Below are 115343 nucleotides of genomic sequence, written 5' to 3'. Positions count from 1 at the left end.
GAGGAAAAGTTTTAGGTATGGAAATGCTTGAAGACGGAACTCAACTTGTAGTCGGAGAGGCGCCACATTCAGAACTTTTTGAATACGCTATCGACTTGAGGTCAATGACTCATGCAAGAGGAGAATTCTCAATGGAATTTGACAGATACGAAGAAGTACCTGCAAATATCGCAGAAAAAATCATTGAAGAGTCAAAAAAAGAAGATAAATAGATAAAATTAACTGACCTTTTAGCTTTACTTAAAAGGTCAGTTTTTATTATTAGGAATATGTTTAGATTAATAAATTTATTAGACAAGAGAGATTTGTATTTAAGATTTTTGATTAGAATTTTTGCAATTTAGGATAAAAAATGTAAAAAAACTATTGACAATATATATATATATATAATTTAAATGTAAGAAAATATAAAAATAAAAAATAGGGGTGAAATGAAAATGAAAAGGATAATGGGATTTTTTCTTGCTCTAGTGATGTTTATGGGTTGTCTGCCTTTAAATCCAATAGCTAGCTATGCAAATGGCAATGTAGAGATAAATGAAACAAACTTTGAGAATGAAGAATTTAGAAATTATGTAAGTCGTGAGTTTGATAAAGATCAAAATGGCTATTTAAGTCAGGACGAGTTAGATGAGGCTAAACGTATTGATATATACGGAACATCAGTTTCTTCTTTAAAAGGAATTGAACATTTTAAAAATCTTACTGACTTGTTTTGTTATGAAAACAAGCTAACAAGTTTAGATTTAAGTAACAACACAAATCTTACTAAATTGGTTTGTGATGCAAACGGTCTAACAAGTTTGGATGTAAGTAACAACACAAATCTTACTGAATTGGCTTGTACTAGAAACAAGCTAAAAAGTTTAGATGTAAGTAACAACACAAATCTTACTAAATTGGATTGTTATAGAAACAAGCTAACAGAGTTAGATGTAAGTAACAACACAAATCTTACTAAATTGCAGTGTTCTGCCAACAAGCTAACAGAGTTAGATGTAAGTAACAACACAAATCTTACTATATTGAGTTGTCATACAAACAATCTAACAAGTTTGGATGTAAGTAAAAACATAAATCTTACTGCATTGTGGTGTTTGTCCAACAATCTAACAAGTTTAGATGTAAGTCAAAACACAAATCTTACTATATTGAGTTGTTATAGAAACAATCTAAGAAGTTTGGATGTAAGTCAAAACACAAATCTTACTCAATTGGATTGTGATGAAAACAATCTAACAAGTTTAGATGTAAGTCAAAACACAAATCTTACTCACTTGAATTGTTATGGAAACAAGTTAACAAGTTTAGATGTAAGTAAAAACATAAATCTTACTGAGTTACATAGCGAAAAAAATCCACTGATATCTATAAAGCTAGTTAAAAAAGAAGATGCAACTCCTTCGACTTATAGATATAGTCTTAGGTTAACGCCAGCACAATATACTGTAAAAGTTAAAAAAGGAAGTAAAAAAGTTCCATTTGATAAACTTCCCCAAGGTTTTGATAAGAATAGAATTATTGAGTCTGATGTACAACTAGAAGAAGATGGATTTACTTGGGACGGTTCAACTAACCCTATAAAATTTCGCTATCAATTGTGTGAAAATCCAGATGAAGTTAAAAAAGGAGAAAAAGCAATTGCAGGTGCAGAAATTACAGTTGAAGAAATCGAATTTGACCCGGAACATGTAGTATCTATGGAAGTAACAAAACAGCCTAAAAAGTTAAGCTACACAGAAGGAGAAAAACTAGATTTATCAGGACTTGAAGTAAGATTAACAGATAAGCAAGGCTTAACAAAAGACGTAGCATTTAAAGACTTTGGAACATATAAAATCACAACAGATCCAGAAAATGATACAGCTTTAACATTAGATGACAACAACAAGCCTGTAACATTAACAAAAAGAAACTTGACAGCAGAAACAAATACAGTAGCTGCAAACAATGAAAAAGCCGTAAAATTAACAAAAGGTTTGTTAACTGCAGGAAAAAATCCATTAACTGCAGAAAAAAATCCATTAACTGCAGAAAAAAATCCATTAACTGCACAAACAAATACATTAACAGTAAAGGAAAAACTAACACCAACTCCAACACCTACAGATCCAGCAGTAGTAGGACCGGTAGATCCAAAAGATCCACCAGTAGATCCAAAATATCCACCAGTTGTAGGACCAGAAGATCCAACACAACCAGGTGGAAAGCCACAAGTAGCTAACAATAAGACACTTCCAAAGACAGCTAATAGTATGAACATAGAATTGTACACTTTTCTTATGATACTTTCAGCAGGATTACTTGTTGTAGCATTTAAAAGAAAAAAAGAGAGTCAATAGATAACTCAAATAGAAAAAAATCGACCTTTAAGATTTGATATGTACCCTCTTTACTGGACAAACCAGTAAGGAGGGTATTTTTATTTATTCTTTCATCTAAGATATTTTTAATAAAATTTCGTTAAATTATTTTATAATCAAATGCTAATAGATGTAAAATAGAAAACAAAAAATTTTTATTAACTTTTTGATTAAATTATATTTTTTAAAAATATCCTAGATTGCAAGAACTAAAAAGCCGATAACTAATACTACCGAATTTTTTAACATAAATTTCTCCTCCTAAATAATTTGTTTTTTAAATTTTAAAAAAACATATTTTTTATATCATATATAAATATTCATATTTTTGTAAATAGAAATACTAAATCAATATAAATTTTTTAAAAAAAATATTGAAAAGAATTATTAAAAGTTGTATAATATATTTAACGACGATTGTGTCGCTTTATTTTTAGTGTATAAAATATAAATATTTACAAAAAGGAGATTTATTATGCGTAATGAAAGACTACCTGCTGATGAGAGAAAGAGGCAGATTAGATATTGTGCGAAGGACGTTTTTATTCGTAAGGGATTTCACAATACGACTATGGAGGATGTAATAGCAGAGAGTGGCTTAAGTAAAGGTGGAGTTTATAGACATTACAAGAGTACAACGGAAATGATGTATGATTTAATGGAAGATGGTTGTGATTATAGATATAATGTTGTAGATAATTTTTTAAAAGAGCATAAAGATATAGATAAATATGATGCTCTTTCCGAAATTATTGTAGAGAAAATTTTAGCTGATAATGAGCTTTTGGCTGTTTATGTTATGTTTCTTCAAGAAAAAAATTATGATGAATCTTTGGAAAACTTATATTTGAAATTGGAAAGAGAAACTTTGATTAATATGAGAAGTCTTTTGAAAAATATGGGTATTAATTTTGATTTTATAGATGATAGGTTCTTTTCTGATTTTATAAATAGTTTAATTTTGGGAGGAGAAATTTTAAAGGCAAAGGAAAACTTTTATAAAAATAAAGAAAATTTAAAAGATATGATAAAAAATTATTTTAAAAATTTAGATAGATAGGAGGGTTAATTATGGAACTGATAAAAAAGTATGTAAATAAAAATGTTTTTAGTTATTTACTATCAGTTATTTTTGCGATTTTGGGAGTCGTAATGGGACTTATAACTTACATTATTCTTGCTAAGTTAGTGGTTTTGGTTGTTAGTGGAAATATGGATATTTCTTTCTATACACAAAATATTATTTTTATTTTGGGAGCTTTCGTTTTGAAAGAAGTTTTTGCAGGGATTTCTACTTTAATTTCTCATACTGCAACTTTTAAAGTTTTGGCTGATATGAGAAAAGATATTATGGGGAAATTATTTAAAATGCCTTTAGGAGATATTTTAAATTACAGTACGGGAAAATTAAAGGACATAATTGTTGACCAAGTTGATCATATGGAAACTTCTTTGGCGCATATTATTCCCGAGGTAACGGCCAATTTAGTTGGACCTATTGTGCTTTTAGGATATATGTTGATTTTAGATTGGCGTCTTATGTTGTTGTCTTTAATTCCTCTTGTAATTGGTTTTGGTGCAATGGCAACAATTATGAATGAAAGCTATCAATTAAGTTATAAAAAGTCTGTTGAAATAGGACAAAAGATGAATAATTCAGTTGTTGAGTATATTAATGGGGTTGAGGTTATTAAGGCTTTTAATCAAAGCGACAGCTCTTATGAAAAATATTCTAAGTCTGTTTATGATAATGCCAGTTTTTTCTATAATTGGATGAAGTCTTGTTCAATAAGGTCTGCAATGGGTATGCATTTATCTCCAATGGGACTTTTAACTATTTTGCCTTTTAGTGTTATTTTTTATTTGAATGGAAGTTTGAATGTTGTAAATTTAATTGCAATAATTATTTTATCTTTTGGAACTATTGAAAATTTAATAAAGATTTCAGCTTATATTGATGATTTAGCTAGAATTGGAACAATAACAGGAGAAATTCAAGGAATTTTAAGTTCAAAAGAATTGCTACATTCAAATTCTGATTTTGAAATTAAAAATTTTGATATAGACTTTGAAAATGTTTCATTTGCATATAATGAAGATAAACAAATTTTAGAAGATTTATCCTTAAATATAAAGGAAAATAGAGCTACTGCGTTTGTTGGGCCAAGTGGTAGTGGTAAGAGTACGATTACAAAGTTAATTGCAGGTTTTTGGGATATTGACAAGGGAGATATAAAAATCGGTGGAGTTAGTTTGAAAGATATTTCTTTGAAAAAACTTTCTGATTTGATTTCTTATGTTTCACAAGATAATTTCCTTTTTGATATTAGCATAAGGGAAAATATAAGAATTGCAAAACCTGATGCAACTGATGAAGAAATTGTTGAAATGGCTAAAAAATCAGGTTGCCACGAATTTATTATAAATTTGGAGAATGGATACGATACTATTGTTGGAGAGGGTGGAAGTCATTTGTCCGGAGGAGAAAGACAAAGAATTTCTATTGCAAGGGCTATGCTTAAAAATGCACCAATAGTTATTTTGGACGAGGCAACTTCTTATATTGATGCTGAAAATGAAAGTATTATACAAGAGTCAATCAGTAATTTGGTTAAGGGCAAAACTTTGATTATGATTGCTCATAGACTTAGAACTGTAACAAATGTTGATGAAATTTTTGTTATAGAAAATGGGAAAATAAATTCAAAAGGAACACATAATGAACTTATTGAAAATTCAAAACTTTATAAGGAAATGTGGGATTCTGCAATAAAGGGGGAAGAGTAATGCTTACAGTATTTAGAAAAATATGGAATTTTTCCATAAAAGAACAAAAAAATATAAAATTTTCTATTTTCTTTGCACTTTTAAATGCAATATTTAACTCTTTTCAATTTGGCGCAATTTATTATATTCTAAATAAAATTTTTACAAATACTTTAGAAACTAGAGATGCCTTAATTGTATTTTTGATTATGCTTGTATGTGTGGTTGGGAAGATTTTTACTCAAAAGACTTCACAGCTACAACAAACTCATGCAGGATATTTTATGTCTGCTCATAGGAGAATAGAAATTGGAGAAAAAATCAAAAAAGTTCCAATGGGATTTTTCTCAAGTTTTAATCTTGGAAAACTTACAACTCTTGCGACTACAAACTTAAGTCAAATAGAAATGTGGGTGCCAATGTTACTTGTAATGGTACTTGGAGGAATGCTTACAACTTTTGTTTTTGTTGTTGGATTGTTTTTCTTTAATTACAAAATTGCTTTGATTGCAACTTTAGGAATATTTGCATTTTTATTTGTAACTGCCATGATGGAAAGAAAATCCAGAAAAAATGCTATGAAGGCGCATAAGATACAAGCAATACTTACTTCACAAGTTCTATCTGCACTTCTAGGAATGCAAATTATTAAGTCATATAATCTTGTTAATGAAAATAATAAAGATTTGGAAAAATCTTTTGATGATGTTCGTGATTATACATTGGGCTTGGAAAAAACTTTAATTCCTTACAACATAATTCAAAAGATTGTAATCGCCATAACAACATCTTGTATGCTTTATGTTTCTTTTAATATGTATGTTGCAGGTAGTATAATTTTGTCCGATTTAATTATGCTTACTATTGCAAGTTATGTAATTTTTAATGGGATTATCGGAGCGGGCAGTGTAATGGCAATTCTTAGAGTTACTGAAAATGCGATAGATTCACTAAATTATGTAAATGAAATTCCTGATATGAAAGAGGGAATCGTTGAAAAAGAAATTGATAACTTTGATATAGAATTTAGAAATGTTGAATTTAGTTACAATAAAAAGAAGATTTTGAATAATATTTCTTGTAAGATAAATCAAAATAATTTAACTGCAATAGTTGGGCCGTCAGGCTCCGGAAAGACAACTTTTTGTAATTTGATTGCAAGATTTTGGGACGTGAATTCAGGAAGTATTTTGATTGGTGGAAAGGATATAAGAGAATATTCACTTAAAAATTTAATGAAAAATATTTCTTTTGTTTTCCAAAATGTTTATCTTTTTGAAGATACAATAGAAAACAATATAAAATTTGGAAAGCCGAATGCAACTAGAGAAGAAGTTATTGAAGTTGCTAAAAAGTCTATGTGCCACGACTTTATTATGAGTTTACCTGATGGATACGATACAATTATTGTTGAGGGAGGTTCTAACCTTTCAGGAGGAGAAAAACAAAGAATTTCAATCGCAAGAGCTATGCTAAAAGATGCACCGATAATAATATTTGACGAGGCAACTGCGAATGTTGACCCTGAAAATGAAGATAAATTACAAAATGCAATCGAAGAGCTGACAAAAGATAAAACCGTTATAATGATTGCACATAGATTAAAGACAATCAGAAATGCAAATCAAATTTTAGTTCTAAACCAAGGACATATCGAAGAATCCGGAACACATAGCGAATTGATAGAACACAACGGATTGTATAAAGATTTAATCGACTCAAAGAATAAATCAGTTAATTGGAAAATAGAAAATTAGAAAAAAGGGTAGCAATGGCTACAATAAATAAAAAAAGAAATAAATAGTTGATTAAAAAAATCTCAAAGCCTTAGCTTTGGGATTTTTGTACATTTGTAAATGAATGTGAGAGCAAAAATTACAAAAAATATATTGACTTTTTAAATGCATTTATTGTACAATGAATGTACAACAATATATTTAAAGGGGGAAAATTTGTTGAATGCTTTGATTACAAGAAATGACGGTTTACTTTTCGTCATATTACTAATGGTTTCATTATCATTATGGGTACAAAAATATAAAGTTTTTAAATCTTTAGGACCTGTTCTTACAGTTGTAGTACTAGGGATTATTTTATCAAATACCCATATTGTTCCTATTTCTCATGATTTATATGGAGAAATTTCTACTTATTTAGTTCCAGTTGCAATTTCAGTTTGTATGCTTAGTATGAATTTTAAAGAGCTAAAAAAGCTTACTAAAGAGCCTCTATTGGCTTTGGTTTCTGCTATCTTTTCTGTCTGTATAGTTGCTATAATATTGGGAATTTATTTTGCGCCGAAAATAATTGAAGGTTGGAAATGCGCGGGTATGTTTGTAGGAACTTATACAGGAGGAACTCCTAACTTAACAGCTATAGCTACAGGACTTGATTGTTCAAGAGAAACTCTTGCTGCGGCAAATGCAGCAGATTATGTTGTTTCAACACCACTTATGGTATTTTTATTTGCATCTCCTATGATTCTTAAAGCATCAAAAAGATGGAATAAATTTTGGCCATATCAACTTAGTGATGAAGAATTAGAAGATGGTGAACAAGAAACACTTATGTCCGATAAAAAATGGTCAATAAAAGATATAACTTGGTTACTTACTATAGGTTTTGCTGTAACATTTTTTACTACAATTATTTCTCAAAAAATATTTCCTGCAGATTTTTGGAAATCAGGAAGATTATTGATGCTTACAACTGTTTCTATAATCATTTCTCAATTGAAACCTGTAAAAAAATTAAGAGGAAATTTAGATTTAGGATTGTTTTTATCTTTAATTTTTCTTTCAACAATAGGATTTGCAGTTGATTTAAAACAATTTATCGGTTCAGCATTTATGATGACTTTGTATGTATTACTAATGTTAATATTTTGTATATTAGTACATTTAATAATATGTAGATTATTAAAAATTAAATATGAATATGTAATTTTATCAATGGTAGGATGCATTGTAGATGGACCAACATCTGCTCTTACAGCGGCAGGAGCTAATTGGAAATCTCTTATAAATGTAGGATTGATAATGGGTATAATAGCAGGGGCTTTAGGAAATTATGTAGGAATATTTGTATCCTATACAGTTAAATATTTATGTGGTCTATAGGTTAGATTATGTAATATTAAAAAATTTAGGAAGTGATAAAGTAAAATTCACTTCCTTTTTTAATAAAAATATTTATTTAAACAAATAAATACTTTAATGTACATTTGTAAATGATGGATATAACATTTGTTGTGTTTTTTATTTTCTTGATTTTGTGATATAATTAAATTTACCTTAGACTAATCCAAAAGAAAATTTAATTTCATCATATTTTACTTTAAAAAAATCGTATAAAATGGAAAATATGATATAATTAAATTCACAATAAATTAATCTAAAAGAAAATTTAATTTTATCACAAATAGGGATGACGGAGTAAGTAGAGTGATGTTTTTTAATAGCTTGATGTTAAAAGTAAACAAAATATGAAAGTGAGAAACTATGAGAAATGTTGAAATAAATATAAATGATTCTGCTCAAAGAATCGATAGGTTTTTGAAAAAGTATTTGAATAATGCTAGTACGTCTATGATTCAAAAGTTTTTGAGGACTAAAAAGATAAAAGTTAATAAAAAAAGAGTTGATGCAAATTATATTTTAAATGAAAATGATATTGTGAATATTTTTATTTATGAGGAAGAACTTGAAAAGTTGATTATTTCAAAGACTAAGAAGTATTCATATTCTAAAAAACTTGATGTAGTTTATGAAGATGAAAATATAATTGTTATGAATAAGCCGAAAAATTTGTTATCTCATGCATCTTCAAAAGAGGATTATGGTAATAATTTGGTTGATTTTATGATTGGCTACTTGCTTGAAAAGGGTGATTACAATCCAAGAGTTGAAAAAACTTTTGTTCCTGCGATAATAAATAGGCTTGATAGAAATACTTCAGGTCTTGTTATTGGGGCTAAGAATTCAATGGCGCTTAGAGAGTTAAATAGAATTAAAGAAACCTCTGTTGAAAAATATTATAAAACTGTTGTAAGTGGTTATGTTAAGAAAAATTTTATCATTAATGAAAAACTTGAAAAGAACGAAGAAAAAAACAAATCAAGTATTTCAAAAAATGGTAAGGAGTCCATAACAGAAGTTTATGTTGAAAGGAATAATGAAAATTTTAGTTTGCTTAAGATAAAACTTGTAACGGGTAGAACTCATCAGATTAGAAGTCATTTAAGTTCTAAGGGATTTCCTATAATTGGTGATGTGAAGTATGGCGATATGGAAGTTAATAAATTTTTTAGAAATAATTTTGATTTAAAGAGCCAGTTTTTACACGCAGAAACTATAATTTTTAAAAATATAGAAGGTGAGCTTAGTTACCTTAATGATAAAGAATTTTTTGCTCCAATGGAAGAAAATTACAAAAATATAATTAGAAAAATATTTTGATAAAAAGTTTCATAAATTTTGTTGAGGGTATATTCTTTGTATCAGAACATTAGAGGTGAATATTATGAAAATTATAATTGATGAAAAAGCTAAAAATTTTTTAGAAAAGAAAAACAATGGTGTTATGACTGTTGAGGTTAGAGGTTGCAGTTCTTGAAGTGGTGTTGTTTTAAAACCAATGGCTTCATTAGGTAAACCTTTAAATTTAGATAAATATACATTAGAAAATATTGATGGAATAGATGTGTATGTTATGAATGGAATTAAAGCAGTTAATGATACTGTTACTGTTTCAACTATGAGTTTTCTATTTATGGAAAATTTGGTAGTTAATGGAATAATTGTTTAAAAGGCTGTTTATACAGTCTTTTTTTGTTAGGAGTGATTAATATAAAAGTTGTTATAAATGAAAAAGCAAAAAAACTTTTAAAGGAAAATCAAAAGGAGATAATGGTTGAGCTTAAAGGTTGGAGTAACTGAAATTGTTCAACTGAATTAAAACCGTCGGTTTCGATTGGTAAGCCTAAAAACACAAATGCTTTTGATTTTTTTGAAGTGGATGATTTTAATATTTACATTACTAGAAAACTTCCTGAAGATTCTTTTGTAGAAATTTCTTCAGCTACTTTTTATGATTTGGAGTATTTGATAGCAATAGTTAAATAAGATTTTATATTGTATTGAACTATTGTGTCGCACTATATGCTAATTTTTCTACTTGAAAAAATTTGCAAAATGTGATATTATATGTGAATAAGTAGCGATAAAATTATTTTTAGGAGGGAATTTTATGTGCGGTATTGTTGGATACATTGGTAGTTCAAATGCTATTGATGTAATTTTAAACGGATTAGAAACTTTAGAATATAGAGGATACGATTCATCTGGAATCGCATTTTTAGAAGATAATAAAATAGATGTTGTTAAAGCTGTTGGAAGAATCAGCAATTTAAGAGAAAAATTAGAAAATGAATATAAAAATAAAATTTCAAATATTGGTGTAGGGCATACAAGATGGGCAACTCATGGAGTTCCGTCAGATGGAAACTCACACCCACATTTAAGTATGAATTCAAAATTTGCAGTAGTTCATAATGGAATAATCGAAAATTATTTACATTTAAAAGAAGAACTTTTAGCTAAAAATTTTGTTTTTAAATCAGAAACTGATACGGAGGTTATTCCTCAATTATTGGAAGACTTAGATGATGGAGATTTTTTAAGTACAGTTTTTAAAATGAGAAAAAAAGTAAAGGGAAGTTATGCTTTTGGGATTTTAAAACAAGATACCAAAGAGCTTATTGGAACTAGAAAAGAAAGTCCTTTAATCGTTGGTATTGGCGATGGAGAGTTTTTCATTGCGTCAGATGTTATTGCAGTTTTGAAATATACAAGAGATATTATTTATCTTGAAAATGGAGATTTAATTCATTTTAAAGACGGAAAATATATTATTTATGATGAAGATAACAATGTTGTTACTAGAGAACTTAAACATATTGATTGGTCTGTTGAGGCAGCTACAAAAGACGGCTATGACCATTTTATGTTAAAGGAAATTTATGAACAACCAAAAGTTATTGAAGAAACTTTCCTTAGAAGATTAGACGAAAATGATGAATTAGTTTTAGACGGAATGGAAAGTTTATTAAATGAAAATTTAAGTAAATTTAATAAATGCTATATTGTGGCTTGTGGTACAGCATATCATTCAGGGCTTGTTAGTAAGGGAATTTTAGAAAAAGCCTTAAGATTTCCTGTAATTGTCGATATTGCATCTGAATTTAGATATTCAGACAGAATGGTAGATGATAAAACTTTGGTTATAATCATCAGTCAGTCAGGAGAAACTGCTGATACACTTGCGGGACTTAGAGAGGCTAAAAACAAAGGAGCAACTATTTTAAGTGTTACAAATGTTGTCGGCTCATCAATAGCAAGAGAGTCAGACAATGTATTTTACACTTGGGCAGGACCTGAAATAGCTGTTGCAAGCACAAAGGGTTATACAACACAAGTTACTGCTCTTTATATGATTGCTTTAAAATTTGCTAGAATTTTAGGGACAATTTCTTTAGATGAATATAAAAATGTAATTTCAAATTTAAAGGAATTGCCAAGCAAAATAGAAACTTTATTGAAAGATACAGAAATTTATAAAAAAATTGCATTAGAATTAAAAGACAAGAATACTTGTTTCTACTTAGGAAGAGGTCTTGATTATTATACTGCTATGGAAAGTGCATTGAAATTAAAAGAAATTTCATATATCTATACTGAAAGCTTTGCAGCTGGCGAGTTAAAACATGGAACTATCGCTTTGATCGAAGAAGGAACTCCTGTTTTTGTGGTTGCGACTCAAGAGAGATTATATGAAAAAATTATTTCAAATGTAAAAGAAGTTAAAACAAGAGGAGCGCATGTTGTTGAAATAACTCACTTGGATAACAATCTTGACGTTTCTGATGAAAAAATATTAATTCCGGGTACAATAGAAATTTTAATGCCTATAATTTCAGTTGTTGCAAGTCAACTTATTGCTTATTATGTATCCTTAGCAAAGGGAAATGATGTTGATAAGCCAAGAAATTTAGCGAAATCCGTTACGGTTGAATAGAATTAGAGGGGACTTTGAAGTCCCTTTTTTGATAAAAGTTAGGAGAAAATTATGTATAAATTAATAGCACTTGATATGGACGGAACAACTTTTAATGAGGAGCATAGAATCTCAGATGTTGTTAAAGATGCCTTATTTTACGCTATGGAAAAAGGTGTAAAGATTGCATTTATTTCAGGCAGAGAGGAATTTACAATAAAACAAACACTAGAGGAGTTAAAAATAGATACTTATTATGGAGCTTTAAATGGTAGTTTGATTTCTACAACTTACAGCAAAGTTCCAAAATTTGTAAAGAGTTTGAATAAAGAATATCTTTTTGATATTTTAGATACTATTGAAAAGAATGATTTGACACCAATAGTTTTTTTGGAAAATTTAATTTTTACAAATGATTCAAATGATGAATATGTTGAGATTATTTCTAAATTTATAAATCCTAAAATAATTAGGGTTAAGAGTGTTAAGGAATATATTTTAGAAAATAATTTAGAAGAAAAGGTCTTGAAAATTGGAATTTGTCAAGAATATGATGTTTTGAAAATTTTAGAAGAAAAGTTTTCTGATACGATAAAAAGTGAATATACTTTAGCTTTTTCATTGCCTTTCTTTTTTGAATTAATGGCAAAAGATACAGACAAAGGTTCTTGTTTAAGGGAAATTTGTAGGCTTAATGATATAGAATTGTCTGAAACTATCGCAATAGGAGATGGAGAAAATGACATTCCTATGTTAAACATTTCAGGACTTTCTATTGCAATGGGTAATGCTATGGAAAATGTAAAGAAAAATGTTGATTATATAACTGATACGAATAAAAATGACGGAGTTGCAAAGTCTATAAGAAAGTTTATTTAGAGGAAAGTTATGAAAAAAATTTTTGTTGATAAAGTTGATAATGTCGAAGATTTTGTTAATACAGTAGTATCTGTTGCGATAGAAAACAATGCATCAGATATACATTTTGAGCCAAGAGAAGATGCTTTTTATATAAGATATAGAATTGACGGAGAACTTATTGATATCTATAAAGTCAGCAGTTTTAATGCTCCTATTATAATTTCTCGTATAAAAATCATCTCAAAAATGGATATTACAATTAAGAGAATGCCACAAGACGGAAGATTAGATTTTAATTTTAATGAAAATTCAGTTGACATTAGAGTTGCATCTGTTCCTGTAATTTTGGGCGAAAAAATTGTAATGAGAATTTTAAATTCCGGAAATTTTAAAATTGATATTGACAATTTAGGACTTTATGAAGAAGAAAAATATCTAATAGAAAATATTATAAAAAGTCCAAACGGTGTTTTAATCATAAGTGGGCCAACAGGAAGCGGTAAATCTTCAACACTCTACTCATTTGTAAAAAAATTACAAAAAGAAAGTATCAACATAATTACTTTAGAAGACCCGGTTGAAGTTAGAATTAGTGGAATAAACCAAATAAATATAAATCAAGCATTGGGACTTGACTTTGCAACCGGACTTAGAGCTATGTTAAGACAAGATTTTGAAGTTGGTTTGGTTGGAGAAATGAGAGATAGAGAAACTGCAAATATTGCTCTTAGAGCAGGGATAACGGGGCATCTCATTTTTACAACTTTACATACAGCAGATACGGTTTCAGCGATAATTAGACTTTTGAATTTGGGAATAGAAAATTATGTAATTTCTTCCGGAGTAATTGCTATTTTATCGCAAAGACTTGTTAGGAAACTCTGTCCAAAATGTAAAGTTAAAAGAGCTTTAACTGAATTTGAAAAGGAGAATTTTAAGAAAAACGGTCTTGAAATTCCAAAATATATTTACGATAAATGTGGCTGTGAAGATTGTAATAGTGGATATATTGGAAGAACTTTGATTTTAGAGCATTTAATTTTAGATGATGAAATAAAAGAAATCATAAATGAAAATTGTAACAGTGTTAGACTTTATGAATACTTTAGAAAAAATGGAAATGAAAGTTTGTATAAAAACGGACTTAGAAAAATTGCTGACGGTATAACAAGTTTTGAAGAGGTTAATAAAATTTTGTTTTCATTAGGAGAGTTTGAAAATGAGTTTTAAAGAAAAGTTTTTTAATATTTTAAATATGGAAATTGGAAATAAACTTAATTTACTTGATTTAAGTATTTCCCTAAAAGAGGCGGGACTTCTTTTAAAATCAAATATTAATACTGCTGAAACGATAAATTTACTTTCAAAAACTTCTCCAAATAAGACTTTAAAGAAAATTTTTGCAGAAGTTTATGAAAACTTATTAAAAGGATTTGACTTATATCAATCTTTTTCGGAAACGAAAAAATTTGACAATTTATTTTTATCTTTAATAAAATCCGGGGAGAGTTCAGAAAAATTATCGGAAGTTTTCTTGTATTTATCATTGTATTACGAAAAGAAATACAAACTGAAACAAAAACTTATAAGTATAATGACTTACCCTATTATATTACTTTTTGTTACATTTGTGGTTTTAGTTTTTCTTTTAAACAATGTAATACCAATGTTTTTAGAGATTTTTGAAGATAGTAATGTAGAACTTCCTAAAGTTACAAAATTTTTAGTAAAAAGTACAAATTTTGTAAAGCAAAATTATTTATATATAATTTTAGGAATTTTAATTTTTGTTATTTTTATAAAATTTATTTCAAAGAAATATTCAGTTAGAAAATTCTTTGGAAAAATGCTTTTTAAAATTCCTTATATAAAGGTGCATTACCAAAATTACATCACTTCAATAGTTGCAAAAAATCTTACGATTTTGTTAAATGGAAATATAAGTATAGTTGAGGCTTTGGAAATTGTAAAAAATTCTACAAGAAACATTTTTATTAGTGAACATCTAGAAGATGCTATTTTAAAAATAAAAAGTGGAAAGCTAATTGCAAATTCTTTGGAAGATGATTTGATTTTCAACCTTGCATTTATAAATATGGTTGCAATAGGAGAAAGTAGTGAAAACTTAGTTGAAATACTTGAAAGCGCGACAGAGTATTACGACCAAAAAATAAATTATTCAGTCGATAAAATATTACAATATTTACAACCTATTATAATAATTTTAATTTCACTCTTTGTTGCATTAATCGTCTTTTCAATAGCAATACCGATTTTCGACTTGTCGAACGGAATAAGTATAGAATAGATAACAAAAAAGCTACGATTTTTTTTTCGTAGCTTTTGTTTTTTTCTTATTTTTCTTTGATTATTTTTCTTTTATTTCTGCTAAGATATTCTTAATGTCTGTTAAGATTTCTTCTTGAGTTGGAGCTTTTGGTGTTTCTTCAACTACTTCTTCTTTCTTTCTTGTTAGCTTATTCATAGCTTTTACCATCATAAAGATACAGAAAGCAATAATTAGAAAATCAATAACATTTTGAATAAATGCTCCGTATTTAAAAGCAACTTCTGCAATTTCTTTAGACTTATCTCCAGCTTTTAATACAATTTTTAGATCTGAAAAATTAATACCACCTGTTAAAATTGAAAGTAAAGGCATTAAAATGTCATTTACTAAAGAAGTAACGATTTTTCCGAATGCTCCACCTATAATTACCCCAACTGCCAAGTCCATTACATTACCTTTTAAGGCAAATTCTTTAAATTCTTTTAACATAAACATCCTCCTAAATAAATGTGATATAATAAATATGAATTTACAATTCTTGTGTAAAAGAATATTTATTTCATCATATTTACCTTTTTAAATTTATTAAAATGGAAATATGATATAATATACATAACTTAAAAAAGTTAAGTCATAATTACTAAGATTAATTATACCCAATTACATAAAATTTAATCATTTAGGAGATTAATATGTTACAAAAAGTTTTAGTTAGTAATAAAGCTAGTGAAAGTTTTTTTGAACTTTTAAATTCAAAAAATATTGAATATATAAAAAGTGTAGATAATGAAAAATTTAATAAAAATTATAATGACCATATCGATATTAGCGTTTTAAAAATTGATGATGAAATTTATATTGAAGATTCTGTTTTTGAATATTATAGTGAATTTTTAAAAGAGTTTAGGTTAAAAAGAATTTGCGTTTCAGGTTTTAAAAATAGTGAAATTGTTTTAAATATCTCAAAGAATGATAAGTACTTTTTTCATAATGAAAAATTTACAACAAATGAAATTTTTGAAAAGCTGAGTTTGAATAGAAAATATATAAAAGTAAATCAGGGATATGCAAATTGTAGTATGATTTGTTTTAAAAATCATATCATAACAAGTGATGAGGGAATTTATAAGACTTTAAAAAATGAAAAAATAAATGTGAAAGTTGTTACAACAGACGGAATTATATTAAATGGATATAAAAATGGATTTATCGGAGGAACTTGCGGTTTTGTTTCTGATGATACTTTATTGTTCTATGGTGATGTGACAAAATACAAAGATTATGATATAATTAAACACATAGCAGATGAAGAAAATGTGAAAATAATTTTTCCAAAAGATGAAGAATTTGTCGATTTGGGTGGGATTATTTCACTATGGAGGTAATTATGGGATTTATAAAGCCAAGCAATGTTGTTGGAACTATGGAACTTTTGCCTAGTGAACAAATTTTGTTTGATAATGTTAAAAATATAATTGAGGATACTTTTAAAAAGCGTGGTTTTTTACCGATAGATACGCCTGTTTTTGAAAAGAATGAGATTCTTTTGGCTAAGGGTGGTGGAGAAACTACAAAACAAATTTTTAAGATTGATTCTGAAAGCAAGGATATTTCTTTAAGATTTGATTTGACTGTTCCTTTGGCGAGATATGTTGCTCAGTATTTTAATGATTTGAATTTTCCTTTTAGAAGATACCATATAGGTAAAGTTTATCGTGGAGAGAGAAATCAAAAGGGAAGATATAAAGAGTTTTATCAATGTGATATTGATGTTATTGGAAATGGAAAACTTGATATAAAAAATGATGCAGAGCTTCCTTATATAATTTATGAAATTTTTTCAAAGATTATAAACGAAAAGTTTGCGATTAATTTTAGTAATTTAAAAATTATAAATGGCTTTTTTGAAAGTTTAGGTATTGAGAATAAGACAGATATTTTAAGAATTATTGATAAGATTGAAAAAATCGGTCTTGAAAAAGTTGTTTCAGAGCTTAAAGCTATCGACATTTCTGATAATGTTATAGAAAAAATTGTAGAATTTATAAATATATCCGGAAGTAATGAGGAAATTATCGAAAAGTTAAATTCTTTAGAAATTTCAAATGAACTTTTTGTAAAAGGGGTTGAGGAGTTAAAAGAGGTTTATGTTTGTATGAAACTTTTTGGTATTCCTGATGAATTTATAAGAATAAACTTGACGATAACAAGAGGTCTTGACTATTATACAGGAACTGTTTATGAAACATTTTTAGAAAATTATAGACAACTTGGAAGTGTATGCTCCGGAGGTCGATATGACGATCTTTCAAGTAATTATACAAGTCAAGTTTTGCCCGGTGTTGGTATTTCTATCGGACTTACAAGACTGTTCTACCAACTACTTGATAAGAATTTATTTAAGGAAATAAAGGTAAATAGTATTGATGCTTTAATCATTCCGATGGAAAATTGTTATGATTATGCCATAAAACTATTGAATTTATTTAAAAATAGTGGTAAAATAATACAAATATATTTTGAAGATGCAAAGATGAAGAAAAAAATATCTTATGCAGACAAGTTAAATATTCCTTATATAATCATAGTTGGAGAGGACGAGAAAAATACAAATACTTACACAGTTAAGGATTTAAAAACTGGAGAGCAAAAGACTGTTGATTTTGAAGGATTGTTAAAGTTAATATAGACGTTGAAGTAACGAGTAGGAAAATAGGGCTTTAAGAGAGAGTGGAACGTGGCTGTAATTCCATTTAAGATACCGTTTTTTGAAAACTATTATGGAGTCTTTTATCTAATTAAGAAGTAATTAGGGTGGAACCACGAGCCATCGTCCCTACGTTGTAGGGGTGAAGGCTCTTTTTGTATAGAAAAATAGGAGGAAGATATGGAAATGATTAAAGTTACATTCCCTGACGGGTCTGTTCATGAATTTGAAAAAGGTGTAAAAATTTTAGATGTTGCAATCAGTATTTCTGAAGGTTTTGCAAGAAATGTTTTAGGAGCAGTTATAAATGATGAGATTACAAAAGGTTTAAGTGAAACATTAAAAGAAGATTGCACAGTTAAATTTGTAAAGTTTGAGGATAAAGAAGGAAAAGATATTTTCTGGCATACATCAAGTCATGTTATGGCTCTTGCCATTCAAAGACTTTTCCCTGATACAAAGTTTGGTATCGGACCATCAATAGAAAACGGATTTTACTATGACTTAGATTCTGATCATAAATTCACACCGGAAGATTTGATTAAAATTGAAGAAGAAATGAAAAAAATAGTAAAAGAAGGATTTTCAGTAGATAGAAAAGAAGTAGATAGAGATTTTGCTTTAAAATATTTTGCGGAAAAAGGACAAGATTATAAAATTGACTTAATCGAAGGTTTTGATGCAGATGCTGAGCTTTCTTTCTATGAATTAGGAGAATTTACTGACCTTTGTAGAGGACCTCATCTTGTTGATGTAAAGAAAATTAAAGCTGTTAAACTTTTGAGTATTGCAGGTGCATATTGGAGAGGTAGCGAAAAAAATAAAATGCTACAAAGAATTTACGGTATAACTTTTGAAAAGAAAAAAGATTTAGATGAATACTTAGAATATTTAGAAGATGCAAAACAAAGAGACCACAGAAAAATCGGTAAAGAATTGGGAATCTTTATGATTAGCCAAAATGTAGGTGCAGGACTTCCTTTCTGGTTACCAAAGGGAGCAACAATTAGACGTGTAGTTGAAAGATATATAGTAGATAAAGAAATTGAATGTGGATATGAACATGTTTATACACCAATCCTTGCAAATGTTGATTTATATAAAACTTCAGGACATTGGGACCATTACCAAGACAGTATGTTCCCTCCAATGGACTTAGGAAATGGAGAAATGTTAGTTTTAAGACCTATGAACTGTCCTCATCACATGGAAATCTACAATAATGAAGTTCATAGTTACAAGGAGTTTCCTATCAGAATTGCAGAACTTGGAATGATGCACCGTTACGAAATGAGTGGAACATTATCAGGGCTTCAAAGAGTTAGAGAAATGACTTTGAATGACGCTCACATTTTTGTTCGTCCTGACCAAATTCAAGAAGAATTTACAAGAGTTGTAAACTTAATGAAATCTGTTTACGAAGATTTTGACATAAAGAATTATAGATTTAGATTAAGTTACAGAGACCCTGAAAATAAAGAAAAATATTTTGATAATGATGAAATGTGGAACAATGCCGAAACAATGCTTAAAAAGGCAATGGACGACTTGGGATATGAATACTTTGAAGCAAAAGGAGAGGCTGCTTTCTATGGTCCAAAACTTGACGTTCAAGTAAAAACTGCAATAGGTTTAGAAGAAACTCTTTCTACAATTCAACTTGACTTCTTGTTACCGGAAAGATTTGACTTAACTTATGTTGGAGAAGACGGAAAGAATAATCACAGACCTGTTGTAATCCACAGAGGAATTGTTTCAACAATGGAAAGATTTATAGCTTATCTAATTGAAGAATATAAAGGGTCATTCCCAACATGGTTATCACCTGAACAAGTTAAAATTTTACCGATTTCAGATAAATTTAACGACTATGCTTATGAGCTAAAACAAGCATTTGCTAAAAAAGATATAAGAGTATCAGTTGATGATAGAGCTGAAAAAATTGGATTAAAAATTAGAGAGGCACAACTTGCTAAAATTCCTTACAGCTTGATAGTTGGAGAAAATGAAGTAAACGAAAAAACTGTTTCTGTTAGAAAACGTGGAGAGGGAGATAAAGGCTCAATGAAAGCAGAAGAGTTCCTTGAAATGATTCTTGATGAAGTAAATGCAAAAGTAATTAAATAGTTAAAGAAAAAGTTATTGTGATTTTCGCAATAACTTTTTTTTAGCATAAAAAAAACTGTATAGAATAATTTATACAGTTTTTAAGATAATAATGTTATTATTGCTAAAAGATTGTTTAAAAAATGTCCTAAAATACAAGGTAGTAAAGACCTTGTTTTTTCATATATCAAACAACCTACGAAACTTGGTACGATATACAAAGGAACTAAGTACAGTCCATCGTGAATTACTGCAAATACAAAAGCAGAAACTAATGCCGGTAGGAATATTTTTAAGAGCTTTCCTTTGTCTTGAAAAATTTCGTGGAAAAATGTAAACATTCCATATTTAAAAGCAAATTCTTCGCCTATCGGTGCTGATATTAATAAATTAATTAATAATATCTTATTTAATTTTAAAGACTTTAAAATACTCTCAGTATTATTACTCTTAAAAGTTAATCCGAATAGTGGGTAGGTATATGAAATTATGATATTCCATAAAATCATAAATACACCAAGACCAATTCCAATTAAAAATAATTTTTTAAAAGAAACAGTTGTTTTATTTTTAGAGATACTATCAGTTCTTTTTTTAACTATAAAAATAGCTATTATAAATGCAATAAGTGTTGCAATAGATCCTAAAATATCAACAAAAAATTTATCAAACGATTCTCTATTTTCAATTAAATAAGCATTATTTTCAAAAAACTTAACTACAAAGTTTAAACTCATCACACTTTCCATAATTTTTTGATTATCTAAAATTTTAATACATATTAACATAATAAAAATTGGAGTTAGAAAGTAGTTTAAAACTATAAATAAAGATTTTTTATTGAATTTTTTTGTCTTTTTATCTGAATTGGATACTGAGTTAGCATTTTCGATAGATTCACTCATAATACTCACCTATTAGTCGTTATCTACACCTTTTTCTTTTGAGTATTCAACTAAATTATCGTAATTTTCCTTTGAAATTATGATTTTACCTGTTTGTCTTGAAATACAATTTCTATCAATCAATTCATTTAAATATCTATACATTGTTCTTTCGTTAATTCTTAAATAGTCAGAGATAACTTTTTTAGTTAAAGTAATTCTAACAGGGAATTCAACTTCAACACATTTAGATAAGAAGAATTCAATTAAGTTTTTCTTTCTTCCGTAGTTTTTAGTTAAATCGAATGTAGCGATAGAATGTTTAGCAAAGTCTAATAAGAAGTGATTGTAAATTTTTAAAAGTTCAATACTTTCAGCTTCTCTTTCAAATGCTTCAACTGGAATTCTAATAAGTCTTGTATCTTTGAAGAATGCAACACTCTTATAGAAATCATGTTTGTTATCCATAAATTCAAGTAAACCAAGTATAGAAGTATTTGTAATGTGATTAAATACTATTAGTTCCCCAACGGGTGTGAAGTGAACTACATTTGCACTACCTCTAACTAATAAATATAAATAATCCAGTTTGTCGTTTTCTTTAATTATTACAGTTTTCTTCTTTACTTTAAGCACAGTGAATTCTGAATATAATCTTTTATCAGTTTTTAAATCGAAAGTTTTGTCGATTAAAACTTTTCTTAATAAAGTAACTAATTTACTTTCCATTAATGTCCCTCCTTAAATAATCATACAATATATTATAATACAAATTAATTAAAAAATAAAGGGATAATCGTTAAAATTCACAAAAAAAATTTAAAAAATACGACTAATAAATGATAATTATTTTTGTTTAGATGATACTTTATCTGATTTATGGTTTTTGATTATTTTTTTAATAACTCAAAAAAGACAAATTACAGTATCATTTTTTGTTTTAATGATATATAATAAGGGTAAATAGTAGATGACTTTATGACATAAAATTTGGAGGTATTATGATTTCAGAAATTAAAACATTAGAAGAAGCTAGAGAGTTGTCAATGAATATTATTAAGGCAAAAGATTTAACTTTTGAACAAAAGACTTCTCAGCTTGCAAAACTTGCGGAAAACTTAAATAATTTTCCAAAAAATTCAGTAAATGAAAGAATATTTGAAATTTCAGAAAATGGAGGTTTTTGTGATTTGTGGGAAGGACATGCTCCTTATGCACCAAGATACATTTGTCCGAATTACCAAAAACTTTTAGATGAGGGCTGTAAATTTTTACGTCTTGAAAAATCTGAAACTCTACTTGATGCAATTAATAATTTATTAATTTTTTACCATCATATTCCTTCTATAACTAGATATCCTGTTTATATTGGGAAAATTGATAAACTTTTAGACCCGTTCATCACAGATAGAGATGAGGCTAAAAAGTTAATTAGATGGTTCTTAATTTCTTTAGATAGAACAATTAACGACAGTTTTTGTCATGCAAATATTGGGCCTGAAAAAACTGTTGCAGGAGAAATTATTTTGGAATTACTTCCAACTTTAAATAATGTTACTCCAAATATGACTATTTTATATGATGAAGACATAACTCCTGATGATTTTGGAGAAAAATGTGTTTATGCATCACTTTTAACTGCAAACCCTGCTTTTGCAAATGACAAATATTACAGAAAAGATTTTGGTGGCGACTATGCGATAGCAAGTTGTTACAACGGACTTCCTATTTCAGGAGGTGCATTTACTCTTAGCAGATTAAGACTTGGTTCACTTGCAAGAAGTTCAAGTTCAAAACAAGATTTTTTTGATAGGGTTTTACCTGAGGCGATAGACTTAATGTGTAACTTTATGGAAGGAAAGATTAGATTTTTAGTTGAAGAAACTCCTTTCTTTGAAGAAAACTTCTTGGTTAAAGAGGGATTCATTGAATTGGATAGATTTGTCGGACTTTTCGGTTTAGTTGGTTTACATGAATGCGTTCAAAAACTTTTAGAATTTGAAAATAAAGATTTGGAATATGGAAAAGATGAATATGCAAATAACTTAGGATTGGAAGTTATGGATTTCTTAGAAAAGAGAGTAAATTCATTTGAAAGTAAGTATTCAACTTTTTGGAATCACAAGTTTATGTTACATTCACAAGTTGGAGCACAAGACGATACAGAGGATAGTGCCGGTGTTAGAATTAGAATTGGAAAAGAAGTTCCAATGTATGATCATATTAAACATTCAGGACTTTTCCACAAATATTTTCCATCAGGAATTGGCGACCATTTCCCATTTGATGAAACTGCAGAAAAAAATCCATCAGCTGTTTTGGATATTTTTAAAGCAGGTTTTAAACTTAATATGAGATACATTTCTTGTTATGGAGAAAATGGAGATTTGATTCGTGTAACTGGATATTTGGTAAAAAAATCTGATATGCAAAAATTTATTGACGGTGAAAGAGTTAGCTACGATACTGTTCAATATGCAAGAGAGGCTTTTGAAAAATATCATTTATTAGAACGTAAGGTTAGAGATGTTGAATAAAGGAAAAATAAACAAAATAATAGATATGTCGGTGGTGGACGGACCTGGTAACAGGACGTCCATTTTCCTACAAGGTTGTAATTTTAATTGTTTTTATTGTCATAATCCTGAAACGATAAGACATTGTATAAATTGTATGGAATGTATTCCGTCTTGTCCAACCAAAAGTTTGACAAATGTAGATGGAAAAATTGTTTGGAACGATAAAACTTGTATAAATTGTGATGAATGTATTAGAGTCTGTAAGCATCTTTCAAGTCCTAAAATTTATAATTGGACGGTTGAAGAAACTCTTGAAAGAATTAAAAAGAATATGCCTTTCATAAGAGGAATTACTGTTAGTGGTGGAGAATGTACTTTACAACATAATTTTTTAGTGCCACTTTTTACTGAAGTAAAAAAACTTGGACTAACTTGTTTTGTAGATACAAATGGAAGTCTGCCTTTTAAAAAATTACCAAAATTGGTTGAAGTTACAGATTCTTTTATGCTTGATATAAAAGCATTTGTTAATGAAGAACATATTTTTATAACTAAGAGCAAAGTTGATACGGTTTTAGAAAATGCAGATTATCTTGCAAGTATTGACAAGCTATTTGAAATAAGAACGGTAACAGTTGCTGGAATGGATAATAGAACAACAGTTGATAAAATTACAAAGATGCTTTCCAAGTACATAAAAATGGGACATAAGATTAGATACAAGATTATAAAATATAGAAAATTTGGTGTTAGGGAAGAATACAGTATGTTTTCATCTCCAACCGATGAAGAAATGGAAGAATTGAAACAAATAGCATTGGATAATGGATTTTGTGATGTTGTTATTGTTTAAAGAAAAAGAGGATTTTTAAAAAATCCTCTTTTTGTCTATTCAACTATTATTAAACCATAGTGTCCATCTTTTCTTTTATATAAAACATTTGTTTTTGAATCTTTTGCATTTTTGAAAATAAAGAAGTCATGGTTTAAAAGTTCTATTTGTAAAATAGCCTCTTCTTCAGACATTGTAGCAACGTCAAAGTTTTTAACTCTAACAATTTTTGATTCTTCTTCATCTTCAACCGGTTCAGAAATTTTTTCAAATCTGATAGTTTCTAATGCTTGATATTTCTTTTGTAACTTTGTTTTGTTTTTTCTTATTTGTCTTTCAAGATTGTCTAAAACAATATCTATTGAAGTGTACATATCAGTTGTACTTTCTTCGGCTCTAAGTATTGTACTATTTGGTAAATAAATTGTTGCTTCAAAAATTTTGTTATTTTTAACAGAACTGTAAGTAACTTTACCTTCAATGTCTTTAGAAAAGAATTTATCTAGCTTTTCAAATTTCTTAGCAGTAATATCTCTTAAAGCATCAGTGATTTCAATGTTTTTACCTATAAATTTTAACTTCATACAAATACCTCCTAACATTTTTTACAATTATATCGAAAAAATATAATTGTTATGTTAATTATATTATACCATATTTTCCTATATTTTACTACAAAATAACTAGTTAAATTAAACTTAAATTTTTATTTTGTATTTTTTTATGTTATAATTTAAATTAATCTTGTTGATATAATTTATTTTAAAGGAGTTAGTATGAAAAGGGATACTGTACTTATAACAGGTGCATCAAGGGGCATTGGCTCGGCGATTGCAAAGAGCTTGGCAAAGGAAAATTATAATATAGTTATAAATTTTAGAGAAAATGAAATAGAGGCAAAAAAAGTTTTTGACGAAATAAAAGAATATAATTCAAATGTTTTGATGATAAAGGCAGATATAAGAAAAACAGAAGACGTTGAAAATATGTTTTTAGAAATAGAAAAAATTTTTGGAAATGTAGATATTTTAATAAATAATGCAGGAATTTCAAGTGTGAAATTTTTTCAAGATATTACAGAAGAAGAATGGGAAGATATGTTTAATGTAAATGTTCATGGGGCTTATCGTTGCATAAAGAGAGCTATTCCTTCAATGATAAGTAATAGATACGGAAAAATTATCGGGATCAGTTCAATATGGGGAGTTACCGGTGGCTCACTTGAGGCGCATTACTCTGCAACTAAAGGAGCAATTATTTCTATGAATAAAGCTTTGGCAAAGGAACTTGGTTATTCAGGAATAACCGTAAATACCGTTGCACCGGGTGGAATTGATACAGATATGTTAAAAAATATTTCAAAGGAAAATCTTGAAGAGTATTGCTCGGAATTTCCACTTCAAAGACTTGGAAAGCCGGAAGAAATTGCAAGTGTTGTAAAGTTTTTGGTTTCAAAAGATTCTTCTTATATAACAGGACAAGTTATAAATGTTAATGGAGGAGCTTTTATTTAAAAATTATTGAAAAAAACATAAAAAAGCTATTTACAAAATATAAAAAAAGTTGTATAATTTATGCGTGGCTATAAATTATCGCGGCAAATAATTTATGGGGAGTATGAAAATATGGCAAAAATGATGGGACCTAGATTTAAACAATCAAGAAGACTAGGCTTAAATGTATGCGGACACCCAAAAGCTAATAAGAGAATGGGTAAAGGTCTTGCAAGAAACGACAAAAAATTAACAGAATACGGTTTACAATTACTAGAAAAACAAAGACTAAGAGCTTACTATGGAGTTATGGAAAAACAATTCAGAACTTATGTAGAAAAAGCACTTAGACAAAAAGAACGTATAACAGGGGACGCTCTTGTTATGATGTTAGAAACAAGATTAGATAACCTTGTTTACAGAATGGGTTTTGCGTCTTCAATTAGACAAGCAAGACAAATGGTAGTTCATGGACATATGCTTGTTAATGGCAAAAAAGTTGATATACCTTCATACGCAGTAAAAGTTGGAGATGAAATCACTTTAAGAGAAAAATCACAAAAAGTAGAAATGTTCAAAGAAAACTTTGAATCTACATTCTTAGGAGTTGTTCCTTATATCGAAAAGAAAGAAGGATTGAAAGCAACTTTAACTAGAATGCCTGAAAGAAATGAAGTTCCTATTGAAATTCAAGACTCATTAGTAGTAGAATTCTACTCAAGATTAATTTAACACAAAGAAAAGCACGAATCATCGTGCTTTTTTGTTTGTAAAAAAAGAACCTCACCTTTACACGATGCTTCGAATAGGGTGGGTTCCTGATAACCTTGTTGATTTACAAAAAAAGTAATGTAAACGCTAATATATCACTTTTTCTTTTAATTTTATTTCTTTTTGATAAATAATGCTATTACAAATGCTATAAAACTTGGAATTATCCAGTTAAAACCTATATCACTTAATGGTAAAATAGTTATAAATTTAAAAATTCCTAATTGTTCATAAAGCACTTGAATAAAACTTATTATAACTGCTGTGAAAGTCGGTAGTTTGAATATTAAATCATTTTTGATTTTTTCTTTGAAAAATGTAAGTATAATTAAAACAATTGTCGGTGGATAAACAACAGCAAGTATTGGAGCGCCTATTTTTACGATTCCGCTAACTCCGATTATTGCAGCTGTAGTTCCAAATATACAAATACAAAGTATAAAAGTGGAATATTTTATTTTTCCCTTTGTAATATTTACTAAATATTCTCCAGACGCTGATGTAAGTCCTATTGATGTTGTTAAACAAGCAAGGAATGATGCTAAGCCTAAAGCGATTTTTCCTGCATTTCCCAAAAGATTTTGTGTTACATTTACAATTATTTGTGATTGTTCGGCATCTATTCCATATTGTGTAGAAACTGTTGCTCCAAGATATGTAAGTCCACCATAGATTAGTCCTAAAGTAGTGCAAGCTATAAGTCCTGACTTGAACAATATTTTTACTTGTTGTGTCGGTTCGTTGTATCCTTTGTTTTTTAATGTCAACATTAAAACTGAACCAACTGCAAGAGATACGAAACAGTCCATTGTTTGATAACCGTCGATTAGTCCTTTTCCTAAAACATTATTTATTTTAGCTGTTTCAGCTGGAGCTCCAAGTGGAGTAATTGTTACTTTAACAATGATTACAACCAACGCAAGTATTAGAAAAGGCGTTAAAAATTTTCCGATAATATCTACAACCTTTGAAGGTCTAACAGTTAAAAAATAAGTTAAAGCATAAAAAATAATTGCAACTGTTGTGATTGAATAAATATTATGGAAACCTAAAATTGGCTTAATTCCCACTTCGTAAGCTGTTGCTCCAGTTCTTGGAATTACAAGTAATGGACCTACGCACATTATAACCATAAAACTTAAAAATAGTGCCGGTTTTTCTCCGATAGGTCTAAAAAATTTCATTATATCACATTCATAGTAAGTAACTGCCATCAATGCTACAAGAGGAAGACCAACGGCTGTAACTGTAAATTCTAAAAATGTTATGAACCAAGAACTACCTGAAAGAACTCCCAAATATGGAGGGAAAATTAAGTTCCCTGCTCCAAAAAACATTGCAAAAAGTGCAAATCCAAACGTTAACATATCAACTATGCTATTTTTTTGTTCATTACATTCTCTCCTTAAAAATAAAAAAATTTAAAATGAAAAATCTTGTATTTTACATAACAGTATTTTACAAAAAAATTAGTAAAAATACAATACTAAAAATGAGTTTTCTAAAAATATTTTTTAAATAATGTAATTTTTTTAAAAAATATGGTAAAATAGATAAGAATGAAAGAAAACATTTTAGGAGGAATATGATGAAAAGAAATGAAGTAGATAAAAATCTAACTTGGGACTTAACTGATATTTTTAAAACTGAAGAAGACTATAAAAATGCTCTTAAGGAAATTGTAGAAAAGACGGATGAGCTTGTAAAGATTTACGAGGGCAAACTTGATTGCTATTGCACAATCAATAGCTGTTTAGAAGATTTAAAACCTATTCGTGTTTTATTGGACTTAGCTGGAAACTATGCAAGCTTAGACTACGAAACAGATTTAGGTGGAAAAGAACAATTTGAAAGAATTGTAAACTTTGAAAATATAGTTGCTCCTGTTTATTCAAAACTTAGTTTTGTAGAAACTGAAATTTTAGCAAATGATAAAAAAATCATAGAAAAAGCTATGGAAGAAAATTCTGAAAATAGAAGATTTTTAGAAAAACTTTTAGATAGAAAAGAACATACATTATCAAAAGAAGTTGAAAGTACACTTTCTTCTTTAAGTGGAAGTTTTGAAACTCCTTACAGAGTTTATCAACAATCAAAAATGCAAGACCTTTCTTTTGAAGATGTTGAAGTAAATGGCGTAAAAACTCCAATGAGCTACAATATTTTTGAAGGTAGTTTTGAAGTTGATGCAAATACAGAATTTAGAAGAGATGCTTTTAAAAAATTCTACAACACTTTAGAAAAATATGAAAATACTTTTGCAAGTGCATATTACAGCCATGTTCAACAAGATAAGGCTATGTCTAAAGTTAGAAAATACGACAATGTTTTTGAATATTTACTTGCAGAACAAGAAGTTACAATGGATATGTATAATAGACAATGTGATGTTATTATGGAAAAACTTGCACCACATATTAGAAAGTATGCAAGACTTTTAAAGAGAGTAAATAAACTTGATAAAATGACTTTTTCTGATATGAAAATGCCTTTAGATGCAGATTTTCAAAAAGTTTATAGCATTGATGAATGTAAAAAAATGGTTATAGACGGACTTTCCGTTTTAGGTGATGATTATAAGTCATATTTGGAAAATGCTTTTGAAAAGAAATGTATAGACTATGTTGATAACGAAGGAAAAGCCTCAGGAGCTTTCTGTGCGAGTCCTTACAGAGTGCATCCTTATGTACTTTTAACTTGGTCAGGAAATATGTCTGATATACTAACAGTTGCTCACGAACTTGGACATGGTGGACATTTTACTCTTTGCAACCAATATCAAAATATTTTAAATGTTGACTGTTCAACTTATTTTGTAGAGGCACCGTCAACAACAAATGAATTGATTATGGCTCACTATCTATTGGAAAATGCAAAGACGGATAGAGAAAGAAGATGGATTATTTCTGAAATAATTTCAAAAACTTATTACCACAACTTTGTAACACATTTCTTAGAAGCATACTATCAAAGAGAAGTTTACAAAATTATCGACAATGGTGGAGCAGTTGATGCTACAACTTTAAATGAAATCTTTAAAGAAACTATGGAAAAATTCTTCAAAGAAGATGTTGAACTTGTTGACGGAGTTGAAAGAACTTGGATGAGACAACCACATTACTATATGGGACTTTATTCATACACTTACAGCGCAGGTTTAACAATCGGAACTCAAATGTGTCTAAACATTTTAAAAGACAATTCAAAAGCTAAACAATGGATTGAAGTTTTAAAAGCTGGTGGAAGTAAAAATCCTATTGAACTTGCAAAAATGGCTGACGTTGATATTACAACAGACGCACCGCTTGTTAATACAATAGAATATATTGGAAGTTTAATCGACGAAATGGAAAGATTAACAGACAAAATAGAACAAGAATAAAAATGGAAAAGATGCTAATTTAATTGGCATCTTTTTTTATATAGAAAGAGAGAATTTATTTAAGGTATGAATTTTAATCCGTTTATATAGAAAAAATTTATTCAAAGTGGTTTATGGATAAGAAAAAACTATTATACTTATATGACAATTTGTGTTAAAATATTAATGAATATTTGTTTTTACGGAAAGGTGGTAAATTATGAAAAATAAAAGTGTATTGGCATTGGCTTTGCTTTGTGGTTTTTCTTTTTCACAAAATATAAGCTATGCAGATGGCGAAACGGTAATTTATAACAAAGATGGAATTGTTTTAAAGTTAAATGGAGATGATAAGGGAACATTTAAAGTTTCTATTGAAAACAATAGTAGTAAGGATATGTTCGGAGTTAAATTAAAATCTGAAGATATTAAAGGGCTTAAAATTGTTGGTGGAAAAGAAATTGAAATTGGAAATGTTAAGGCTGGAGAAAAACGAGTTTTAGATGAAAAAGAATTAAAATTCAAAATAGAAAAAGCTATTCAACATTCAATAAAAAAAGGCAAACTTTCAAAAACTGGAGTTGATGGGGTTTATAAGATTTACATACCAATTGCCATTGCTGGAATGGTGGGTGCTATATGTGTTCTAGTTTCTAAAAAGAGAAATGCTAAGAGATTGTTGTCAGTTGCTATTGGAACTGGAATTTTAGCCTCTTCAATTTTAACTTATACGACAAATGCTGATGTTGTTTATAAAAATTCTGTTGATGTTCGTGGAAAGATTAATATAAGCGATAAGTCTTATGATTATATTGGGGTTTTAATGTGGAATGATGTTGAAACTGAAAAAGCAAATGAAAAAGATAATACAAAACCAGATATAACTCCAAATAAGCCGAATACTAAACCGGATACAAAACCAGATATAACTCCAAACAAGCCGGACAATAAACCGGATACAAAACCTGATGAGCCGAGCGTTCCGAGTGATCCGGAAGAAAAAGATGAAGTTATTGAAATCGAAGATTCAAATTTGAAACAATTTATCCTTGATAAGTTACATGCTTATAATGGTAAAGATGATTATGAACAAGACATGGGTGAATATAATTTTAAACTTACAGATAAATCATATAGAAAAGATAAAAATTCAAATGAAATTTTAAAGAGTGATTTAGAAAAAATTGAATCTATTGGAATTAGAGGTATGAATGCCAATGAAGATGACATTATTGAAGTTAGAAGTATTAAAGGTTTGGAATACTGTAAAAACCTAAAGACACTTACAATTTCTTCCGGAGAAATTCCTGATGACGACGAAGAAATAAGATATTCAGAGGGAGCAATTAAAGATTTAACACCACTTGCAGGGTTAAAAAAGCTTGAATTGTTAAGACTTTCTCATAATGAAATATCTGATGTTTCTCCTTTAAAGGATTTGACAAATTTAAAGAGTTTATATATTTCACATAACAACATTTCTGATATTAGTGCTTTGAAAAATCTTAAAAATTTAGAAAACTTTGATTTTGCTGTAAATAAAGTTTCTGATATTGGTGCTTTGAAAAATCTTAAAAATTTAAAACTTTTAGATATTTATTCAAATAGCATTTCTAATATTGATGCTGTTAAAGATCTTGAAAAATTATTGTACTTTAGAGCTGATAGTAATAAAATTGAAAACATTGACTCTTTAAAGAATTTAAAAGTTTTGGAAGATTTGGACTTGGGAAGTAATGCTCTTAAAGACACTTCTGTTTTGAATGATTTAACAAATTTGAAAAAATTAAGTTTAAAGAAAAATAATCTTAAAAATATAGATTTGAGTAAACTTGTAAATCTTGAAGAGTTAGATTTGGAAGAAAATGAGTTGAAAGATGTTTCATTTCTTGCAAATATGCCTAATTTAAAAAATCTATATGTTCAAAAGAATAAGATTGAAAATTTAAATGCTATTTCAAAGCTAACTAATCTACAATTATTAAATTTTAGTGATAACTCAATTTCTGATATTAATTTTGTAAAAGATTTGGTTAATGTTACAAGTTTACGTATATCAAATAATGTGGTTTCAGATATTTCTGCAATTAAAAACTTAAATGAACTTACTGATGTGCATATTGATGGAAATAAGGTAAAAGATTTTACGGTTTTAAATGAAAAGAAAGGATTATCTGAAAAAATTATTCACAATCAAAATGTTGATTTAAAAAAAGAATTGGAGTCCACTGAAAAAACTTTTGAAGTAGATAATGTATTTATTGGTCTTGAAGATATTGCAAAAGATAAGAAAATAACAGTTTCTTCTGAAAATAAAGATATTACAGTAGTTTTAGAAAATGGTAAATTGAAATTTAGTTTAACGGATAAAGCCATTGAAAATTTAAACAAAGGAGCTTTAGATTTTGTTGTTAATTTTGAATTTGAAAATGATTTAGATTATACTAATACTCCTAATGTGTTGAAATTAAATGTAAAACTTAAAAAAGTTGAAAAAGCTAAACCTGAAGAAAAAGATAAGTTTGTTGAAATTGAAGATGCTAAGTTATTAAAAGTTATTAATAAGAATTTAGATAAAAATAGAGCAGACAACCAAAAAGTTACTGTTAAGGAAATGGAAAGTTTAACAGAATTATCTCTTTTCTTAAAAGAAGATGGAAGTGCAGACTTTAGCGAAAACGCTAAATATTCAATACTTGGAGTTCCTCAAAGTTTATCGGGAACAAAAGATTTTAAATTTGCAGTTACAAGAGGAATGAAGAGCATTAAAGGTTTGGAATATGCAAAAAATCTTGAAAAATTAAAATTAAATGAAAATGAAATTTCTGATATTAGTCCTCTTAAAGATTTAACAAAATTAAAATATTTAGAAATTCAAAGAAATAGAATTGTTGATTTGAAACCTTTGGAAAATTTAAAAAATCTTGAATTTTTGAAGTTATATAATAATTTAATTGAAGATATAACTCCTCTTTCTAATCTTACAAATCTAACAGGATTAGATTTACATTACAATGTAACTGTTGAAGGAGATGAAAGTCATAAAAAGATTTCAAAGGGAATTACTGATATTTCAGCTTTAAAAAATTTGAAAAATTTAACGTTCTTGGACATTTCAGCTAATAGAATTGAAGATGTTTCAATTATTAAGGATTTGAATAAAATTGAACACTTGGATATTTCAGGAAATAGAGTTAAAAATTATACAGGACTTGGAGATTATATTGCTCCAAGATTAGCAAAGGCTTTGAACGAAAGTGAAGGAAGCATACAACACGCAGGACAAACTGTATCGCTTGGACAAACTTTGGATGCAAAATCAAATGAAGTTTCTTTTTCCTCTCCTTATGTAGGAATAGAAGAATTAGGTAAAAGTATAGCTAAGGCTTTTGGTATAGAAGAATATAATGTATTTGAAAAATCAAGCACAAATATAAAGGGTATTGATGCAAGTTATGACAAGGAAACTAAAAAAATTACTTTAAAAATTTCAGATGATGCTATTGCTGAAAATAATGGAAAAGAAGTTGATTTAGTGGTAAATTTAACTGATGCTGAGGGAGCTTATGTCTTTACTATCAACAGTATTAAGCTAAAATTTGATGTAGTTGAAGAAATTGTTGCCGAAGAGTATAAAGACTTTTATTACGATTTATTTAACAAATATAATAAGTTTGATGAGAAATATACAAATTTAACTGATGAGGCAAATGCAAAGTTTAGTAAGACAAATCGACCTAAAAAGGATAAAAATTTTACTAAAGAAGATTTTAAAATGCTAAAAACATTTAGTATAATCGATAAAAATATTACAGATAAAATGGTTAAATCATTAAGATATGCTGAAAATTTAGAAGAATTTAAAATTATGCTTAATAGTGCCAGTTTAAAAAGAGAAGTTACAAATTTTGATTTCTTAACTAAAACTCCAAAATTGAAACAATTTTTTTATCAAAATCAAGATTATAAAAACGCAAAAAAAGAAAAATTTCCTACTGGAGTGGATTTTTCAAAGAATACCGCTTTAGAAGAAGTTGTTATTTCACAAACTGACTTGAGTAATGTATTGCCATTTAAAAATTTAAAATTAAAGCAATTGAGTTTGCAAGATAATAATATTACAAATATATTTTTTATCAAGGATATGTCTAGTTTAGTGAGATTAGATTTAGATAACAACAAGATTTCAAATTTGCCGAATTTATCAAAAATGCAAAATTTAGTTACTTTATACTTAAGAGATAATAATATTTCTGATATTTCTAAACTTGAAAGTTTGAAAAATCTTGAGGCTCTACATTTGAGAAATAATAAAATTACAGATATTTCAGTTTTAACAAAATTACCAAAATTGCATAGAATTTATATTGATAAAAATAATGCTCTTGTAAATTATATGGAAGTTGTTAAAAAACTTGAAGGAATAAATACTTTGTTTGTAGATAAAATTTCAAAAGATGATTTTGAGTGGATGAAAAAATTTGCCATAAGATATGAAGTAGATGCTACTGAAGACGAAGATAAAGCAAGAATGTTTCGTTTTGAAAAGTTAGAAATTCCGGTGAATGTTAAAAAAACCGAAATAAAAGATGGCTTTATAGAAATAGATAATCCGTTAAAAGATTGGGAAAACAAAGTCATAGAAGAATTTGATGGAGAAAATGTAAACGAAGAAGAAATAATTAAAAACAACAATTTGATTTTTAATGAAAACAAAATAAAGATTAAAGTTCAAGATAAAAATAAATTTGAAGAAGTTTATGAAATAATTGCTGAAAATTATGAACATATGTTTGGTAATAAAAATTACAAACAACCTGCAACTGTTTCAGGAAAAGTTGTTTTAAAAATTAATATTTCTGAGTAATAGTTTTGGGCAAAAAGGAGATTGAAAAATCTCCTTTTTATGTGCTTTAAACTGTTATTAAAGTTGTTTTTGTGATATAATAATTACATTAATTTAATTATCAAAAATAGATTATGATATAATAATTATGGATTTATGACTTATGATAAAGCTGTAATTATTTCATAGTAATTACCATAAAAGAATAATCAAAAAGGAATTATGATATAATAAAATGTAATTTATGTTTTAGTTTTAGGAGGAAGAATTTGTTTGAAATAGTTTTAAATTCTTTGGAAGAATGTAATAATTTTTCTAAAAGATTTTCAAAAACATTAAAAAAGGGCGATGTAATCTCTTTGGTTGGAGATTTAGGAGCGGGTAAAACTACTTTTACTAAATTTTTAGGTGAAAGTTTGGGTATAAATGAGGACATAACTTCACCGACTTTTAACTTGGTCAATATGTATTACGGAAAGTTTGAGTTTAATCATATGGATTTATATAGAATTGATTTTCCGGAGGAACTTTATCAGATAGATTATGAAAATTATTTTTATCCTGATGGGATTACAGTAATAGAATGGGCGGAAAAGGCAGGATATTTATTACCTAAAAATTTGGTCGAGGTTGAAATTTTAAAAATTTCTGAGAATTCAAGAAAAATTGTAATTAAAGGAAATAATAAAAGAGAATTAGAAATTATAGAGGAATTGTAATGAAAATTTTAGCGATAGATACTTCAACAACTCACAGCTCTTGTGCTGTTATGGAAGATGATTTTGTTGTTGGAGATTTTAGTATAAGTCAAAGTATGAGTCATAATGAAATTTTACTTGTTATGGTTGATGAAATGCTTAAAAAATTGAATATGGATATAGAAGAGATAGATTTGTTTGTAGCAGTTACGGGTCCCGGTTCTTTTACGGGTATCAGAATAGGCGTTACTACGATAAAAGCACTTGCTATGTCTTTAAACAAGCCGATAGTAGCTGTTAATACGCTTGAGGCTCTTTCTTTTGGAGTTTTTTCGGATAAAAAGAAAATTCCTTTGATTGATGCTAGAGGGGAGAGAGTTTATTATGGTGTTTACGAGGGTGTTTGTAATAAAAATATTGAACCTCCTGCACTTTTAACTATTGATGAACTTTTGGAGGAATTTTCTGATAAAAATGAAAAATTTGTTTTTGTAGGGGATTGTATAAATTTATATAAAGATAGAATTTTGGAAAACAAAAATTTTGAAATAGCACCTGCTTGTTTAAACAGTTGCATTTCAAGGAATGCTTGTGTTATTGGAAAACAAAAATTTGAAAGTGGAGAAATTTCAGACTGTTTTACTCTTAGCCCTGAATATGTAAGACTTTCACAGGCACAAAGGGATTTGGAGAATAGGCAAAAATAAGATGATTTTATATAGATATGCAAATTCAAATGATATTTCGGATATTTTGTTATTAGATGAAGAAAATTTTTCGAATAATTTTGATGAAAAGTTTTATTTGGAATATATTGAAAGTAAAAAAGTTATAGTTGCAGAAAATTACGGAAAAATAGTAGGATATATTCTATTTAATTGTGTTTTAGACGAGGCAGAGGTTTATAAAATAGTTGTGTCTAAAGATTTTAGAAAAAAACAGATAGCCTTTAAAATTATGGAGTTTTTTATAGAAGAATTAAGGTGTAATGTAAAAAAGATTTTTCTTGAAGTTAGAGAAAGCAATATTCCGGCTATTAAATTGTATGAAAAATGTGGATTTGTAAATATTAGAAAAATTGTTGATTATTATAGTAATCCAAAAGAAAATGGATATATGATGATAAAAGAGGTAGTGTAATGAATGATGTTAAGATTATGGCGATAGAAAGCAGTTGTGATGAAACCAGTGTTGCCATTGTGAAAAATGGGAGAGAGGTTATTTCTAATGTGATTTCTTCCCAAATAGATATGCATAAGAGATTTGGAGGAGTTGTTCCTGAGGTTGCAAGTAGAATGCATTTAGAGGCGATTAATAATATAGTTAAAGAATCTTTAGAAAAAGCGAATATGACTTTAAATGATGTTGATGCCATAGCTGTAACAAAAGGTCCGGGACTTGTTGGAGCTTTGCTTGTTGGAATTTCAGAGGCGAAGGCTCTGTCTTATGCAACTAAAAAACCTTTAATTGGAGTTAATCATATGAAAGGGCATATTTGTGCAACTTTTATAACTCATAAGGAATTGGAACCTCCGTTCATTTGCCTTTTAGTTTCAGGTGGACATACTTATTTAGTAGATGTTAAAGATTATAATGATATGGAAGTTGTTGGAAAAACTATTGATGATGCTTGTGGAGAGGCTTATGACAAAGTTGCAAGATGCCTTGGTATGAATTATCCAGGAGGTCCTGAAGTTGAAAGACTTGCTAAACTTGGAAATGAAAATGCGATAGATTTTCCACGGGTAATGTTAGATAAAGACAGCTATAATTTCAGTTTTAGTGGACTTAAAACGGCAGTATTAAACTATTTGAATAGCAAAAGACAAAAAGGTGAAGAAATTTCAAAAGAAGATGTATGTGCAAGTTTTCAAAGAGCGGTTTTTGACGTTTTAATTTATAAGACTGAGAAGTTATTAAAAGAGAAAAATTTAGATACAGTTGTTGTATCCGGAGGAGTTTCTGCAAACAATACACTTAGGGAAGAAATACAAAAAATGTGTAAAAAAAATAATTTTAAATCATATTTTCCTGATAAAATATTGTGTACAGACAATGCAGCTATGATTGCATCATCAGGTTATTATGAGTATATATCAGGAACTAGAAGTGATTTGACATTAAATGTTGAGCCGAATTTAGAACTTTAAAAAATTTTTTAAAATTCTAAAAAAAGTATTGACAACTAAAAAAATAAAGTGTATAATATCCAAGTAACTGTTTGAGAGATGCTTTTCGGAAAGTAATTGATAAAAAAATCAAAAAAACTTTTTAAAAAGTGTTGACAAGTTAAAAGTTATGATGTATAATAATTAGGCAGTCGATTTTAACAGAGATTGATTGATAAGGCCCCATGGTCAAGCGGTTAAGACATCGCCCTTTCACGGCGGTAACCCGGGTTCGAATCCCGGTGGGGTCACCACTTTGTTTTTACAATTTAATATTTTAATTGGTTTATTGGTTTTTATTTGGGCGCATAGCTCAGTTGGGAGAGCATCTGCCTTACAAGCAGGGGGTCATAGGTTCGAGCCCTATTGTGCCCACCAAATATGGCCTGGTAGTTCAGTTGGTTAGAATGCTAGCCTGTCACGCTAGAGGTCGTGGGTTCGAGTCCCATCCAGGTCGCCAATATGCTGGTGTAGCTCAATTGGTAGAGCAACTGACTTGTAATCAGTAGGTTAGGGGTTCAAGTCCTCCCACCAGCTCCAATCTACTTTATAGTAGATTTTATGGAGGAGTTCCCGAGTGGCCAAAGGGGACGGACTGTAAATCCGTTAGCTGCGCTTTCAGTGGTTCGAATCCACTCTCCTCCACCAATTAAATATTTGTTAAGACCATAAAGTTTGAGAGTATATGCGGGTGTAGCTCAGTGGTAGAGCCCCAGCCTTCCAAGCTGGTTGCGAGGGTTCGATTCCCTTCACCCGCTCCATTTTGCACCTATAGCTCAGCTGGATAGAGCAACGGACTTCTAATCCGTGTGCCAGAGGTTCGAATCCTCTTAGGTGCGCCAACCTTTGGGGTATAGCCAAGTCGGTAAGGCACTAGACTTTGACTCTAGCATTCCGCAGGTTCGAGTCCTGCTACCCCAGCCAATTTTATGATTCATTAGCTCAGTCGGTAGAGCACCTGACTTTTAATCAGGGTGTCCGGGGTTCGAATCCCCGATGGATCACCATTCATGGAGAGGTATCGAAGTGGTCATAACGAGGCGGTCTTGAAAACCGTTTGGGTGCAAGCCCACGTGGGTTCGAATCCCACCCTCTCCGCCACAATGGAGAAATACTCAAGTGGCTGAAGAGGCTCCCCTGCTAAGGGAGTAGATCCTTTACGGGATGCGAGGGTTCAAATCCCTCTTTCTCCGCCAATAATTTGGGCCTTTAGCTCAGTTGGTTAGAGCGCCCGGCTCATAACCGGTAGGTCCCGGGTTCAAGTCCCTGAAGGCCCACCAAATTATCTCAAGATATTTCTATTTTAGAAATATCTATTATTTTATAGAGCTAAAATAAAGGATTTAATATTGTAGGGGTATAGTTTAACGGTAGAATGTCGGTCTCCAAAACCGCTGGTGAGGGTTCGATTCCTTCTACCCCTGCCATTTACATAAAGACTTGAAATTTAATAATTAATATATCCAGATAGCGAGAAGTCGGTATAAGAGAGTAACCAAAATATCGAGATGAAATCGAAGATATTTTGAGTTAATATCTTAGTCTAGTGCGAAGCACGAGAGAATGAGCTATCGTAAGAAATGATATAAATTTAAAACAGAATAATTTTTTAGAAAAAACAAAATGAGTGTTATATGCCCAGATAGCTCAGTCGGTAGAGCAGAGGACTGAAAATCCTCGTGTCGGTGGTTCGATTCCGCCTCTGGGCACCAGACCTGTAATTCGATACGTCTGTTATGGGTTGCTATTTTTTTCCTGCAATTGCAGGATTTTTTTTATTCATTTTTAGAATTGTTGAATTTTAATTGTTTTGGGGTAAAAATATATCATAAAATTAAAGGAGATATAAAAATGGAATTAAATGAAAAAATTATTGAATTATTAAAATCTTCAGAACCTCTTAAGGGTGGAGAAATTGCTGAAAAATTAGGCGTAGATAAATCTGATGTAGATAAGGTTTTAAAAAAATTAAAATCAGAAGAAAAAATAATTTCACCAAAGAGATGTTATTATTCTGTTGAAAAGTAAAAATTGCGTAACTAAAGCTGTGTTTTTAAACACAGCTTTTTAAATGTCTTTGTTTTGTAGTTGTAAATTTTTTCTAAATTCTGTTGGTAATATTTTTTGGAATTTTAAAAAGTTTCTGTTAAATGTTTTAACTGTATTGTATCCAACTTCAAATGCAATATCTGTTATTTGCATATTTGTTTCCAGTAATAGTTTTGTGGATTTGTTTATTCTAACAAAATTCAAAAAGTTTTTGAAATTTTTTTCTACATAGTATATGAATAATCTGTTTAATTCTATTAAGGAAATAGAAAAGTCTTTACATATATTATCCATGTCCAAATCATCACTAGAATTTTTTACGATATAGTTTAATATTCTATAAAATTTTCTGGTGTTTTCTATTTGGCAAATTTGTGATATTTTATGAAATGTTTGTCTGTATTTATTAGGATTTTGTCCTGTTCTTGCCGTAAATACTTTTGATAGATGTGAACGGTCTGAAAAACCTGTTATCTCTGCGATTTCTTCTATATCAAGGTCGGTATAAAGCAACATATCCATAGTTTTTCCGACTCTCATTTCATTTATGAGTGTATTGAAAGAAAGACCGGTTGTTTCTTTTATATATCTGTTTATTGTCGATTCGCTTGTAAAAAATAATTTTGAAATAAGAGAAATTGTAAGCTTTTCGCTTAAATGGGCATGTATATACCTAAAAATATTTATTTTATCAAATTTTTCGTCGATTCTTTTTATTTTTTTAGTATCTTCGTCTTGTATTCTTCTATAAGTGATTATAAGGTCTATTATTTTATTTAAGACGAATGCTGATGAAATAGGGTTTTCATTTTTATCGTAAAGCGTTGAATCTTCTCCTAATTCATTTCTAAGTAAGTCAAATATATTTGAAAAATATTTAAATTGTTCATCTGTACATTGTATTACGGGATTGTCGTAGAATGAGTTTATTAAACTTAAATTTTCTGCGTCAACATTGTAGAATGATTTTATTATTTTGTTTGCGCTGTCAAAATTGTATTTTAAAATAAAATACTGAATAGTTTTAGAAACTTCAATAACTTCGGTGTATTCCCAAGGTAATATACAAACTAAGGTCTTATCATTTATTTCATAGATATTATTTTGAATTCTTATCTTTGCCAAACCTTTTTTTACAAGCAAAAATCTGGCTGATTGGTGAAAAAGTCCTTTTGTTGCTGATGTTATTATTTCTCTATCTATACTATACATACTTTCTTCGTTTATGTATGAATTTGCTCTGTTTTGTATTTCAATTCCCTTTTGTTTATTCATAATTAACTCCCGATTTTTATGTACTTTAATTTCCTTTTATATTAGTATAAATCATAAGTCTTTATATGTAAAGACTTATTTTGATAAAATGTCTTTTTGGTAAAAAATGATATAAATAATTCTAAATGAATTTTTAATTAAATAAAAATCTTTAAATTTAAATGTTTTAATTTTATAAAAGACAATTTATATATAAATTAGAGTAAAAATAAGTCTGAAATTAATATATTTTATAATGTTTTTATGAATAAAAGTATTAATTTTAGATATATTTTTTTAAAAGTTATTTATATGTTTAATTATAAAAAAAGTATGTTAATACAAGATTATTTTGTTAATTTGTCCTTAGAAAAAAGACTATAAATAGTATAATAATTATGTAATAAATACGGTAGGTCGTATTAAAAATTTATTTTTAAAGGAGAATTGTTATGAGCAAAAATTTAAGAGGAAGAAATTTCCTAACATTATTAGACTTTACAAGTGATGAAATCCGTTACCTTTTAGACCTTTCAAGAAATTTTAAGGACTTAAAAAGAAGCGGAACTCCTCACCGTTATTTAGAAGGAAAAAATATAGTATTATTATTTGAAAAGACTTCTACTAGAACTCGTTGTTCTTTTGAAGTTGCAGGAATGGACTTAGGTATGGGAGTTACTTACTTAGACCCGGGTTCTTCACAAATGGGTAAAAAAGAATCTATTGAAGATACTGCAAGAGTTTTAGGAAGAATGTATGACGGTATTGAATACAGAGGATTCAGCCAAGAATTAGTTGAAACTTTAGGAAAATATGCAGGAGTACCTGTATGGAACGGGTTAACAGACAAATTCCACCCAACTCAAATGTTAGCTGACCTTTTAACTATTGAAGAAAAATTTGGATACTTAAAAGGATTAAACTTTGTTTATATGGGAGATGCAAGAAATAATATGGGTAACTCACTTATGATAGCTTGTGCTAAAATGGGTGTAAACTTTACAGCTTGTGCTCCAAAAGAATTATGGCCTGAACAAGAATTAAGAGAAAAAGCATTAGAAATTGCTAAAGCTACTCATTGTACTGTAAGCTTTGAAGAAGATGTTAAAAAAGGAACTACAAATGCTGATGTAATTTACACAGATATTTGGGTATCAATGGGTGAACCAGATGAAGTTTGGGCAGAAAGAATTAAATTATTAAAACCATACCAAGTAAATAAAGAAGTTATGGCAAATGCTAAAGAAACTGCTATCTTTATGCACTGCTTACCTTCATTCCACGACCAAAAAACTGTTATCGGAAGACAAATTTTTGAAAAATTTGGTATTCCTGAAATGGAAGTTACTGATGAAGTTATCGAAGGACCTCAATCAGTTGTATTTGATGAAGCTGAAAACAGAATGCATACTATAAAAGCAGTTATGTATTCAACTTTATGGTAAGAGGTACAAATGGGAAAGAGAATAGTTGTAGCTTTGGGGGGTAATGCTTTAGGCAATACCCCTTTAGAGCAATTAGAGAAAGTTAAAATAGCTGCCGATATTATTTCAGATTTAGTTAAAGATGGAAATGATGTTATAATCGGACATGGAAATGGACCTCAAGTAGGAATGATTAATCTGGCTATGGATTATTCAGCAAACGGAAAGGAAAAAACTCCTTTAATGCCACTTGTTGAATGTGGAGCTATGAGCCAAGGGTATATTGGATATCATTTACAACAAGCTTTAGGTCAAGCTTTTAAAGAAAAAGGAATAAATAAAACGGCTGTTTCAGTTGTAACTCAAGTTGAAGTTGCAGAAGATGATAAAGCTTTTGAACACCCAACTAAACCTGTTGGAATGTTCTATACAAAAGAAAAAGCGGATGAACTTGCTAGAGAAAAGGGCTTTACTTTTGTTGAGGATGCAGGTAGAGGATACAGAAAAGTTGTTCCTTCACCAAAACCATTACACATCGTTGAAATTGACGCTGTTAAGAAAATGGTAGATGCCGGACTTGTAGTTATAACTGTTGGTGGAGGCGGAATACCTGTTGTTAAGAAAAATGATAGATTAGTTGGAATTGACGCTGTTATCGATAAAGATAAGTCAAGTGCAAAACTTGCATCAGACTTAAATGCTGATTTTCTTTTAATCTTAACAGCGGTTGATAAAGTTTGCATAAACTTTAATAAACCTGACCAAAAAGAATTAGACGAAATAAATGTTGAACAAGCTATGAAGTATATTTCAGAAGGACAATTTGCAAAGGGTAGTATGTTACCAAAGGTTGAGGCTTGTTTGGAATTCGTAAATAGTTCTGATGATAGATGTGCTATCATTACTTTACTTGAAAAAGCATCAGATGCTGTAAAAGGTCTTACAGGAACTAAAATAGTTAAGTAGGAGGGCGTTTTGAACAATATTTCACATAGAACAAGTTTTTTAGCAAAGGTTGCGCTTTTTATTGTAGCTATTTTGTGGGGAACTTCTCTTACTGTTGTTAAAAGTGCAGCTGATGTTCTTAAACCTAACTTTCTTTTAGGTGTTAGATTTACTATAGCTGGAATTATCTTAGCAATTATTTTTCATAAAAAATTGTTTAAAGCAAGAAAAGATGAATTGACAGCCGGAGCTATAATCGGTGTATTTTTATTTGTTGCTTATTCCAGTCAAACTCTTGGAGTTACTTTTACAACTCCGGGACGTAGTGGATTTTTATCAGCATCATATTGTGTAATTGTACCTTTTTTATATTGGATAACAAATAAAGTTAGACCTGATAAATTTAATGTATCGGCTGCAATTTTTTGTATAATTGGAATATTTTTTATTGCAATGGCAGGAGAGAGCGGTTCTATTTTTAATTCAAGTTGGACAGCTATTTACGGTGATGCACTTGCGCTTTTAAGTGGAGTTTTATTTGCATCACATATTGTAATGGTTACAAAACTTGGAGTAGGTAAAGACCCATTTGTACTTACAATAATGCAATTTTTAGTTTCAGGAGTTTTATCTTGGATAACTACATTTGCTATAGAAAATAATGCAGGAATGCAAATTACATTAAGACCTATGCTTGAAGTTTTATATCTTTCTATAATGTGTACTGCAGTTGCATTGCTATTACAAAACTTAGGGCAAAAATATACAGATCCAAGCAGTGCCGCTATCATTTTAGGTTGTGAGTCAATCTTTGGAGTTGCATTACCTGTTGCGCTTGGAATTGAAAGCTTAACTGTTAAATCAGTTATAGGTTTTGTTCTAATTTTTATTGCGATAATAATTTCAGAAACAAAATTATCTTTCATATTTAAAAAGAAAAGCGAAGAATCTAAAAATAATATTTAAGAAGTCTTAGGACTTCTTTTTTGTTTTACAAACATTGTTAATGTGTTGACATTTACCTACTTGTATGTTAGTATAAAAAACGAAAATAATTTGTTTTAAAAGGAGGAAATTTTGAAAGATAGATTTGCAATATTTTGTGGGAAATTCGTTTATTATTTAGGTAAAAAATTTACTTCTTGTAGTTCTTTTCCTGGAAAAATTGCTTTGAATATAGAAAAAAATTTATTAAAAAATATAAAAAAAGAAAATAATACAATTATTTTTATAACCGGAACTAACGGAAAGACGTCAACAACATTTTATAGTTATTATACTGTGAAAGATTTGCATAATGATGTTGTTACCAATCTTTCCGGTGCAAATATGATTCAGGGTGTATTAACTGAAATTTTAAAGAAAACTGAAAAAAAGAATTTTAGTAATAAACTTTGTGTGTTTGAAGTTGATGAGCTAACAATTCCACTTCTTATAAAAAATGGCTTAATTCCTAATTATGTCGTAATTACGAATTTGTTTGATGACCAAGTTGATAGATATGGTTCAAAAGAAATTTTGGCAAAAACTTTGAGAGAGAATTTAGAAAAAACAGATGCGAAATTAATTGTAAACTTTGAGGACCCTACACTTAGAATTATAACTGACGGAATAAAAAATGAGGTAATATACTTTGGTGTTCAAGGAGAAGAAAGGGAAGTAGAAAAAGACAATTTAATTTTTAAATACTTGAATTATAGTTCTGTTGGATTTTTTAAAACTAAAGATGACGAAGATTTTGTTGATTTAAAGAGTTATACATTAAGGGAATGTGAAGATGGAAAATATTGTGAAGTTTTGTCTAAAGAGAAAACTTTTAAATTTGAAATAAAAAATAGAGAGAAATTCGACATTATTTATAATAGATATAATTATGTTGCCTCTTTTTCTCTGTTTATGACTTTAATTAGAGATGGAATTGTAAAATGTGAAAATCCTGAAGAAAAAATTTCAAACGTTATAAGTCTTGACGTTGGAAATGGTAGAATGGAGAACTTTAAGTTTTTGGGTAAATCTACGAAGTTAAATTTAGTTAAAAACAAGGTAGGTTTGGAGCTTTCTCTTACGGAATATGCAAAAGAAACCGAAAAATTCGATTTAGTTTTGGCTTTGGGAAATACTCCTGCTGACGGAACAGATTTGAATTGGATTGCTGAAGTTGATTTTAAAAATTTTGTAGAAAATTCTTTGGTTGATACGATTTTTATAACTGGAAATGCTTTTGAACTTATAAAAGAAAAATTGGCAAAGTATTTAGAAAATAATTGTTTGTGTAAAAAAATTATTTTTGTTTCAAAAGATGAATTTAAAGAAAAATTGAGTAAAAAAACTATGTTTTTAGCAGGATTTTCAGAGCTTAATGATATGAGAAGTTTTTTAGAGAATAAAAATAAATAAAGATATCAATCAGAATTTTGTTAGTTTACAATAATATTTTAAGGGCGTTTTCGCCCTTTTATTATATCAAGAAAGGGTGTAATAATATGGATATTCAAAAATTTTTAGAACAAAGACATTCTGTAAGGAAATATACAAAAAAAGAAATAGATAAAGAGCTTGTTGACGAATTAAATAGAGATATTGAGGAGTATAATAAGATTGCAAATTTGAATATTCAATTTGTAACCAATGAGCCTTATGAATTCGGAAGAAGTATTTTAGCTAATTATGGTAATTTTAAAAATGTTAGAAACTATATAGTAATGATTGGTAAAAAATGTGATAATTTAGAAGAAAAGATTGGATATTTCGGAGAAAAATTAGTTATAAAAGCTCAGTCTTTAGGGCTTAATACTTGCTGGGTCGGTGGAACATATAGCAAGAAAAATACTAAATATGATATAAAAGAAGGTGAAAAACTTGTTTGTGTCATAGCTGTTGGTTATGGAGAGACGAATGGAAAGGTGAGAAAACTTAAGAGTATTTCTAAAGTTGCAATTAGCGATGTAGAAATGCCGGATTGGTTTTTAAAAGGAGTAAGATTTGCACTGTTTGCACCTACAGCATTGAATCAACAAAGATATAAAATTACTTTAAAAGATAATAAGGTGGAAATAGTTTCAAAAATTGGATTTTATACAAAGGTTGACTTAGGAATAATTAAGTGCCATTTTGAACTCGGTGCAGGAAAAGAACACTATACTTTCAAATACTAGGAGGAAATATGTTTGATTTAAATACTTTTTTGATTTTAAATTGTATAATTTATGTTGGTGATTTTGAAAAAGAAAATGCCAATGAGAAATTTTTAGATAAAAATATTTTTGAAATATCATCTAATCTAAAAATTGAAAAAGATTCATCTGGAGATTATCCTGCTGAAATAAATGAAGAGGAATTTAATAATATTTTAAATACAATAAAAAGTAATAAGGAATTATATGAAAAAATAAAAATAGTAGATATTGAAAATTCTATTTCAGCAAATATTTCCGGTGATGAAAAAATTGTAAATGTAAGTTTTATTTTTGAAAATAATTTAATTATCGTATATAAGGGAACTGCAGGAGATTTTGAATGGAAAGACAATGTCGAAAGTACATATAATGTTACGGACACAAAACAACAGAGAAGAGCTTTGATGTATTTTGACAAAATCGTTGAAAAATTTAAAGAGGTTGAAAAGATTTACGTTTCAGGACATTCAAAGGGCGGAAATAAAGCTCAATATATTGGAGTTTTAAGAGGTGATATGTCTAAACTTGAAATGATTTACTCTTTTGATGGACAGGGTTTTAATAATAATTTTATAAAAAAATATAATAAAGAAATTACAAATAACAGACATAAAATATTTAATATATGTAATGAACTTGATTATGTAAATATTATATTATTTTCTATTTCTAATAAGATTTTTATAAAATCTACTACAAATGTAGGAAATGAAAATGACAGACAATCCAAAATTAAACATAGATTTGGAGGTATTCATTCGCCTTATTCTATGTTTAAAAATAAAGACGGGGTATTGTATTTAAATGATGAGGTTGAACAAAGTGAAATTATGAAAAATTTTGAAAAACTTTTTGAATACTACAATACAAATATGGAATGTGAAGATAATAAATATATGTATTTTAGAATGTCTTTATTTATGATGAAAGAAGGCGAAAAAGTTTTTGGAGAGGAGTATAAAGAACCTAAAGGATTTTTTAAAAGATTTATAAAATTGACTAGAGATTTTACAAAGAATGAAAATGAACTTAGTTTTTCGCAAATTATTAAACTTTTTAAACCGATTTTATCCGATGTAAGCTCTATAATTTTTGTGGGCGAAATTTCTGAAAATGCTCCAGAAAAAAATACTTAAAAACTTTGAAAAATAGTTGACTTTTAATAAAAGTAATGTTAAAATAATTAGGTACATTTAATAATGTATAGTTATGTGCATTTTTAAAGAAAAATATTGAGGAGGTGAAGAAATGCCAACTATTAACCAGTTAATTAAACAAGGAAGACAAAAAGCTGTAACTAAATCAAAAGCACCAGCATTAAGTTTCAATTTTAATACTCTTAAAAAGAGAAGTACTGCTAGTGAATCACCACAAAAAAGAGGTGTATGTACAGCTGTAAGAACTGTAACTCCTAAAAAACCTAACTCAGCGTTACGTAAGGTTGCCAGAGTTAGATTAACAAACGGAATGGAAGTTGCAGCTTATATTCCAGGTATAGGTCATAACCTACAAGAACATAGCGTTGTGCTTATTAGAGGTGGAAGAGTAAAGGACCTTCCAGGGGTTAGATACCACATTATCAGAGGTACATTAGATACTGCAGGTGTAGCTAACAGAAAGCAAGGAAGATCTAAATACGGAGCTAAAAGACCTAAATAATTAAACTGATGTGGCAGAAATGTTTTATTAATTAAAGAATTTAACTTTATAATACATACATTTGTGTGCTTGTCAGCAAAATCAATCGCTGAGTACCAGTGATACTACTAATATAGTAAGGAGGGAAGAAAGGTGCCAAGAAAAGGACATGTTCCAAAGAGAGAAGTAATGCCGGATCCAATTTACGGAGATGTGGTTGTTACTAAACTTATAAACAACATTATGCTTGATGGTAAAAAAGGAACTGCTCAAGCAATAGTTTACGGTGCATTTGAAATCGTAAAAGAAAAAACTGGCGAAGAACCAACTGAAGTTTTCAGAAAAGCTTTAGAAAATATCATGCCTGTTTTAGAAATTAAAGCAAGACGTATAGGTGGGGCGACATACCAAGTGCCTATTCAAGTTAGACCTGAAAGAAGACAAACTTTAGGTTTAAGATGGTTAGTAACTTACTCTAGAAATAGAGGAGAAAAAACTATGAAAGAAAGACTTGCAAAAGAAATCTTAGATGCAGTTAACAATACTGGATCAAGTGTTAAGAAGAGAGAAGATACTCATAAGATGGCTGAAGCTAACAAGGCTTTTGCACATTACGGATTCTAATATAGGATTTTATTTAAAAGGAAAGGGGAAATGCTATTGTGGCAAGACAATATTCACTTGAAAATACAAGAAATATTGGTATAATGGCGCATATCGATGCTGGTAAAACAACAGTAACTGAAAGAATGCTTTATTATACAGGAAAGATCCACAAAATAGGTGATACTCACGAAGGTGCTGCACAAATGGACTGGATGGAGCAAGAAAAAGAAAGAGGTATCACTATTTGTTCAGCTGCTACAACTTGTGTATGGAATGATACAAGAATTAACATCATTGACACTCCGGGACACGTTGACTTTACAGTAGAAGTTGAAAGATCTTTAAGAGTTCTTGACGGCTCAGTTGCACTTTTTGATGCAAAGAGCGGTGTAGAACCACAATCAGAAACTGTTTGGAGACAAGCAGATAAATATGGCGTACCACGTATTTGCTTTATAAATAAAATGGATGCGACTGGAGCTAACTATTATGACTCTATCGAAACTATTAAGGATAAGTTAAAAGCTAATCCGGTTCCTGTTCAAATTCCTATTGGAGCTGAATCAGAATTCGTTGGAGTTATTGACTTAATTTCAATGCACGCTATTATTTATAAAAATGACTTAGGTACAGATATAGAAGAAACTGATATTCCAGATGCTTACAAAGATAAAGCTGAAGAATATCGTCAAAACTTATTAGAAGCCTTAGCTGAAACAGATGAGTTTATTATGGAAAAATATTTAGAAGGAGAAGCTATTTCACCATCTGAATTAAGAGAAGCTATCAGAAGAGCTACTATTAATCTATCAATAAACCCAGTACTTTGTGGTTCAGCTTATAAAAACAAAGGGGTACAACCTTTATTAAATGCTATCGTGGCTTATATGCCATCTCCATTAGACATTCCTTCTATTAAGGGTGTTGATGACAATGAAGAAGAAACAGAAAGACATGCTTCAGATGAAGAACCTTTCTCAGCGTTAGCATTTAAAATCGTAGCTGACCCATTTGTTGGAAAGCTTGCATATTTCAGAGTTTATTCAGGAACTTTAGAAGCTGGTTCTTATGTATATAACTCAACAAAAGGTAAAAAAGAAAGAATTGGTAGAATTCTTATGATGCATGCTAATAAGAGAGAAGAAGTTGATAGTGTATCAGCTGGGGACATTGCTGCTGCAGTTGGTCTTAAAGACACTACAACAGGGGATACTCTTTGTGATATGAATAGCCATGTAATCTTAGAAAAAATGGAATTCCCAGAACCGGTTATTTCTGTTGCTATCGAACCAAAGACAAAAGCATCTCAAGAAAAAATGAGTATAGCTTTACACAAATTAGCTGAAGAAGACCCTACTTTCAGAACTTATACTGATGAAGAAACTGGTCAAACAATTATCTCAGGTATGGGTGAATTACACTTAGAAATCATCGTTGATAGACTTTTAAGAGAATTCAAAGTAGAAGCTAATATAGGAAATCCACAAGTTTCTTACAGAGAATCTATTTCTAAAGAATCTGATGCTGAAGGAAAGTATGTAAGACAATCTGGTGGTAGTGGACAATACGGACACTGTAAAATTAAAATTGAACCTCAAGAACCTGGTAAAGGATTTGAGTTTGTAAATAATATCGTTGGTGGTTCTATTCCAAAAGAATATATCGGACCAGTTCAAAAAGGTATTGAAGAAGCAACTCAAGCAGGTGTACTTGCCGGATACCCTGTTTTAGATGTTAAAGTTACTTTATACGATGGTTCATACCATGAAGTTGACTCATCTGAAATGGCATTTAAGATTGCAGGTTCAATGGCATTTAGAGAAGCTGTTAGAAAAGCAGCTCCGGTTTTATTAGAACCAATGATGAAAGTTGAAATAACAACTCCGGATGAATATTTAGGAGATGTTATGGGTGATGTTTCATCAAGAAGAGGTAGAATCCAAGGAATGAATCCTAAGAATGGTGTTCATGTACTTGATGCATTCATACCTTTAGCAGAAATGTTTGGATATGCAACTGACTTAAGAAGTAATACTCAAGGTCGTGCAACATATTCAATGCAATTCGATCATTATGAAAAAGTGCCTCAAGCAATTTCTGAAAAAGTAATTGGCGAGAGAGCAAAAAAATAGATTAGGAGGATTTTAGTAAAATGGCTAAGCAAAAATTTGAAAGAACTAAACCACACGTTAATATCGGAACTATCGGTCACGTTGACCATGGTAAAACTACTTTAACTGCAGCTATCACTTTAGTATTAAATAAAAGATTTGGTACTGGTGAATTCGTTGATTATGCAAACATCGATAAAGCTCCAGAAGAAAGAGAAAGAGGAATCACAATTTCAACTTCTCACGTTGAATATGAAACAGCAAACAGACACTATGCACACGTTGACTGCCCAGGACACGCCGACTATGTAAAGAACATGATTACAGGTGCTGCTCAAATGGACGGAGCTATCTTAGTAGTAAGTGCTGCTGATGGTCCAATGCCTCAAACAAGAGAACATATCTTACTTGCAAGACAAGTAGGTGTTCCAAAAATCGCTGTTTTCTTAAACAAAGAAGACCAAGTTGATGACCCAGAATTAATCGAACTTGTTGAAATGGAAGTTAGAGAATTATTAAATGAATATGAATATGATGGAGATAACACTCCAATCGTAGTTGGTTCAGCTTTAAAAGCTCTTGAAGAACCAGATGGAGAATGGGGAGACAAAATCGTTAAATTAATGGAAGAAGTTGACGCATTCATTCCTGAACCAGTTAGAGATATCGACAATCCATTCTTAATGCCAGTAGAAGACGTATTCTCAATCACAGGTAGAGGAACTGTTGCTACAGGTAGAGTAGAAAAAGGTAAAGTAAAAATTCAAGATAACGTTGAATTAGTAGGTTTAACTGAAGAAAGAAGAACAGTTGTAGTAACTGGTGTTGAAATGTTCAAGAAAATGTTAGACGAAGCTGCTGCCGGAGATAACATTGGACTTCTTTTAAGAGGTGTTCAAAGAAACGAAATCCAAAGAGGACAAGTTCTTGCTAAACCAGGAACAATTAACCCACATACTAAATTCGAATCAGAAGTTTACGTATTAACTAAAGAAGAAGGTGGAAGACATACTCCATTCTTCTCAGGATACAGACCACAATTCTACTTCAGAACAACTGACGTAACTGGTAATATCCAATTAGAAGAAGGCGTTGAAATGGTTATGCCAGGAGATAACGCTAAATTCATAATCGAATTAATCACTCCAATCGCTATTGATGAAGGTTTAAGATTTGCCATCAGAGAAGGCGGAAGAACAGTAGGTTCAGGAGTTGTTACTAAGATTTTAGGATAATTTAAGTGATAATTTCTAAAAGGGAACTTTAAGTTCCCTTTTTTTATGTAAATATTTTATCTTGATAAATTATATAATTTTCACAATGAATAATTATACAATAAACTTTATTTATTTTCAGTTTTATATACTTCAAATCGTGAAATAAAATAGAGAATATAAAGATGATTTTTCAAGTCGATAAGCCTTGCAAGTTTTGAATTTTTATGTTAATATATCTAAAGAAATCGTTATTATCAAGGGGGAAGTATGAAAAAAGAATTAAGAATAATATTTGTAATAGGCTTTAGTTTGTTTGCAATGTTTTTTGGTGCCGGAAACTTAATTTTTCCAACATTTTTGGGTTATTCTTCAGGCTCTTACTGGCCAATAGCTTTTATTTTATATATGGCTGCAGATGGACTTTTAGCAATGGTATCGCTTTATTGCGTATTTAGTTGTGGTGGTATTACAGAATTCGTTAAACCTTTAGGAAAGTATTTAGGAACTATTGTTTTGGTTTGTGTATCTTTATGTATAGGACCTCTAGTTGCAATTCCAAGAACTGGAGCAATTACATATAATTTAGGTGTTGCAAATTTTGGATTTAAAAGTTTGACTATAACAACTGCCGTATTTTTTATTGCTACATATTTTATTTGTATAAAATCTGAAAAAATTGTTGATTTTATTGGTAGATATTTAACTCCTACATTATTAGCATTTTTAATTATTATGGTTATAACAGGAATTATATCTCCGGTTGGAGAAATTCAAGCTGGACAAAATTTACAAAAAGTAATGTATGAATCATTTATAAACGGGTTTCAAACTTTAGATGGACTCGGTGCAGGACTTTTTAATGCTGTTATTGTAAATGCTTTGATTTTTTATAAGATAAAGAAAGATAGAGAAAAGAAAGTAATTTTATCTTCTTCAATTATAGCTTTCATCTGTTTAAGTATAGTTTATTGTGGACTTTGTTACTTAGGAGCAAGTTCAAGACTTAATGTTGCAAATGCAGAAAATGGTACAGATATTTTACTTAGCTTTACAGGATTATTATTTGGTCGTTCCGGTGTTTTGATGCTTTCTGTAATAGTAATTTTAGCTTGTTTAACTACTTCAGTTGCTCTTACAGGAGGGGTTGCAGAATATTTTTCAGAATTAATACCGAAAATTCCTTATAAAATTTGGCTTATGATAGTTTGCTGTGCAAGTTTCATTTTCTCATGTTTGGGTGTAGATGCAATAATAAAATTGGCAATTCCACTTTTATTTACATTATATCCACCAATTATTATATTGATTTTAACAAGTGTATTTAGAAATAAATTCCCTTGTAATAATGCGATAAAATATTCAGCAATACTTGCTATAATCATTGGATTTATCACTGTATTGAATGATACTTTTGGAGGTTTAGGTTTTATAAAATTATTACCTCTTAGTTCTTTAAGTTTTGGATATTTAATTCCTTCATTAATTATTTTTGTTGTCATTGCATTTTTTGAAAAGAACAGTGGAGATAATATTGATGTTCCAAAGGTATTAAATACGAGAATAACTTTACATGACGAAGATGTTGGAATGCTTTATTATATATCTGAAAAAATTGACGAACCGAAGTCAGAAGTTATTAGAAAAGCAATTAAGAATTTGTATGATGAATTAAAAGATAAAGAATAAAAATCTACTTATGCTTGGTATAGTAATGGAAAAACAATAAAAATAGAGAAAAAAAAGGGTGATACGTTTGTATCACCTATTATTTTTTCTTTGCTTGGTTTGCAACTGAATTTATTTTTGCATTTATTGCATCTTGATTTCCTAAGTAATATTTATTTGTAACTTTGAAATCGTCATCAAATTCATAAACTAAAGGAACTCCTGTTGGAATATTTACAGAAATTATTTCTTCATCTGTTAGGTTGTCTAAATATTTAACTAATGCTCTTAATGAGTTTCCGTGAGCTGTGATTAAAACTCTTTTTCCGTCTAACATATCTTTTTTAATAACTTCATTGAAATAAGGAATAACTCTTTCGATAGTATTTTTTAAACTTTCATTATAAGGTAATTCGCTCTTTTCAACATTTCTATAAGCCTCTTGGTTATGAGGACATCTTTTATCATTTTCTTCAAGTGCTGGTGGTGGTACGTCAAAAGACCTTCTCCAAAGTTTTACTTGTTCTTCTCCGTATTTTTCAGCAGTTTCTGCTTTATTTAATCCTTGCAAAGCACCATAATGTCTTTCGTTTAATTTCCAAGTTTTGATAACTGGTAACCATTGTCTATCCATTCTTTCTAAGACGATATTTAAAGTATTTATAGCTCTTTTTAGGTATGAACAGTAGCATACATCAAAGTCAAATTCGTTGTCTTTTAATGCAAATCCGGCCTCGTTTGCCTCGATAACGCCTTTGTCTGAAAGACCTACATCAGTCCAACCTGTGAATAAATTTAATTTATTCCATTCGCTTTCTCCATGTCTTATTAAAACTAATTTCATTTTAAAAACTCCTTTAATTTTTCTTACATTAATTATATTACAAAAACTAAAACTTTACAAGAAAAAAACTTGTCTAATATCTTTTTTGATGATAAAATATAAATAATTTATATTATCAAATAGGATAAATTATGAAACAACCGTAAAAGTGGGGAGATGCTTTTGTGTATTTCTATGTTTTAATAGCAAGTCATTTTTATTCACTTGGAGATGAAGAATATAGAGAAAAAGTTAATAAACTTGTAAAATCATTAATTTGATTAGAATAGTTAAATTGTGATATAATCTTAATTGATAATTATTTTTGGAGGATTTATGTTAAAAAAACATTCATATAAAATTAGAGCTATGCCATATTTGATATGGACGGTTCTTTTTACGGCGATACCTTTGTTTTTTATCATTTATTATTCTTTTAAGGTTAAGGATAAAAATTTTGTTTTCACTTTGGATAATTACAAAAAATTTTTTACACCGACTTATGTAAAAATTATTTTTGTTTCTTTAAAATTATCTTTGATTTCAACTTTTTTATGTTTTCTTTTTGGATTTCCAGCAGGACTTTTCCTTAGTAGAATAGAGGGAGAAAAGCGAAGAAATATTTTTGTATTATTTTTTATTATGCCTTTGTGGACTAATTTTTTGCTTAGAACATACTCTTGGATGAGTATTTTTAGAGAACAGGGGATAATAAATCAAATGCTTATAAATATTGGTATTATTAGTCAACCGATAAAGTTTTTAAACAATAATTTTGCGATTATTATAGGAATGATTTATAATTTTTTACCTTTTATGGTACTTCCAATCTATACTGCACTTATTAATATTGATAAGGAATATATCGAATGTGCAAAAGATTTAGGGGCGAGAGGTAAAGATTTGTTTTTTAGAATTCTTTTGCCACTTAGCTTTAAGGGAGTAATTTCAGGTTGCATTATGGTCTTTATGCCTTCAGTTACGACTTTTATAATTTCCGACTTGCTTGGTGGTAGTCAAAATATGCTTGTTGGAAATTTAATTCAAAGGGAATTTTTACAAGCGAGAAATTGGGAAACGGGCTCAAGCATTTCTATAATTATGATTTGTATAATTTTTGCAAGTCTTTTTATTTTCAAAAAACTTGTAAAACAATCAGAAAATGAAATTTCAGAAGGGTTTAGGATATGGTAAAAAAAGCGTTAGAAAAAATTTATCTCTATTTTTGTTATTTATTTTTATATATGCCAATAATATTTATGATGATTTTTTCTTTTAATGAATCAAGATATAACAAGTCTTTTACTGGCTTTAGTTTGAAATGGTATGCAGAGCTTTTTAAAGATGAATCCATTATGAAAGTTTTTTACCAAACTCTTATCATAACTGGAATTGCAACGATTTTTGCGCTTTTAATAGGAACTCTTGGTGCTTGGTCGATTTACAAGGTAGTTAGTTCGAAACTTAGAAGTTTTTTTACAAATGTAAGCTATATACCACTTATATTGCCGGATATTGTAATTGCCATTGGAATGATAATTTTGTATGTATTTTTTAATTTTGATTTTGGATATATCACAATAATTTTATCACATATAATCTTTAATGTTCCTTTTGTGGTTTTTGCTATTTTGCCTAAACTTTTGACCTTTGATAAAAGACTATATGATGCAGGTATGGACTTAGGGGCAAGACCTTTTCAAGTGTTTAGAAGAGTTGTTTTGCCACAATTAGTTCCGAATTTAATCGCAAGTGCATTGATTTGCATAACTTTATCTTTAGACGATTTTACGGTTAGTTACTTTACTTCAGGAAATGGAGTAATGACGCTTTCCATTAAAATTTATTCAATGACAAAAAGGGGAATAAGTCCAAAAATAAATGCATTGTCAACTTTATTGTTTGCAAGTATAATTTTAATTTCAACAATAACATATATATTTAAAAATAAAGGAGTAAAAAATGAAAATATTTAAAAAATTATTAGCATTACTATTAGTTTCATCAACAGCAATGACTTTTGCAGGTTGTGGAAAAACTGAGAAAAAAGAAGAAAAGAAAGGCAAAAAAGTAGAACAAAGTTCTGAAAAGAAAGTTTTAAATGTAACAAATACCGACCTTTTCATTGAGCCTGAAACAATTAAGGAATTTGAAAAAGAATATAATTGTAAAGTAAATTACACATTCTTTGAAGAAAACGAAGAATATTACACAAAATTAAAATCAGGTGCTGAAAAGTATGACGTAATTGTAGCAAGTGATTATATGGTTGACACTATGATTAAAGAGGGAATGTTGGAAAAACTTGATAAGAATAAAATTCCAAATATGGAGAAAGTTAAACCGGAATATAGAAAATTAGTTTTTGACCCTACTTTTGAATATTCAGTTCCTTATACAATCGGAAATATCGGAATTGCTTATGATAAATCAAAGCAAGAAAAAGTTGAAAGCTGGGCTGACCTTTGGAGTGAAAAAAATAAAGGCGAAGTTGTAATGCTAGACGGAAGTAGATTTACAATGGCAATCGCTATGATTAAAGAAGGTATTGACCCTAACTCAACAAAAAAAGAAGATATTTTAAAAGCAAGAGATTCTTTAATAGCTCAAAAGAAAATCATAAAAAGCTATGTAGGAGATGACCAAGCAAAAGATAACCTAATTTCAGGAGAATCAAAACTTACTTGTATTTGGGGTGGAGAAGCATTACTTGCAAAAGATGAAAATAAAAATGTAGAATTTGTATTTCCAAAGGAAGGAGCAATTTTCATCTTTGATAACTGGGTAATGCCTAAAGTTTCAGAAAATAAAGAACTTGCTCAAAAGTTCATCGACTTTATGTCAAGACCTGAAATCTCTGCAAGAAATTGTAATGTTGTAAAATACGGCTCACCAATCGAGGGTGCAAGAGAGCTTATGAAAGACGAATTAAAAAATAGTGATATAGTATTCCCTGCAAAAGAAGTATTTGAAAAAGGCTTTATCTTAAAAGATTTAGGAGAATCAAACGAAATATTACAAAATGCGTGGACAGAAATGAAAGCGAAGTAAAGCAAAGAAAAAACGAAAAGGCATCGAAAGATGCCTTTTAAATTGAATTAAAATAAGTGATAAATATTTGATTTAGCATATTTTAATTTAAATGAACAATTTATTAAAGTAATAAAAATATTATAACAAAAATAAAACGTTATCCTATTTCAAACACCTTTGACAAGAGACTTTAATTTTGGTATACTAAAGACAGCTAAAATTTTAGCACAAAATTTATATTTTAGGAGGACAAAATGGAAAGTTCCGAAAAGAAAATCAAATGGCAGGCCCTTGTATTTATGTGTTTCTCAACACTTTGGGGTTTTGGAAATGTTTTAAACGGATATATTTACTTTCATGGTACTCAAGTAATCTTTTCTTGGTTACTAATGTTTGCATTGTATTTTATTCCGTATGCACTTATGGTTGGTGAACTTGGTTCAGTATTTAAAGATTTAGGTGGTGGGGTAACTTCTTGGATTCAAGAAACTACTAACTCTAAATTAGCTTATTATGCAGGTTGGACTTATTGGGCAGTACATATTACTTATATTGCTGGTAAAGGTTCAGGTGGTCTTAAAGCTTTAAGCTTTATGATTTTTAGAGATGCAAAAGCGTATGATAGTATTCCTACTATTTATGTTCAATTAGCAACATTTGGTGTTTTATTATTATTCTGTTATTTAGCAACTAGAGGTTTAAGCCCTATTAAGAAATTAGCAACTCTTGCTGGTTCAAGTATGTTTGTTTTAGGTATTTTATTTATTCTTATGATGTATGCTGCACCTGTTATCAATCCAAATGGTGGATATTTAAAATTAAACTTCGCATGGAATAACTTATTCCCTAAGGTTGACTTGAACTATTTAAGTAGTTTATCTATCTTAGTATTTGCTGTTGGTGGTATCGAAAAGATTTCACCTTATGTAAATAAAATTGAAGGAGATTCTGCAAAAGAATTCCCTAGAGCAATGATGTTTGCAACTTTAATGGTTGTTATCAGTGCTATTTTCGGTACAGTTGCTATGGGACTTATGTTCGATATTAATGAAATCAACGCAAGTAAAGAAGCATTTGACTCTTATGCAGCAAATGGTGCTTACTGGGCATTCCAAAAATTAGGCGCATATTATGGTGTTGGTGATTTATTATTAATCATTTACTCAGCAGCTAATACTGTTGGACAATTCTCAACATTATTAATCAGTATTGATGCTCCTTTAAGAATGTTATTAGAAGACCCTAATGCAAGTCAATACATCCCAACAAAATTGTTAAAGAAGAACGACAAAGGTGCTTATGTAAATGGTATCGTATTAGTTGCAGTTTTAGGTGGAGCAATCATCTTAGCTCAATCTTTCGTTCCTGGTGCTACTACAGTTCTTAGACAACTTACTCGTCTTAACGGTGTAGTAATGCCAATGAGATATATGTGGGTATTCGTTGCATACATTGCTCTTAGATATGGTAAAGAAGAACTTGACAGACATTACAGATTTGTTAAGAGTAGAGGTGTTGGATTATTCTTCGGTGCTTGGTGTTTCTTAGTAACATTAGCTTGTTGTTTACTTGGAATGTACTCAAAAGACAGCTTTGAAATGGTATTAAAGATTATAACTCCTGCAGTTTTAGTTGCTTTAGGTTTAATCTTACCAGTTCTTAGAAAAAGAGAAGACAATAAATAAATTTAGATAATAAAATTTAGATTATAAAGAAATAAAGGAACTTTGGTTCCTTTATTTTCTTTGAAATATATTTAATGATTTTAAATTTAATAATTAGGGTAAATTTAAAGTCATAGGAGGTATTAATATGAATAATATTGAAATTACAAAAGAATTATTAACTTTTATTGATTCAAGTAAAAGTATGTTCCATACTGTTGATACGATGAAAAAATATTTTGATAAAGCAGGTTACACATTTTTACCTGAAAATGCAAAATGGGAAATCAAAAAAGGTGGAAACTACTATACTACAAGAAATAATTCAAGCATTTTAGCTTTCCAAGTTGGTGAAGAACTTAGCGACTATCACTTCCAAATCACAGCTGCTCATAGTGATTCTCCAACATATAAAGTTAAAGCTGTTCCTGAAATGGACGCACCGGGCGAACATTTAAAATTAAATGTTGAAGGTTATGGTGGAATGATTGATTCAACTTGGTTTGACAGACCTTTAAGTCTAGCTGGTAGAGTTTTGGTTAGAGAAAACGGAAAAATTGTAAATAAATTATTCTATATAGACAAAGATATTTTAATGATACCAAATGTTGCAATTCATTTAAACAGAGAAATAAACAATGGCTATGCTTACAATAAGCAAATTGATTTATTACCTTTATTTTCTGCTGGAGAATTAAAGAAAGGTGACTTTGACAAAATGGTTGCAGATGAACTTGGAGTTGATGTTACAGATGTTATTTCAAAAGATTTATTCTTAGTAAATCGTCAAAGACAATGCATCTGGGGTTATAAAGATGAATTTGTTTCAACACCTAAACTTGATGACTTACAATGTGCATTCACTTCAATGAAAGCATTTTTAGATGCTAAAAATCCAAAGGCTATAAATGTTTGTGCAGTTTTTGACAACGAAGAAGTTGGTTCAAATACAAAACAAGGTGCAATGTCAACATTTATGAAAGATGCTCTTAAGAGAATTAATGCTTCTCTTGGATTTGGAACTGACGAATATCATCAAGCAGTTGCAAAATCTTTCTTAGTTAGCTGTGATAACGCTCATGCAGTTCATCCAAACCATGTTGAGCTTTATGACCCAACAAATAGAACTTTTATGAACAAAGGTATTGTTATAAAAGAGGCTGCAAATCAAAAATATACAACTGATGCTTTCAGTAGAGCAGTATTCTTAGAAATTTGTAAAAAGGTTGAAGTTCCTACACAATTCTTTGCAAACAGATCTGATAAAGTTGGTGGGTCAACTCTTGGAAACTTATCAAATATTCAAGTTAGTTTACATGCTTTAGATATAGGGGTTGCACAACTTGGAATGCACTCAAGTTTTGAAACTTGTGGTATCAAAGATACAGGATATATGGTTACTGCATTAAAAGAATTCTTCTCAAGCAATATTAAAATTGACTGTGCAGACGGAGTGATTTTTGAATAATGTCAAGAAGAATTACACCAAAAGAAATAGCTGAAGATAAGTCAAAAATTTCTTTGACAGGATTAACCATAATTATGATGGGAACTTTGTTTATATATTTTTTATGGGCTGTTATAAATAGTAAATTTTTAGTAAACTTTAGTATAGATGCATTAGTTGGAGTAGTTGCTATCGTTATTTTAATTAGAAATTTAAAAGTAAAATACAGTATAATAAAAAAATATACAAGTGAAAAACAATTTATGATTTTGGATTTAGTCGCTTTCACTCTATGCTTTCTAATAAAAGTTGTAGTAAAAATTCCTTTTGACTTTTCTTTAATCATTTTGTTAATTTCACATTATGCAACAAAGCAAATATTCAATAAAATAGTAAAATAAGGTTACTACACAATAAAAATCAGAGAGAATTGTTTTAAATAATTCTCTCTTTTTTGTTTTCTTATTTTAAAATAAGGGTATTTTTTAACTAGATATAGAGAAAAGGTGAAATCAATTTAGAAGTATAAATAAATTTAAAGGAGGGTTTTTATGAAACCATTTATTTACGATATTCCTGTTAAGGTATATTTTGGAGAAGGACAACTTTCCAATCTTGGAAAAGAATTGTCAAAATATGGAAAAAAAGTTTTATTAACTTACGGAGGAGGTTCCATTAAAAAGATTGGACTTTATGATGAAGTTATAAAAGAAATAAGAGATGCAGGACTTGAAGTTTTTGAACTTTCAGGTATAGAACCTAATCCTAGAATAGAATCTGTTAGAGAAGGCGCTAGAATATGTAAGGAAGAAAATATTGACGTGGTTCTTGCTGTTGGTGGAGGTTCAACTATTGATGCCTCAAAATTTATTTGTGCCGGAGCAAAAGTTGATTTTGACCCATGGGATTTTCTTGATTTAGAAAAAAGAGCAAAAATAGAAGATGCATTGCCACTTTTAACTATACTAACACTTTCAGCAACAGGCTCTGAAATGGATAATGATGGAGTTATTTCAAATCTTAAAACAAATGAAAAATTAAGTAATGGTTCAATGTGTATGGTACCAAAAGTTTCATTTCTTGACCCTACAAATACATACAGTGTAAGTGAGTATCAAACTGCTTGTGGGTCAGCAGATATTTTAAGTCACATCCTAGAAGTTTATTTTACAACAGAAAATGATTTATTTATGCTTGATTGTGTTATGGAAGGTCTTATGAAAACGGTTATAAAATATGCTCCGATAGCAATGAAAGACCCTACAAACTATGAGGCTCGTGCTAATTTAATGTGGGCATCTTCATGGGCAATAAATGGTTTTGTAAATGGAAGTAAATCAACTGCTTGGAGTTGCCACCCAATGGAACATGAACTTTCAGCTTTTTATGATATAACTCATGGACATGGACTTGCAATCTTAACTCCACGTTGGATGCAATATTGTTTAAATGATGAAAATATATATAAATATGTTCAATTTGGAGTTAATGTTTTTGACATAGATAAAAATCTTTCTGATAGAGAAATTGCAGAAAAAGCCATTGAAAAACTTTCAGAATTTTTATTTAATGACTTAAAATTACAAAGTACATTAAAAGATGTAAATATTGACGATAAAAATTTTTCTATTATGGCTAAAAAGGCTTGTAAAGGAAAAGAAAGTATAAAAGGCTTTAAAGAATTAACACCGGAAGATGTAGAAAATATTTATAGAATGTGTTTGTAAACTTTAGTATAATTTTTTTAAAATAATTAAATAAGAACCCCACCCTTCCACGATGCTTCGCATCGAGTGGGTGCCCGGGAACCTTGTTGTTTCACAATAAAAACTCGTCTAACATTTTTAGATGAGTTTTTTTATACAATATAGAATATTTGATATGAAAATAATTTAATAAAAATTTTTTCATAATTAAAAGCTCCATAAATAATAAGTATGATATTTTAAAATTAAAATTAAAATTATACAATCTCAAATTATCTTACTATATGATATAATTTTATTTTATGTCAATATAAGATGAAAAATACTAGTTATTATATTTGACAAATAATAATAATTATGATATTCTTGTGATAACGATTTACCTAGAATATAAAGTAAATAGATAAATTAATTTTTAAAAATGTGTTTTATATAAAATGTTTTTTGGTGAGTTTTGCTTCGGGAGGTATCTATGTGTAATTTGTTTTTTAAATATTTTATAAAACAGAAGAAAAATATTCTATTTCTTATTATAATTATAATTATTGGAACTGTTATATCTTCTATTTCAAAAATTGAAAATAATAAAAATAAGGAAGAACAAATTTTTAGCAGAGAAAGAGTTATAGATATATTTAAACAGGATATTAATGATGTTGATAAAGATTTAGAGAATGATAATATTTCAGATAAAGAAAAAACAGAATTAAATAATATAAAAAAAAGAAAAACTAAAATTATAAAGGGTTATGAAGAAATAATCCAAGACATTAAAACGGAAAATTGGAAGGCGTTATATGAAGATGAGTTAAAACGTTTTTTAGATCCCAACGGAAATTTTATTTCAAAAGGATTGGTAAAAAATGGAGTAAGTTATACTGTAGATCGGTTGACAGTAGATATAACATACGAAATATTGAAGTATTTAAAGGAAAATAATATTCCTTCAGCTCATCCTTTGAATATACAGAGAACAGAATTTGATCAACCTAAAACTTCAGAAGAAAGTAAACTTCTTGACTATTATAGTAAAAAAACATTAATCGGAACTTCACATAGATTATGGGACTTTTTTACAAATAATTTGGTGTTAATCTATACTTTTATAATTGTTGTAACTTTTGGTATCCTATTTTCTAAGTTAGAGGAGAGTCAAAATAAAACAATTAGATTTTTAACGACATCGGGGGCAAGTAAATTTAGGATTGTATCGTCGGGACTTTTAACGGGTGGAATTTTAACAATTATGCTTGGACTGTTGATACCTGCAATATTTTTTGGAATAGAATTTTTAATAAGTGGTTCATCATCTTTTAAATATCCGATTACAACTTATATTGTTAAAAGTGATTATTTTTCACTTATGAGTTTTGGATATAAGATTGTTCCAATATCTGATGTTTTAACAAAAAGTTTGATTTTGTTCTTGCTCTATGGACTATTTATTTTCCTTGTTACAAGTACAATTTCAACTTTTGTAAAATCAAGTGTAAAATGCGTTATTTTATCCTTTGGACTTATAGCAACATTACAGATGTTTAATAAATGGTATAATCCGTTTTCATACTGGAGAGTTGGAAAGATTGCTGACGGAAGTATAAATTTTTTATTTAAAACAATCACTTACAGTTTTGATAAATCTTGTAAAATTTTAGCAATTGGAATTTGTATTTTAACAATTTTATTGATTTGTATAGCTTTTATTCAAGATAGAAGGAGGAATGGATATGCCTAGTTTGTGTATAAAAAATCTTACTAAAAGATATGGAGAGAATGTAGTTTTAAATGATTTATCTTTAGAACTTGAAAATGCAGAGGTTTGGGCTTTGGTTGCACCTAATGGAACGGGAAAAACTACTCTTTTGGATTGTATTACAAATTTGAATAGCTATCAATCCGGACAGATTACTGTAAATGGCATAGATAATAGGGATAATGCTATTTTTAAAAAATTGTCATATTTACAGGATGCAAGTATTTTATTTCCGAATTTAACAGGACTTGATCATTTGAAATTTGTTGCAAATATACAAAAATTGCCAAAGACTAGAATAAAAGAAATTGTAAGTTTAACAAAGATTGAAAAATTTTATAAAAGAGCTGTAAAGACATATTCTTTGGGAATGAAACAGAGATTACTTTTGGCTATTGCTCTTATTAATAATCCTGAAGTTTTACTGCTTGACGAACCTTTTAACGGACTTGATCCTAGCAGTCAAATAGAGCTTAGAGTTATGTTAAAGGAAATTTCAGAAAGGGGAACTCTGGTAATTTTATCTACACATTTTTTAGGAGAAATTAGCCAATTAACCGATAATCTTCTATTCTTAAAGGATAAAAAAATTGTCAAAAAAATTGTAGAAGATGAATTTTTAATCTATGCAATTGATACTACTTCCAATGATCAATCTTTAGAAATTTTATCTCCATTTGTAGTAAGTGCTGAAATTGAAAAAGATATGATTATTTGTCAATTTAAAAAGAATTCTTTTGACGATGCAATTAAGGCAATACAGGATAAAGGCATAAAATTAATTAAAATAAGAGAGCATATAAATGCTTCTGAACAGATGTATCAAAGACTGTTTGCTCAGTAGGTGAATGTTATGAATACTTTGATATTAGAATGTAAAAAATTTATTAGAAGTAGAATATTTGTAGTAATTTTAGGAGTTATATTAGTTTTATTAGCTTCTCTATTTTATAAAAATTATTTAAATTATCAACAAGTTGATACAGATAAAAAGCATGAATTACTCATGATAAAAGAAGAAATATCGTTAATTTTATATCCGGGTGATGGAAAGTCTCCTAGTATATATTCTGGGGATAAAGATAAAATGGATTTGTTAAAAAAATCTCTTGAAATATCAGAAAAGACTTTAAAACTAAAGCACAGCGGAGATGATAGAGGCTATATGGAAAGTGCAATTTTGATGTACGAAAAAATCATTGAAATCAAAGAAAATGAAATAAATTTTTCTATGTCAAAAAGTTATGCTAATCACGAAAAAGAAAGGTTATCCGAAGTAATAAAAGCAAATAGAACTTTTCAATATGAACAAGCTCCTTTAGACGGTGTTTTGCTTGAATATAATAATATAAAGTATATTCTAGCTGTAATTTTTTTGATAGCTCTATCTTACTTCTTTATAACAACTTACTTAGATTTTTATTATCATAAGGGATTTTTATTTACAATTCCTATAAAAAAGACGAGTTTTATAAGGGGAAAGGCTATGATTTCTTTTGCTATTAATATTATATTGATAATAAGTCAGTTTGGGTTAAGTTTAGTTTTTTCCTATCTTTGGAAGTGGAAAAATGCTTTTAATTATCCTGTGTTTTCTGATTTGACAGGTGGATTTTTACCTGTTAATAAGGCTATAATTAATTATGTGGGAATAGAAATCGGAATATGTTTTGTTGCATTGATTATTTCTACTGTTTTTTATAGCTTATATATAAAAATTAAAAAATAAAAATTTTACTGTAAAATGAAAATCATTTTACAGTTTTTTTTATTGTGAAAATTTAATTTTGAAAAATTTTTTATTGTTAGAAAATTATGTATTTTTAGGAAAATTTTGTGAATTTATTTTCCTTAACTGTTTTATTTTATTAAAAACTGTGATATAATTATGTTGAGTTTTGTAAACGATTTAATTTTAATTTAAAGGAGTGATAATATGTCAGTACCTACTATAAAGGACGTAGCTAAGTTAGCAGGGGTTTCCATTTCAACTGTTTCAAGAGTAATGAATGAATCTAAACCGGTCAGCCCTGAATCAAGAAGAAAAGTTTTAGATGCTATAAAAAAATTGGATTTTAAGCCTAATGAATTGGCAAGAAGTCTTGTAATGAGAAAATCAAATATGATTGGTGTTATTGTAAAGGATATCGGTATTTCTTATATGGCACAAATCGTTAGAGGAATTGAAGAAATCGGAAGAATGTATAATTACGATATTTTGCTTTCAAGCACATACGGAGATATTGAAGCAGAGCATAAGATTATCGAATTTATGTGTACTAAACAAGTTGAAGGGATAATTATGATAAGTGAAAAGATTAATCCTGAAACTTTGTTTAAATTAAAGAGCAAAAATATTCCTTTTGTAAGACTTGATAAATTTTACGAATATACAGATGAACATACAGTTAGTATAGATTACAAATCAACTTGTAACAAGATGACAAATTATCTTGTAGATGAAGGTCATAATAGTATTGTTTTCATTAGTGAAGATGTTACAAGTAGAATTGGTAGAGAAAAACTTGCAGGTTTCAATGAAGGTGTTGCGACAAGAAAAGTTAAGTCAGCACTTATCAATGCAAAGGATATAACAGTTCAAACAGGTTATGATATGGGAGAAGAAATTTTCAAACTTATCAAGGAAAATAATTCAACTGTTGTATTTGCAAGTGAAGATTCACTAGCTATTGGTTTCATCAGTTATTGTTACGATAACGGTCTTAAAGTTCCACAAGACATTTCAGTTGCAGGTTTCGGTGATGACTTAATCGCATCAATTTACAGACCGGCGCTTACAACAATAGAAGAGCCATACTATGATATGGGTGCAATTTCTATGAGAAAGTTGATTAAGGAACTTAGAAATGAGGAAAAACTTAAAGATGTTACAATTCTTCCTTCAAGAATAGTTGAAAGAGGTTCGGTTGCAACATTTACTAAGAAAAACAAATAAATATTTTAAATTATGCTCTTCTTTTTGAAGAGCTTTTTTTAAAGAAAAGAGGTGATTTTATGGGGATATATAAAGCTGTTCGTGATGGCTTTAAAAAGGCTAAAACCAGATTTTTGTTCGGTAGTATTTTTAATATTTTAAGTAGTTTTATTTTAATTTATTTGGTAGTTTTAATTGGGGATATAGTTGATTTGTTAAAAGATGCGAACTTTAGTCCTGGTATAATATATAAGAAGGCTATATTTGCCATCATTTTGGGAATTATAAACTTTTTTAGTTTTATGGTTTTCTCCTATGTATCATATGGTTCTGGAGCAAAACTTAAAATGTATTATAAGGATATAATTTTTAGAAAAATTTTGAGAAAATCTCCGGATTTTTTTCAAAAAAATACCGCTGGAGATGTAATTGGGCTTGCAGATAATGAAACAAGGTTTATCTATGATTATTTTACATTTGGAATTTTGATGATGAGTGATTCTATTGTTATGCCAACAATATGTGCTTTTTACTTAATATTTTTTATTTCTTGGAAACTTACTATTGCGATTATGATTCCTTTTGCTTTTACCATATTAATAACTAATATGTTGAGTAAAAAAGTCGGGAAAGTTAATGAAGAAATGAATAAGACTTTTGGTAAATCAAGTCAAGAAATTTTAGAAATAATTGAAGGTATAAAACTTATAAAGAGTTATGTAAATGAAGAAGTTAGACAAAAAAATATTTCTAAAATAATTAAATATTATTTTGATTTAGCTTATATGGAATCACAACTTTGGGCTTATTCTTTTATTTTAAACTCTTTAATTAGGACAGTTTCTATGGTTATCGGATTGTTTTATGGAGCGTTTTTAATTAGAAGCGGGGATATATCTATTGGAAAATTAGTTGCATTTTTTGGATTATGCGATTTCTTAGCTTGGTCGTTTTGGGGACTTGGAGATTGTATAAATACTTACAAAAGAGCTTTAGTTTCTGTAAATAGAATAAATCTTTTACTTGATGATAAAACTGAAATTGAAAACGGAAATAGAGTATTAGAAGATTTTTCTACTTTGGAATTTAAAAACTTTAATTTTAACTATCCAGCTACAAATGAAAGTTCTCTAGAGGATATTAGTTTTAAACTTGAAAGAGGAAAGACTCTAGGAATTGTTGGTAAAAGTGGAAGTGGTAAAAGTACATTAGTTAAGCAAATTTTAAGATTTTATAATTTTGATAAAAATAAAATTTTTATAAATGATATTCCTTATGAAGATTACGATATTAACTCTGTTAGAAATAAATTTGGATATGTAAGTCAAGAAAATATTTTACTTTCTAAGACTGTTAGAGAAAATATTTTATTTGGAAGTCCTTTAGAAGATGACGAAAAAATTATAAATGTTATAAAAAAAGCAGACTTCTACAAAGATATACAAAATTTAGAAAAAGGCTTAGATACAGTTGTCGGAGAACGAGGACTTGGGCTTTCCGGTGGACAAAAGCAAAGAATTTCTTTAGCTAGAGCTTTGTATAGAAATCCTGAAATTTTGATTTTAGATGATTCATTCTCTGCGATTGATGCGAATACTGAAAGTAAAATTGTAAACTCACTTAAAGAAAATCGAAAAGACAAGACTAATATAATCATTTCTCATAGAATTTCAGCAGTTGAACATTCTGACTTGATTTTAGTTTTGGATAATGGAAAGATAATTGACAGAGGTACTCATGAAGAACTTATTTCAAGAGATTCTTGGTACAAGGAGCAATTTGAGTATCAAAGTTTAGATAAGGAGGAAGAAAATGAAGCATAGTAAAATAAAATTTTTAACTTCTTATCTTTTACAAGAAAAATTACTATTTTTTATCGGTTCAATAGGAACAATTGGTAGAGTTTTTTTGGATGTATATTTACCTACGATAATTTCTTCAGTAATAGACGCTGATTTAGTTAATATGGAGAATTTTAATTCATTCATATTACAAAAGGGACTTTTATATTTGGGATTGAATTTACTTGTTGCAGGAATGCTTATTGTAATTAGATTTTCTTTTAACAAATTAGCTTGTAATATTGCATATAAAATTCAATTTAACTTGGTTAGACGTATGCAAAATTTTAAAATGCAATATTTTGACAGCTCCTATGCGGGAGATTTAGTTTCGAGATTTACAACGGATACAAATACAATAAAGGAATTGTATCAAACACTTTTAAATGAGCTTTTAGCATTTGTTTTAAATTTAGTTATGATGCTTACTGTTATGTTTTACATTAGTCCATATTTGTTTTTAATTGTTTTAATTTACTTACCTATGATGTATCTTGTTACAAAGTATTATGGACAAAAACTTACAGTAGTTACTAAAACAATAAGAAAACATGAGGGCATAACAAGTTCAATTTACAATGAAACAATAAAATCATTACCTGTAATTCAAGTTTATGGTAATGAAAAGTTGATGATAGATTCTTTTGAAAAAGAGAATAAAGAGGTTGAAAAAAATTATATTAAAAGAACCATACTTAATGCATTATTCTCATGGAATTTAATTGACTTTGTAATTATTCTTACAAATGCAATAATTATTTTAGTATTTACGATATTAAAAGTAAGAGGATTATCGCTTAGTGTTGGTATCTTGTATATATTAATTGAATACAACAGAAGAATTTTAAGACTTTTTATGAATTTCTTAGGACAAATCAATAGATATAAAACTGCCTTGGTTTCTTGTGATAGAATTATTAAAATTTTTGAAATTGAAGAAGAAAAGACGACAGATAGAGAAATCAACCTTGAAGGAAATATTGAATTTAAAAATGTTGGTTTTGAATATAAAGAAAATGTACCAGTTTTAAAAGATGTAAATTTCAAACTTGAAAAAGGAAAATCTATCGCCTTTGTTGGAGCAACGGGAAGTGGAAAATCAACTATAATGAATTTGATTTTAGGATTTTATGAAAATCAAAAAGGAGAAGTTTTGCTTGACGGACAAAATATAAAAGATTTAAGCAAAGCGTCTTATAGGAAACAAATGGCTGTTGTTCTTCAAGACCCTTATATCTTTACAGGAAGTATTAAAGACAATATCACACTTAAAGACGAAAAAATAATTGAAAGTGAAGTATTAGATGCAATCATAAAAGTTGGAGGAAAAAATCTTTTAGAAAAAAGAGGAAACAATTTAAATTTTGAACTTGCAATAAACGGCTCCGACCTTTCACTTGGAGAAAAACAAATAATTTGCTTTGCAAGAGCGATTGTTAGGAATCCAAAAGTTTTAATCTTAGACGAGGCGACTGCCAATATTGATACTGAAACGGAAAAAATAATTAACTATGGAATTGACGTTTTGAAAAAAGGTAGAAGTACAATAATCATTGCGCATAGATTGTCAACAATAAAAGATTGTGATACCATAGTTATGATAGAAAACGGAAAAGTTTTAGAAACCGGTAGCCATGATGAACTCATAGCATTAAACGGAAAGTACAAAACTTGGTACGAAATACAGTCAGCAAAAGGGGAGAATAAATGAAACAAGAGTATTATGATTTATACGATATAGTCGTTAAGGACATAAACAAAGAGGGTTATTTTGTTCATTCACAAAAGGCAAAAAAATTTATAAAGGAAAAAACTAATATGTCTGTTAATGAACAAAAAAGAGCATTTCAATTTTTTGAACTTATGGGATATTTTAATCAACATGACAAATTCCCAAAACTTTATATTAGAAGTAAAAAATTAAAAGGTGGGTGTTAGTTATTGAAAGCATTATTAGTACTTGATGTTCAAAAGGGTTTGTAATTAAATTGTATTAAAAAAAGTGGTTTTGACCACTTTTTTTTGTTGCAAAAAAAAAGCAGATTGCTCTGCTTTTTGCTAGTCCATATTGTATCTTTTTTTGAATTTTTCGATTCTACCACCTTTTTCAACAAATCTTTGACGACCTGTGTAGAATGGGTGTGAGTCAGAACTGATTTCAATTTTAATTAATGGATATGTGTTACCGTCTTCCATTTCTATTGTTTCTTTAGAAGTTTTTGTTGAACCACAGATGAATTTGTATCCACTTGTTGTATCCATAAAAACTACTTTATTATATTCTGGATGTATTCCTTTTTTCATTGTATTCACCTCGCTTAAATATTGTATATTAATCACTTTAGGTATTATATCATATAACAAAACATAAATCAAGCATTTTTTAGGGGATAGGTGAAAAATATTTTTCTTTACGATTGCAAAAATTTAATATAAATGGTATTCTTATAATAATAATAAATTTTTAGGAGAATAAATAATATGAGCAGAGCAGATGATATATTTATTTCAATGTGTAAAGACATACTTGAAAACGGTGTTGACACAAAGGGAGAGAAAGTTCGTCCGGTTTGGGAGGACGGAACTAAAGCATACACTATAAAAAAATTTGGAGTTGTTAATAGATATAATTTAGCAGAGGAATTTCCGGCACTTACACTTAGAAAGACAGCCATAAAATTATGTACTGATGAAATGCTTTGGATATGGCAAAAAAAATCTAATAATATAAAGGATTTAAAGAGTCATGTTTGGGATGAATGGGCTGATGAAAACGGAAGTATTGGAAAGGCGTACGGCTATCAGCTTGGCGTAAAGCATAAATATAAAGAGGGTATGTTCGACCAAGTTGACAGAGTTATTTATGATTTGAAAAATAATCCATATAGTAGAAGAATAATTACAAATATCTATGTTCACGAAGATTTGTCTGAGATGAATCTTTATCCTTGTGCATATAGTATGACTTTTAATGTTACAGGTAAAAAATTAAATGGAATTTTAAATCAAAGAAGTCAAGACATTTTGGCTGCAAATAATTGGAATGTTTGTCAATATGCGATACTAATTCACATGCTTGCTAGAGAATGTAATTTAGAAGTTGGAGAGCTTGTTCATGTTATTGCCGATGCTCATATTTACGATAGACATATTCCTATCGTAAAAGAACTTATCACAAGAGAAAAATTTCCAGCACCAAAGGTTACTTTAAATCCTGACGTAAAAAGTTTTTATGATTTCACTTCAGACGATGTAATCATAGAAAATTATAAATGTGGAGAACAAATAAAAAATATTCCAATAGCAATTTAGGAGAAAATTATGAAAAGAGAAATTAATGTTTTTGATTATGCAAAAGAAATAATGTTCGCAGTTGAAAAAGGGGTTTTAATTACAACAAAGTCAGGAGAAAAAGTTAATACAATGTCAATTTCTTGGGGAACTTTGGGAATTGAATGGAATAGACCTATTTTTACAACATTTGTAAGAGAGAGTCGTTTTACTAAAAAATTGCTTGATGAAAATGGAGAATTTACTGTAAATATTTTTCTAAAAGATTTTGATAAACATATTATTGGAGTTTGTGGAACTAAATCAGGCAGAGATATGGATAAAATTAAAGACTTAAATTTAACTTTAGTTGAGCCGAGTGTTGTAAATGTTCCGGCGATTAAAGAATTACCTTTAACTTTAGAATGTAAAGTTGTTTATAAACAAAAACAAGATGAAAATGCTATTCCGATAGAAATAAAAGAAAAAAATTATCCTGAAAATGTATCGGGAGAATTTTATGGTGCAAACAAAGATTACCATACTGCTTATTATGGAGAAATTGTGAGTAGCTATATAATAGAAGACTAATATTAATGTGCCAAAATTTGGCACATTTTTTCTAGACCTACTTTTATTCGCATGCGAATAAAAGTAGGTCTGACGCAAAGAATGTCCAAATCTATGATTTTAAAAACAATCGACTATGCTCAAAATGGAAAAATTTTAAAATATATTGACAAAATTATGTAAATTTTATAGTATATAAGAAGTTTATTAGAAATAACATTGTTATGGAGTGATTTTTATGGAATTTAGAATTTTAAAAACAAAAGAAGAATTAAAACTTGCTTTTGCTTTAAGAGAAGAGGTTTTTGTTGACGAGCAAAAAGTTCCTCTTGAATATGAAGTTGACGAAAAAGATAGTTTAAATAACACTCTACATGTTGGAGTTTTTGAAGATGGAGAGATTTTAGCGACTGCAAGAATTATGGACTTTAATAAAAATGTCGTTCGTTTCGGAAGAGCTTGTGTTAAAAAGTCTTGCAGAGGAAAAGGTGTTGGTAAATTTTTATTTATAAATATGGAAGAAACTGTAAAAAATTCTAAAAATAATGATGAAAAAAAGACTATAAAATTTTCAGCACAATATCATGCGATGACATTTTATGAAATGTTAGGTTATTCTAAGGATAATGATGATGTTTTTGTTGAATTTGGAATAGAACATATTGCAATGAGTAAAGTTGTGTAAGGAGTTAGTTTTGTATAAAAATTTAGTTATAGTAGAATCTCCAACAAAGGCTAAAACTGTTAGTAAAATGCTTGGAAGTAATTATAAAGTTGTAGCAAGTGTTGGACATATCAGAGATTTACCTAAAAGTAAATTGGGAATAGACATAGAAAATAATTTTCAGCCTGAATATATAAATGTTAGAGGAAAGGCAAGCAAGATTAAAGAATTAAAAGAGCTTTATAAAAATTCAAAAAATATTTATCTTGCAACCGACCCCGATAGAGAGGGAGAGGCGATTTCTTGGCATATTGCTTATCTTTTAGGACTTGATATAAACAGCAACAATAGAATAGAATTTCACGAAATTACTAAGAATAGTATCAAAGAATCAATTAAAAATTCAAGAAAAATAGATATGAATTTAGTAAATTCACAACAAGCCAGAAGAGTTTTAGACAGACTTGTGGGCTATAAACTTTCTCCAATTCTTTGGAAAAAAATAAAGAGTGGACTTTCTGCCGGACGTGTTCAGTCTGCAACATTAAAAATTATTTGTGAGCGTCAAGAAGAAATTGACAACTTTATTCCTGAAGAATTTTGGAAAATTGAAGGAATACATGATGTTCAAAATATTGAATTCAAATCTCTTTATTATGGAGAATATGTAAATAATAAGATAGTAAAAAAAGAAATTAAAAATGAACAAGAGGCTTTGAAAGTTGTAGAAAAAACTGATAAGGACAATTTTGTTGTAGAAGATGTTAAAAAGACAAAGAAAGAAAGAAAACCTCAACCGCCTTTTACAACAAGTACATTACAACAAGAGGCAGGAAGAAAATTAGGCTTTTCAAGTTCAATGACTATGAGCATTGCTCAACAACTATATGAAGGGATAAATGTAGGGAAAGACGGTTCTGTCGGTTTGATTTCATATATGAGAACGGACTCAACCAGAATTTCATCAGAAATTGTTGCAGAGACTCTTGAGTACATTACAGAAAATTATGGAAAAAATTATGCAAGTAAAGGTAATCAATACAATCTAAAGAAGAAAAATTCACAAGATGCACACGAGGGTGTTAGACCAAGTAGTATTTTTAGAAGTCCGGAAAAGATTAAAAACTATTTAACTGCTAATCAATATAAACTTTATAAATTGATTTGGGAGAGAACTGTTGCATCTCAAATGAAATCGGAAAGTTATGAAAGCACACAAATAGTTTTAAATTCAAATAATTGTATTTATAAACTAAGTGGAAGATACACTATATTTGACGGCTTTTCAAAAATATACACTTCAAGTGATGTAAAAGATGAAATATTACCAAAACTTGAAAATAAAGATGTGATTGACGCTGAAAAAATAGAAAAAAGTCAACATTTTACAAAACCGGTTGCAAACTTTACAGAGGCAAGTCTTGTAAAAAAACTTGAAGAAAATGGAATCGGTAGGCCGAGTACCTATGCAAGTATCATTAACAGCTTGACAAGTAGATTTTATATTGTGATTGAAAGTAAAAAAATTATTCCAACAGATTTAGGAAAAAATGTAAATAAGTTTTTGGTTTCCAACTTTGAAAGAATTATAAACGAAAAATTCACAATGGAAATGGAAGAAAAACTTGATGAAATAGCTGAAAATAAAAAAGATTGGAAAAAAGTTATTTCTGAGTTTTACGCTTTTTTTGAAACATTTTTGAAAAAATCTGAGGAAGATTTGGAAAATTACAAAATACAAGACGAAGTTCTTGACGAAAAATGTCCAATGTGTGGGAAAAATTTAGTCGTTAAAAAAACAAAATTTGGTAAATTTATTGGTTGTAGCGGTTTTCCGGATTGTAATTATATAAAGAAAGAAGTTAAGGACACAAATGTAAAATGTCCAAAATGTGGTGGAAGAATAATCGAAAAAATTTCTAAAAAGAGAAAAGTTTTTTATGGTTGTGAAAATTATCCGGACTGTGATTTTGCAATTTGGGATAAACCGATAGCCGATAAAAAATGTGAAAAATGTGGAAAATTCTTAGTAGAAGTTAAAAATAGATTCAAACACGCATTAAAATGTTCAGATGAAGCTTGCGATTTTGAAATAGATTTAAAGAAAAAAGGTTAGAAATGGAAAATAGGAGAGCTAAATTAAATCAATTTGCTTTTTTGCTTATGATAAATTTTATTTTAAGTTATGTTTTGGAGTTGTCCGATGTTGCTATTGTAGCTAGGGTTTCAACTTCTTCTTTTAACGCTGTAAATTTAATTTCTTCAACATTATATACAATAAGTGGAGTTTTAGGAGCAACTGCAATAGTTATAAATACTAAATAAATTTTTTTAATTTGACAAAAGTAAATTTTACGTATATACTATATTTGATTAAAATATTTAGATTTTTTTATAAAAAACTTTTAAAGGAGAGCTTATGAAAATTTTAGTTGTTGTTGATATTCAAAATGATTTTGTTGACGGAAGACTTGGAACTAAGGAGGCAATGAAAATTATTCCTTATGTTAAGGAAAAGATTGAAAATTTTGACGGAGAAGTTGTTTATACAATGGATACTCATGATGAAAATTATTTAAATACTCAAGAGGGAAGAAATCTTCCTTTGAAACATTGCATAAAGGGAACTTATGGCTGGGAAATTAAAGAAGGAGTTTACAAAGAAAATTGTAAAATTTTTGAAAAACCAAGTTTTGGTTCAGTTGATTTGGTTGAGTACATAAAGAGTATAGACGAAAAAGAAAAAATTGAAAGTATCGAATTTATTGGAATCTGTACGGATATTTGTGTAGTTACAAATGTTATGATGATAAAGGGACATTTTCCTGAAATTGAGTTAATCGTTGACAGCAAGGCTTGTTCCGGAGTCAGTCCGCAAAGCCATAATAGTGCTTTAGAAACAATGAAAATCTGTCAAGTTAAGATTGTATAGTTAGTAAAAAATGCAACAACACGATATGCAATAACATACTATTGCATATCGAAAATAAAACTGTTATTGTGAAACATTATTCTATATTTTTTAATGCTTGTGCAATTGATATTTTTGCGATTTTTCTGTTTAGTATAAAGTATATGATTACATAACTTATGATATACTATAATAAAGGTGTGATTTGTATGAAAAGAAAGTATTTGTTACTAATTGGCTTGCTGTTGCTTTCATCTTGCTCAAAAAGTGAGGATAAAAGCAAAGTGAAAACAGAATTTGTCGAAACTAAAAGTACGGATAAAATTAGATTTGAAAATTTTAATGTAGATGGTAAAAATATAGAATTTGAAATAGTAAATGAAGTAGATAAAAATTTATTATATACAGATGAAATAAAATTGTATAAAAATGGGGAACAATTAATTCCAAAACTTGAAGAAAAGGCAATTACGCAAAAATTGGAGTCGAACAAAAAGATAAAATTTAAAATGAATTTGGAACATTATTTTAAAAATATAAAAAGTGGAAAATATATTTTGATTAAAACTGTTTGGATTGAAAATGAAAATTCTGTTGAGCTTGTTAAAAAATTTGAAATAAAATAATATAAAACAAAAAGGTGCTTATGCACCTTTTTGAATTCAAACTATTTTAAATCTTCTCTAAATAGTGGCATACTCATACATCTTGGGCCACCACGTCCTCTTGATAATTCTCCTGAATCTATCTTGTGAAGTTTTACCCCTTTTTCTTCAAGAAGTTCGTTTGTAATAGTATTTCTATCATAAACGATGGCCTCTCTTGGAGCGATAGCTAATGTGTTATATCCGTCAGACCATTGTTCTCTATGTGTGTCTAAAAGTCCACCTTTTCCTTCACGAATAAAGTCGATTTTATCTAAATGTAAATATTTTTTCAATACAACTTCTATATCAGTTGATTCAGCCTCAACTTTAACTTTTCCATCAACTAATTTTAATGAATAGATTTCTAGTGTCTTTTCAATTTCAGGGTGTAGAGTGAATAAATCTCTATCAACTGAAGTTAAAACGGTATCTAAATGCATAAAAGCTCTATTGTTTGGAATTACCATTGCAAGTACAGTTTTTACGCCGTTTTCATCTTCAAGAAGTCTTTTTGCAATAGTTTCAATAGAGATTGCAGTTGAACGTTGAGAAATACCGATAGCAACTACATCTTTAGATAAAACTAAAATATCTCCACCTTCGATTGAAGGTACATCTGTTCTGTCATACCATTTGTGAATACCTTTAAATTCTTTGTGATGATTAAAGATATATTTTCCAAAAAGAGTTTCCCTTCTTCTTGTAACAGACCACATTGTATGCAAACTTACCCCATTTTTAATAAATGCAAAAGGGTCTCTTGTGAAATATAAATTAGGAAGTGGTTTTGAAATGAAGAAATCATTCTTTGAAACAAGTTCGCTCAAAGTTGAAGGCTCTCTCAAATCAACTTCATTCTTTCTAATACCTTCCATCATTTTTAAAACTAACTCTTTGTTATCTTTGATAGAAAATAAATATTCTCTTAAAATTCTTTTTTCATTTTCTACGGCTACATCTGCATTATCTAAAAATTCTTCAATAAAAGCAGTTCTAATACCGTCGTCATAAAGACTTTCAGCACACAAATCTTCAAGATAGAAAACTTCACAACCATTTTGCCTAAAAATGTTTGCAAACATATCGTGTTCTTTTTGTGCGTTATCCAAAAATGGAATTTCATCAAAAAGAAGTTCATCAAGTAAATAAGGTGTTAAATTTAAAAGTTCTTTATGAGGTCTGTGTAGCAAAACGGATTTTAATTTTCCGATTTCAGAATTTACATTAATTCTCATAACTCCCTCCTTAAAACTCATTAAAATAATTATAACAGATAAAATAATTAAAGACAATATACAAATTACTATGTAGTAGTAAACAAAAATTTGAATGATACACTAAAAAACTGACTACAATGTAGCCAGTTTTGATTCGTGTATGTGATTTTTATTTATTAATTTTTAAAAATTTTATCTGTATGTTTTTTTGATTCTTATAACCAAAACTAAAATTGCAACAAATGTAATACCCATTTGAATTAAATTTGGTACACTTCTTGAAATTACATAGTACCAAAAGCCTTTGCCTCTTGTTATAGAAAGCCAGAAGCTGTCTAAAAAGATTGTAACTAAAAAAGAAGTAATTGATATAAGAGCAACTCTTAAAGTTAAAAATAATTTGTTATCTCTATTAGTATCTTTTCTAATTATAAGTCCCGGGAAAAATCCCATAACTATATTTGTAAGCATATAGCCTGGAAAGTACATTCCGGGAGAACCTAAAGTTAAGAAATAAATTAGTGGGTCAGATGCTCCACCAACTATGGTTCCTATTGTTGGTCCTAATAATATACTTGAAAATATCATTGGGATAAATCTAAGTGTTATTCTTCCACTTCTAGGTGGGAATAAATAAATATTTTGATAAGACAAAATAACTGTTATAGCTATCATTAAGCCTGCAATAGCTAATTGTGTTGTAGTAAACCTATTCTTTTTCATTTTTCTCCTTTCAAAAATCAATGCCAACAGTGGATGCGAAAACTAACCACGAGAAAATCCCTTCGTTTACAAGCAACATCCCATCTTGTAACACTTAATGCAAGTTTCCTACTCTGCCTAAAAAATAGGCTACTATTGGTATTACACGAATACAACTTAATTGTATAAAAATTTATTTATAAAGTCAATAGTTTTTTGTTTTCTTAAGAAATAAAGAATGAGATTTTTAAACTTATATTCAAATATTTTATGGTTGTAAAAATTTATTGTGAAAATTTGTAAATTTTGTGTATTTGTGGTAAAATATTAATCGTGAGAAAATATATATTTTAATAGAGGTGAGTTATGGGATTTTTTAGCGATTTTTTTAATTCTTCTGTAAAAAGAGTTAAAAAAATAAATCCAATCGTAGATAAAATAATGTCTTACGATGAAAAATATTCAAAATTAACAGATGAGGAACTTAGAAATAATACTGAGATATTTAAAACTAGATTAGCAAATGGTGAAACTTTAGACGATATTTTACCTGAGGCTTTTGCGACAGTTAGGGAGGCTGCGTACAGAGTTTTAGGAATGAAACATTATAGAGTACAATTAATCGGTGGTATTGTTCTTCATGAAGGAAGAATTGCAGAAATGAAAACAGGTGAAGGTAAAACTTTAGTTGCAACTTTACCATCATATTTGAATGCACTTACAGGTAAAGGTGTTCATATCGTAACAGTTAACGACTACCTTGCAAAGAGAGATAAGGAGTGGATGGGTAAAGTTCACGAATTTTTAGGCTTAAAGGTAGGTTGTATTTTACATGGTCTTACAAATGATGAAAGACGTGAAAACTATAATTGTGATATAACTTATGGAACAAACTCAGAATTTGGTTTCGACTACCTTAGAGATAATATGGTTGTTTATAAAGAAGAACTTGTTCAAAGAGGACTTAACTTTGCCATCGTAGATGAGGTTGACTCTATCTTAATTGACGAGGCTAGAACTCCACTTATTATATCAGGAGAAGGCGACCAATCAACTGACTTATATGCTCTTGCAGATAGATTTGTAAAGAGTTTAAAGGGTAGAATTGCAGACCCAAGTGAAGAAAATGAAGATTTTTACAATAGAGAGCTTAGAGAAGAAACTGTTGATTTTGTAGTTAATGAAAAACATAAGACTGCAAACTTAACTGAAATAGGTACTGGGAAAGCTGAAGACTTTTTCGGGCTTGTAAATCTTTCTGATCCTGTTAATATGGAAGTTGCACATCATATCAACCAAGCGTTAAAAGCTAATAATACGATGCAAAGAGATGTTGATTATGTTGTTAGTGAAGACGGCGAGATTTTAATTGTTGATGAATTTACCGGACGTATTATGGAAGGTAGAAGATATAGTGAAGGTTTACACCAAGCCATCGAGGCTAAAGAAGGTGTTGAAATCAAATCAGAATCTAAGACTCTTGCAACAATAACATATCAAAATTATTTCAGAATGTATGATAAACTTTCAGGTATGACAGGAACTGCAAAGACAGAAGAAAATGAATTTAACGAAATTTATCATATGGACGTTATTGAAATTCCAACAAATAAACCTGTTATAAGAAAAGATCATCACGATAGAGTTTATTTAACAGAAGAGGCTAAATTTAAAGCTATCGTTGAAGAAATTGAAAGAATTCACGCAACTGGACAACCGGTGCTTGTTGGTACAATTTCAATTGAAATTTCAGAATTGTTAAGTGCAATGCTTAAGAAAAAAAGAATAGAACACGATGTATTGAATGCGAAGTTCCATGCAAGAGAGGCTGAAATAGTTGCTCAAGCAGGTATTTATGGAAAAGTTACTATCGCAACAAATATGGCAGGTCGTGGTACCGATATTCTTTTAGGTGGTAATCCGGACTTTATGGCAAAACATGAAATGAAGAAAAACGGAACACCTCAATATGTTTTAGATAATTTAGATGCTTTCTGGGAAACTGATGATGAAGAAATTTTAGAGGCTAGAAAAGTATTTAGTAGATTATATGAAAAATATAAGGCGCAAACAGATGAAAATGCTAAAAAAGTTCTTGAAGTTGGTGGACTTTTCATAATTGGTACTGAAAGACACGAATCAAGACGTATCGACAATCAGTTAAGAGGACGTTCAGGACGTCAAGGAGACCCTGGAGAATCAAGATTCTTTGTTTCACTTACAGATAACTTAATGCGTCTATTTGGTGGAGAGGCTATTCAAAAATTTGCTATGAATAGAAATTATGACCCTGATGAAGTGTTAGAGTTTAGATCTGTTACAAGAGCTATTGAACGTTCTCAAGAAAGAGTTGAGGCTAATAACTTCGGTATCAGAAAGAATGTATTAAAATATGATGACGTTATGAATGTTCAAAGAAATGTTATTTATAAAGAAAGACGTGCAGTTCTTGACGGTGAAGATATGAGTAAAAATATCTTAGAAATGTTAAAAGATTTAATAGACCAAACAGTTGAACAATATTCAGAAGGCAACAAAGTTGATTTAGCCGGTTTAAAACTTGCTTTGGAAAATGAATATCTTCCAACAGGACTTTTAAACTTGGAAGAAATTAAAAATCTTGACAAAGAAAGAATCAAAGTATACATTAGAACACTTTCTGAAAATTTCTATGCCGAAAAAGAAAAAATGATTGGCGAAGAACAAATGAGAGAAGTTGAAAGAGTTATTATGCTTATGGTTGTAGATAGAAAATGGATGGACCATATTGATGCAATGGACCAATTAAGACAAGGTATAGGCATAAGATCTTATGGACAACAAGACCCTGTTAGAGCTTATGGAGCTGAAGGCTTTGAAATGTTCAACGAAATGAACGAATCAATCAGAGCTGACGTTTTAAGAGGACTTTTCAATATCCAACCTGCAGGAGCTGAAATCGAAAGAGAACAAGCTGTTAAGGAAATTTCAACAAATGTTCCTGACGAACAAACTACATTTGTTAAAGGAAAAGAAATCGGAAGAAATGACCCATGCCCATGTGGAAGTGGGAAAAAATATAAAAAATGTTGTGGAAGAAACAAATAGAAAATTTTAAAGAAAAGAGTGAATATATTTCACTCTTTTCTTCTAATAGAAAGGTAATATATGGGAAGAAGAAAGAAGAAAATTATAGAGGGAAAAATTGAAAAAGTTAATTTTCCAAATATGTCCGAATTTACTTTTGAAGATAAGAAAGTAAATTTTAAAGGCGGAATCGAAGGACAAAAAATTTCTGTCGTTGTTGGAAGAAAAAGAGCGAATCACATGGAGGCAAAACTTCTTGAAACTTTAGAAAAAAGTGAGCTTGAAACAAATAAAACATGTCCGAATTACCTTGAATGTGGTGGTTGTAGCTATCAAAGTGTTTCTTATGAGTATGAATTGAATTTAAAACAAAGACAGATTAAAGAGCTTTTTGAGGATATTTATTCAGAAGAAGTGGAAATTTTTGAAAGTCCTTTAAAAAGTGCTTATAGAAATAAAATGGAATATACTTTTGCAGACATGTATAAAGATAGTCCGATTATGCTTGGAATGCATAAGAAAAATAGATTTTATGAAGTTGTAGATACAAAAGAATGTAATTTAGTACATAGAGATTTTGAAGTAATAAGAAATGCAATCGTCGATTTTGCCAGAGAAAAAGAATTACCCTTTGTGAAAAAGAGAAATCACGAGGGTTTGTTAAGACATTTAATTATCCGTTATGCTCTAACAACCGGTGAAATAATGGTAAATATCGTAACTACGACACAAAGTAAATTTGATTCAAAAAGTTTTGTAGATATGATTTTAGACTTGAAACTTGAAGGAAAGATAAAATCTATTGTTCATACAGAAAATGATTCACTTGCAGATGCAGTGGTGCCTGAAAAAGTAAATATTATTTTTGGAGATGATTATATAACAGAAAAAATATTTGATTTAGAATTTAAAGTAACACCATTTTCATTTTTTCAACCAAATGTATTTGGAGCAATAAACCTTTATTCAAAAGCGATTGAACTTTGTGGAGATATTGAAAACAAAGTAGTTTTCGACTTATACTCAGGAACCGGAACAATCGGACAAATCGTAGCCAGAAAAGCAAAAGAAGTTTATGGAATAGAAATCGTAGAAGAAGCGGTCGAAAGTGCAAACAAATCTGCAAAAGAAAACGGACTTACAAATTGCACCTTCATTGCAGGGGACGTATTAGTAGAAATTGAAAACAGAAAAGAAATAGTTGACGTAATTGTCGTAGACCCTCCAAGAGATGGAATAAACCAAACAGCTTTAGAAAAAATAATTTCTTGTGGAGCAAAAACAATCGTCTATATCTCTTGCAATCCAAAAACTCAAAAACGAGATGCAAAAATTCTAATAGAAAACGGATATAAACTAAAAACATTAAAAGTTTTTAACCAGTTCCCAAGAACAGTTCATGTGGAGACGGTAGCTCTGTTGTCCAAACTAAATACAGAACATCATTTAGATATAGAAATAGGGGAAGATGAATTATCTGAAATTGACTTTTCAAAAGACGCAACTTATGGAGAAATTAAAAAGTATGTGTTAGATAAATACGTACTAAAAGTTTCAAGCCTATATATTGCACAAATAAAAAGGAAACATGGTCTAATAGAGAGAGAAAATTATAATTTTAGTAAGAAAGAAAATCAAAGAGTGCCAAATTGCCCAGAAGAAAAAGAAAAAGCAATCGAAGATGCTTTAGAGCATTTTGGAATGATTTAAATAATATCTAAGATTGAAAATTTTAAAATTAAGACTTAAAAACTTTAAGATTAAAAAGATATGTACTTCTTATATAACCTAAGAAGATTAATTGAAAATCAGGGGAACGATGATGGTAAAATAAAAAATTTTAACAACTAAAGAAGAATTAGGCATTATTGCCAAAGAGGTTTTTATGAAGTTAAAAATACTGAAAAAGACTTGTTAGAATTGAAAATTTTAGATCATTGTGCAGGCAGCGGAGCGTTTTTAGTAAAAGCAATGGCAAATATGATAAAAGAAGTTGGTGGAGTAAATACAAAAGAAGCAGAAGATATAAAACAAAATAAACTTTATGGTATCGAGTTTGATAGAGAAATTTTCGCCCTAGCTTGTGCTAATATGCTTATTCACAAAGATGGCAAGACAAATTTGGAACAATTTGATACAAGGGAAAAAGAAGCTTGTAAATGGATCAAATCTAAAAACATAACAAAAGTATTGATGAATCCACCATATGAGAGAAAATATGGTTGCAAAAAAATAGTTACAAATGTATTGGATAATGTACCTGCTGGTATTAAATGTGCATTTATTTTACCAGATAAGAAACTAGAAAAAGATAGAATGCACTCATTACTGAAAAAACACACTCTTGATATGATTATAAAATTACCAGAAAAACTTTTTGATGCAGGAGTAACAACAAGTGTATTTGTTTTTGAAACTGGAAAACCACAAAAAGATAAAAAAATATTTGCTTGCTATATGGAAGATGATGGACTTGAAAGAGTTAAAAATCAAGGTAGGCATGATATAAAAAATAAGTGGAAAGAAATAGAAAAATATTGGCTAGAAGTTGCAAGAACAAAAGTAGATACAAAATATAACACACACCAATGGATAGATTCAAAAGAATATTTATCATATCAAAAACCACAGAAACCTTTTGAAATATATGAAGAAGATTTTAAAAAGACCATTATAGACTTTATACTCTTTGAAGAAAAAATTGACGTAAAAGAATTTAATGAAAAACTTTTAAATCAAGTTTTGTATAAATCAGAATATAAAGATGGTAAACTCATGCTAGATGTAGGTGGAGAAAATGAAGAAAATAAAGATTGATGATTGGAAACCTTTGAAATAGAGAAGTTATTTACTGTAAAAAGACCTAAATCAAGAAGTGTAAAAAAATATAATGAGGGAGAGATACCTTTTGTATCTTCTGGAAATTATAATAATGGTGTCGATAGTTACAGAGAGCCTATTGATGATGAAGATTTAGATAAAGGAAATTGTATAACAGTAAGTCCAGTTGATGGTAGTACATTTTACCAACCAAAAGATTTTTTGGGAAGAGGTGGTGGAGGGTCATCAATAATGCTTTTATATAATGACAATCTAAATAAATTTAACGGGTTATTTATTGCTTCTGTAATAAGAGAAAGTTTAAAGATAAAGTACCAATATAACGATATGGGATCTAGTGATAGTATAAAAAAAGAAAATATACTTTTACCAGCATTAGACGATGAAACACCAGATTGGAATTTCATGGAAGAAGCAATGAAAAGGCTTGAAACCAGAGAGAGAGTACAAGCAATCTTACAAGCTATTTAAATAATGCAAAATTAAATAAGGTTGATACTTCAAAATGGAAAGAGTTTATAGTTGGTGATTTATTTGAAAATATTAAAAAGCCTGACGTGCTTCATGCAAGAGAAGTCGTTGAAGATGAGAACGGTATTCCTTATGTAGTAAGAACAAAATTTAATAATGGTATAAAATATAGAGTTACTGAAACTAAAAAAATGACTCCTAGCCCTAAGGGAGTTATATCATTTGGTGCAGAGAATGCATCATTCTTTTATCAAAAAGAAAACTTTGTATCTGGAAGAGATATTTATTATATTGATACAAGACATTTGAGTGAGAAAGCATGTCTATTTTTAGTATCGTGTTTAGACACATTGACTGATAAATATTCTTATAGTTATGGACTATTTCCCGATTTGTTAAAGAAAGAAAAGATAAAACTACCAGTAGATGTTCATGGTAATCCCGATTGGGATTATATGGAGAAATATATTGAAAAAATAAAAGAAAATTGCAATAGAGAAATTCATTGTGTTTGAATTAAAAACGATTAGAAATAAAAATCTAGTCGTTTTTTTTATTGTAAGAAAGGACACATTATGACAAGTAAAAGATTAAGTATTGAAGAACAGATTGAAAAGAAAGAAGAAAGCATTAAGCAATTACAAAATCAAAAAAGACAGTTGAAGAAAAAACTTAATGAACAAGAAAGAAAAGCAAGAAACAAAAGACTTATAGAAAAAGGAGCAGTGTTAGAAAGTATTTTTGAAGAAAGTATTGGTTTAACAAAAGATGAATTTTATAAACTAATGAAATCATTAAATGGTGAAGAAATAAGATTAAACATAATGGGAATTTTAGAAGAAAGAATAGATGATAGTGTAGAAAAATCATCTAAAGAAGAAATAACATAATTGTCCCTTGGTTACAAGGGCGCAATTATACACCCTAAAGGGTGCTTGCGTCCTGCGGAGCCAGATCCCTGAAGCGACCAACAACCATTCGCTTTTTAAAAGTCAAGGGTAAATAAACTCGCTAAGGCTCGCCCTTGACTTTTAAAATTTGAAATGAACAAAACAATTAAGCCGACATACTGAAACAACAAAAATTAATTCAGTAGTCGGCTTTTTCTATTCTATCATTTCAAAACGCTCATTCACAAAGAGGATATAAAAATCTATTAAGCCTCCACCTAAAACAACAAAAAAAGAAAGAAAGTGATAAAAATGGCAGACAGTTTTCATTTTTCAGTAAACATAATATCAAGAGGAAAAGGAAAAAGTGCAGTAGCAAGTGCAGCATATATAAGTGGAGAAAAAATAAAAAATGAATGGGACGGAGTAACCCATGACTATACAAGAAAAGAAAAAGTATTAGTAAAAAATATAATATTGCCTGATCATATACCAAAAGAATTTAAGGATAGGTCGACCTTATGGAATAAAGTAGAAATGGCAGAAAAAAATTCTAATGCACAACTAGCAAGACAATTCATAATAGGACTACCAAAAGAATTAACTTTAAGTGAAAATAAAAACCTAGTTGAAAGATTTATAAAAGAAAATCTAACATCACAAGGAATGATAGTAGATTATGCAATTCATGATGAGAGTCAAGATAAAAATGGAAATATCCATTGTCATATAATGACCATAATGCGACCCATAAACGAAAAAGGAGAGTTCTTAGCAAAGTCAAAAAAAGAATATATCCTAGATGAAAAAGGAGAAAAGATTTTAAACAAAAATGGAAAACCAAAGACAATAAAAGTAGAACTAACAACCTGGAACGATAAAGGCAATGTAGAAAAATGGAGAGAAAATTTTTCAGACCTTTGCAATGAATATCTAGCAAAAAACAAGATAGAAAAAAGAGTAGACCATAGGAGTTTTAAAAGACAAAATTCAGATTATCTACCGACAATCCATTTAGGATCAGCAGCAAGTGCAATGGAAAGAAAGGGAATAGAAACTGACAAAGGAAACTATAATAGAGAAATAAGAAAATATAACGAACTTGTAAAAACAATAAAAGAAGAGATAAAAACATTAAAGGGTTGGATAGGAAATTTATTAGATAACCTAACTACTGCTTATGAAAAATTTAAGGATATAGAAAGAGATAAGGTAATAGACAACCCTAAACTTTTCAATCTAACAAATTATCTATTAACTTATTCAGAAATTCAAAAAGAAAAAAGTAAATATCTAAAAGGATATGCTAAAACCAATAAAGAAAAGTATGACTTTAAAAAGCTAACGAGTGCATATAGTTATTTAAGAAAAAATAATATAGAAACCATAGGTCAGTTACAAACAAAAATAGAAAGTTTAAAGTCTAATAGTTATAGGCTAAATAAAAAAGCGAAGACAATCCATAAAGAAATGGAAGATGTAGAAAAGAAAATTTTATACTATGAAATCTATAAAGCCAAAAAAGAAGTTTATGAAGAATATCAAAAGAAAAATATATTCACAAAAGACACATTCTATAACAAACATAAGAAAGACATAGACCAATATAAGGTAGTAAGTGGGAAATTAAAAAAACTCCTATCAGACAAGGAAAAGCTAAGTCCTAAAAAATGGAATGAAGAAAAAAATCTTTTAATGGCAAACCTTGAAGAAATAAATAGAGAAAAAGACAAGATAAAAGATGAATACCAGGAAATTAATCATATAAAATATTCAGTAGATTTTGTAAACAAAGAACTTGGCATAGATTTATCCATAGAAATAGATAAGCTTATAAAACAAGGTGAAAAACCAAGTGTAATAGCACAGATTAAAAAATTCCAAGACCAAGTTATTAAAGACAATGAATACAGAGAAATGATGAAAAACAAGAAAATGGATCAAGAAAGATAAGACCTGGTAAAAATATCTTATCCAAGCTATAATATAACCAAGAAAATAAAGGCAGATTTAGGAGGTAATAGAGATGAATAAAAGGCAAGAGCTAATAGATGAACTCATAAAAGCAGATCAAGATGGAATATACAAAACATATAAAAGCACAGAAGAAATAAAAGCGATGAACAATGAAGAAGTGCAGATTATATATTCCAACATGAAAAACTATCTATCAGACAAAAGGACACACATAAACTACTAAAGGTGGAAAGGTATTGTAAGCTATTTAAAAGTATAAAAGGTACAAATACCTAAGTAAGCTATAAAAACATCAAAATAAAGCATTCCACCACTAATAACCAAATAAAAACAATCAAAGGGAAGTATAGAAAAATTAAAGCCTATACTTCCCTTTTTTTAATTCAAACAAAGGAGAGAAAACATGATAAACGAAGAAATAAGCAAAGAAGCAGGTCAAGCAGCACAAACCATAATAACATACACAATAAAGGCAGCAAAAGAATCAATCAACTTAGACAAAGAAATAAGAAAAAAGATAAATGATACTTTAGAAAAAGCAAATGGAAACCTAAAAAGTCTTATGGGCGATGAAATGAAAATAAAAGACTTATATAAAAAAGGACAACTAGAAAATATAAGCATAGATCAAAGCAATCTAAAAGACTTAAAAAAAGAACTAAACAAACTTGGAGTAAGTTTCTCAGTAATGAAAAACAAAGAAAACCAAAACTATGAAATATTCTTCCAAGCCAAAGACATAAAAGTAATGGAATATGCCTTTAAACAAGTCATAGCCAAAGAAAATAAAAAAGAAAAAGAAAGTATCCTAAAACAAATAAAGAAATACAAAGACCTATCCAAGAACAAGGATAAGACAAAAGAGAAAGTCAAAAGAAAAGTAAAAGAAAAAGTAAAACCAAGCAAAAAAGATATGACCAGAGAAATCTAAGGGAGTAACGAAAAGTTACACCCTTAAATAACCATAATAACAAGACTTCTAAAAAGCAGAAATCCAGAATTCCGAAAATCGGAAATCAAGAATTTCGATTATCGAAAATCAAGAAAGGAGCAGATATGGCAACAAACAAAAGATATTATTGGATAAAATTGAAAGAAGAATTTTTCACAGACAAAATAAATAGAAGACATTGTCCTTAATGAGTCCAACCCATGTCCGATAAGAGATAGAGATAGATAAAGATATAGAGATAGATAAAGAGAGGGGGAAAGATAGAAAAGATTTAATATTTTTGGTATAATTATAGCAATTATACTTTGAAGATATGATGGAGAATTAGCTTACAAGCTGTAAGCTGAATGAAATAAAGAGAAAATGGCTACAAGTTGTAGTCCAAAAAATATACTGGAGGTGCATTTTGTGGCAGATCAAAATAAAGAAATAGTAGTAATCAATGAAGATACGATTAAGAATAGGATTTACTATATAAGAAATCAAAAGGTTATGCTTGATTTTGAACTTGCTGAAATCTATGGATATACAACGACAAGATTTAACGAGCAAGTAAAAAACAATTCGGAGAAATTTGATGATGATTTTATGTTTCAGTTGACGAAATCAGAGTTTGAAAACTTGATATCGAAAAAATCGACATCAAGTTGGGGCGGTCGTAGAAAACTACCTTATGCTTTTACAGAGCAGGGTATTTATATGCTTATGACTGTATTAAGAGGAGAACTTGCCGTTAGACAGAGCAAGGCTTTAATACGAATGTTTAAGCAGATGAAAGACTTCATCATTGAAAATCAAGATTTTATCAGCTCAAAGGAATTAGTTCAAATAGCAATTCAAACAAATCAAAACACAAATGATATTGTAAGGATAGATAGTAAGATTAACACATTAGCTACTAAAGAAGATTTGAAAAAGGTAATGGATAATTTTATAGACCCGGAAACATATAAACATTTCCTCTTGATGAATGGAGATAAGATAGAAGCTGATGTTGCCTATACAAAAATATATAAATCAGCAAAGAAAAGCATTTATGTAATAGATAACTATATCGGACTTAAAACATTAGAACTTTTAAGAGCTGCAAGAGATAAGACTCAAATCGTAGTCTTTAGTGATAATGTCAAGAACAAGGATATGCTTACAAAAAACATCTTAGATGATTTTAGAAAAGACTATCCTAATATAGACCTGAAACTGAAGATAGCAGGTAAAAAATATCACGATAGATATATAGCAATAGACTGTGGAACAGAAAATGAAGCCTTTTATCTTTGCGGAGCTTCGTCAAAGGATGCGGGAAATAAAATATCAAGTATTACCAAGATAGAAGAATCTTCTAAAGATATGTACCATGATATGTTTAGTAAGATGTTAAATAATAAAGACTTAAAAATTTAATATACAAAAATAAAAATCAAAATAATTTACGCAAGGCGGTAGAAGTAAAAACTATCGTCTTTTTTTATTTGAAGAAAGGTAGGGTAGCATGGCAGATAAAAGAATGTTTTCACTAAAGATAGTGGATAGCGACTTATTTTTGGATATGCCACTGAGTAGTCAATGCCTATATTTTCATTTATCAATGAGGGCAGATGATGATGGTTTTGTAAATAATCCTAAGAAAATCATCAAAATTATCGGAGCTAATGAAGATGACCTAAAAATACTTATTGCCAAAGGCTTTGTGATAGTTTTTGATCAGGGAATTATTGTAATTACTCATTGGAAGATAAATAACTACATCAGGAATGACAGGCGAAAAGAAACGATGTATATTACAGAAAAACAAAGCTTAACACAAACAGAAAATGGAGCATATATCAAACTTGAAAATCTTGGTATACCAAATGACAACCAAGTGTCAACCATTTGTCCGCATAGTATAGGTAAGGGTAGATTAGATAAGGTTAGTATAGATAAGGGGAGAGGAGAAAAAGAAAACCAATCAGCCCCAGTTTCTTTTTATGGAGAATACAAAAATGTAAGGTTAAGCAAAGAAGAATATAAAAATCTTAAAGAAAAATTAAACTCACACACAGAAATAATGATAAATAAACTATCCAGATACATGGAAAGCAGTGGTAAGACCTAACAAAACCACTATGTGACAATCTTAAAATGGTATGAAGAAGACAAAGAAAAACTAAGACAGAAAGGTGGAAATAAAAAAATGAACTATGATGTAGGAGAATCTTTATAGATAAAAAGAGGTGGAAAGCCACTATTAAAGACTTTAAGTCTAAAAAGGTATCAAAGTATGCCAGAGATAATAAAAAGATAAATATGACACTTAAAAGGCGATTAGAAAATTAAAAATCTAATCGCCTTTTTTTTATTGCATGAAAGGATAAGCTATGACAAAAAGACAAACAAAATATATTGTAAAAAGAAATTATGATAATAGAAGAACAGATACAGAAGCTTTTCTAAGACTAATAAAAAAATCAAGCAAAATAAGTAAGGACAATGAAATTGAGTATAACAAATATAATATTGATAGTAATGAAAAAGGGTGCTATAATAAAAATAGTTTTAGAGTAAGTTGTGTTATTTCTGAAAACTCAAATAAGGAGGAATAGGAAATGATACAAACAAATTCAAATCACTTTTCATTCAAAGCTGCAATTTATTGCAGACTATCTAAAGATGATGAGCAGAAAGGAGAGAGTGCCAGCATACAAAACCAAAAGGAACTTTTAGAAAACTATGTAAAATCAAGAGGTTGGAGTATTTACGATGTTTATATAGATGATGGATATACTGGATTAAATACAAATAGACCATCATTTCAAAGACTAATTAGAGATATTGAAAATAAAAAAGTGGATATAGTCATCACTAAGGACTTATCAAGGCTTGGAAGAAACTATTTGCAGACTGGATACTATACAGAAAATTTCTTCCCAAAGAACAATGTCAGATATATAGCTTTAAATGATGGAGTAGATACCTTTCAAGAAAACAACGAAATAGTTCCTTTTAAAAATGTTTTAAACGAGTTTTATTCAAGAGATGTTTCCAAAAAGATGAAATCTGCCTATATGACAAGGGCAAGGCAAGGAAAATTTATTGGTTGTCTTGCTCCAATAGGATATAGGAAAGACAATGATGATCCACATAAATTAGTAATCGATGATGAAACTTCATGGATTGTTGAAAAAATTTTTGATCTTGCTTTTAGTGGTTATGGAGTACAAGCAATTAGAAGAAGACTTTTTGAAGAAAAAATCCCTACACCTACCTGGTGGAATAGAAAAAAAGGACTTAGAAATAAAAAAACTAAGTTAGAAATGACCGTAGATGGTGGAGAGTATTGGTGGGACTGCACAACCCTAAAAGAAATTATTGAAAATCCAGTTTATATTGGTCATATTGCTAGTCAAAAAGTTAATTATAAATTCAAAGTAGGTTGGTTATCAGATAAACCCAAAGAGGAATGGATAATCGTAGAAAACACACACGAACCAATTATTTCTGAAGATATTTATAATGTAGCAAATGAAAAATTAAAGAGCAGGAGAAGACCATTTAAAAATGGAGAAGAAAGCATATTTGCAGGCATTGTGAAATGTCCCGATTGTGGAAAATCTTTAAATCTTGGAAGAAACAAATCGAAAAAAAGAGAAAAGTTACTCACTTGTAACACTTATAGAAGATATGGAAAGTCATTGTGTAGTCAACATAGAATTTATTACGACACTCTTTATGAGATAGTGCTTAAAGATATTAGAAAAAATGCAGAAATAGCATTGAAAGACGAGAAAGAAATCATAAAAGCACTTGAAAGATCACGAGAAATTGATAATGAAGAAGAACAAAAATTCATTATGGATAAGATTTACGAAGATCAGATAAGAGTAGAAGACTTAACTAAAAAGATTGAAAGATTATATGATGACTGGCTAGATAATAAGATAAGTGAAAGTAACTTCCAAAAAATTCTTGAAAAATCACAGAAAGAACAAGATTATCTAAATCAAAGAATAGAAGATAATCAAAAATTGATTGTTAAAGAAGATCTTGAAGATATTAATGTCAAAAAATGGATTGAACTCATAAAAAAACATAGGGATATAAAGAAGCTGGATAAAGAAACTTTAAACGAACTCATCTCAAAAATCTATGTTCACGAAAAAGAAGTAGTGAATGGAGAAATCACCCAAACAATTGATATTTACTACAATTTCATAGGAAATACAGACACACTACAAGTATTTTACAATCTCTAATTAGGCATAAAGCAATTTATGGCAAAATAAGGACGGAATAACACAACAAATTCTCTAAAACAAAACACTAAATCAATGTAAGATTGAATGAAATCAATATTTATGCTATAATTAAATAAATCTAATGAACAGAAAAAGAGGGATATTATGGCACTTAACTATAAACCATTATGGATACAGTTAGCAAAAAAAGGTTTAAAGAAAACTGATGTAATAGCTATGGCAGGACTTACAACAAATGTTATGGCACAAATGGGCAAGGATAAACCAATTACATTTAAGAATTTAGAAAGAATATGTAAGGCTCTATCTTGCACCCCTAATGATATTATTAGTTTTGAAGACAATTTTAGTGAAGAGGATTAGAAAATGAGTTTAAGGACAGAAGATCAAGTCAGGGATTATGCGAAATTAGTATTAGGCTTTGATGAAGCTGAAGAAAATGTTGATCAAGGGACTGGTCAAATAACTACTTTTAATCAATTAGGGTTTAAAGGATATTCAGATAAGCCAGATGGTTGGTATTTACCTAAAAACATGAATGATGTAGCAATAATCCTTGAAACAAAATCAGAAGAAAGAGATATTAGCAAACAAATTTTTATTGATGAGCTAATGAAAAATATAGACATAATTTCAAGCAAATATAAAAAAACTGTTGGAATTTTGTACAATGGCAAAGAAATCGCTATATATAAAAACAAGGAACTCATAAGAGTAGCTAATAAACTTCAACACAAGCAATACTATATTGATTTGTTTAAAGAAAATTATATAGATAAAAACAAAATTTTCACTCTAACAAAAAGAATAAATGATTTACTACACTTTAAATTCGGAATTAAGAATTTATATCATAGAATGATATTTACAGCTTCAGCCTTGGTAGTAGAAAGGTTTGGCGGCAATCTTGAAGCAATAAAAGATAATGGATATGAACCATTTAGAAATAAAATATATGATACTTTAGCAAAATCACTTCAAGATCATAGAAAACAAAATCTTAAAATAGATATTTTGCTTGAGGTGTACAGTGAAATAAAAATAAACATTGTAGAAAATCAAGATGATATAAATACATTTATTGACTGTATCATAGAAATCGCAGAGTCCATAAACTCAGATAACTGGAACGGCGAAGATGTAATGGGCATTTTCTTTAATGAATTTAATAGATACAAGAAAAAGTCTGAAAGTGGTCAAGTATTTACCCCAGAGCATATCACTTCATTTATGTACGATTTACTAGAGATAACTTATAACGACCGTTTACTTGACGCTACTTGCGGGTTTCGTGTCATAATAGTGATAGAGGCAAATAGTTATGTAAATATAAAGAGTTCAAGACTTCTACCAAAGTTTAAAACTCAAAAAATAAATAGTTGGTGTGCTGCTTAGAGTAACCATTTTGATAATGTGGATGCGAAACAAAAAGAGATAATCAGACTTCGTAAAAAATTGAAACAGGTTGAAATGGAGAATGATATTTTAAAGCAAGCTGCACTACTGTTAGGCAAAAAATAGACCTCATTATCTCGAACCGAGATAAATATAACATTAGTGCAATGTGTAGACTACTTGGGGTCACAAGAAGTTTAGTCTATTATCATTTGAACAAAGAAAAAGATGTGAAATTAGATGAAGATGAAAAACTAATAGAAGAAATAAAAGAAATATTCAGAAGAAGTAGAAACAACTATGGAACACGCAAAATAAAAAAAGAACTAGGGAAAATTGGATATAAAATATCGAGAAGAAAAATAGGCCGAATAATGAAGAAAAATGGCCTAATCTCAAACTATACAGTAGCACAATATAAAGTAATAAGATCCAAATGCAACGAAGAAGACATCCCTAACCTTTTAAATAGATAATTTGACAATAGAGACTATTTAGAAGCAATAGTAAGCGACCTAACATATGTAAGAGTAGGAAAAACATGGAATTATATATGTTTAATAATAGACTTAAACAGCCGTGAAATAATAGGATACTCATCAGGTAAAAACAAAGATGCAAATCTAGTAGCAGAAGCATTTTACTCAATAAGGCAGCCACTAAATCGTATAAAAATATTTCACACAGACAGAGGAAGAGAATTTAAAAATATAAAAATAGAAGAAATATTAAAGGTATTTGGGATAAAAAGATCGCTAAGTAAAAAAGGAAGCCCATATGATAACGCAGTAAGCGAAGCAGTCAATAAAGTAATGAAGACAGAATTCATATATCAGGAGAACTTTACTAATTTCCAAGAACTTAATCTAAAATTAGCAGAATACGTATATTGGTATAATAACCTAAGAATTCATGGATCTTTAGGATATAAAACACCAGTAGAATATAGAAAAGCAGAATAAAAAGCTCTGGAAGTTTCATAAATTAAATAAAATATATGAACAGACTGTCAAGGGCAAATTTCAACGAAATTTGGGCGAAGCCTTTACCCTTGATTGTCTGAGAATATATTTTATAATCTAAAGAAACTTTCAAGCTTGATAATGTTCGGTTATAAATTGTCTAAAAAAGGGTTGCCATTCCATGTATTTGGGTTCATTAGAAGAATGCCGAGCAATGGGTAACATGACGCTGATGTGTTTATACACAAAAAAGCTACACGTGCGTTGGCTGACAACAGGGAGCTAAGTAAATTAACACCAGCTAAAATGTTTGACGCTATTAATAAATGACAAGTATATGAAATTGGTTTTACCTAGTTTAAAAAAGAAATTATAATGAAAATATGGAGGCTAAGAATATGAAGATTAATAATGAATGTTGTTGTGGATGCAAAACAGAAAAGCCGGATCAAATTAAAGACAATTGTCCTGTATGTAATAATGAAGGGATTTCCGTTAGTAAAGTAACTGTTGAACATCTAGTGGTAGATGATTATCGTAATGCTGTTAACGGAGATCAATATAAGATTTGCATGAACGAGGACTGCGACGTTGTTTACTATAACTTAGATAATGAAATAAAATTCTTGAAAGACCAAGTTAGAGTTCCTATCTGGTTTAAGAAAGATGCAGATCCTAAGTATGCTTGTTATTGTAGCGAAGTCACAGAAAATCAGGTAATTGAAGCAGTTGTAAAGCATGGCGCGAAATCCGTAAAAGAAGTAAATGCCATCACTGGGGCAATGAAAAATTCTAATTGTAAAGAAAACAATCCGTTGGGAGTTTGTTGTCATAAGATTATTCAGGAAGCTATCGATAAAGGCTTGAAAATGAAATAATTACAGTCGATATGTTCTACAAACGAGAGCCAATCTTTGATATGTTTCCATCTACGAGCGTGGATATGTTCCCCATAACCTTAGGGGTTGAGAATGCAGTTTTGATAGCTATCAAGGCAACTCGACACACGTTGAAGCAGCAATTCTGATGACGTATTGTGGTTTGGACAAGGAATAATAGGAGTCAACCACAACATGTAGTGGTTTGAGTACGAAAATTGGGTCAAAAACAGGCTAAAAAATACCGTTTTTTGACCCTTTTAAATAGGGCATTTGACAGATGACATTTGATGTTTCGGGATTAAAAATCCATAGGGTGAGGTAGATTAGCACAGAACTTTATTGAATAGAGAAATTAAAAGTGATATAATCAGTTGCATAAGGAGGAGTTAAATATGTGTACATGTATTGCAGTAGTAGATATTACTTTATCTCATTTATAATGAAAAAAATTAAAGGAGGTAAAGGTATGGGTATGTTTTCTATATTTGTTAATGAGAGATTTCATTATCAACCAAACCAAAAATAATTGGTTATAATGAGCTCTTAAGATTAGTTCATTATAACCGGCAAGGAGAAGGTTATAATGAAACAGAAAAACCCGAAAAATACGCAAAATTTCATTACATCTAAAAAGCATGTAAAGGAAATATTAAAATATACGAATATCAATAAACAAGATAAAATAATAGAAATTGGGTCAGGAAAAGGACATTTTACCAAGGAACTTGTGGAAATGAGTCAACGGGTGAATGCTATAGAGATTGATGAAGGTTTATGTCATGCCACGAAAAAAGCAGTTGAACCTTTTCAGAATATAAAAGTTATTCATGAGGATATTTTGAAGTTTAGCTTTCCTAAAAATACAGACTATAAAATATTTGGTAATATTCCCTACAATATTAGTACTGATATTGTAAAAAAGATTGCTTTTGATAGTCAAGCGAAATATAGCTACCTTATTGTAGAGAGGGGATTTGCTAAAAGGTTGCAAAATACCCAACGAGCTTTAGGTTTGCTGTTAATGGTGGAAATGGATATAAAAATTCTTAAAAAAGTGCCACGAGCATATTTTCACCCTAAGCCTAATGTAGATTCTGTATTGATTGTACTTGAAAGGCATAAACCATTTATTTTAAAGAAGGACTACAAAAAGTATAGATTTTTCGTTTATAAATGGGTAAACAGGGAATATCATGTTCTTTTTACTAAAAATCAATTAAGACAGGTGCTGAAGCATGCGAATGTTACTGATCTTGATAAATTATCCAATGAACAATTTTTGTCTGTTTTCAATAGTTACAAATTATTTCAATAAATTAAAAATAATTAAGCGTTCTCTAACTTTAAGAGAACGCTTAATCTTATTACATTGAAAAATGCATTCTATTATTTTCAATTATTATGATATAACATAATTATCATTTTACTTATTTGCATATTTGCACGAAAATATAGTTATCGACGACTATTCTGATAATAGCAACTAATATAGTCAATGATAACTCAAAATTTATTGATATAGTAGGTATATGTGCAACTAATTAGGGAAGATTTTAGCTTGCCATTTCTGAAACAGCTAAAACAAGTATTGCGTAAAGAATGCGCCAGTCTTCCCATGGACTTAAAATGCTTGCTTGGGGCACACATAAAACCCCTTGAACAATCTATTGACAGAGTTGAAGGACTGTCGGAGATTCTAAGACGAAGTAATCCTAAAATGGCCCTATGCCATACAGATATTCATAATTGGAACTTGATGCAACGGGATGAGCAGTTAGTTCTAATTGACTGGGAAGGCTTGAAATTGGCTCCAGTAAAAGCTGATCTCATGTTTTTTGTTGATAAGCCATATTATGATGTATTTATGAACATATACCTGAAATTACACAAAGATTTTTTAATCAATACGGATGCTTTGTTATTCTATCATATTAGACGTAAACTAGAAGATATATGGGAGTTTATTGAACAACTTTTATATGACAATCAAGAGGATAAGGAAAGAAATGAAACTATAAAAGTTCTTGATGGTGAACTGAATAACTTAGTGTTTTGAAAAAAGAATAACGTATTATTAAGCTAAATAATATTGGAGAAGAAAATGAATAAACAAGAATTATATCAAATTGCTTTCAGTATAATTAATCATAAAAAGTTACGGAACTTTGGAACTTCAGGGCATGTTGAGAGTGTCGCGTTGCTGTCAAGAGAGTAGGGTACTAAAGTCTTTGAAAGGCTTGAAATCAATAGGTTTATGAATTTTGGATTAGATAATTATATGATTATTTTTTTAAAATTAGTGTTCAAAAATATCTCTCAAATAATTAGTCGTAGCACCAAGTAGGTAAGCATTTTCAATAATTTCCTCTTCGCTTTGCTTGTGGAAATTAGAAAATTGCTTAACACTATAAATATTATGAAAGGGTTGTGTCAACACTTTAGATATTTTGATAGGTCGTGTCAACAGTATAGATGGATAAAAATGATAAGATAGATTTGAATTTATAAATTTTATTAGAAACAAATAATCTCAAAGGAGCTCTTCCCGATGCTTCATTTAACAATCCAGATGAAGTTGGCAAGGGAAAAGAACTTGTTGATAAAGTTTCAGGCCTCATAACTATATTTCAAAATCCAGCAATAGATTTTAAGACAACAGAGCACGCGGAGTGTGTAGTATTGAAGTCAAGAGAGTAGTCCGAAGCAATAAATAATGCAACAATTTTTAGAGGTGGATATATGAAACTAAAATTAATTAAACTAACTAAAGAGTACGAAGTAAAACTTGGTGAGATGATTGATGAATGGAAGCTTGACCAAGAAATTAATAATACAAATCATTCTCCATGGTCTATATTTAAAAATGATTACCATGATTTTGACTATTATCTAAATAATTTAGAAAGAAAATACGAAACTGAGGATAGGGTTCCTGATTCAGTTTTCTTTCTTCTAGATGAAGAAAGAAATAGGCTTTTGGGAGCTGTAAATATTCGTCACTATTTGAATGAGTCGCTTTTGAAAGAAGGCGGTCATATTGGTGATGGGATAAGGCCAAGTGAGAGAAGAAAAGGCTATGCAACTGAAATGGTTAGACTAGCTTTGATAGAGTGTAAAAAGCTAGGAATTGAAAGAGTACTCATGACATGTTACAAAAATAATATAAGATCTGCTAAGTCTATTATAAAAAATGGAGGAGTACTTGAAAATGAGTTTGTAAATTCAGAGGGTGAAATAGAACAAAGATATTGGATAGATAATAGAGAATTTGAAAGGTAATAGAAATTAATAGGTTAAATTATGATAATAGATAGCTACGATAAAGACTCAGAGCCGATTATAAGTCTAAAAGATTTTTATGGTGAAAAGAAATATCTGACAGAAAAATGCTTAATAATATTTTCGAAAAGAATATTCGAATATTTACTTGATAACTTTGATTGTCAAGAAATAGGCCAGATTGGCTCTGTAAATGGGACAAGTCCAGTATATAAAAGCCACTTTGAAGGTCAAGAATTTGCTTTCTACCTCACAATGATTGGCTCAGCCCTTGCTTCAACACATTGTGTAGAAGTAAACTGGATTACAGGTGCGGAAAAGTTTATTATGTTCGGCTCATGTGGAAGTCTTGATAAGGAAAAGACATTTGGAAAATATATTATACCGACCGAAGTTTATAGAGGAGAGGGGGCATCTTATTATTATGCAGCTCCTTCAGACTATCTTACAATTAAAAATCATGAAAAAGTTGAAGATTTTTTTATCAGGGAAAATGCTCCCTATACTAAGGGAAAAGTTTGGACTACAGATGTTATGATTCGTGAGACTCGTGGACTTGTCTCAAAGAGAAAGTCTGAGGGATGTATAGCGGTAGAAATGGAGCTTGCAGGTGTACAAGCAGCTTGTGATTTTTATGGACTTGAACTTTATAACTTTCTTGAGTCTGGGGATATATTAAATGAGAATTCTTATGAAGTTAAGGGACTTCATAGTGCCAACCATGACCTTGGAAAGTTGTATTTGGCTTTGAATTTTTTGAAAGAAATATAATAGAAACAAATATGGATGTAATGACAATGTTGAGGCAACATTTGATACTGGTAAGGAAAGTGTTAACGATCAACCCACAAATATTGATGATTATATTATCGTTAAATTTCATCATAAAAATGAAGAAGGAAGTTCAAGTATTGTGTATTTATATAAAGACAAAAACAGTCGTTATGTTGAGTAGTCATATTCAGGTGTTTGGAAATTAAAAGAAGAAACATTTGATAGAATCAGTATTAATTTGACGAAATAATGATATTCAACCATCCAAGTTTATCGAGCTAATCATGTTAGGTCTTGATCATGCCAAGAATCACCAAGAGAAGCACACGTGAGGGTGTGATCATTGGCAAGATTCGACGGCGGATACTATATATTGATGTCAGTCGGCATGCACTAAGGCTCGGTAACATTTCGGTTTTATACAAATTGGATAATTTTGACAGCGGGTAGATAAATAATTCCCCTAGTAGTATATATCCGGCAAAGTGGTAGATATTAAATGACTAGTGATGATTGTGGCTTCCTTTTATCGTATTTAATATCATGCTTAAAAACTATGTTAATTGGGTATAGTTCAAGAGAGGAGGTTTTTATATGTTAAAATTTATGAAAAAAATTCCCGGTGGCATGCTTTTAATTCCTATGCTAATCAGCGCTTTATTTGCAACGTTTTTGCCGGACATTTTTAAGATAGGTGGGATGACGGAAGCATTCTTTACAACTAAAGGTATTAACTACATAGTTGCCCTGGTTTGCTTTTGTTCGTCAGCAGCCTTAGATTTTGAAAAAATCAAAAAAGTTTTAAAGAAGCAGGGTTCGATTTTGCTTGTAAAAATTATCATTTGTTTTGCTTTTTCAATTCTATTCTTCCGATTCTTTGGAATGGAAGGCATTTTAGGAATTTCAGCAATTGCTTTTACTACAACTATTTGTTCACTAAATCCATCCCTATACCTTGCTCTTGTTAGCGACTACGGAAGTGAAAGCGATGAAGCGGCATTTGGACTTACCGGTCTATTATGTGTGCCAGCTTTCCCAATATTGGTGTACAGCGTGTCCAAAGCATCGAATGTTGATTGGACGCCGGTTATTTCAGCATTAATTCCAATTTTAGCGGGAGTAATAATTGGCAACTTAGACAAAGACCTGAGTAAATTTTTCTCAGGAGCTGTTCCAATTCTAACCCCATTTATGGGATGGGCATTCGGTGCCGGAATTAATTTGATTTCAGCTTTTAAATCCGGATTTCAGGGAATCATTTTAACTGTCATTTTCTACGTTGTTTCTTTTCCGCTAATTTGGCTTTTCGAAACAAGGGTTTTAAGAGAAGATGGAATTACAACCTTTGGAATCACATCTATCGCAGGTTTGTCAGTTTCTGTGCCTACGATAATCGCCGCAGCTGACCCGAGTGTATCTGAAATTGCAAGGGTTGCAGTTGCGCAAATTGCATTTGGCGTGGTGCTAACGAGCATTATTACTCCAATATTAACTGGAAAATATGCAAGGAAACGCAAGATGCAAAAGAGAAGTTTAAACATGTAAGGAGGAATTATGACTAATTATTTTAAAGAAGCTTTAGAATACAAAGACGAGCTAATTGAAAAAAGAAGAGCCTTGCACCAAATTCCGGAAGTTGGACTGGATTTACCAAAAACAAAGGCATATATAAAGGGTGAGCTCGAAGGACTTGGCCTTGAAGTAAAAGAATATGGTACATCCGGTTTATCTACCATTATTCAAGGTGAAAAAGGTGAAGGAAAATGCATTATGATTAGGGCAGACATGGATGCCCTTCCAATGAATGAAGAAAGTGGTTTGCCTTTTGCTTCAACTGGAAATACTGCCCACACTTGTGGCCACGATCTCCACTCTTCTATTGCCCTAACTGCTGCAAAAGTTCTATTAAAAGAAAAGGCAAATTTCAAAGGTACAGTGAAAATTATGTTCCAACCGGCTGAAGAAATTTTTGCAGGATCTAAAATGATGATTGAGAACGGAATATTAGAAAATCCTCAGGTGGATAGGGCTCTTGCACTTCACACAGCTCTTGATAGAGAAACAGGTTCAATTTGTTACAATGAAGGCTATTTTGCTACAAGCTCAGATAACTTTAAAATTACAATTAAAGGTAAAGGCGGCCATGGCGCATATCCTCACACTACAATTGATCCGATATATGTAGCTGTCAATATTTACACAAATTTCTTAGAGCTAATCGCCCGCGAATGTCCACCTCAAGAAACGAGCACATTGACCTTTGGAATGCTAAGTGCCGGTTCAAACTCAAATATTATTCCGGATCTTGCAGAAATGCAAGGAACACTTCGTGCATATAATCCGGAGGTTAGAAATAAATTAAAATCAAGAATGCTGGAAATTATTGAAGGATTAAAGATTTCAACAAAAGCTGAAATCAATCTTGACTTCTTCACCGGAGTTCCAAGCCTTTATTCAGACCCTGAATTCACAAGAGAAATTGTGGACTATATAAAAAATAGTGATTTTGATGGCGAATTCATTCCGGACACAAAAATAATGGCAAGCGAAGATATGGCTCTTGTGGCTGAAAAAGTTCCAACCGCCTATTTCTCTGTAAACTGCAAATTGCCAGGCAACAACTTTAGCCACCATAATCCCGGAGTGAATTTTGACGAGAATATGATGCCAATTGGGCTGGGACTAATGCTTACAGCCGTTGTCAACTGGCTAAATAACAACTGATTTGAATTAAAAAGGCCTTAAGATTTGACCACTTTGCGCTGACCTACAAAGGTTGGATTTCTTGGTCCAACTTTTGGATGTCAGTGAATGACACAAACAGCTCTTTTATGGGCTGTTTTTTCTTTGCTTCGGAATAATATAATAAATTATAAAATGTTTATTGATTGATAGCTTCCCACATACGAGGCTTTTGAGAAATATGAAACTTTATTCATACTGACCACTCAAGCCATGTCAAGACTATAGCACTATTGTCAAAAGTACACAATTAAATATGGAGAAAAGGCTTGAAATAAGATGATGGTGTAGCAAATGCAGTATTTGAATCCTATAAATCTAATAAAATCATTACTTCTTTTTGTTTGGTTTCAATTATATAATAATGTGCAGAAAGAAGATATATATGAATACTGACTCGATGAATATTATTAAACAAAATAATGGGATCATTACAGTTTGAAAAATATAAAGTCATAATATTGATTCATGGTATCTCACGGATATGATTCGTAAAGGACAACTTGAGATAGTATCGCGTGGAATATATTTTGATCTAACTTATAATGATTTTGATGAACTATATTTTTTACAAAAACAGTTTAAAAAGAAAGTCAGCGTTTATCAGATAAAGAAGGATTCTTTAGTATCAAATAGGTATAATGCATGTAGAAATAATGATGGGAAATACTGCTAATGTTTATGATATAGAACATATAATTTGCGATATTATCCGTAATAGGAAAAATCAAGATCCAAAAAAATTTTCAAGAGTATGGAATTTATATTTAGGGAATCAAAATGAAAATATATGGAAGCTTAGGAGATATGCTGTAATTTTGGGTATATCTAAACATGAATGCACATATATCTTTGTTTTGAAAGATATACTAAATCTTGATAGAATGACAACAATAGGAGGTGGATAGCGTATGTTTTATATATCAGTCATATTACTGGCTGCTCTGATTGCGGTTCAGATAGCGAAGAAGTCAGGGATTCCTTCTTTGATGTTGTTCTTGTCTTTGGGTATTGTAAGCAGTCTAATTGGTTTTAACTTTAACGATTACCAATTTGCGGAAAACTTCTCGAAGATTGCATTATTAATTATCATCTTCTATGGTGGCTTTGGCACAAACTGGAAAGCTGGAAGAACTGTCGTAATTGAATCATTAATTCTATCAACATTAGGAGTAATATTTACGTCATTACTGACCGGAACGTTGATACATTTTATTCTACGCTTTGGCTGGATAGAGAGTTTCTTAATTGGTTCAATTATTGGCTCTACGGACTACGCATCTGTATCGAATATTCTTTCTTCAAAGAATCTAAATTTAAAATACAATACTGCATCTCTTTTAGAACTTGAAAGTGGATCAAACGACCCGATAGCGTTTACACTAACTTGTATTTTCTTAGCATTAATCAAAGGTGAACAGATTTCTATCGGTACAATATTATTCTTTCAGATATTCTGGGGTATTCTCATTGGTGTAATCGTTGCCTATGTTGTTCGCAAATTTATGGAGTACACAGACCTTCAAAAGACCGGATTTATTACAGTTTTTATCATTGCGGTTGTACTATTATCTTTCTCGATTAGTGAACTGTTGAATGGTAATGGATATCTAACGGTATATATTCTTGGATTGATATTAGGAAATCAAGTTTTTATCGCAAAGAAAGAGGTGATATTCTTCTTTGATGGTGTATCTAACATTATGAATATCCTGTTGTTCTTTATTTTGGGATTACTTGCAACACCTACACATATCTTGACGAACTTATTCTTTGCGATTGTCATTGCAATTGTACTCATCTTTATTGTTAGAACAATCGTAGTGTTTGGACTGATGTTACCATTTGATTTGAAGCGCAATCAAAAGTGGTTAGTATCTTGGGGAGGACTTCGTGGAGCAGCTGCGATTGCCTTTGCAATTATGGTAGTAAATCAGTATAAAACAAGTTCTGTGGATATCTTCCATATTGTATTTGGTGTCTGCTTACTATCATCACTTATACAAGGCTCCTCTATGAAGTGGGTAACAGAAAAGTTACATATGATTGATCCTCGTAATGAAGTATTAAGAACATTTAATTACTATGTTGGAAAAGGGAATATTACATTTGTAAAATCAGTAGTAGATGAGGGTGGTATCCTCGCACATCGTCAGATAAAAGATATTTCTTTAGATAAGCACCTAATTATTGCAAAGGTAATTCGTGATGATAAGCCATTAGTTCCTAATGGAAGTCTTGTTCTAAAACCAAATGATGTTATTATTTGGAGCGGTGAAGAGTATTTTGATCCAAACGGACAAGATCTCATAGAATTTACAGTGACAGAACATCATGCATGGAATCATAAGTATATCAGTGACTTGAAGCTTACGAAAAATAAGTTGATTATTTCAATTAATCGTAATGATGAAATTATACCAGCAACAGGTAGTACGCTGATTCAAACGGAAGATCGTATATTACTGTTTAAAGGGAAGAATATAAAATAGAAAATGACTCGTGTCTATCTTCAAAGAGGAGATGTACGAGTCATTTATTATATGTGCTAGATATTGTATATCCTAGGTGTTCAAAACACAAAAAAGATTAACTAATATGAAAAAAGCTTAACAAATGCCTGAAACTGTGGTATAATATTCATAGTTATAAGATAAAATAGAAAATTTTTATAACGCAGTTAATATAAAGAAATATGAAAGGAAGGAAAAAAATGAATTTAAAAGCAAAATTTATGAATTTATTCAGAGAAAATGTTAATATCTCTAAGAAAATTTCAGCTGGGCTGCTTGCATTTATGATTATGTTGTCACCACTGACACCTATCGTAAATGCAAACAGCTCCCAGCCTAATTCTGGTACAACAAAAGCGGGTACGCAGATTGATGTTAAGAAACCGAGCGTTAACCCTGTATTATACGGTGCAACGACTATTTCAGGAGCCAATCTAGCTAAAGCTAAAGTTAATAAAAAGACTGTAATAGCGACAGTCTATGTAACATTAAAGGGTGAAAACGGCACAGTAAAAGCCACTCTTTCCGTTACACCTACAAGCGGAACAAAATGGTCAGTAAAATTACCTGAAGGAAAAAAAGTTGAAAAAGGTGATACGGTTACTGTTTATCAACAAATAGGTGAAAATAAATCACCGGAGGTAACTGCAAATGCTAAACCATCTAAGGCATCTACAATTACTCTTAAAATGCCTACAGGTGAAATTTGGATAGAGCAAACAAGTTCTAACATAGTTAATGAAGATGAACAAGCAGAAGCTGTTAAAATGTTGAAAGATGCAAATACTGCAGTAGCTGGTGATATGAAATCAGTTAAGTTTACTATTGATGGTACTAACCATGCTTATTATGAAGTAACTTATACTGATGGTTCGACATCAGGGAAAGTTGAAGCTACAGATTTAAAAATTAAACAGGTTACAGAATATTCAAGAAAAGCAGATCTTAATGAAATTACAATTGTAGATAATGTCGTTAAGGGAAAACTGCCAGGACCGGGACCGTTTGACGGCATAAAAGTACAATTAATCATTAATGTTAAAAAGGAGAAATCAGGAGACTTTTGTACTGACAAAGGATGTAAAATTGATAAAAACTCATCTAAACCGGTAGAAGTAACCTTACAAAAAGATGGAACTTTTTCCTATACTTTACAAGAACAAAATAAGGACAGTTTAGAACTCGACCAAATAGTTGGTGTTTCAGTAAAAGAACCCCATAAATTTGTATCTTGTTCTACAACTACTGTAAAACCAGTAATACCTGAAAAGACAGAAGTTAAAGACCCTAGAAAATTAACAGCAGAGGATAAAACAACTATAATTAATGCTATTAAAGAAGCATATAAAGCACCAGATGGCACATCTAAATTACCAAATGGAACCGGAGACTGGGATGAAGTACCGGCAGTTATACAATTTGATGACAGTGGCAATGCCAAAATATTTAGCGGTAATGATGTAGCAGGTAGTTGGGACAGTGATGGGCATTATGTTCCGGAAAAAAACGCAGATGGTTCATTAAAGGTAAAAGAAGGAGCTAAGCCAACAATAACAATTCCGGCCAAAGACCTTCTAAAAAATATTAAACCGGACGCACCAACGCTTGCATTAAGTGATGATAAGAAAAACATCACAATCACTCCAAACGAAAAAGATACAGATGCGAATATTATTACTGTTTCTTATACAGATAAAGACGGTAAAGATCAAACAACTACAGCTACAAAAGCTGATGATGGAACTTGGTCTATTGTTGGCGAAGGAACAGTAGTAAATGGCGTTATTACTCTTCCTAAAGATAAGGTAAAAGGCAAAACAGATGTAAAAGCTAAAGTAACAGATAAGGGTGGAGTAGCGGATGACGATAAAACACCACTTACATCAGATTTTGGAACTTTAACTGTAGAAGAAACAAAAAAAGAAACAAAAGCTGACAAAGTTAGAGCCCTTGGTGGCCTAGACCCTGTTGTTATGAAAAAATGGGTTAAGGATAAGCTTGATTGGAAAGAAGGCGTAAAAGCTAAAGACGATGTAAAAAAAGATGAAGTCAATAATCTTTTAGCCGGAGCAACATTTGAAGATTTCCAAGCTGATGCAAGTAAAGCAAAAAGAAACACAGATAAAGCTGATAATATAACTGGTTTTGTAGGAAAAATTAAAGTTAAATTTGACGACGATTCTGAACTTGTTGTTGAAAACCAAAAGCTATACGTTAGCGAACACGTAACATGGTTTTCAAAAAAAGAAACACCAGGGGGAAATGTAGTTTTTAATAAAAACACTCCGGATGATGCTTTAGTGGTTGAGTTCAAATTAGGCGAAGGAACAAAAGTTGATAATACTAGTTCTGGAGCAATTGAAGGAAATAAAGATAATCCTGTAAGCTATCAAAAATATAAGGTAAAACCGAATACGGATTTAAAAACTTATGAAAACCAAACTTTGCATCAAACCTATTACAATTTAATAAATTCAAAAGTAAAAGCTATAGACAAATATACAGAACCAGTTTGGAATGGCAAAAATGGCTCAGTTACAGAAAACTTTATTATAACTGAATCAAATAATGTTTTTACAGCTACAGCAACAAAGACATATGATATAACTTTTGATGCAAATACTGGTGGTGGAACGAAAGACAAGGTAACTCAAAAAGTAAATACAGAGTATGAATTACCGGCATCTAACACATTTACCCCACCAGCTAGCAAAGAATTTTCTGGTTGGCAAGTTGGAGATGACTCTACAAATCTAAAACAACCAGGAGAAAAAATAAAAATTACTGGTGATACAATAGTAAAAGCCATCTGGAAAGACATTGAACACAAAGACATTAAATACAAAGTAACATTCAACGGAAATAATGGAACAGGTTCAATGGATTCTGCAACCGTTAAAAAAGGTGAAAAATACAAATTACCAGAAAATACTTTCGGAGCACCATCAGAAAACCAAGAATTCAAAACATGGGAAGTAGATGGTAAATGTTATGATACAATTGATGTGAGACCAAGGGTACAAAAAAAAGAGAATATCCTGTATAATTATTAAAACAAAAAAATTAACTAGAAAGGAACTCTCTTTTATGAATAATATTATATCACAAAATCAAGAAAATATAAAACACAACCAACGTTATATCCCTCATTTACTTCAAACAAGATACCACGCTGTTAAAACTTACAGAAACGGCAATTCTGTTAGCTTTGTTTGTAGAAGATATAAAATATCCAAAGCCTCTCTTATGCGTTGGAATAAAAGATTTGATGGCTCTATTGAATCCCTTAAGGATAAATCTCATAGACCTTTATCTAAACACCCTAATTCTCATACCGATACTGAAATTTATTGGATTAAAAATCTCATTAGAAGAAATCCTAATATTTCTTTGATTGAACTTTACGCTAAACTTAAACTAAATAAAGGTTATACTAGACACCCTTGCTCTCTTTTTAGGTTTCTTAGAAAACTTGGATTTTTTAAAGACGTTAAACAGCCTTCCAAACCCTATGTTCCTAAACCTTATCATACTCCTACTAAAATTGGTGTTAAAATGCAACTTGATGTTAAATATGTTCCTAATTCTTGTTATGTTGGTAAATATCCCGATAAATTCTACCAATATACGATTATTGACGAAGCTACTCGCGAAAGGTTTATTTATCCTTTTAAGGAACAATCTTCTTATAGTACTGTTACTTTTGTTAAAATGGCTATTAAATACTTTGGTTATATTCCTGAAATTATTCAAACCGATAATGGCTTTGAATTTACACATTTTAAAGATACTAAAAGAGTTCATCCTTTTGACAAACTATGTAACGAATTGGGTATTAAACATCAATTAATCAGACCTAGAACGCCTAGACACAATGGAAAGGTTGAAAGAAGTCATAGAAATGACAATGAAAGATTTTATAGTAATCTATCTTTTTATTCTTATGAAGATTTGATTGTACAAATGAAAAAATATCTCTATAAATCTAATAGATTACCTATGCAAACTTTAAATTGGCTCTCACCTATTGAAAAACGTAAAGAATTATTAGAATTAAAGGAGAATTAATTCTCCTTTAATTCTAACATACAGGTTATATTTTTTTATAATTTTTGGTCTCACATCATTTACAAATGTACATCAAAACATGGGAAGTAGATGGTAAAGAAGTAGCACCAGGAACAGAAATCACTATAGAAAAAGATACAGAAGTAAAAGCCATCTGGAAAGATATTATGATTAAAATCATATATAATCCTAATGGTGGTAACTGGAATAATGACAGTGCAAATAAGACAATAGAAGTCAAAAAGGGAACTACAATTACGATTATGGAAGCTCCTGTAAAGGATGGATTCAAATTCAAGTATTGGAAGGGTTCAGAGTATCAGCCAGGAGATGACTATACGGCAGTTGAAGATCATACTTTCACAGCTGTATGGGAAGAGGATAAAAAACCGGGCACTCCTGATGTCAACCCTAGTGAACCGGGATCAGAGGATAAAAAACCGGGCACTCCTGATGTCAACCCTAGTGAACCGGGATCAGAGAATAAAAAACCGGGCACTCCTGATGTTAACCCTAGTGAACCAGGTTCAAAGGATAAAAATGGAACACAGTCTCGTGGAACTTCAAGTTTGAACTCAAAAAATAACAGAATACCAAAGACTGGTGTTAGTGGAATGAATATTCTCTATGCTTTTGGACTTTCATTCGCAGCATGCGGTGCACTAGTTATAAATAGAATCTCTAGAAAAGAAAAATAAGATCTATTAAACAAAAGCAAACCATATATTCAAAAACAAAAATAACCGCTCTTATGCAAAAGTATAGGAGCGGTTTTTTGCACTATTACAAAACGCCTAGAGAATTATTTTTATGTGGCTAATTTATTCTTGCAATTTAGGATCAAGGCGTGAAATAAAAAAAATAAAAAAATGTGACCTCGAAGGTTTACTTTTAAGAACAGTTGTGTTATAATAATAAATATTTGTGCGATTTATATTTTTTTTTAATATAAATATGAACTTTACTTGATGTTCATAAAAGTAAGCTATTTGATATACTATATTTGTATAAAAAGATGAAAGAGGTTGACACACAATGAAAAATATGTACACAATTTTCAGACAGACAGACAGACAGACAGACAGACAGACAGACAGAACTATAATTCTGTCTTTTTTGGGTTAGATTTTTATATTTGGCAAGAATATGTACCTGATGGATAGCTATGTATTTTTGCCAATTTTTTTTGAATATAAATAATATTAAAACGAAAGGATAAAAAAATGAAATTTAAAAAAATTACATCTACATTGATGGCTTTATTAATGATTTTTACTGTTTTTCTAGGACCTTCAACGCTAAGTGCTGAAGATGCCAAAGAGGAAGGGCATCTGCTTTCAGGATATACAACATTTGCAGATAATCAAGGTGAAAATAATTCTGAGGATAATGAATACAGTCTTAACCTCAGATTGTTTCGTCCTGATTTTTCCGATTTTGATAGCATATTTGCAACATACACAAGTTATTGGATGCATGACCCTGAACAAAAGGTTTTTGACCAAGATGAATGGGCATTAAAAGATTTTCTTGTTGAACATGAGCTTCATATAGAGGGAGAAGCAAATACAGTTGTAAAAAATATGACATATACGGCAGAGAGCTACAACTGGGATGGAAATATATCCTTTGAAGATATAAGGATTCCATACAACAAGATAGAAGTAGAATATTATAATAAAGATGACGGGAATCCAGTGGAGCCATATCTACTTCATTATGATTTATATCTTAAAAAAGCCGATGGAAAAATGATTCTGAAAATTCCAAGACTTGCACCAAAGGCAACATATAAAGGTTCAATCGAAGATGTAAAATTGATTAATGTAAAAGAAATTAAAATTAGCGAAGCTGATCCTGAAAGGAAAAATATATATTTAGATGGTGTTTCAGGCGATGATAGCTTAGACGGGAAATTGGGCAGAGCTGTCAAATCTTTTGCTCGGGCAAAGGAAATAGCTACTAACAATCAGAAAATAAAGAGAATTATCGTAGTTGGAACAACATCTATTGCGGGGGATATATCTCTAGCTGGAACAAATGCAAAGATACTCAGAGGAAAAGACTTCAACAAATATTTGTTTAAGGTGGAAGCTGGTAAAAATGCAACCTTAACTGATATAACGATTGACGGAAATTCTGACGAAAATATTGGTATTGAAAATTCCCTTGTAAGCCTTGAGGATAAATCAGAGCTGAATATTGGCAATAATGCTATATTAAGAAATAACAAAATCATGGCTATCAAAGATACTGCAACACGAGGTGGCGCGGTTAATGCTTCAAGTGCAACCGTAAATATGACTGGTGGAAGTGTTGAAAACAATCAAGCAACATATGGTGGAGGAATTTATTTATATAGTTCCACAATGAATTTTTCTGGTGGAACTGTTCAAAATAACAGGTCTGAGCTAGTGCGTGATTCATCTGTAAGTCAATATTATTCGGCTGGTGGTGGAATACTCGCATATGAGGGATCTACTATAAATATGTCAGGCAAGGCTGCGGTTTTTAATAATTTTGCCAATGAGATTGGTGGCGGTATTAGCGTAGGATCCAATCAAGCAGGAAAAACCAGCATATTGAATATGACAGGTGGAAAGATTGACGGAAATGTAGCTAAATCAGCAGGCGGCGGCATATTCATCCAAGGAGGATTGCATAGTGGCGTACAGTGCAAGGCATATATCACGGCTGGAGAAATTACAAATAACAAAATGGAAAGTGGTGGCGCGACTGAAGATGCCTTTGGCGGTGGAGGGATTTATGTCAACGGTGTCGCAAATCCATGGAAGTGGCAAGGACATGAATATTACGGTGCTAATGGCGAGCTACACCTAAAGAATGCATTGATAAGTAACAATAAATCAAATGGACAAGGTGCAGGGATTGCTTCTTGCCCGATTTCAAAAGCGAAGATATATATAAATGATGGCGTAGCTCTTTATGGAAACGAAAGTGGAACAATCGGAAACGAACTATTCCTTTACTCAAACAAATTCTTTGGACCACACAGCGGAGAAGCTAAATATAAGCTTGCAAAGCGTATGCTTGGTGGTGCGCCATTCAACTGGACTACACATGAAGGTACGCCTCTACCTGATGATAAACATGAGGGAGTTTTGAGTGTTCCTGAAGGTAAAAAGTATACTTTGCTTGCCTTGAATGCTGAGTCAGCGGGAAACGAAATGACAAAAGCGCTTACCAAGGTGATTATTTCAGGAAACTTTTCAAACACACGAGGAGCCGGCATAGGCAGTAATGGGACAATTGAGATTGGTACTGACGGTGATACAACAAATATTTCCGTAGAAAAGAAATGGAAAGAAGAAAATAATGATATAAAGTCTCGTCCTGAAAACATAAAAGTTAAGTTGATAGCAAAAATTGTCGATAAGGAGTATATTGTAGAAGAGCGAGTTATAACAGCTGAAAATGGCTGGGAAACTACTTTTAAGGATTTACCAACAGAAAACAACGGAAATAAAATAGAATATACTATCGCAGAGGATGAAGTTAGAGGCTATAAAACAGAGATAACAGGCAATGCAAAGGACGGCTTTGTCATAACAAATACCAAAGAACCTGAAAAAATAAAAGTATCCGTTGAAGGTGCTAAGACTTGGAACGATAAAAACAATCAAGACGGAAAGAGACCAACAGAAATCACAATCAATCTGTTAAAGAACGGAACTAAAGTAGCTACAAAGAAAGTTACGGAAAAAGATGGTTGGAAATGGAAATTTGAAAATCTTGACAAGTATGAGAATGGCAAACTGATTGAATACACTATATCTGAGGAAAAGGTTGAGGGCTATAAAACAGAGATAACAGGCAATGCAAAGGACGGCTTTGTCATAACAAATACCAAAGAACCTGAAAAGATAAAAGTATCTGTTGAAGGTGCTAAGACTTGGAACGATAAAAACAATCAAGACGGAAAGAGACCAACAGAAATCACAATCAATCTGTTAAAGAACGGAACTAAAGTAGCTACAAAGAAAGTTACGGAAAAAGATGGCTGGAAATGGAAATTTGAAAATCTTGACAAATATGAAAATGGGGAATTGATCAACTACACAATCGTAGAAGAAAAGGTAGAAGGTTATACAACAGAAGTAGAAGGATATAATGTTAAGAACTCATACACACCAGGAAAGACATCAGTACAAGTAACAAAGGCTTGGAAAGACGGAAATAACCAAGACGGAAAGAGACCTGAAAGCGTAACTGTTAAACTGTTTGCAGATGGAAAAGAAACAGGAAAGAAAGTTGTATTAACAAAAGATAATAACTGGACAGGAACTTTCACAGACCTTGACGAATACAAAGACGGAAAGAAAATAGAATATACTGTAAAAGAAAAAGCTGTAGGAAATGGTTATGTAAGTGTTGTTACAGGAACAGCTAAAGACGGTTATGTAGTAACTAATGTTAGAACACCAAATGTACCACCTGAAAAACCAAATAAAGAATTACCAAAAACAGGAAATGGAATGAATTTATCTTTATATGGGTTGCTTATGTTAACATCAGGTTCTTTGCCGTTACTTATTGGATATATACGCAAAAAATATACAAAGTAGCATAAGAAACAATAATAACTGTTAAATAAACATACTTTAAAATTAAATAAAACACACAATCTGAGGGGTGACTATATGTAAAATACCACTAGTTGAACTAGTGGTTTTTATTAATACTTATTTACAGACTTTTTGTCATACTCTCTTGGGGGAGACTGTATAAACGGCCTCCCTCAACATATTTTTCACAAAAAATATCTTCAAAACAGTCTAAAATAACTAATCATTCTTAGTGGATTTCAGTAATTTTGGAGATGGTTGAAAAAAATAAGAAAATATGGTAATATATGTGTAATTCATTGAAAAATATGATTTTAAGGCAGATGAACTTTCTCTAGCAAAATGCAAGGGGTAAGTCCGTCTTTTTGTGATATTTGAATTAAAGAGGAGTTTTCTATAAAGAAGGAGGAAATATGAAAGAAAAAAATAAGCAGATAAATTTAAAATGGGGCATGAGAAAACTTAGTGTAGGTCTTTGCTCCGTTGTTATTGGTGCAAGTATGATCGTTGTGCCAATAATGCCAGCCTATGCTCAGGAGGCTAGTCCGATTGCTGCGAGATTACCACAGGATGATGTAGCAGCCTCAAGATCGGTCAGTGCCAGCGGCATTGGAGATACAACACTTATCTATGCCGGTGTTACTTTTGAAAAAACAGAAGGAGATACCATCACATTAAAATGGAGCAAATGGAATGATGCAGGTACTTACTGGGAAACGGTT

The 115343-nt window shown here is 29.9% G+C and carries 96 protein-coding genes, 14 tRNA genes, 4 pseudogenes and 1 riboswitch (2 of these 115 cut by a window edge); of the genes and pseudogenes, 104 read left to right on the top strand and 10 right to left on the bottom strand.

Translation table 11 applies throughout. The features are described 5' to 3' along the window. The 12 genes from fusA (ACKTSI_RS06285) to ACKTSI_RS06230 form a co-directional block, all read left to right on the top strand. A protein-coding gene (fusA, locus tag ACKTSI_RS06285; protein WP_308577860.1) for an elongation factor G crosses the window boundary here: on the top strand, positions 1–212 show its end. 1852 nt of this gene lie to the left of the window's left edge; only the last 212 of its 2064 coding nucleotides appear in the window; its start codon lies off the left edge, out of view; its stop codon occupies positions 210–212. A 225-nt stretch (positions 213–437) separates the two neighbouring features. Further along, a complete protein-coding gene (locus ACKTSI_RS06280; protein ID WP_407862725.1) occupies positions 438–2342 on the top strand; it encodes a bacterial Ig-like domain-containing protein in 1905 nt (634 codons plus the stop codon). Between the two features lie 496 nt (positions 2343–2838). Next, positions 2839–3423, top strand: coding sequence for a TetR/AcrR family transcriptional regulator (locus ACKTSI_RS06275; RefSeq protein WP_407862724.1), 585 nt, complete (start codon positions 2839–2841; stop codon positions 3421–3423). 11 nt (positions 3424–3434) lie between these two features. Next, positions 3435–5150, top strand: a complete 1716-nt coding sequence (locus ACKTSI_RS06270; RefSeq protein WP_407862723.1) for an ABC transporter ATP-binding protein — start codon at positions 3435–3437, stop codon at positions 5148–5150. Beyond that, positions 5150–6886, top strand: a complete 1737-nt coding sequence (locus tag ACKTSI_RS06265; protein ID WP_407862722.1) for an ABC transporter ATP-binding protein — start codon at positions 5150–5152, stop codon at positions 6884–6886. The genes ACKTSI_RS06270 and ACKTSI_RS06265 overlap by 1 nt, the downstream gene beginning before the upstream one ends. 195 nt (positions 6887–7081) lie before the next feature. Then, positions 7082–8248, top strand: a complete 1167-nt coding sequence (locus ACKTSI_RS06260; RefSeq protein WP_201275846.1) for a DUF819 domain-containing protein — start codon at positions 7082–7084, stop codon at positions 8246–8248. A 381-nt stretch (positions 8249–8629) separates the two neighbouring features. Further along, complete coding sequence (locus ACKTSI_RS06255) at positions 8630–9586, top strand: RluA family pseudouridine synthase (RefSeq protein WP_407862721.1); 957 nt, start codon at positions 8630–8632, stop codon at positions 9584–9586. Between the two features lie 64 nt (positions 9587–9650). Continuing rightward, the gene (locus tag ACKTSI_RS06250) at positions 9651–9935 is read left to right on the top strand and encodes a CC/Se motif family (seleno)protein (protein WP_269902527.1); all 285 of its coding nucleotides are present in this window, start codon (positions 9651–9653) and stop codon (positions 9933–9935) included. Between the two features lie 441 nt (positions 9936–10376). Beyond that, positions 10377–12203 carry a glutamine--fructose-6-phosphate transaminase (isomerizing) gene (glmS, locus tag ACKTSI_RS06245; protein WP_407862720.1) on the top strand — a complete coding sequence of 609 codons (1827 nt, stop codon included), beginning with the start codon at positions 10377–10379 and terminating at the stop codon, positions 12201–12203. A gap of 51 nt (positions 12204–12254) precedes the next feature. Beyond that, complete coding sequence (locus ACKTSI_RS06240; RefSeq protein WP_407862719.1) at positions 12255–13061, top strand: HAD family hydrolase; 807 nt, start codon at positions 12255–12257, stop codon at positions 13059–13061. Positions 13062–13070: 9 nt separating this feature from the next. Continuing rightward, a complete protein-coding gene (locus ACKTSI_RS06235) occupies positions 13071–14273 on the top strand; it encodes a GspE/PulE family protein (RefSeq protein WP_308577667.1) in 1203 nt (400 codons plus the stop codon). After that, positions 14263–15351, top strand: coding sequence for a type II secretion system F family protein (locus ACKTSI_RS06230; protein ID WP_407862718.1), 1089 nt, complete (start codon positions 14263–14265; stop codon positions 15349–15351). The genes ACKTSI_RS06235 and ACKTSI_RS06230 overlap by 11 nt, the downstream gene beginning before the upstream one ends. 60 nt (positions 15352–15411) lie before the next feature. Here the strand turns inward: ACKTSI_RS06230 and mscL are convergent, their stop codons facing one another. Next, the gene (gene mscL / locus ACKTSI_RS06225) at positions 15412–15822 is read right to left on the bottom strand and encodes a large-conductance mechanosensitive channel protein MscL (RefSeq protein ID WP_353888438.1); all 411 of its coding nucleotides are present in this window, start codon (positions 15820–15822) and stop codon (positions 15412–15414) included. A 203-nt stretch (positions 15823–16025) separates the two neighbouring features. Here mscL and ACKTSI_RS06220 point away from each other — a divergent pair, with 203 nt between their 5' ends. From ACKTSI_RS06220 to thrS, 3 genes are all read left to right on the top strand, one after another. Then, complete coding sequence (locus ACKTSI_RS06220; RefSeq protein WP_288868645.1) at positions 16026–16718, top strand: DUF6873 family GME fold protein; 693 nt, start codon at positions 16026–16028, stop codon at positions 16716–16718. A gap of 2 nt (positions 16719–16720) precedes the next feature. Continuing rightward, positions 16721–18022 carry a histidine--tRNA ligase gene (gene hisS, locus ACKTSI_RS06215; protein WP_288868646.1) on the top strand — a complete coding sequence of 434 codons (1302 nt, stop codon included), beginning with the start codon at positions 16721–16723 and terminating at the stop codon, positions 18020–18022. A 198-nt stretch (positions 18023–18220) separates the two neighbouring features. After that, on the top strand, positions 18221–20167 hold the full coding sequence (gene thrS / locus ACKTSI_RS06210; protein ID WP_407862717.1) for a threonine--tRNA ligase: 1947 nt from the start codon (positions 18221–18223) through the stop codon (positions 20165–20167). 80 nt (positions 20168–20247) lie between these two features. On the opposite strand, the gene ACKTSI_RS06205 is transcribed toward thrS, so the two are convergent. Further along, on the bottom strand, positions 20248–21051 hold the full coding sequence (locus ACKTSI_RS06205; RefSeq protein ID WP_407862716.1) for a lysostaphin resistance A-like protein: 804 nt from the start codon (positions 21049–21051) through the stop codon (positions 20248–20250). Between the two features lie 12 nt (positions 21052–21063). Further along, positions 21064–21759 (bottom strand): Crp/Fnr family transcriptional regulator, encoded by a 696-nt coding sequence (locus tag ACKTSI_RS06200; protein WP_068474417.1) that lies wholly within the window; start codon positions 21757–21759, stop codon positions 21064–21066. A 272-nt stretch (positions 21760–22031) separates the two neighbouring features. Between ACKTSI_RS06200 and ACKTSI_RS06195 the strand changes: the two genes are divergently transcribed. Together ACKTSI_RS06195 and ACKTSI_RS06190 are read left to right on the top strand one after the other, a co-directional pair. After that, positions 22032–23567, top strand: a complete 1536-nt coding sequence (locus ACKTSI_RS06195) for a YjjI family glycine radical enzyme (RefSeq protein WP_201275835.1) — start codon at positions 22032–22034, stop codon at positions 23565–23567. Beyond that, positions 23557–24402 (top strand): YjjW family glycine radical enzyme activase, encoded by an 846-nt coding sequence (locus tag ACKTSI_RS06190; protein WP_288980156.1) that lies wholly within the window; start codon positions 23557–23559, stop codon positions 24400–24402. The genes ACKTSI_RS06195 and ACKTSI_RS06190 overlap by 11 nt, the downstream gene beginning before the upstream one ends. Positions 24403–24437: 35 nt before the next feature. On the opposite strand, the gene hpf is transcribed toward ACKTSI_RS06190, so the two are convergent. After that, positions 24438–24965, bottom strand: a complete 528-nt coding sequence (hpf, locus tag ACKTSI_RS06185) for a ribosome hibernation-promoting factor, HPF/YfiA family (RefSeq protein ID WP_068474435.1) — start codon at positions 24963–24965, stop codon at positions 24438–24440. Between the two features lie 192 nt (positions 24966–25157). Here hpf and ymfI point away from each other — a divergent pair, with 192 nt between their 5' ends. After that, a complete protein-coding gene (ymfI, locus tag ACKTSI_RS06180) occupies positions 25158–25895 on the top strand; it encodes an elongation factor P 5-aminopentanone reductase (RefSeq protein ID WP_288980159.1) in 738 nt (245 codons plus the stop codon). Between the two features lie 111 nt (positions 25896–26006). Continuing rightward, positions 26007–26606: a 30S ribosomal protein S4 gene (rpsD, locus tag ACKTSI_RS06175; RefSeq protein WP_068474441.1), complete on the top strand. Its 600-nt coding sequence runs from the start codon at positions 26007–26009 to the stop codon at positions 26604–26606. A 152-nt stretch (positions 26607–26758) separates the two neighbouring features. On the opposite strand, the gene brnQ (ACKTSI_RS06170) is transcribed toward rpsD, so the two are convergent. Continuing rightward, positions 26759–28012, bottom strand: coding sequence for a branched-chain amino acid transport system II carrier protein (gene brnQ, locus ACKTSI_RS06170; protein ID WP_407862715.1), 1254 nt, complete (start codon positions 28010–28012; stop codon positions 26759–26761). 221 nt (positions 28013–28233) lie between these two features. Here brnQ (ACKTSI_RS06170) and pepF point away from each other — a divergent pair, with 221 nt between their 5' ends. The 21 genes from pepF (at position 28234) to ACKTSI_RS06065 (ending at position 39746) form a co-directional block, all read left to right on the top strand. After that, entirely contained in the window at positions 28234–30027 is a 1794-nt protein-coding gene (gene pepF, locus ACKTSI_RS06165) for an oligoendopeptidase F (protein ID WP_407862714.1), read from the top strand. A gap of 199 nt (positions 30028–30226) precedes the next feature. Further along, positions 30227–34873 (top strand): leucine-rich repeat domain-containing protein, encoded by a 4647-nt coding sequence (locus tag ACKTSI_RS06160; RefSeq protein WP_407862713.1) that lies wholly within the window; start codon positions 30227–30229, stop codon positions 34871–34873. A 248-nt stretch (positions 34874–35121) separates the two neighbouring features. After that, positions 35122–35571 carry a tRNA (adenosine(37)-N6)-threonylcarbamoyltransferase complex ATPase subunit type 1 TsaE gene (gene tsaE, locus ACKTSI_RS06155; RefSeq protein WP_311526207.1) on the top strand — a complete coding sequence of 150 codons (450 nt, stop codon included), beginning with the start codon at positions 35122–35124 and terminating at the stop codon, positions 35569–35571. Continuing rightward, positions 35571–36257 carry a tRNA (adenosine(37)-N6)-threonylcarbamoyltransferase complex dimerization subunit type 1 TsaB gene (gene tsaB / locus ACKTSI_RS06150; protein WP_068474454.1) on the top strand — a complete coding sequence of 229 codons (687 nt, stop codon included), beginning with the start codon at positions 35571–35573 and terminating at the stop codon, positions 36255–36257. Before tsaE ends, tsaB begins: the two co-directional genes overlap by 1 nt. Before the next feature lies 1 nt (position 36258). Beyond that, positions 36259–36690 carry a ribosomal protein S18-alanine N-acetyltransferase gene (rimI, locus tag ACKTSI_RS06145; RefSeq protein WP_311526208.1) on the top strand — a complete coding sequence of 144 codons (432 nt, stop codon included), beginning with the start codon at positions 36259–36261 and terminating at the stop codon, positions 36688–36690. After that, a complete protein-coding gene (tsaD, locus tag ACKTSI_RS06140; RefSeq protein ID WP_068474458.1) occupies positions 36690–37700 on the top strand; it encodes a tRNA (adenosine(37)-N6)-threonylcarbamoyltransferase complex transferase subunit TsaD in 1011 nt (336 codons plus the stop codon). The genes rimI and tsaD overlap by 1 nt, the downstream gene beginning before the upstream one ends. 197 nt (positions 37701–37897) lie before the next feature. Next, a tRNA-Glu gene (locus ACKTSI_RS06135) sits at positions 37898–37972 on the top strand. A gap of 48 nt (positions 37973–38020) precedes the next feature. Further along, positions 38021–38096, top strand: a tRNA-Val gene (locus ACKTSI_RS06130). 5 nt (positions 38097–38101) lie between these two features. Further along, positions 38102–38178 (top strand) — tRNA-Asp (locus ACKTSI_RS06125). Positions 38179–38182: 4 nt separating this feature from the next. Then, a tRNA-Thr gene (locus ACKTSI_RS06120) sits at positions 38183–38258 on the top strand. Positions 38259–38281: 23 nt separating this feature from the next. Then, positions 38282–38366 (top strand) — tRNA-Tyr (locus ACKTSI_RS06115). A 39-nt stretch (positions 38367–38405) separates the two neighbouring features. Next, positions 38406–38479: transfer RNA gene (locus tag ACKTSI_RS06110), tRNA-Gly, on the top strand. A 4-nt stretch (positions 38480–38483) separates the two neighbouring features. Next, a tRNA-Arg gene (locus tag ACKTSI_RS06105) sits at positions 38484–38560 on the top strand. A gap of 5 nt (positions 38561–38565) precedes the next feature. Further along, positions 38566–38642, top strand: a tRNA-Gln gene (locus ACKTSI_RS06100). A 7-nt stretch (positions 38643–38649) separates the two neighbouring features. Beyond that, positions 38650–38725, top strand: a tRNA-Lys gene (locus ACKTSI_RS06095). Between the two features lie 5 nt (positions 38726–38730). Next, a tRNA-Ser gene (locus tag ACKTSI_RS06090) sits at positions 38731–38819 on the top strand. Positions 38820–38823: 4 nt separating this feature from the next. Continuing rightward, positions 38824–38914: transfer RNA gene (locus ACKTSI_RS06085), tRNA-Ser, on the top strand. A 7-nt stretch (positions 38915–38921) separates the two neighbouring features. Further along, a tRNA-Ile gene (locus ACKTSI_RS06080) sits at positions 38922–38998 on the top strand. 73 nt (positions 38999–39071) lie between these two features. Beyond that, a tRNA-Trp gene (locus tag ACKTSI_RS06075) sits at positions 39072–39145 on the top strand. A 209-nt stretch (positions 39146–39354) separates the two neighbouring features. Then, positions 39355–39430, top strand: a tRNA-Phe gene (locus ACKTSI_RS06070). 139 nt (positions 39431–39569) lie between these two features. Beyond that, positions 39570–39746 (top strand): HTH domain-containing protein, encoded by a 177-nt coding sequence (locus ACKTSI_RS06065; RefSeq protein WP_068474459.1) that lies wholly within the window; start codon positions 39570–39572, stop codon positions 39744–39746. A gap of 39 nt (positions 39747–39785) precedes the next feature. Here ACKTSI_RS06065 and ACKTSI_RS06060 read toward each other — a convergent pair whose 3' ends face one another. After that, positions 39786–41042 carry an AraC family transcriptional regulator gene (locus ACKTSI_RS06060; protein WP_201275943.1) on the bottom strand — a complete coding sequence of 419 codons (1257 nt, stop codon included), beginning with the start codon at positions 41040–41042 and terminating at the stop codon, positions 39786–39788. A gap of 431 nt (positions 41043–41473) precedes the next feature. On the opposite strand from ACKTSI_RS06060, the gene argF reads away from it, so the two are divergent. From argF to brnQ (ACKTSI_RS06005), 11 genes are all read left to right on the top strand, one after another. Then, positions 41474–42466 carry an ornithine carbamoyltransferase gene (gene argF / locus ACKTSI_RS06055; protein ID WP_288868673.1) on the top strand — a complete coding sequence of 331 codons (993 nt, stop codon included), beginning with the start codon at positions 41474–41476 and terminating at the stop codon, positions 42464–42466. A 9-nt stretch (positions 42467–42475) separates the two neighbouring features. Continuing rightward, on the top strand, positions 42476–43411 hold the full coding sequence (gene arcC / locus ACKTSI_RS06050) for a carbamate kinase (protein ID WP_068474462.1): 936 nt from the start codon (positions 42476–42478) through the stop codon (positions 43409–43411). A 9-nt stretch (positions 43412–43420) separates the two neighbouring features. Next, positions 43421–44356, top strand: a complete 936-nt coding sequence (locus ACKTSI_RS06045; RefSeq protein ID WP_407862712.1) for a DMT family transporter — start codon at positions 43421–43423, stop codon at positions 44354–44356. 111 nt (positions 44357–44467) lie between these two features. Beyond that, positions 44468–45787 carry a MurT ligase domain-containing protein gene (locus ACKTSI_RS06040; RefSeq protein WP_407862711.1) on the top strand — a complete coding sequence of 440 codons (1320 nt, stop codon included), beginning with the start codon at positions 44468–44470 and terminating at the stop codon, positions 45785–45787. A gap of 86 nt (positions 45788–45873) precedes the next feature. Continuing rightward, entirely contained in the window at positions 45874–46545 is a 672-nt protein-coding gene (locus ACKTSI_RS06035; protein WP_407862710.1) for a nitroreductase family protein, read from the top strand. An 8-nt stretch (positions 46546–46553) separates the two neighbouring features. Next, positions 46554–47702, top strand: coding sequence for an Mbeg1-like protein (locus tag ACKTSI_RS06030; RefSeq protein ID WP_308578159.1), 1149 nt, complete (start codon positions 46554–46556; stop codon positions 47700–47702). A gap of 112 nt (positions 47703–47814) precedes the next feature. Further along, the gene (gene rpsL / locus ACKTSI_RS06025) at positions 47815–48225 is read left to right on the top strand and encodes a 30S ribosomal protein S12 (RefSeq protein WP_009355082.1); all 411 of its coding nucleotides are present in this window, start codon (positions 47815–47817) and stop codon (positions 48223–48225) included. Positions 48226–48357: 132 nt separating this feature from the next. After that, complete coding sequence (rpsG, locus tag ACKTSI_RS06020) at positions 48358–48828, top strand: 30S ribosomal protein S7 (protein WP_068474480.1); 471 nt, start codon at positions 48358–48360, stop codon at positions 48826–48828. Positions 48829–48866: 38 nt separating this feature from the next. Beyond that, positions 48867–50942 carry an elongation factor G gene (fusA, locus tag ACKTSI_RS06015; RefSeq protein WP_068474483.1) on the top strand — a complete coding sequence of 692 codons (2076 nt, stop codon included), beginning with the start codon at positions 48867–48869 and terminating at the stop codon, positions 50940–50942. 20 nt (positions 50943–50962) lie between these two features. Then, positions 50963–52156: an elongation factor Tu gene (tuf, locus tag ACKTSI_RS06010; RefSeq protein WP_068474487.1), complete on the top strand. Its 1194-nt coding sequence runs from the start codon at positions 50963–50965 to the stop codon at positions 52154–52156. A gap of 249 nt (positions 52157–52405) precedes the next feature. Next, a complete protein-coding gene (gene brnQ, locus ACKTSI_RS06005) occupies positions 52406–53824 on the top strand; it encodes a branched-chain amino acid transport system II carrier protein (protein ID WP_407862709.1) in 1419 nt (472 codons plus the stop codon). A gap of 79 nt (positions 53825–53903) precedes the next feature. Here brnQ (ACKTSI_RS06005) and gpmA read toward each other — a convergent pair whose 3' ends face one another. Then, positions 53904–54647 (bottom strand): 2,3-diphosphoglycerate-dependent phosphoglycerate mutase, encoded by a 744-nt coding sequence (gpmA, locus tag ACKTSI_RS06000; protein WP_201276026.1) that lies wholly within the window; start codon positions 54645–54647, stop codon positions 53904–53906. 315 nt (positions 54648–54962) lie between these two features. Here gpmA and ACKTSI_RS05995 point away from each other — a divergent pair, with 315 nt between their 5' ends. The 14 genes from ACKTSI_RS05995 to ACKTSI_RS05930 all read left to right on the top strand — a co-directional run bounded on the left by ACKTSI_RS05995 (position 54963) and on the right by ACKTSI_RS05930 (position 70943). Next, on the top strand, positions 54963–55820 hold the full coding sequence (locus ACKTSI_RS05995) for an ABC transporter permease (protein ID WP_407862708.1): 858 nt from the start codon (positions 54963–54965) through the stop codon (positions 55818–55820). Beyond that, positions 55814–56602 carry an ABC transporter permease gene (locus tag ACKTSI_RS05990; RefSeq protein ID WP_407862707.1) on the top strand — a complete coding sequence of 263 codons (789 nt, stop codon included), beginning with the start codon at positions 55814–55816 and terminating at the stop codon, positions 56600–56602. The genes ACKTSI_RS05995 and ACKTSI_RS05990 overlap by 7 nt, the downstream gene beginning before the upstream one ends. Then, a complete protein-coding gene (locus ACKTSI_RS05985) occupies positions 56589–57677 on the top strand; it encodes a PotD/PotF family extracellular solute-binding protein (protein WP_407862706.1) in 1089 nt (362 codons plus the stop codon). The genes ACKTSI_RS05990 and ACKTSI_RS05985 overlap by 14 nt, the downstream gene beginning before the upstream one ends. Before the next feature lie 236 nt (positions 57678–57913). After that, positions 57914–59344 (top strand): APC family permease, encoded by a 1431-nt coding sequence (locus ACKTSI_RS05980; RefSeq protein WP_407862705.1) that lies wholly within the window; start codon positions 57914–57916, stop codon positions 59342–59344. A 127-nt stretch (positions 59345–59471) separates the two neighbouring features. Next, positions 59472–60791 carry a M18 family aminopeptidase gene (locus ACKTSI_RS05975; RefSeq protein ID WP_407862704.1) on the top strand — a complete coding sequence of 440 codons (1320 nt, stop codon included), beginning with the start codon at positions 59472–59474 and terminating at the stop codon, positions 60789–60791. Further along, entirely contained in the window at positions 60791–61171 is a 381-nt protein-coding gene (locus ACKTSI_RS05970) for a hypothetical protein (protein WP_068474516.1), read from the top strand. Before ACKTSI_RS05975 ends, ACKTSI_RS05970 begins: the two co-directional genes overlap by 1 nt. 150 nt (positions 61172–61321) lie before the next feature. Continuing rightward, entirely contained in the window at positions 61322–62497 is a 1176-nt protein-coding gene (locus ACKTSI_RS05965) for an iron-containing alcohol dehydrogenase (protein ID WP_407862703.1), read from the top strand. A gap of 451 nt (positions 62498–62948) precedes the next feature. Continuing rightward, entirely contained in the window at positions 62949–64211 is a 1263-nt protein-coding gene (locus ACKTSI_RS05960; protein ID WP_407862702.1) for an ABC transporter permease, read from the top strand. After that, entirely contained in the window at positions 64204–65073 is an 870-nt protein-coding gene (locus tag ACKTSI_RS05955) for an ABC transporter ATP-binding protein (protein ID WP_068474525.1), read from the top strand. The genes ACKTSI_RS05960 and ACKTSI_RS05955 overlap by 8 nt, the downstream gene beginning before the upstream one ends. Before the next feature lie 9 nt (positions 65074–65082). Next, entirely contained in the window at positions 65083–65958 is an 876-nt protein-coding gene (locus ACKTSI_RS05950; RefSeq protein WP_407862701.1) for a hypothetical protein, read from the top strand. A 207-nt stretch (positions 65959–66165) separates the two neighbouring features. Further along, entirely contained in the window at positions 66166–67185 is a 1020-nt protein-coding gene (locus ACKTSI_RS05945) for a LacI family DNA-binding transcriptional regulator (protein WP_201276065.1), read from the top strand. A 59-nt stretch (positions 67186–67244) separates the two neighbouring features. Next, positions 67245–68987 (top strand): ABC transporter ATP-binding protein, encoded by a 1743-nt coding sequence (locus ACKTSI_RS05940; protein WP_311525791.1) that lies wholly within the window; start codon positions 67245–67247, stop codon positions 68985–68987. Further along, entirely contained in the window at positions 68977–70716 is a 1740-nt protein-coding gene (locus ACKTSI_RS05935; RefSeq protein WP_068474542.1) for an ABC transporter ATP-binding protein, read from the top strand. Before ACKTSI_RS05940 ends, ACKTSI_RS05935 begins: the two co-directional genes overlap by 11 nt. Next, the gene (locus ACKTSI_RS05930) at positions 70713–70943 is read left to right on the top strand and encodes a hypothetical protein (protein WP_407862700.1); all 231 of its coding nucleotides are present in this window, start codon (positions 70713–70715) and stop codon (positions 70941–70943) included. Before ACKTSI_RS05935 ends, ACKTSI_RS05930 begins: the two co-directional genes overlap by 4 nt. A gap of 120 nt (positions 70944–71063) precedes the next feature. Here ACKTSI_RS05930 and ACKTSI_RS05925 read toward each other — a convergent pair whose 3' ends face one another. Continuing rightward, on the bottom strand, positions 71064–71309 hold the full coding sequence (locus tag ACKTSI_RS05925) for a type B 50S ribosomal protein L31 (protein ID WP_068474548.1): 246 nt from the start codon (positions 71307–71309) through the stop codon (positions 71064–71066). 177 nt (positions 71310–71486) lie between these two features. Between ACKTSI_RS05925 and thyA the strand changes: the two genes are divergently transcribed. The 7 genes from thyA to ACKTSI_RS05890 all read left to right on the top strand — a co-directional run bounded on the left by thyA (position 71487) and on the right by ACKTSI_RS05890 (position 77046). Continuing rightward, entirely contained in the window at positions 71487–72317 is an 831-nt protein-coding gene (gene thyA / locus ACKTSI_RS05920; RefSeq protein WP_068474551.1) for a thymidylate synthase, read from the top strand. A 9-nt stretch (positions 72318–72326) separates the two neighbouring features. Next, positions 72327–72866: a flavin reductase family protein gene (locus ACKTSI_RS05915; RefSeq protein WP_068474554.1), complete on the top strand. Its 540-nt coding sequence runs from the start codon at positions 72327–72329 to the stop codon at positions 72864–72866. Between the two features lie 217 nt (positions 72867–73083). Further along, positions 73084–73530 carry a GNAT family N-acetyltransferase gene (locus ACKTSI_RS05910; RefSeq protein WP_068474557.1) on the top strand — a complete coding sequence of 149 codons (447 nt, stop codon included), beginning with the start codon at positions 73084–73086 and terminating at the stop codon, positions 73528–73530. A 10-nt stretch (positions 73531–73540) separates the two neighbouring features. Next, positions 73541–75625 (top strand): type I DNA topoisomerase, encoded by a 2085-nt coding sequence (topA, locus tag ACKTSI_RS05905; protein WP_407862699.1) that lies wholly within the window; start codon positions 73541–73543, stop codon positions 75623–75625. A gap of 2 nt (positions 75626–75627) precedes the next feature. After that, the gene (locus ACKTSI_RS05900; RefSeq protein ID WP_407862698.1) at positions 75628–75834 is read left to right on the top strand and encodes a hypothetical protein; all 207 of its coding nucleotides are present in this window, start codon (positions 75628–75630) and stop codon (positions 75832–75834) included. Positions 75835–75928: 94 nt separating this feature from the next. Continuing rightward, positions 75929–76441, top strand: a complete 513-nt coding sequence (locus tag ACKTSI_RS05895) for a cysteine hydrolase family protein (protein ID WP_288981331.1) — start codon at positions 75929–75931, stop codon at positions 76439–76441. A 188-nt stretch (positions 76442–76629) separates the two neighbouring features. After that, on the top strand, positions 76630–77046 hold the full coding sequence (locus tag ACKTSI_RS05890) for a hypothetical protein (RefSeq protein ID WP_288868415.1): 417 nt from the start codon (positions 76630–76632) through the stop codon (positions 77044–77046). Positions 77047–77087: 41 nt separating this feature from the next. Here the strand turns inward: ACKTSI_RS05890 and ACKTSI_RS05885 are convergent, their stop codons facing one another. Together ACKTSI_RS05885 and ACKTSI_RS05880 are read right to left on the bottom strand one after the other, a co-directional pair. Further along, the gene (locus ACKTSI_RS05885; RefSeq protein ID WP_288981334.1) at positions 77088–78302 is read right to left on the bottom strand and encodes an arginine deiminase; all 1215 of its coding nucleotides are present in this window, start codon (positions 78300–78302) and stop codon (positions 77088–77090) included. Positions 78303–78476: 174 nt separating this feature from the next. Further along, positions 78477–79007: a folate family ECF transporter S component gene (locus tag ACKTSI_RS05880; protein ID WP_407862697.1), complete on the bottom strand. Its 531-nt coding sequence runs from the start codon at positions 79005–79007 to the stop codon at positions 78477–78479. Between the two features lie 25 nt (positions 79008–79032). Then, positions 79033–79125: riboswitch (THF riboswitch) on the bottom strand. 227 nt (positions 79126–79352) lie between these two features. On the opposite strand from ACKTSI_RS05880, the gene secA reads away from it, so the two are divergent. From secA to ACKTSI_RS05720, 32 genes and pseudogenes are all read left to right on the top strand, one after another. Then, positions 79353–82073, top strand: coding sequence for a preprotein translocase subunit SecA (gene secA / locus ACKTSI_RS05875; RefSeq protein WP_201275203.1), 2721 nt, complete (start codon positions 79353–79355; stop codon positions 82071–82073). A 60-nt stretch (positions 82074–82133) separates the two neighbouring features. Continuing rightward, positions 82134–83762 (top strand): 23S rRNA (uracil(1939)-C(5))-methyltransferase RlmD, encoded by a 1629-nt coding sequence (rlmD, locus tag ACKTSI_RS05870; RefSeq protein WP_407862696.1) that lies wholly within the window; start codon positions 82134–82136, stop codon positions 83760–83762. A 210-nt stretch (positions 83763–83972) separates the two neighbouring features. Further along, positions 83973–84869, top strand: a complete 897-nt coding sequence (locus ACKTSI_RS05865) for a class I SAM-dependent DNA methyltransferase (protein WP_004825271.1) — start codon at positions 83973–83975, stop codon at positions 84867–84869. Between the two features lie 3 nt (positions 84870–84872). Continuing rightward, entirely contained in the window at positions 84873–85364 is a 492-nt protein-coding gene (locus ACKTSI_RS05860) for a restriction endonuclease subunit S (protein ID WP_407862695.1), read from the top strand. A gap of 41 nt (positions 85365–85405) precedes the next feature. Then, positions 85406–85879 (top strand): annotated as a pseudogene (locus ACKTSI_RS05855) (restriction endonuclease subunit S); the annotation flags it as partial. A 60-nt stretch (positions 85880–85939) separates the two neighbouring features. Then, entirely contained in the window at positions 85940–86254 is a 315-nt protein-coding gene (locus ACKTSI_RS05850; RefSeq protein WP_004825302.1) for a DUF3847 domain-containing protein, read from the top strand. Positions 86255–86566: 312 nt separating this feature from the next. Continuing rightward, the gene (mobQ, locus tag ACKTSI_RS05845) at positions 86567–88207 is read left to right on the top strand and encodes a MobQ family relaxase (RefSeq protein WP_407862694.1); all 1641 of its coding nucleotides are present in this window, start codon (positions 86567–86569) and stop codon (positions 88205–88207) included. Between the two features lie 73 nt (positions 88208–88280). Further along, positions 88281–88454, top strand: coding sequence for a hypothetical protein (locus tag ACKTSI_RS05840; RefSeq protein WP_407862693.1), 174 nt, complete (start codon positions 88281–88283; stop codon positions 88452–88454). Between the two features lie 180 nt (positions 88455–88634). Next, positions 88635–89162 carry a PcfB family protein gene (locus tag ACKTSI_RS05835; RefSeq protein WP_407862692.1) on the top strand — a complete coding sequence of 176 codons (528 nt, stop codon included), beginning with the start codon at positions 88635–88637 and terminating at the stop codon, positions 89160–89162. Between the two features lie 429 nt (positions 89163–89591). Continuing rightward, on the top strand, positions 89592–90587 hold the full coding sequence (locus ACKTSI_RS05830) for an ORF6N domain-containing protein (RefSeq protein WP_407862691.1): 996 nt from the start codon (positions 89592–89594) through the stop codon (positions 90585–90587). An 88-nt stretch (positions 90588–90675) separates the two neighbouring features. Beyond that, positions 90676–91389 (top strand): annotated as a pseudogene (locus tag ACKTSI_RS05825) (replisome organizer). Positions 91390–91543: 154 nt separating this feature from the next. Next, on the top strand, positions 91544–91768 hold the full coding sequence (locus ACKTSI_RS05820) for a hypothetical protein (RefSeq protein ID WP_407862690.1): 225 nt from the start codon (positions 91544–91546) through the stop codon (positions 91766–91768). A 3-nt stretch (positions 91769–91771) separates the two neighbouring features. After that, positions 91772–93418: a recombinase family protein gene (locus tag ACKTSI_RS05815; RefSeq protein WP_407862689.1), complete on the top strand. Its 1647-nt coding sequence runs from the start codon at positions 91772–91774 to the stop codon at positions 93416–93418. A 147-nt stretch (positions 93419–93565) separates the two neighbouring features. Beyond that, on the top strand, positions 93566–93784 hold the full coding sequence (locus tag ACKTSI_RS05810; protein ID WP_004825248.1) for a helix-turn-helix transcriptional regulator: 219 nt from the start codon (positions 93566–93568) through the stop codon (positions 93782–93784). Between the two features lie 3 nt (positions 93785–93787). Further along, entirely contained in the window at positions 93788–94816 is a 1029-nt protein-coding gene (locus ACKTSI_RS05805) for an N-6 DNA methylase (protein WP_407862688.1), read from the top strand. Positions 94817–94828: 12 nt separating this feature from the next. Next, positions 94829–95778 (top strand): annotated as a pseudogene (locus tag ACKTSI_RS05800) (IS3 family transposase); the annotation flags it as partial. Between the two features lie 398 nt (positions 95779–96176). After that, positions 96177–96656, top strand: a complete 480-nt coding sequence (locus ACKTSI_RS05795; protein ID WP_000700631.1) for a Csac_0668 family 2Fe-2S cluster-binding (seleno)protein — start codon at positions 96177–96179, stop codon at positions 96654–96656. A gap of 403 nt (positions 96657–97059) precedes the next feature. Next, on the top strand, positions 97060–97185 hold the full coding sequence (locus ACKTSI_RS05790) for an erythromycin resistance leader peptide (RefSeq protein WP_106384406.1): 126 nt from the start codon (positions 97060–97062) through the stop codon (positions 97183–97185). Positions 97186–97242: 57 nt separating this feature from the next. Then, positions 97243–97974 carry a 23S rRNA (adenine(2058)-N(6))-methyltransferase Erm(A) gene (gene erm(A), locus ACKTSI_RS05785; RefSeq protein WP_000810833.1) on the top strand — a complete coding sequence of 244 codons (732 nt, stop codon included), beginning with the start codon at positions 97243–97245 and terminating at the stop codon, positions 97972–97974. Positions 97975–98190: 216 nt separating this feature from the next. Then, positions 98191–98715 carry a phosphotransferase gene (locus tag ACKTSI_RS05780; RefSeq protein WP_001176020.1) on the top strand — a complete coding sequence of 175 codons (525 nt, stop codon included), beginning with the start codon at positions 98191–98193 and terminating at the stop codon, positions 98713–98715. A 683-nt stretch (positions 98716–99398) separates the two neighbouring features. Continuing rightward, positions 99399–99938 carry a GNAT family N-acetyltransferase gene (locus ACKTSI_RS05775; protein ID WP_068474574.1) on the top strand — a complete coding sequence of 180 codons (540 nt, stop codon included), beginning with the start codon at positions 99399–99401 and terminating at the stop codon, positions 99936–99938. A 21-nt stretch (positions 99939–99959) separates the two neighbouring features. Then, positions 99960–100709, top strand: a complete 750-nt coding sequence (locus tag ACKTSI_RS05770; RefSeq protein ID WP_068474577.1) for a nucleoside phosphorylase — start codon at positions 99960–99962, stop codon at positions 100707–100709. A gap of 52 nt (positions 100710–100761) precedes the next feature. After that, positions 100762–100893, top strand: a pseudogene (locus ACKTSI_RS05765) (DUF5301 domain-containing protein); the annotation flags it as partial. Positions 100894–101306: 413 nt separating this feature from the next. Continuing rightward, positions 101307–102257: a 2-keto-3-deoxygluconate permease gene (locus ACKTSI_RS05760; RefSeq protein WP_068474582.1), complete on the top strand. Its 951-nt coding sequence runs from the start codon at positions 101307–101309 to the stop codon at positions 102255–102257. 9 nt (positions 102258–102266) lie between these two features. After that, the gene (locus ACKTSI_RS05755) at positions 102267–103436 is read left to right on the top strand and encodes a M20 family metallopeptidase (RefSeq protein ID WP_068474585.1); all 1170 of its coding nucleotides are present in this window, start codon (positions 102267–102269) and stop codon (positions 103434–103436) included. A 659-nt stretch (positions 103437–104095) separates the two neighbouring features. Further along, on the top strand, positions 104096–104362 hold the full coding sequence (locus ACKTSI_RS05750) for a hypothetical protein (protein ID WP_288981350.1): 267 nt from the start codon (positions 104096–104098) through the stop codon (positions 104360–104362). Between the two features lie 3 nt (positions 104363–104365). Beyond that, positions 104366–105946, top strand: coding sequence for a potassium/proton antiporter (locus ACKTSI_RS05745; RefSeq protein WP_288981352.1), 1581 nt, complete (start codon positions 104366–104368; stop codon positions 105944–105946). Positions 105947–106167: 221 nt separating this feature from the next. Then, entirely contained in the window at positions 106168–109020 is a 2853-nt protein-coding gene (locus tag ACKTSI_RS05740) for an InlB B-repeat-containing protein (protein WP_407862687.1), read from the top strand. Positions 109021–109054: 34 nt separating this feature from the next. Next, positions 109055–110035 carry a DDE-type integrase/transposase/recombinase gene (locus ACKTSI_RS05735; protein ID WP_407862668.1) on the top strand — a complete coding sequence of 327 codons (981 nt, stop codon included), beginning with the start codon at positions 109055–109057 and terminating at the stop codon, positions 110033–110035. 65 nt (positions 110036–110100) lie between these two features. Next, entirely contained in the window at positions 110101–110733 is a 633-nt protein-coding gene (locus ACKTSI_RS05730; RefSeq protein ID WP_407862686.1) for an InlB B-repeat-containing protein, read from the top strand. 567 nt (positions 110734–111300) lie between these two features. Further along, positions 111301–114621 (top strand): Cna B-type domain-containing protein, encoded by a 3321-nt coding sequence (locus ACKTSI_RS05725; RefSeq protein ID WP_407862685.1) that lies wholly within the window; start codon positions 111301–111303, stop codon positions 114619–114621. Between the two features lie 413 nt (positions 114622–115034). Next, positions 115035–115343 carry the beginning of a Rib/alpha-like domain-containing protein gene (locus tag ACKTSI_RS05720; protein WP_407862684.1) on the top strand. The gene runs 3720 nt beyond the window's last position, so the window shows 309 of its 4029 coding nt (coding positions 1–309); it begins with the start codon at positions 115035–115037; its stop codon lies beyond the right edge, outside the window.

This window comes from Parvimonas parva, from assembly GCF_045866535.1.
Lineage (GTDB): Bacteria > Bacillota > Clostridia > Tissierellales > Peptoniphilaceae > Parvimonas > Parvimonas parva.
This window is presented reverse-complemented; position numbering and strand designations above follow the sequence as displayed.

Coding starts and splice junctions, on each gene's coding strand:
- ACKTSI_RS06280 (WP_407862725.1), top strand. CDS start 438: ATGAAAAGGATAATGGGATTTTTTCTTGCTCTAGTGATGTTTATGGGT.
- ACKTSI_RS06275 (WP_407862724.1), top strand. CDS start 2,839: ATGCGTAATGAAAGACTACCTGCTGATGAGAGAAAGAGGCAGATTAGA.
- ACKTSI_RS06270 (WP_407862723.1), top strand. CDS start 3,435: ATGGAACTGATAAAAAAGTATGTAAATAAAAATGTTTTTAGTTATTTA.
- ACKTSI_RS06265 (WP_407862722.1), top strand. CDS start 5,150: ATGCTTACAGTATTTAGAAAAATATGGAATTTTTCCATAAAAGAACAA.
- ACKTSI_RS06255 (WP_407862721.1), top strand. CDS start 8,630: ATGAGAAATGTTGAAATAAATATAAATGATTCTGCTCAAAGAATCGAT.
- glmS (WP_407862720.1), top strand. CDS start 10,377: ATGTGCGGTATTGTTGGATACATTGGTAGTTCAAATGCTATTGATGTA.
- ACKTSI_RS06240 (WP_407862719.1), top strand. CDS start 12,255: ATGTATAAATTAATAGCACTTGATATGGACGGAACAACTTTTAATGAG.
- ACKTSI_RS06235 (WP_308577667.1), top strand. CDS start 13,071: ATGAAAAAAATTTTTGTTGATAAAGTTGATAATGTCGAAGATTTTGTT.
- ACKTSI_RS06230 (WP_407862718.1), top strand. CDS start 14,263: ATGAGTTTTAAAGAAAAGTTTTTTAATATTTTAAATATGGAAATTGGA.
- mscL (WP_353888438.1), bottom strand. CDS start 15,822: ATGTTAAAAGAATTTAAAGAATTTGCCTTAAAAGGTAATGTAATGGAC.
- ACKTSI_RS06220 (WP_288868645.1), top strand. CDS start 16,026: ATGTTACAAAAAGTTTTAGTTAGTAATAAAGCTAGTGAAAGTTTTTTT.
- hisS (WP_288868646.1), top strand. CDS start 16,721: ATGGGATTTATAAAGCCAAGCAATGTTGTTGGAACTATGGAACTTTTG.
- thrS (WP_407862717.1), top strand. CDS start 18,221: ATGGAAATGATTAAAGTTACATTCCCTGACGGGTCTGTTCATGAATTT.
- ACKTSI_RS06205 (WP_407862716.1), bottom strand. CDS start 21,051: ATGAGTGAATCTATCGAAAATGCTAACTCAGTATCCAATTCAGATAAA.
- ACKTSI_RS06200 (WP_068474417.1), bottom strand. CDS start 21,759: ATGGAAAGTAAATTAGTTACTTTATTAAGAAAAGTTTTAATCGACAAA.
- ACKTSI_RS06195 (WP_201275835.1), top strand. CDS start 22,032: ATGATTTCAGAAATTAAAACATTAGAAGAAGCTAGAGAGTTGTCAATG.
- ACKTSI_RS06190 (WP_288980156.1), top strand. CDS start 23,557: ATGTTGAATAAAGGAAAAATAAACAAAATAATAGATATGTCGGTGGTG.
- hpf (WP_068474435.1), bottom strand. CDS start 24,965: ATGAAGTTAAAATTTATAGGTAAAAACATTGAAATCACTGATGCTTTA.
- ymfI (WP_288980159.1), top strand. CDS start 25,158: ATGAAAAGGGATACTGTACTTATAACAGGTGCATCAAGGGGCATTGGC.
- rpsD (WP_068474441.1), top strand. CDS start 26,007: ATGGCAAAAATGATGGGACCTAGATTTAAACAATCAAGAAGACTAGGC.
- brnQ (WP_407862715.1), bottom strand. CDS start 28,012: ATGTTAACGTTTGGATTTGCACTTTTTGCAATGTTTTTTGGAGCAGGG.
- pepF (WP_407862714.1), top strand. CDS start 28,234: ATGAAAAGAAATGAAGTAGATAAAAATCTAACTTGGGACTTAACTGAT.
- ACKTSI_RS06160 (WP_407862713.1), top strand. CDS start 30,227: ATGAAAAATAAAAGTGTATTGGCATTGGCTTTGCTTTGTGGTTTTTCT.
- tsaB (WP_068474454.1), top strand. CDS start 35,571: ATGAAAATTTTAGCGATAGATACTTCAACAACTCACAGCTCTTGTGCT.
- rimI (WP_311526208.1), top strand. CDS start 36,259: ATGATTTTATATAGATATGCAAATTCAAATGATATTTCGGATATTTTG.
- tsaD (WP_068474458.1), top strand. CDS start 36,690: ATGAATGATGTTAAGATTATGGCGATAGAAAGCAGTTGTGATGAAACC.
- ACKTSI_RS06065 (WP_068474459.1), top strand. CDS start 39,570: ATGGAATTAAATGAAAAAATTATTGAATTATTAAAATCTTCAGAACCT.
- ACKTSI_RS06060 (WP_201275943.1), bottom strand. CDS start 41,042: ATGAATAAACAAAAGGGAATTGAAATACAAAACAGAGCAAATTCATAC.
- argF (WP_288868673.1), top strand. CDS start 41,474: ATGAGCAAAAATTTAAGAGGAAGAAATTTCCTAACATTATTAGACTTT.
- arcC (WP_068474462.1), top strand. CDS start 42,476: ATGGGAAAGAGAATAGTTGTAGCTTTGGGGGGTAATGCTTTAGGCAAT.
- ACKTSI_RS06035 (WP_407862710.1), top strand. CDS start 45,874: ATGGATATTCAAAAATTTTTAGAACAAAGACATTCTGTAAGGAAATAT.
- ACKTSI_RS06030 (WP_308578159.1), top strand. CDS start 46,554: ATGTTTGATTTAAATACTTTTTTGATTTTAAATTGTATAATTTATGTT.
- rpsL (WP_009355082.1), top strand. CDS start 47,815: ATGCCAACTATTAACCAGTTAATTAAACAAGGAAGACAAAAAGCTGTA.
- tuf (WP_068474487.1), top strand. CDS start 50,963: ATGGCTAAGCAAAAATTTGAAAGAACTAAACCACACGTTAATATCGGA.
- brnQ (WP_407862709.1), top strand. CDS start 52,406: ATGAAAAAAGAATTAAGAATAATATTTGTAATAGGCTTTAGTTTGTTT.
- gpmA (WP_201276026.1), bottom strand. CDS start 54,647: ATGAAATTAGTTTTAATAAGACATGGAGAAAGCGAATGGAATAAATTA.
- ACKTSI_RS05995 (WP_407862708.1), top strand. CDS start 54,963: ATGTTAAAAAAACATTCATATAAAATTAGAGCTATGCCATATTTGATA.
- ACKTSI_RS05990 (WP_407862707.1), top strand. CDS start 55,814: ATGGTAAAAAAAGCGTTAGAAAAAATTTATCTCTATTTTTGTTATTTA.
- ACKTSI_RS05985 (WP_407862706.1), top strand. CDS start 56,589: ATGAAAATATTTAAAAAATTATTAGCATTACTATTAGTTTCATCAACA.
- ACKTSI_RS05980 (WP_407862705.1), top strand. CDS start 57,914: ATGGAAAGTTCCGAAAAGAAAATCAAATGGCAGGCCCTTGTATTTATG.
- ACKTSI_RS05975 (WP_407862704.1), top strand. CDS start 59,472: ATGAATAATATTGAAATTACAAAAGAATTATTAACTTTTATTGATTCA.
- ACKTSI_RS05970 (WP_068474516.1), top strand. CDS start 60,791: ATGTCAAGAAGAATTACACCAAAAGAAATAGCTGAAGATAAGTCAAAA.
- ACKTSI_RS05965 (WP_407862703.1), top strand. CDS start 61,322: ATGAAACCATTTATTTACGATATTCCTGTTAAGGTATATTTTGGAGAA.
- ACKTSI_RS05960 (WP_407862702.1), top strand. CDS start 62,949: ATGTGTAATTTGTTTTTTAAATATTTTATAAAACAGAAGAAAAATATT.
- ACKTSI_RS05955 (WP_068474525.1), top strand. CDS start 64,204: ATGCCTAGTTTGTGTATAAAAAATCTTACTAAAAGATATGGAGAGAAT.
- ACKTSI_RS05950 (WP_407862701.1), top strand. CDS start 65,083: ATGAATACTTTGATATTAGAATGTAAAAAATTTATTAGAAGTAGAATA.
- ACKTSI_RS05945 (WP_201276065.1), top strand. CDS start 66,166: ATGTCAGTACCTACTATAAAGGACGTAGCTAAGTTAGCAGGGGTTTCC.
- ACKTSI_RS05940 (WP_311525791.1), top strand. CDS start 67,245: ATGGGGATATATAAAGCTGTTCGTGATGGCTTTAAAAAGGCTAAAACC.
- ACKTSI_RS05935 (WP_068474542.1), top strand. CDS start 68,977: ATGAAGCATAGTAAAATAAAATTTTTAACTTCTTATCTTTTACAAGAA.
- ACKTSI_RS05930 (WP_407862700.1), top strand. CDS start 70,713: ATGAAACAAGAGTATTATGATTTATACGATATAGTCGTTAAGGACATA.
- ACKTSI_RS05925 (WP_068474548.1), bottom strand. CDS start 71,309: ATGAAAAAAGGAATACATCCAGAATATAATAAAGTAGTTTTTATGGAT.
- thyA (WP_068474551.1), top strand. CDS start 71,487: ATGAGCAGAGCAGATGATATATTTATTTCAATGTGTAAAGACATACTT.
- ACKTSI_RS05915 (WP_068474554.1), top strand. CDS start 72,327: ATGAAAAGAGAAATTAATGTTTTTGATTATGCAAAAGAAATAATGTTC.
- ACKTSI_RS05910 (WP_068474557.1), top strand. CDS start 73,084: ATGGAATTTAGAATTTTAAAAACAAAAGAAGAATTAAAACTTGCTTTT.
- ACKTSI_RS05900 (WP_407862698.1), top strand. CDS start 75,628: ATGGAAAATAGGAGAGCTAAATTAAATCAATTTGCTTTTTTGCTTATG.
- ACKTSI_RS05895 (WP_288981331.1), top strand. CDS start 75,929: ATGAAAATTTTAGTTGTTGTTGATATTCAAAATGATTTTGTTGACGGA.
- ACKTSI_RS05890 (WP_288868415.1), top strand. CDS start 76,630: ATGAAAAGAAAGTATTTGTTACTAATTGGCTTGCTGTTGCTTTCATCT.
- ACKTSI_RS05885 (WP_288981334.1), bottom strand. CDS start 78,302: ATGAGAATTAATGTAAATTCTGAAATCGGAAAATTAAAATCCGTTTTG.
- ACKTSI_RS05880 (WP_407862697.1), bottom strand. CDS start 79,007: ATGAAAAAGAATAGGTTTACTACAACACAATTAGCTATTGCAGGCTTA.
- secA (WP_201275203.1), top strand. CDS start 79,353: ATGGGATTTTTTAGCGATTTTTTTAATTCTTCTGTAAAAAGAGTTAAA.
- rlmD (WP_407862696.1), top strand. CDS start 82,134: ATGGGAAGAAGAAAGAAGAAAATTATAGAGGGAAAAATTGAAAAAGTT.
- ACKTSI_RS05850 (WP_004825302.1), top strand. CDS start 85,940: ATGACAAGTAAAAGATTAAGTATTGAAGAACAGATTGAAAAGAAAGAA.
- mobQ (WP_407862694.1), top strand. CDS start 86,567: ATGGCAGACAGTTTTCATTTTTCAGTAAACATAATATCAAGAGGAAAA.
- ACKTSI_RS05840 (WP_407862693.1), top strand. CDS start 88,281: ATGAATAAAAGGCAAGAGCTAATAGATGAACTCATAAAAGCAGATCAA.
- ACKTSI_RS05835 (WP_407862692.1), top strand. CDS start 88,635: ATGATAAACGAAGAAATAAGCAAAGAAGCAGGTCAAGCAGCACAAACC.
- ACKTSI_RS05820 (WP_407862690.1), top strand. CDS start 91,544: ATGACAAAAAGACAAACAAAATATATTGTAAAAAGAAATTATGATAAT.
- ACKTSI_RS05815 (WP_407862689.1), top strand. CDS start 91,772: ATGATACAAACAAATTCAAATCACTTTTCATTCAAAGCTGCAATTTAT.
- ACKTSI_RS05810 (WP_004825248.1), top strand. CDS start 93,566: ATGGCACTTAACTATAAACCATTATGGATACAGTTAGCAAAAAAAGGT.
- ACKTSI_RS05805 (WP_407862688.1), top strand. CDS start 93,788: ATGAGTTTAAGGACAGAAGATCAAGTCAGGGATTATGCGAAATTAGTA.
- ACKTSI_RS05795 (WP_000700631.1), top strand. CDS start 96,177: ATGAAGATTAATAATGAATGTTGTTGTGGATGCAAAACAGAAAAGCCG.
- ACKTSI_RS05790 (WP_106384406.1), top strand. CDS start 97,060: ATGTATTGCAGTAGTAGATATTACTTTATCTCATTTATAATGAAAAAA.
- ACKTSI_RS05775 (WP_068474574.1), top strand. CDS start 99,399: ATGAAACTAAAATTAATTAAACTAACTAAAGAGTACGAAGTAAAACTT.
- ACKTSI_RS05770 (WP_068474577.1), top strand. CDS start 99,960: ATGATAATAGATAGCTACGATAAAGACTCAGAGCCGATTATAAGTCTA.
- ACKTSI_RS05760 (WP_068474582.1), top strand. CDS start 101,307: ATGTTAAAATTTATGAAAAAAATTCCCGGTGGCATGCTTTTAATTCCT.
- ACKTSI_RS05755 (WP_068474585.1), top strand. CDS start 102,267: ATGACTAATTATTTTAAAGAAGCTTTAGAATACAAAGACGAGCTAATT.
- ACKTSI_RS05750 (WP_288981350.1), top strand. CDS start 104,096: ATGCATGTAGAAATAATGATGGGAAATACTGCTAATGTTTATGATATA.
- ACKTSI_RS05745 (WP_288981352.1), top strand. CDS start 104,366: ATGTTTTATATATCAGTCATATTACTGGCTGCTCTGATTGCGGTTCAG.
- ACKTSI_RS05740 (WP_407862687.1), top strand. CDS start 106,168: ATGAATTTAAAAGCAAAATTTATGAATTTATTCAGAGAAAATGTTAAT.
- ACKTSI_RS05735 (WP_407862668.1), top strand. CDS start 109,055: ATGAATAATATTATATCACAAAATCAAGAAAATATAAAACACAACCAA.
- ACKTSI_RS05730 (WP_407862686.1), top strand. CDS start 110,101: ATGTACATCAAAACATGGGAAGTAGATGGTAAAGAAGTAGCACCAGGA.
- ACKTSI_RS05725 (WP_407862685.1), top strand. CDS start 111,301: ATGATTTTTACTGTTTTTCTAGGACCTTCAACGCTAAGTGCTGAAGAT.